At 38.0% G+C, this 113,938-nt stretch carries 135 protein-coding genes and 2 other annotated features (1 of these 137 running past the window's edge); of the genes, 55 read left to right on the top strand and 80 right to left on the bottom strand.

The features are described 5' to 3' along the window. From BLP77_RS08325 to BLP77_RS15835, 5 genes are all read right to left on the bottom strand, one after another. Positions 1 to 649, bottom strand: partial view of a hypothetical protein gene (locus BLP77_RS08325; RefSeq protein ID WP_093856662.1) — the 5' portion only. 83 nt of this gene lie to the left of the window's left edge; only the first 649 of its 732 coding nucleotides appear in the window; it begins with the start codon at positions 647 to 649; the stop codon falls past the left edge of the window. Further along, positions 643 to 1,185, bottom strand: coding sequence for a sigma-70 family RNA polymerase sigma factor (locus BLP77_RS08320; RefSeq protein ID WP_093856661.1), 543 nt, complete (start codon positions 1,183 to 1,185; stop codon positions 643 to 645). Before BLP77_RS08320 ends, BLP77_RS08325 begins: the two co-directional genes overlap by 7 nt. Before the next feature lie 106 nt (positions 1,186 to 1,291). Further along, entirely contained in the window at positions 1,292 to 1,729 is a 438-nt protein-coding gene (locus tag BLP77_RS08315; RefSeq protein WP_093856660.1) for a pyrimidine dimer DNA glycosylase/endonuclease V, read from the bottom strand. Between the two features lie 12 nt (positions 1,730 to 1,741). Then, entirely contained in the window at positions 1,742 to 2,608 is an 867-nt protein-coding gene (locus tag BLP77_RS08310; protein ID WP_093856659.1) for a 5'-3' exonuclease, read from the bottom strand. 63 nt (positions 2,609 to 2,671) lie between these two features. Continuing rightward, positions 2,672 to 2,845: a hypothetical protein gene (locus tag BLP77_RS15835; protein ID WP_176753010.1), complete on the bottom strand. Its 174-nt coding sequence runs from the start codon at positions 2,843 to 2,845 to the stop codon at positions 2,672 to 2,674. A 242-nt stretch (positions 2,846 to 3,087) separates the two neighbouring features. Between BLP77_RS15835 and BLP77_RS08305 the strand changes: the two genes are divergently transcribed. Continuing rightward, positions 3,088 to 3,681, top strand: coding sequence for an HD domain-containing protein (locus BLP77_RS08305; protein ID WP_093856658.1), 594 nt, complete (start codon positions 3,088 to 3,090; stop codon positions 3,679 to 3,681). Positions 3,682 to 4,150: 469 nt separating this feature from the next. Here the strand turns inward: BLP77_RS08305 and BLP77_RS08300 are convergent, their stop codons facing one another. From BLP77_RS08300 to BLP77_RS08290, 3 genes are all read right to left on the bottom strand, one after another. Next, positions 4,151 to 5,059, bottom strand: coding sequence for a VOC family protein (locus BLP77_RS08300; protein WP_093856657.1), 909 nt, complete (start codon positions 5,057 to 5,059; stop codon positions 4,151 to 4,153). 33 nt (positions 5,060 to 5,092) lie between these two features. After that, complete coding sequence (locus BLP77_RS08295) at positions 5,093 to 5,608, bottom strand: SRPBCC domain-containing protein (protein ID WP_093856656.1); 516 nt, start codon at positions 5,606 to 5,608, stop codon at positions 5,093 to 5,095. Between the two features lie 206 nt (positions 5,609 to 5,814). Beyond that, on the bottom strand, positions 5,815 to 6,141 hold the full coding sequence (locus BLP77_RS08290; protein ID WP_093856655.1) for an ArsR/SmtB family transcription factor: 327 nt from the start codon (positions 6,139 to 6,141) through the stop codon (positions 5,815 to 5,817). Between the two features lie 396 nt (positions 6,142 to 6,537). On the opposite strand from BLP77_RS08290, the gene BLP77_RS08285 reads away from it, so the two are divergent. Further along, a complete protein-coding gene (locus BLP77_RS08285; protein WP_093856654.1) occupies positions 6,538 to 8,268 on the top strand; it encodes an ABC transporter ATP-binding protein in 1,731 nt (576 codons plus the stop codon). After that, positions 8,258 to 10,096 (top strand): ABC transporter ATP-binding protein, encoded by a 1,839-nt coding sequence (locus BLP77_RS08280; protein ID WP_093856653.1) that lies wholly within the window; start codon positions 8,258 to 8,260, stop codon positions 10,094 to 10,096. The genes BLP77_RS08285 and BLP77_RS08280 overlap by 11 nt, the downstream gene beginning before the upstream one ends. A gap of 50 nt (positions 10,097 to 10,146) precedes the next feature. Here the strand turns inward: BLP77_RS08280 and BLP77_RS08275 are convergent, their stop codons facing one another. After that, positions 10,147 to 10,911: a DUF3298 and DUF4163 domain-containing protein gene (locus BLP77_RS08275; protein ID WP_093856652.1), complete on the bottom strand. Its 765-nt coding sequence runs from the start codon at positions 10,909 to 10,911 to the stop codon at positions 10,147 to 10,149. 149 nt (positions 10,912 to 11,060) lie between these two features. Here BLP77_RS08275 and BLP77_RS08270 point away from each other — a divergent pair, with 149 nt between their 5' ends. Continuing rightward, on the top strand, positions 11,061 to 11,408 hold the full coding sequence (locus tag BLP77_RS08270; protein ID WP_093856651.1) for a hypothetical protein: 348 nt from the start codon (positions 11,061 to 11,063) through the stop codon (positions 11,406 to 11,408). Positions 11,409 to 11,528: 120 nt separating this feature from the next. Here BLP77_RS08270 and BLP77_RS08265 read toward each other — a convergent pair whose 3' ends face one another. The 11 genes from BLP77_RS08265 to asnB all read right to left on the bottom strand — a co-directional run bounded on the left by BLP77_RS08265 (position 11,529) and on the right by asnB (position 22,802). After that, entirely contained in the window at positions 11,529 to 12,884 is a 1,356-nt protein-coding gene (locus BLP77_RS08265; protein WP_093856650.1) for a GntP family permease, read from the bottom strand. Between the two features lie 18 nt (positions 12,885 to 12,902). Beyond that, positions 12,903 to 14,039 (bottom strand): glycerate kinase, encoded by a 1,137-nt coding sequence (locus BLP77_RS08260; RefSeq protein ID WP_093856649.1) that lies wholly within the window; start codon positions 14,037 to 14,039, stop codon positions 12,903 to 12,905. Positions 14,040 to 14,421: 382 nt separating this feature from the next. Then, on the bottom strand, positions 14,422 to 15,144 hold the full coding sequence (locus tag BLP77_RS08255; protein ID WP_093856648.1) for an amino acid ABC transporter ATP-binding protein: 723 nt from the start codon (positions 15,142 to 15,144) through the stop codon (positions 14,422 to 14,424). Next, positions 15,137 to 15,796 (bottom strand): amino acid ABC transporter permease, encoded by a 660-nt coding sequence (locus BLP77_RS08250; protein WP_093856647.1) that lies wholly within the window; start codon positions 15,794 to 15,796, stop codon positions 15,137 to 15,139. The genes BLP77_RS08255 and BLP77_RS08250 overlap by 8 nt, the downstream gene beginning before the upstream one ends. 32 nt (positions 15,797 to 15,828) lie before the next feature. Continuing rightward, positions 15,829 to 16,638, bottom strand: coding sequence for a transporter substrate-binding domain-containing protein (locus BLP77_RS08245; RefSeq protein WP_093856646.1), 810 nt, complete (start codon positions 16,636 to 16,638; stop codon positions 15,829 to 15,831). Between the two features lie 201 nt (positions 16,639 to 16,839). Then, positions 16,840 to 17,907 (bottom strand): ABC transporter substrate-binding protein, encoded by a 1,068-nt coding sequence (locus tag BLP77_RS08240; RefSeq protein ID WP_093856645.1) that lies wholly within the window; start codon positions 17,905 to 17,907, stop codon positions 16,840 to 16,842. Between the two features lie 6 nt (positions 17,908 to 17,913). Continuing rightward, positions 17,914 to 18,705, bottom strand: coding sequence for an ABC transporter ATP-binding protein (locus tag BLP77_RS08235; protein ID WP_245686833.1), 792 nt, complete (start codon positions 18,703 to 18,705; stop codon positions 17,914 to 17,916). Between the two features lie 15 nt (positions 18,706 to 18,720). Next, entirely contained in the window at positions 18,721 to 19,422 is a 702-nt protein-coding gene (locus tag BLP77_RS08230; RefSeq protein WP_371859601.1) for an ABC transporter permease, read from the bottom strand. A gap of 278 nt (positions 19,423 to 19,700) precedes the next feature. Then, a complete protein-coding gene (locus tag BLP77_RS08225; protein ID WP_093856644.1) occupies positions 19,701 to 19,997 on the bottom strand; it encodes a hypothetical protein in 297 nt (98 codons plus the stop codon). 271 nt (positions 19,998 to 20,268) lie between these two features. Then, complete coding sequence (locus tag BLP77_RS08220) at positions 20,269 to 20,844, bottom strand: YdcF family protein (RefSeq protein ID WP_093856643.1); 576 nt, start codon at positions 20,842 to 20,844, stop codon at positions 20,269 to 20,271. A 110-nt stretch (positions 20,845 to 20,954) separates the two neighbouring features. Next, positions 20,955 to 22,802, bottom strand: coding sequence for an asparagine synthase (glutamine-hydrolyzing) (asnB, locus tag BLP77_RS08215; RefSeq protein ID WP_093856642.1), 1,848 nt, complete (start codon positions 22,800 to 22,802; stop codon positions 20,955 to 20,957). A gap of 198 nt (positions 22,803 to 23,000) precedes the next feature. Between asnB and BLP77_RS08210 the strand changes: the two genes are divergently transcribed. Further along, complete coding sequence (locus BLP77_RS08210) at positions 23,001 to 23,888, top strand: cation diffusion facilitator family transporter (protein ID WP_093856641.1); 888 nt, start codon at positions 23,001 to 23,003, stop codon at positions 23,886 to 23,888. A gap of 36 nt (positions 23,889 to 23,924) precedes the next feature. Beyond that, positions 23,925 to 25,007, top strand: coding sequence for a metallophosphoesterase (locus tag BLP77_RS08205; protein WP_093856640.1), 1,083 nt, complete (start codon positions 23,925 to 23,927; stop codon positions 25,005 to 25,007). A gap of 146 nt (positions 25,008 to 25,153) precedes the next feature. On the opposite strand, the gene BLP77_RS08200 is transcribed toward BLP77_RS08205, so the two are convergent. After that, positions 25,154 to 26,185, bottom strand: coding sequence for a nuclease-related domain-containing protein (locus BLP77_RS08200; protein ID WP_093856639.1), 1,032 nt, complete (start codon positions 26,183 to 26,185; stop codon positions 25,154 to 25,156). Positions 26,186 to 26,309: 124 nt separating this feature from the next. On the opposite strand from BLP77_RS08200, the gene BLP77_RS15830 reads away from it, so the two are divergent. Further along, positions 26,310 to 26,486: a hypothetical protein gene (locus BLP77_RS15830; protein ID WP_176753009.1), complete on the top strand. Its 177-nt coding sequence runs from the start codon at positions 26,310 to 26,312 to the stop codon at positions 26,484 to 26,486. A 27-nt stretch (positions 26,487 to 26,513) separates the two neighbouring features. On the opposite strand, the gene mbcS is transcribed toward BLP77_RS15830, so the two are convergent. Then, complete coding sequence (mbcS, locus tag BLP77_RS08195) at positions 26,514 to 28,094, bottom strand: acyl-CoA synthetase MbcS (RefSeq protein ID WP_093856638.1); 1,581 nt, start codon at positions 28,092 to 28,094, stop codon at positions 26,514 to 26,516. 175 nt (positions 28,095 to 28,269) lie between these two features. On the opposite strand from mbcS, the gene BLP77_RS08190 reads away from it, so the two are divergent. From BLP77_RS08190 to BLP77_RS08180, 3 genes are all read left to right on the top strand, one after another. After that, positions 28,270 to 28,647, top strand: a complete 378-nt coding sequence (locus BLP77_RS08190) for a RidA family protein (RefSeq protein ID WP_093856637.1) — start codon at positions 28,270 to 28,272, stop codon at positions 28,645 to 28,647. Positions 28,648 to 28,858: 211 nt separating this feature from the next. After that, the gene (locus BLP77_RS08185) at positions 28,859 to 30,325 is read left to right on the top strand and encodes a catalase (RefSeq protein ID WP_093856636.1); all 1,467 of its coding nucleotides are present in this window, start codon (positions 28,859 to 28,861) and stop codon (positions 30,323 to 30,325) included. A gap of 122 nt (positions 30,326 to 30,447) precedes the next feature. After that, positions 30,448 to 30,846: a YuzC family spore coat inner layer protein gene (locus tag BLP77_RS08180; protein ID WP_093856635.1), complete on the top strand. Its 399-nt coding sequence runs from the start codon at positions 30,448 to 30,450 to the stop codon at positions 30,844 to 30,846. A gap of 84 nt (positions 30,847 to 30,930) precedes the next feature. On the opposite strand, the gene BLP77_RS08175 is transcribed toward BLP77_RS08180, so the two are convergent. Then, a complete protein-coding gene (locus BLP77_RS08175) occupies positions 30,931 to 32,223 on the bottom strand; it encodes a hemolysin family protein (protein ID WP_093856733.1) in 1,293 nt (430 codons plus the stop codon). 130 nt (positions 32,224 to 32,353) lie between these two features. Between BLP77_RS08175 and BLP77_RS08170 the strand changes: the two genes are divergently transcribed. Further along, positions 32,354 to 32,602 carry a hypothetical protein gene (locus tag BLP77_RS08170; RefSeq protein WP_093856634.1) on the top strand — a complete coding sequence of 83 codons (249 nt, stop codon included), beginning with the start codon at positions 32,354 to 32,356 and terminating at the stop codon, positions 32,600 to 32,602. Between the two features lie 39 nt (positions 32,603 to 32,641). Here the strand turns inward: BLP77_RS08170 and BLP77_RS08165 are convergent, their stop codons facing one another. The 9 genes from BLP77_RS08165 to BLP77_RS08130 all read right to left on the bottom strand — a co-directional run bounded on the left by BLP77_RS08165 (position 32,642) and on the right by BLP77_RS08130 (position 39,789). After that, on the bottom strand, positions 32,642 to 33,103 hold the full coding sequence (locus BLP77_RS08165) for a hemerythrin domain-containing protein (protein ID WP_093856633.1): 462 nt from the start codon (positions 33,101 to 33,103) through the stop codon (positions 32,642 to 32,644). Between the two features lie 76 nt (positions 33,104 to 33,179). Beyond that, entirely contained in the window at positions 33,180 to 33,542 is a 363-nt protein-coding gene (locus BLP77_RS08160; RefSeq protein ID WP_093856632.1) for a cupredoxin domain-containing protein, read from the bottom strand. A gap of 32 nt (positions 33,543 to 33,574) precedes the next feature. Further along, positions 33,575 to 35,203, bottom strand: a complete 1,629-nt coding sequence (locus BLP77_RS08155; protein WP_093856631.1) for a b(o/a)3-type cytochrome-c oxidase subunit 1 — start codon at positions 35,201 to 35,203, stop codon at positions 33,575 to 33,577. A 1-nt stretch (position 35,204) separates the two neighbouring features. Next, positions 35,205 to 35,672 (bottom strand): cytochrome c oxidase subunit II, encoded by a 468-nt coding sequence (locus BLP77_RS08150; protein ID WP_093856630.1) that lies wholly within the window; start codon positions 35,670 to 35,672, stop codon positions 35,205 to 35,207. An 89-nt stretch (positions 35,673 to 35,761) separates the two neighbouring features. After that, positions 35,762 to 35,881: a cytochrome c oxidase subunit 2A gene (locus BLP77_RS08145; protein ID WP_093856629.1), complete on the bottom strand. Its 120-nt coding sequence runs from the start codon at positions 35,879 to 35,881 to the stop codon at positions 35,762 to 35,764. Between the two features lie 156 nt (positions 35,882 to 36,037). After that, positions 36,038 to 36,727 (bottom strand): Crp/Fnr family transcriptional regulator, encoded by a 690-nt coding sequence (locus BLP77_RS08140; protein ID WP_093856628.1) that lies wholly within the window; start codon positions 36,725 to 36,727, stop codon positions 36,038 to 36,040. 17 nt (positions 36,728 to 36,744) lie between these two features. Beyond that, positions 36,745 to 37,374, bottom strand: coding sequence for a trimeric intracellular cation channel family protein (locus tag BLP77_RS08135; protein WP_093856627.1), 630 nt, complete (start codon positions 37,372 to 37,374; stop codon positions 36,745 to 36,747). A gap of 279 nt (positions 37,375 to 37,653) precedes the next feature. After that, positions 37,654 to 37,830, bottom strand: coding sequence for a hypothetical protein (locus BLP77_RS15825; protein ID WP_176753008.1), 177 nt, complete (start codon positions 37,828 to 37,830; stop codon positions 37,654 to 37,656). Beyond that, on the bottom strand, positions 37,831 to 39,789 hold the full coding sequence (locus BLP77_RS08130; RefSeq protein WP_093856626.1) for an aconitate hydratase: 1,959 nt from the start codon (positions 39,787 to 39,789) through the stop codon (positions 37,831 to 37,833). Positions 39,790 to 40,046: 257 nt separating this feature from the next. Between BLP77_RS08130 and BLP77_RS16025 the strand changes: the two genes are divergently transcribed. From BLP77_RS16025 to BLP77_RS16260, 5 genes are all read left to right on the top strand, one after another. Continuing rightward, complete coding sequence (locus BLP77_RS16025) at positions 40,047 to 40,154, top strand: putative holin-like toxin (RefSeq protein WP_222591097.1); 108 nt, start codon at positions 40,047 to 40,049, stop codon at positions 40,152 to 40,154. Between the two features lie 68 nt (positions 40,155 to 40,222). After that, the gene (locus BLP77_RS08125) at positions 40,223 to 41,002 is read left to right on the top strand and encodes a helix-turn-helix transcriptional regulator (RefSeq protein ID WP_093856625.1); all 780 of its coding nucleotides are present in this window, start codon (positions 40,223 to 40,225) and stop codon (positions 41,000 to 41,002) included. Positions 41,003 to 41,041: 39 nt separating this feature from the next. Continuing rightward, positions 41,042 to 41,404, top strand: a complete 363-nt coding sequence (locus BLP77_RS08120; RefSeq protein ID WP_093856624.1) for a VOC family protein — start codon at positions 41,042 to 41,044, stop codon at positions 41,402 to 41,404. Between the two features lie 6 nt (positions 41,405 to 41,410). Next, entirely contained in the window at positions 41,411 to 41,686 is a 276-nt protein-coding gene (locus BLP77_RS08115; protein ID WP_093856623.1) for an SRPBCC family protein, read from the top strand. After that, positions 41,644 to 41,850 carry an SRPBCC family protein gene (locus BLP77_RS16260; protein WP_425427837.1) on the top strand — a complete coding sequence of 69 codons (207 nt, stop codon included), beginning with the start codon at positions 41,644 to 41,646 and terminating at the stop codon, positions 41,848 to 41,850. Before BLP77_RS08115 ends, BLP77_RS16260 begins: the two co-directional genes overlap by 43 nt. Here BLP77_RS16260 and BLP77_RS08110 read toward each other — a convergent pair. Beyond that, positions 41,845 to 42,081, bottom strand: coding sequence for a hypothetical protein (locus BLP77_RS08110; RefSeq protein WP_093856622.1), 237 nt, complete (start codon positions 42,079 to 42,081; stop codon positions 41,845 to 41,847). The two genes, BLP77_RS16260 and BLP77_RS08110, sit on opposite strands and share 6 nt — an antisense overlap. Positions 42,082 to 42,193: 112 nt before the next feature. Here BLP77_RS08110 and BLP77_RS08105 point away from each other — a divergent pair, with 112 nt between their 5' ends. Beyond that, positions 42,194 to 42,661: a CBO0543 family protein gene (locus BLP77_RS08105; RefSeq protein ID WP_143001415.1), complete on the top strand. Its 468-nt coding sequence runs from the start codon at positions 42,194 to 42,196 to the stop codon at positions 42,659 to 42,661. A 98-nt stretch (positions 42,662 to 42,759) separates the two neighbouring features. Continuing rightward, a complete protein-coding gene (locus tag BLP77_RS08100) occupies positions 42,760 to 43,299 on the top strand; it encodes an LOG family protein (RefSeq protein ID WP_093856620.1) in 540 nt (179 codons plus the stop codon). Here the strand turns inward: BLP77_RS08100 and BLP77_RS08095 are convergent. From BLP77_RS08095 to BLP77_RS08070, 7 genes are all read right to left on the bottom strand, one after another. Beyond that, positions 43,296 to 43,931 (bottom strand): VC0807 family protein, encoded by a 636-nt coding sequence (locus BLP77_RS08095; RefSeq protein ID WP_093856619.1) that lies wholly within the window; start codon positions 43,929 to 43,931, stop codon positions 43,296 to 43,298. The genes BLP77_RS08100 and BLP77_RS08095 overlap by 4 nt on opposite strands. An 18-nt stretch (positions 43,932 to 43,949) precedes the next feature. Next, entirely contained in the window at positions 43,950 to 44,417 is a 468-nt protein-coding gene (locus tag BLP77_RS08090) for a hypothetical protein (protein ID WP_093856618.1), read from the bottom strand. A 108-nt stretch (positions 44,418 to 44,525) separates the two neighbouring features. Beyond that, complete coding sequence (locus BLP77_RS08085; protein WP_093856617.1) at positions 44,526 to 45,248, bottom strand: hypothetical protein; 723 nt, start codon at positions 45,246 to 45,248, stop codon at positions 44,526 to 44,528. Then, positions 45,235 to 45,957 (bottom strand): hypothetical protein, encoded by a 723-nt coding sequence (locus BLP77_RS08080; RefSeq protein ID WP_093856616.1) that lies wholly within the window; start codon positions 45,955 to 45,957, stop codon positions 45,235 to 45,237. The genes BLP77_RS08085 and BLP77_RS08080 overlap by 14 nt, the downstream gene beginning before the upstream one ends. Before the next feature lie 191 nt (positions 45,958 to 46,148). After that, on the bottom strand, positions 46,149 to 46,352 hold the full coding sequence (locus tag BLP77_RS16020) for a hypothetical protein (protein ID WP_245686837.1): 204 nt from the start codon (positions 46,350 to 46,352) through the stop codon (positions 46,149 to 46,151). Between the two features lie 373 nt (positions 46,353 to 46,725). Beyond that, a complete protein-coding gene (locus BLP77_RS08075; protein WP_093856615.1) occupies positions 46,726 to 47,331 on the bottom strand; it encodes a hypothetical protein in 606 nt (201 codons plus the stop codon). After that, positions 47,331 to 48,026: an aspartate/glutamate racemase family protein gene (locus tag BLP77_RS08070; protein WP_093856614.1), complete on the bottom strand. Its 696-nt coding sequence runs from the start codon at positions 48,024 to 48,026 to the stop codon at positions 47,331 to 47,333. The genes BLP77_RS08075 and BLP77_RS08070 overlap by 1 nt, the downstream gene beginning before the upstream one ends. A gap of 94 nt (positions 48,027 to 48,120) precedes the next feature. On the opposite strand from BLP77_RS08070, the gene BLP77_RS08065 reads away from it, so the two are divergent. From BLP77_RS08065 to BLP77_RS08045, 5 genes are all read left to right on the top strand, one after another. After that, on the top strand, positions 48,121 to 48,708 hold the full coding sequence (locus BLP77_RS08065; protein WP_093856613.1) for a class I SAM-dependent methyltransferase: 588 nt from the start codon (positions 48,121 to 48,123) through the stop codon (positions 48,706 to 48,708). A 305-nt stretch (positions 48,709 to 49,013) separates the two neighbouring features. Continuing rightward, a complete protein-coding gene (locus BLP77_RS08060) occupies positions 49,014 to 49,265 on the top strand; it encodes an AbrB/MazE/SpoVT family DNA-binding domain-containing protein (protein WP_093856612.1) in 252 nt (83 codons plus the stop codon). 6 nt (positions 49,266 to 49,271) lie between these two features. Beyond that, positions 49,272 to 49,661, top strand: a complete 390-nt coding sequence (locus BLP77_RS08055; RefSeq protein WP_093856611.1) for a type II toxin-antitoxin system death-on-curing family toxin — start codon at positions 49,272 to 49,274, stop codon at positions 49,659 to 49,661. A 57-nt stretch (positions 49,662 to 49,718) separates the two neighbouring features. Then, a complete protein-coding gene (locus tag BLP77_RS08050; protein WP_218118850.1) occupies positions 49,719 to 50,486 on the top strand; it encodes a MerR family transcriptional regulator in 768 nt (255 codons plus the stop codon). 53 nt (positions 50,487 to 50,539) lie between these two features. Continuing rightward, complete coding sequence (locus BLP77_RS08045) at positions 50,540 to 50,719, top strand: YfhD family protein (RefSeq protein ID WP_093856610.1); 180 nt, start codon at positions 50,540 to 50,542, stop codon at positions 50,717 to 50,719. Positions 50,720 to 51,048: 329 nt separating this feature from the next. On the opposite strand, the gene BLP77_RS08040 is transcribed toward BLP77_RS08045, so the two are convergent. From BLP77_RS08040 to copZ, 4 genes are all read right to left on the bottom strand, one after another. Next, positions 51,049 to 51,489, bottom strand: coding sequence for an RDD family protein (locus BLP77_RS08040; RefSeq protein ID WP_245686831.1), 441 nt, complete (start codon positions 51,487 to 51,489; stop codon positions 51,049 to 51,051). Between the two features lie 119 nt (positions 51,490 to 51,608). Continuing rightward, a complete protein-coding gene (locus BLP77_RS08035; protein ID WP_093856609.1) occupies positions 51,609 to 54,029 on the bottom strand; it encodes a heavy metal translocating P-type ATPase in 2,421 nt (806 codons plus the stop codon). 21 nt (positions 54,030 to 54,050) lie between these two features. After that, the gene (locus tag BLP77_RS08030; protein ID WP_093856608.1) at positions 54,051 to 54,368 is read right to left on the bottom strand and encodes a metal-sensitive transcriptional regulator; all 318 of its coding nucleotides are present in this window, start codon (positions 54,366 to 54,368) and stop codon (positions 54,051 to 54,053) included. Positions 54,369 to 54,502: 134 nt separating this feature from the next. Further along, a complete protein-coding gene (copZ, locus tag BLP77_RS08025; RefSeq protein WP_093856607.1) occupies positions 54,503 to 54,712 on the bottom strand; it encodes a copper chaperone CopZ in 210 nt (69 codons plus the stop codon). A gap of 194 nt (positions 54,713 to 54,906) precedes the next feature. Between copZ and BLP77_RS08020 the strand changes: the two genes are divergently transcribed. The 3 genes from BLP77_RS08020 (at position 54,907) to BLP77_RS08015 (ending at position 56,350) form a co-directional block, all read left to right on the top strand. Beyond that, entirely contained in the window at positions 54,907 to 55,452 is a 546-nt protein-coding gene (locus BLP77_RS08020) for a hypothetical protein (protein ID WP_093856606.1), read from the top strand. A 23-nt stretch (positions 55,453 to 55,475) separates the two neighbouring features. Continuing rightward, entirely contained in the window at positions 55,476 to 55,637 is a 162-nt protein-coding gene (locus BLP77_RS15820; protein WP_176753006.1) for a hypothetical protein, read from the top strand. A 482-nt stretch (positions 55,638 to 56,119) separates the two neighbouring features. Continuing rightward, the gene (locus BLP77_RS08015; RefSeq protein WP_143001412.1) at positions 56,120 to 56,350 is read left to right on the top strand and encodes a hypothetical protein; all 231 of its coding nucleotides are present in this window, start codon (positions 56,120 to 56,122) and stop codon (positions 56,348 to 56,350) included. Between the two features lie 320 nt (positions 56,351 to 56,670). On the opposite strand, the gene BLP77_RS08010 is transcribed toward BLP77_RS08015, so the two are convergent. After that, entirely contained in the window at positions 56,671 to 57,312 is a 642-nt protein-coding gene (locus BLP77_RS08010; RefSeq protein ID WP_093856604.1) for a permease prefix domain 1-containing protein, read from the bottom strand. Next, the gene (locus tag BLP77_RS08005; protein ID WP_093856603.1) at positions 57,299 to 57,652 is read right to left on the bottom strand and encodes a PadR family transcriptional regulator; all 354 of its coding nucleotides are present in this window, start codon (positions 57,650 to 57,652) and stop codon (positions 57,299 to 57,301) included. The genes BLP77_RS08010 and BLP77_RS08005 overlap by 14 nt, the downstream gene beginning before the upstream one ends. A gap of 480 nt (positions 57,653 to 58,132) precedes the next feature. On the opposite strand from BLP77_RS08005, the gene BLP77_RS16125 reads away from it, so the two are divergent. Continuing rightward, positions 58,133 to 58,261, top strand: a complete 129-nt coding sequence (locus tag BLP77_RS16125; RefSeq protein WP_261753363.1) for a hypothetical protein — start codon at positions 58,133 to 58,135, stop codon at positions 58,259 to 58,261. 190 nt (positions 58,262 to 58,451) lie between these two features. Here BLP77_RS16125 and BLP77_RS08000 read toward each other — a convergent pair whose 3' ends face one another. Together BLP77_RS08000 and BLP77_RS07995 are read right to left on the bottom strand one after the other, a co-directional pair. Next, entirely contained in the window at positions 58,452 to 59,093 is a 642-nt protein-coding gene (locus BLP77_RS08000) for an HD domain-containing protein (protein ID WP_093856602.1), read from the bottom strand. A 173-nt stretch (positions 59,094 to 59,266) separates the two neighbouring features. After that, complete coding sequence (locus tag BLP77_RS07995) at positions 59,267 to 59,923, bottom strand: class I SAM-dependent methyltransferase (protein ID WP_093856601.1); 657 nt, start codon at positions 59,921 to 59,923, stop codon at positions 59,267 to 59,269. Between the two features lie 204 nt (positions 59,924 to 60,127). Between BLP77_RS07995 and BLP77_RS07990 the strand changes: the two genes are divergently transcribed. Both BLP77_RS07990 and BLP77_RS07985 read left to right on the top strand, forming a co-directional pair. Further along, positions 60,128 to 60,907 carry an SRPBCC domain-containing protein gene (locus BLP77_RS07990; RefSeq protein ID WP_093856600.1) on the top strand — a complete coding sequence of 260 codons (780 nt, stop codon included), beginning with the start codon at positions 60,128 to 60,130 and terminating at the stop codon, positions 60,905 to 60,907. Next, positions 60,904 to 61,299 (top strand): VOC family protein, encoded by a 396-nt coding sequence (locus tag BLP77_RS07985; protein ID WP_093856599.1) that lies wholly within the window; start codon positions 60,904 to 60,906, stop codon positions 61,297 to 61,299. The genes BLP77_RS07990 and BLP77_RS07985 overlap by 4 nt, the downstream gene beginning before the upstream one ends. Positions 61,300 to 61,331: 32 nt before the next feature. Here the strand turns inward: BLP77_RS07985 and BLP77_RS07980 are convergent, their stop codons facing one another. The 3 genes from BLP77_RS07980 to BLP77_RS07970 are packed head-to-tail and all read right to left on the bottom strand — an operon-like array spanning position 61,332 to position 63,173. After that, entirely contained in the window at positions 61,332 to 61,874 is a 543-nt protein-coding gene (locus tag BLP77_RS07980; protein WP_245686830.1) for a GNAT family N-acetyltransferase, read from the bottom strand. Beyond that, a complete protein-coding gene (locus BLP77_RS07975; protein ID WP_093856598.1) occupies positions 61,843 to 62,208 on the bottom strand; it encodes a DUF4440 domain-containing protein in 366 nt (121 codons plus the stop codon). The genes BLP77_RS07980 and BLP77_RS07975 overlap by 32 nt, the downstream gene beginning before the upstream one ends. Then, the gene (locus BLP77_RS07970) at positions 62,205 to 63,173 is read right to left on the bottom strand and encodes a threonine ammonia-lyase (RefSeq protein WP_093856597.1); all 969 of its coding nucleotides are present in this window, start codon (positions 63,171 to 63,173) and stop codon (positions 62,205 to 62,207) included. The genes BLP77_RS07975 and BLP77_RS07970 overlap by 4 nt, the downstream gene beginning before the upstream one ends. 443 nt (positions 63,174 to 63,616) lie before the next feature. On the opposite strand from BLP77_RS07970, the gene BLP77_RS07965 reads away from it, so the two are divergent. The 9 genes from BLP77_RS07965 to BLP77_RS07925 all read left to right on the top strand — a co-directional run bounded on the left by BLP77_RS07965 (position 63,617) and on the right by BLP77_RS07925 (position 72,514). Then, positions 63,617 to 64,522: an SDR family oxidoreductase gene (locus BLP77_RS07965; RefSeq protein ID WP_218118853.1), complete on the top strand. Its 906-nt coding sequence runs from the start codon at positions 63,617 to 63,619 to the stop codon at positions 64,520 to 64,522. Between the two features lie 137 nt (positions 64,523 to 64,659). Beyond that, a complete protein-coding gene (locus BLP77_RS07960) occupies positions 64,660 to 65,748 on the top strand; it encodes a GGDEF domain-containing protein (protein ID WP_093856595.1) in 1,089 nt (362 codons plus the stop codon). Positions 65,749 to 65,802: 54 nt separating this feature from the next. Next, positions 65,803 to 66,062 (top strand) — a binding site (T-box leader). Positions 66,063 to 66,115: 53 nt separating this feature from the next. Beyond that, positions 66,116 to 66,371: a binding site (T-box leader), on the top strand. A 67-nt stretch (positions 66,372 to 66,438) separates the two neighbouring features. Further along, on the top strand, positions 66,439 to 67,470 hold the full coding sequence (trpD, locus tag BLP77_RS07955; protein ID WP_093856594.1) for an anthranilate phosphoribosyltransferase: 1,032 nt from the start codon (positions 66,439 to 66,441) through the stop codon (positions 67,468 to 67,470). After that, positions 67,467 to 68,249, top strand: a complete 783-nt coding sequence (gene trpC / locus BLP77_RS07950) for an indole-3-glycerol phosphate synthase TrpC (RefSeq protein WP_176753005.1) — start codon at positions 67,467 to 67,469, stop codon at positions 68,247 to 68,249. Before trpD ends, trpC begins: the two co-directional genes overlap by 4 nt. Then, positions 68,249 to 68,887 carry a phosphoribosylanthranilate isomerase gene (locus BLP77_RS07945; protein WP_093856592.1) on the top strand — a complete coding sequence of 213 codons (639 nt, stop codon included), beginning with the start codon at positions 68,249 to 68,251 and terminating at the stop codon, positions 68,885 to 68,887. Before trpC ends, BLP77_RS07945 begins: the two co-directional genes overlap by 1 nt. Then, a complete protein-coding gene (gene trpB / locus BLP77_RS07940) occupies positions 68,863 to 70,053 on the top strand; it encodes a tryptophan synthase subunit beta (RefSeq protein WP_093856591.1) in 1,191 nt (396 codons plus the stop codon). Before BLP77_RS07945 ends, trpB begins: the two co-directional genes overlap by 25 nt. Before the next feature lie 88 nt (positions 70,054 to 70,141). Then, positions 70,142 to 70,939 carry a tryptophan synthase subunit alpha gene (trpA, locus tag BLP77_RS07935; RefSeq protein ID WP_093856590.1) on the top strand — a complete coding sequence of 266 codons (798 nt, stop codon included), beginning with the start codon at positions 70,142 to 70,144 and terminating at the stop codon, positions 70,937 to 70,939. A gap of 82 nt (positions 70,940 to 71,021) precedes the next feature. Next, the gene (locus BLP77_RS07930; protein ID WP_093856589.1) at positions 71,022 to 71,699 is read left to right on the top strand and encodes a hypothetical protein; all 678 of its coding nucleotides are present in this window, start codon (positions 71,022 to 71,024) and stop codon (positions 71,697 to 71,699) included. A gap of 77 nt (positions 71,700 to 71,776) precedes the next feature. Then, positions 71,777 to 72,514, top strand: a complete 738-nt coding sequence (locus tag BLP77_RS07925) for a sulfite exporter TauE/SafE family protein (protein WP_093856588.1) — start codon at positions 71,777 to 71,779, stop codon at positions 72,512 to 72,514. Between the two features lie 21 nt (positions 72,515 to 72,535). Here BLP77_RS07925 and BLP77_RS07920 read toward each other — a convergent pair whose 3' ends face one another. Continuing rightward, positions 72,536 to 73,141 (bottom strand): hypothetical protein, encoded by a 606-nt coding sequence (locus tag BLP77_RS07920; RefSeq protein ID WP_093856587.1) that lies wholly within the window; start codon positions 73,139 to 73,141, stop codon positions 72,536 to 72,538. Between the two features lie 99 nt (positions 73,142 to 73,240). Beyond that, a complete protein-coding gene (locus BLP77_RS07915; RefSeq protein ID WP_093856586.1) occupies positions 73,241 to 73,849 on the bottom strand; it encodes a YdcF family protein in 609 nt (202 codons plus the stop codon). 106 nt (positions 73,850 to 73,955) lie between these two features. Here BLP77_RS07915 and BLP77_RS07910 point away from each other — a divergent pair, with 106 nt between their 5' ends. Beyond that, positions 73,956 to 74,324, top strand: a complete 369-nt coding sequence (locus BLP77_RS07910) for a hypothetical protein (RefSeq protein WP_093856585.1) — start codon at positions 73,956 to 73,958, stop codon at positions 74,322 to 74,324. A gap of 27 nt (positions 74,325 to 74,351) precedes the next feature. Then, positions 74,352 to 74,921, top strand: a complete 570-nt coding sequence (locus tag BLP77_RS07905; RefSeq protein WP_093856584.1) for a DUF7010 family protein — start codon at positions 74,352 to 74,354, stop codon at positions 74,919 to 74,921. 200 nt (positions 74,922 to 75,121) lie between these two features. Here BLP77_RS07905 and BLP77_RS07900 read toward each other — a convergent pair whose 3' ends face one another. Continuing rightward, positions 75,122 to 76,174 carry a C45 family autoproteolytic acyltransferase/hydrolase gene (locus BLP77_RS07900; protein ID WP_093856583.1) on the bottom strand — a complete coding sequence of 351 codons (1,053 nt, stop codon included), beginning with the start codon at positions 76,172 to 76,174 and terminating at the stop codon, positions 75,122 to 75,124. Between the two features lie 203 nt (positions 76,175 to 76,377). On the opposite strand from BLP77_RS07900, the gene BLP77_RS07895 reads away from it, so the two are divergent. From BLP77_RS07895 to BLP77_RS07875, 5 genes are read left to right on the top strand one after another with little or no spacing between them, the layout of a single operon-like run. After that, positions 76,378 to 77,328, top strand: a complete 951-nt coding sequence (locus BLP77_RS07895) for an ABC transporter permease (RefSeq protein ID WP_093856582.1) — start codon at positions 76,378 to 76,380, stop codon at positions 77,326 to 77,328. Then, positions 77,321 to 78,268 carry an iron chelate uptake ABC transporter family permease subunit gene (locus tag BLP77_RS07890; RefSeq protein WP_093856581.1) on the top strand — a complete coding sequence of 316 codons (948 nt, stop codon included), beginning with the start codon at positions 77,321 to 77,323 and terminating at the stop codon, positions 78,266 to 78,268. The genes BLP77_RS07895 and BLP77_RS07890 overlap by 8 nt, the downstream gene beginning before the upstream one ends. After that, positions 78,265 to 79,023: an iron ABC transporter ATP-binding protein gene (locus BLP77_RS07885; protein WP_093856580.1), complete on the top strand. Its 759-nt coding sequence runs from the start codon at positions 78,265 to 78,267 to the stop codon at positions 79,021 to 79,023. Before BLP77_RS07890 ends, BLP77_RS07885 begins: the two co-directional genes overlap by 4 nt. Positions 79,024 to 79,046: 23 nt before the next feature. Then, positions 79,047 to 79,970: a siderophore ABC transporter substrate-binding protein gene (locus BLP77_RS07880; protein ID WP_176753004.1), complete on the top strand. Its 924-nt coding sequence runs from the start codon at positions 79,047 to 79,049 to the stop codon at positions 79,968 to 79,970. 18 nt (positions 79,971 to 79,988) lie between these two features. After that, the gene (locus tag BLP77_RS07875) at positions 79,989 to 80,792 is read left to right on the top strand and encodes a MerR family transcriptional regulator (protein ID WP_093856578.1); all 804 of its coding nucleotides are present in this window, start codon (positions 79,989 to 79,991) and stop codon (positions 80,790 to 80,792) included. Between the two features lie 19 nt (positions 80,793 to 80,811). On the opposite strand, the gene BLP77_RS07870 is transcribed toward BLP77_RS07875, so the two are convergent. Next, the gene (locus BLP77_RS07870; RefSeq protein ID WP_093856577.1) at positions 80,812 to 81,297 is read right to left on the bottom strand and encodes a GyrI-like domain-containing protein; all 486 of its coding nucleotides are present in this window, start codon (positions 81,295 to 81,297) and stop codon (positions 80,812 to 80,814) included. A gap of 98 nt (positions 81,298 to 81,395) precedes the next feature. On the opposite strand from BLP77_RS07870, the gene BLP77_RS07865 reads away from it, so the two are divergent. Continuing rightward, positions 81,396 to 81,770 (top strand): PH domain-containing protein, encoded by a 375-nt coding sequence (locus BLP77_RS07865; protein WP_093856576.1) that lies wholly within the window; start codon positions 81,396 to 81,398, stop codon positions 81,768 to 81,770. Positions 81,771 to 81,910: 140 nt separating this feature from the next. Here the strand turns inward: BLP77_RS07865 and BLP77_RS07860 are convergent, their stop codons facing one another. Further along, the gene (locus BLP77_RS07860) at positions 81,911 to 82,888 is read right to left on the bottom strand and encodes a nuclease-related domain-containing protein (RefSeq protein WP_176753003.1); all 978 of its coding nucleotides are present in this window, start codon (positions 82,886 to 82,888) and stop codon (positions 81,911 to 81,913) included. A 172-nt stretch (positions 82,889 to 83,060) separates the two neighbouring features. Between BLP77_RS07860 and BLP77_RS07855 the strand changes: the two genes are divergently transcribed. The 3 genes from BLP77_RS07855 (at position 83,061) to BLP77_RS07845 (ending at position 86,712) form a co-directional block, all read left to right on the top strand. Then, the gene (locus BLP77_RS07855; protein ID WP_093856574.1) at positions 83,061 to 84,644 is read left to right on the top strand and encodes an esterase/lipase family protein; all 1,584 of its coding nucleotides are present in this window, start codon (positions 83,061 to 83,063) and stop codon (positions 84,642 to 84,644) included. A gap of 123 nt (positions 84,645 to 84,767) precedes the next feature. Further along, positions 84,768 to 85,289 carry an RNA polymerase sigma factor gene (locus BLP77_RS07850; protein WP_245686829.1) on the top strand — a complete coding sequence of 174 codons (522 nt, stop codon included), beginning with the start codon at positions 84,768 to 84,770 and terminating at the stop codon, positions 85,287 to 85,289. Further along, the gene (locus BLP77_RS07845) at positions 85,276 to 86,712 is read left to right on the top strand and encodes a hypothetical protein (protein ID WP_093856573.1); all 1,437 of its coding nucleotides are present in this window, start codon (positions 85,276 to 85,278) and stop codon (positions 86,710 to 86,712) included. Before BLP77_RS07850 ends, BLP77_RS07845 begins: the two co-directional genes overlap by 14 nt. Positions 86,713 to 86,753: 41 nt before the next feature. Here BLP77_RS07845 and BLP77_RS07840 read toward each other — a convergent pair whose 3' ends face one another. The 4 genes from BLP77_RS07840 to BLP77_RS07825 all read right to left on the bottom strand — a co-directional run bounded on the left by BLP77_RS07840 (position 86,754) and on the right by BLP77_RS07825 (position 89,573). Then, on the bottom strand, positions 86,754 to 86,987 hold the full coding sequence (locus tag BLP77_RS07840; RefSeq protein ID WP_093856572.1) for a hypothetical protein: 234 nt from the start codon (positions 86,985 to 86,987) through the stop codon (positions 86,754 to 86,756). Between the two features lie 85 nt (positions 86,988 to 87,072). Then, a complete protein-coding gene (locus BLP77_RS07835; RefSeq protein ID WP_093856571.1) occupies positions 87,073 to 87,513 on the bottom strand; it encodes an NUDIX hydrolase in 441 nt (146 codons plus the stop codon). Positions 87,514 to 87,567: 54 nt separating this feature from the next. Beyond that, a complete protein-coding gene (locus tag BLP77_RS07830) occupies positions 87,568 to 88,995 on the bottom strand; it encodes a sensor domain-containing diguanylate cyclase (protein ID WP_176753002.1) in 1,428 nt (475 codons plus the stop codon). Between the two features lie 173 nt (positions 88,996 to 89,168). Further along, positions 89,169 to 89,573, bottom strand: coding sequence for a hypothetical protein (locus BLP77_RS07825; protein WP_093856569.1), 405 nt, complete (start codon positions 89,571 to 89,573; stop codon positions 89,169 to 89,171). Between the two features lie 182 nt (positions 89,574 to 89,755). Between BLP77_RS07825 and BLP77_RS07820 the strand changes: the two genes are divergently transcribed. Further along, positions 89,756 to 90,010 carry a hypothetical protein gene (locus BLP77_RS07820; protein WP_176753001.1) on the top strand — a complete coding sequence of 85 codons (255 nt, stop codon included), beginning with the start codon at positions 89,756 to 89,758 and terminating at the stop codon, positions 90,008 to 90,010. A gap of 54 nt (positions 90,011 to 90,064) precedes the next feature. On the opposite strand, the gene BLP77_RS15815 is transcribed toward BLP77_RS07820, so the two are convergent. Further along, entirely contained in the window at positions 90,065 to 90,235 is a 171-nt protein-coding gene (locus BLP77_RS15815; RefSeq protein ID WP_176753000.1) for a hypothetical protein, read from the bottom strand. 196 nt (positions 90,236 to 90,431) lie between these two features. Next, a complete protein-coding gene (locus BLP77_RS07815) occupies positions 90,432 to 92,138 on the bottom strand; it encodes a methyl-accepting chemotaxis protein (protein WP_093856568.1) in 1,707 nt (568 codons plus the stop codon). 135 nt (positions 92,139 to 92,273) lie between these two features. On the opposite strand from BLP77_RS07815, the gene BLP77_RS07810 reads away from it, so the two are divergent. Beyond that, on the top strand, positions 92,274 to 92,624 hold the full coding sequence (locus BLP77_RS07810; RefSeq protein ID WP_093856567.1) for a DUF488 domain-containing protein: 351 nt from the start codon (positions 92,274 to 92,276) through the stop codon (positions 92,622 to 92,624). Between the two features lie 277 nt (positions 92,625 to 92,901). Here BLP77_RS07810 and BLP77_RS07805 read toward each other — a convergent pair whose 3' ends face one another. From BLP77_RS07805 to BLP77_RS07775, 7 genes are all read right to left on the bottom strand, one after another. After that, on the bottom strand, positions 92,902 to 94,203 hold the full coding sequence (locus BLP77_RS07805) for an alpha/beta hydrolase (RefSeq protein ID WP_093856566.1): 1,302 nt from the start codon (positions 94,201 to 94,203) through the stop codon (positions 92,902 to 92,904). 50 nt (positions 94,204 to 94,253) lie between these two features. Beyond that, positions 94,254 to 94,736: a DUF456 domain-containing protein gene (locus BLP77_RS07800; RefSeq protein ID WP_093856565.1), complete on the bottom strand. Its 483-nt coding sequence runs from the start codon at positions 94,734 to 94,736 to the stop codon at positions 94,254 to 94,256. 20 nt (positions 94,737 to 94,756) lie between these two features. Next, the gene (locus BLP77_RS07795; RefSeq protein ID WP_176752999.1) at positions 94,757 to 95,995 is read right to left on the bottom strand and encodes an ABC transporter permease; all 1,239 of its coding nucleotides are present in this window, start codon (positions 95,993 to 95,995) and stop codon (positions 94,757 to 94,759) included. Then, the gene (locus BLP77_RS07790; protein WP_307723644.1) at positions 95,995 to 96,708 is read right to left on the bottom strand and encodes an ABC transporter ATP-binding protein; all 714 of its coding nucleotides are present in this window, start codon (positions 96,706 to 96,708) and stop codon (positions 95,995 to 95,997) included. Before BLP77_RS07790 ends, BLP77_RS07795 begins: the two co-directional genes overlap by 1 nt. Positions 96,709 to 96,721: 13 nt before the next feature. Beyond that, a complete protein-coding gene (locus tag BLP77_RS07785; RefSeq protein WP_093856563.1) occupies positions 96,722 to 96,919 on the bottom strand; it encodes a DUF6366 family protein in 198 nt (65 codons plus the stop codon). After that, positions 96,909 to 97,427, bottom strand: coding sequence for a Rossmann-fold NAD(P)-binding domain-containing protein (locus tag BLP77_RS07780; protein ID WP_093856562.1), 519 nt, complete (start codon positions 97,425 to 97,427; stop codon positions 96,909 to 96,911). Before BLP77_RS07780 ends, BLP77_RS07785 begins: the two co-directional genes overlap by 11 nt. Before the next feature lie 83 nt (positions 97,428 to 97,510). Further along, positions 97,511 to 98,125, bottom strand: coding sequence for a DUF3889 domain-containing protein (locus tag BLP77_RS07775; RefSeq protein WP_245686828.1), 615 nt, complete (start codon positions 98,123 to 98,125; stop codon positions 97,511 to 97,513). 148 nt (positions 98,126 to 98,273) lie between these two features. Here BLP77_RS07775 and htpX point away from each other — a divergent pair, with 148 nt between their 5' ends. Then, the gene (gene htpX, locus BLP77_RS07770; RefSeq protein ID WP_093856561.1) at positions 98,274 to 99,179 is read left to right on the top strand and encodes a protease HtpX; all 906 of its coding nucleotides are present in this window, start codon (positions 98,274 to 98,276) and stop codon (positions 99,177 to 99,179) included. 220 nt (positions 99,180 to 99,399) lie between these two features. Here the strand turns inward: htpX and BLP77_RS07760 are convergent, their stop codons facing one another. The 9 genes from BLP77_RS07760 to BLP77_RS07720 all read right to left on the bottom strand — a co-directional run bounded on the left by BLP77_RS07760 (position 99,400) and on the right by BLP77_RS07720 (position 108,951). Then, positions 99,400 to 99,603, bottom strand: coding sequence for a hypothetical protein (locus BLP77_RS07760; RefSeq protein WP_093856559.1), 204 nt, complete (start codon positions 99,601 to 99,603; stop codon positions 99,400 to 99,402). Between the two features lie 408 nt (positions 99,604 to 100,011). Continuing rightward, positions 100,012 to 101,115: an ABC transporter permease gene (locus BLP77_RS07755; RefSeq protein ID WP_093856558.1), complete on the bottom strand. Its 1,104-nt coding sequence runs from the start codon at positions 101,113 to 101,115 to the stop codon at positions 100,012 to 100,014. Continuing rightward, positions 101,116 to 102,396, bottom strand: a complete 1,281-nt coding sequence (locus BLP77_RS07750; protein WP_093856557.1) for an ABC transporter permease — start codon at positions 102,394 to 102,396, stop codon at positions 101,116 to 101,118. A gap of 12 nt (positions 102,397 to 102,408) precedes the next feature. Further along, positions 102,409 to 103,341, bottom strand: a complete 933-nt coding sequence (locus BLP77_RS07745) for an ABC transporter ATP-binding protein (protein ID WP_093856556.1) — start codon at positions 103,339 to 103,341, stop codon at positions 102,409 to 102,411. A 202-nt stretch (positions 103,342 to 103,543) separates the two neighbouring features. Further along, positions 103,544 to 104,182, bottom strand: coding sequence for a response regulator (locus BLP77_RS07740; RefSeq protein WP_093856555.1), 639 nt, complete (start codon positions 104,180 to 104,182; stop codon positions 103,544 to 103,546). Next, positions 104,160 to 105,302, bottom strand: coding sequence for a sensor histidine kinase (locus tag BLP77_RS07735; RefSeq protein ID WP_176752998.1), 1,143 nt, complete (start codon positions 105,300 to 105,302; stop codon positions 104,160 to 104,162). Before BLP77_RS07735 ends, BLP77_RS07740 begins: the two co-directional genes overlap by 23 nt. 550 nt (positions 105,303 to 105,852) lie before the next feature. Then, on the bottom strand, positions 105,853 to 107,271 hold the full coding sequence (locus BLP77_RS07730; protein ID WP_093856553.1) for a hypothetical protein: 1,419 nt from the start codon (positions 107,269 to 107,271) through the stop codon (positions 105,853 to 105,855). A 374-nt stretch (positions 107,272 to 107,645) separates the two neighbouring features. Beyond that, the gene (locus tag BLP77_RS07725; protein ID WP_093856552.1) at positions 107,646 to 108,287 is read right to left on the bottom strand and encodes a bifunctional 4-hydroxy-2-oxoglutarate aldolase/2-dehydro-3-deoxy-phosphogluconate aldolase; all 642 of its coding nucleotides are present in this window, start codon (positions 108,285 to 108,287) and stop codon (positions 107,646 to 107,648) included. A gap of 88 nt (positions 108,288 to 108,375) precedes the next feature. Then, positions 108,376 to 108,951, bottom strand: a complete 576-nt coding sequence (locus BLP77_RS07720; protein ID WP_176752997.1) for an NADPH-dependent FMN reductase — start codon at positions 108,949 to 108,951, stop codon at positions 108,376 to 108,378. Between the two features lie 273 nt (positions 108,952 to 109,224). On the opposite strand from BLP77_RS07720, the gene BLP77_RS07715 reads away from it, so the two are divergent. Continuing rightward, positions 109,225 to 109,740 (top strand): sigma-70 family RNA polymerase sigma factor, encoded by a 516-nt coding sequence (locus BLP77_RS07715; protein ID WP_093856550.1) that lies wholly within the window; start codon positions 109,225 to 109,227, stop codon positions 109,738 to 109,740. Between the two features lie 359 nt (positions 109,741 to 110,099). On the opposite strand, the gene garR is transcribed toward BLP77_RS07715, so the two are convergent. Then, on the bottom strand, positions 110,100 to 110,975 hold the full coding sequence (gene garR / locus BLP77_RS07710; RefSeq protein ID WP_093856549.1) for a 2-hydroxy-3-oxopropionate reductase: 876 nt from the start codon (positions 110,973 to 110,975) through the stop codon (positions 110,100 to 110,102). Between the two features lie 12 nt (positions 110,976 to 110,987). Beyond that, positions 110,988 to 111,263 (bottom strand): YciI family protein, encoded by a 276-nt coding sequence (locus tag BLP77_RS07705; protein WP_093856548.1) that lies wholly within the window; start codon positions 111,261 to 111,263, stop codon positions 110,988 to 110,990. A 143-nt stretch (positions 111,264 to 111,406) separates the two neighbouring features. Here BLP77_RS07705 and BLP77_RS07700 point away from each other — a divergent pair, with 143 nt between their 5' ends. Together BLP77_RS07700 and BLP77_RS07695 are read left to right on the top strand one after the other, a co-directional pair. Beyond that, positions 111,407 to 111,937, top strand: coding sequence for a cysteine hydrolase family protein (locus BLP77_RS07700; protein ID WP_093856547.1), 531 nt, complete (start codon positions 111,407 to 111,409; stop codon positions 111,935 to 111,937). A 466-nt stretch (positions 111,938 to 112,403) separates the two neighbouring features. Next, on the top strand, positions 112,404 to 113,936 hold the full coding sequence (locus BLP77_RS07695; RefSeq protein ID WP_093856546.1) for a flotillin family protein: 1,533 nt from the start codon (positions 112,404 to 112,406) through the stop codon (positions 113,934 to 113,936). The last annotated feature ends 2 nt before the right edge of the window (positions 113,937 to 113,938 follow it).

Here is a 113,938-nt window from a genome sequence, read left to right as displayed (position 1 = left end):
GCTCCTCATAATGAATTAAAGCCTCATGATCTGATACATATTCAATTTCAAATTGATCAATCGTTAAAAGTTCCTGATAGAAATCGCGATAATTTTGCTTACCTACTTCATCCATGGCTAAATCCGTTGCAAAAGGTTCGAATTCGTCATAAGGAAAATATTGACCCTCTTGATAGTACAATTCGAATTCGGTTCTTCGATCAAATTGAATCATTGATTCGTGATACAACCTAAAAATATCAAATGGCTTTAATCCTTCCAATAGCTTTTCATCATGGGTCTGGGCGTACTGTTGATAGATTTCATCTAATTCATCCGTTAATTGTAATGAGGTATATTCATTAGTGTCTTCTGGTTCTTTCGTTTCATCTTGCACGGGTTCTGATTCTTCAGTTTCCACTGGGTGAGTTGATTCTTCAGCTTCTTTACCTTTATTAGGTGCGAATGATACCTCTGATAAAAATAATACAACTGCGATACTGACTACAGCTATGGTCAAACCGGCCATAAAAAATGGTCGTTTACTTTTAACCTCCGAATGTCCACCTGACTCTATTCGGTTAAAAATGGCTTGCTTCTGTTCTTGATTGAATAACTTATCTTTTCCAATCATGTCATCCAATTCTTGCTTGAGTCGCTGTTTCACCATTCCCACCCTCCTTCTTTAAGTTGATTCTCTAACTTTTTCCTGGCACGAAATAATCTAGTTTTAACCGTGTTCTGTGATATATCAAGTGTTTTAGCTATTTCATCAACTGTAAAGTCTTGATAGTAAAACAAAATAATAACTTCACGTAATTTGATGGATAGCTTTAACACGTTCTGAGCTAGCTCTAGATTTTTATCTTTATCTAATAAATGTTTCTCTGATGTGTTGCCTTCTTCATGTGTCAATGTGAACTTCTCTGTTATTTGTACTTTTCGGTGATGCCAGCTTCGTAAGTAGTCGTAGCAGCCATTCATCACAATACGATACAAATAAGTCTGGTAAGAAGATCGACCTTCAAAACGATCTAGATTTTTATATACTTTAAGAAACGTTTCTTGAATAATATCTTCAGCAATATACTGATCCTTTACGTATGTCATGGCTAGTCGTGTCAAGGATTCACCATATTGATCCATCAATTTCTCCAAGAGCTGCCTTCGATGGTGCGCGGAGTCAAGCTCTTCTGATATTCCCATGGCTTTACCTACCTTTTTGTTTATTTACTTATTTAGACGAAACCTGAAGTCGTAAGGTTCCCATCTTTACGAATAAAAAAACTGCCCACCATTTATGATAAGCAGTTCATTTAATGACTTCCCATTCCTCCACAGATCCTTCTACGACTTTAAATAGTGGGTGTGGAAAAATATCTTTAGCCACTAGTTTCTTTAATTGTTTTAAACGGTTGGGGTCACGTTGGCGTAATTTTGCCCTTAAGTGAGCCCATTCATATTCTAATTGCCCTGTAGTCACCAAAATCTGGTCACAAGGCTTGACTTTGACAATTTTTTCGTGGTCAAAATTATAACCACGAGCCTTGGCCTCAATATAAACATATTCTAAATAAATACCAACAGCCTGAATCGGATCCTCATGTTGACGAAACCGTACTAACTGAGGGTGATTCGTGTAGCCTTTTGTTTCACCCCGTAACACCTTTTGCGCCAACAATGATTCACGCCAACAAGCAACTAACCCTTTCGCATCTAAATATCTGGGATGTATTGACCATAATCGCATTTGCATCGTCCTTTATAAGATTTGGTCTATTCGTTTGAATTCTAATTCCTGAAACTTTTCCATCACGCGGTCGCGATTCATACGAAACTCAGCCTCATTCAGATCACAGCTAACACCCGCTTCACAATTAATTTCAGCGAGTTTTCGTGAAAGATGGACCATGTCTAAATCATTTTCAAATTTTGACCGTTGTGCTTTCGTTAATGAATCGAGGTTTTCTAAAATTTGTTCCAATGAACCGTGCTGCTTCAATAATTTCAGTGCCGTTTTTTCACCGATACCTTTTACACCTGGATAATTATCGCTTGTATCACCCATCATGGCCTTGAGTTCAATCATTTGCCTCGGCGTTATCCCTTTTTCTTCTTTAAAACGATCAGCGTGATAAATATCGTAGTTCCCGTAACCTTTTTTGAGTAACACGACATTTACATTAGTGTCTAGCAGCTGTAAAATATCTTGGTCACCCGTTAAAATATAAACCTCAGAATCATTTTTATATAGATTGGCCAACGTTCCAATACAATCATCAGCTTCATAACCAACCTCACCGATATTCGGTATGTCCATCGCTTCTGTTACTTCTTTAACTAAATCAAATTGTGGGATCAGCTCCTCAGGCGGAGCACCGCGGTTGGCTTTATAGTCTGGATATAAATCATTTCTAAATGTATGACTTCCCATATCCCAGCACGCTACAACATGCGATGGGGTAAATGTGTTGGTTGCTGTTATTAGATGTCTAACAAAACCATGAATGCCATTTGTCGGGATACCCTTACTATTGACCATAAAATACCCACTCATCGCTGTTGCATAATACGCCCGAAACAACAGTGCCATACCATCCACTAATAAAACTTTATTTTTCGCCATCATTATTCCCCCTAAACCTCTACCTATTATAATTTATAATAGACACACTTGAAAGTGACCGTGTGTCTATTTTCGCTCAACCGTTCTAAATTTTTTAATGAATTCAGCTGGTGATTCTTTGATATGAAGTGTTACAACACCTTTATTCGTATGAAGATAAAAGAATCCATACCGATTGGAAAGCATTTTATATGATAAATCAAACACTTGATGAATCGGATATTCCTTTTCTTCTGTCACCAATTTATCCTCATAAAGCACTACCCAATGCTCATCTTCAATCTTCTTTTGTTGGAAATTAAAATAATCAATTTCACGTCTTACGGTGTAATAAGGGTGTTGGTGTAAGATAGGAAAAACTCCCTTCGAAGTACTAATGTTATTATAGCACGTGGTGATGAACGTGTCTTTTAAGAGAATACACTATACAACCCAAGTAGGATGATATAAACTTTCTATAAAAAGTGACGAGGAGTAAAAAAATGCTAGATAATATAATGGAAGTCATTCATTTATCGGAAAAATTGAAGTCTGAATTACGCCATAGCTGGCTATCTGACGGACGTCAAGAAAGCGTCGCAGAGCATACTTGGCGCGTTTCTTTAATGGGCATGCTTATTTCACCATATTTAGAAAAGGAGATTGATCAGCTTAAACTGCTCAAAATGATTATTATTCATGATTTAGTTGAAGCAGAAGCTGGTGACATTCCGGCTTTTGATACATTAAATGATGACGAAGCAAAACTGGTGAAGGCTAAAAATGAAGAACAAGCCATCCTTAGAATAATGGAACTTATTGGCGGTGAACAGGGACAAGAATGGTATGACCTTTGGCATGAATTTGAAGATAAACAGACTTATGAAGCTAAAGTTGCTAACGCCCTTGATAAGCTTGAAGCGCAAATCCAGCATAACGAAGCTGACATTAAAACCTGGCTTCCGATTGAGTATGATATGAGCTACATGCTTGGTCGTCACACATCCTTTAGCCCTGTCTTGACAGAGCTGAAAGACCTTATTGAACAAGAAGCTAATACAAAAATAAAACGTGCAACACGATCTGGTCAGAAATAAGGCCAGATTTTTCAAAGGTTTATGTACCGATATAAAATGTTTTACTCCTTGAATAACTGGATTAATGATAGGGGCTGAGACAAAACTTTATTAAAAACATAAAATCCGAACTAGATTCAATTATTCATGAATTAGTTCAGATTTTATTCACTACGTCAAAATGCTTCGCTTGCCGCGGGCACGGCTCGAGCCTCCTCGGCAGAAAAGCGCTGCCTGCGGGGTCTCGAGACTCGTGCTGTCACCGCGAAGAACTGGATGTTCAAGTGTCGGCGTTGGCCACAAATGCTACTTGCGTTACATCCTTGCGTAAGTTTGCGCCGAGTAACCGCAGGCGCAGGACGTGGCCGTTTTTAGTCGACGAGGCGTCTACGCATTTTGACTCCGTTCATTTTTAATTATATTAGATGATATTGTTCGCCTTTCATCACCCTCTAGTTATTTTTATCCCACACTCTTTTCTATTACGATTCTAACCTTGATAGGCTTCTCTTAATTTTTCTATGTTAAATTTTTTCATTTGGAGAAATGTTTGGGTTAATCGTTCCATTTGTTCGTTCGTCCCGTTCGCCATCATTTCTCCCATAACCTCTGGCCAGACTTGCCAAGAGACTCCGTACTTATCTTTCAACCAACCGCATTGTTCAGCTTTAGGATCTGATGAAAGCTTTTCCCAGTAGTCATCTATCTCTTCTTGATTGTCACACCGAACTAAAAGTGAAATGGCCTCATTAAATGTAAAGTCATGTGGCCCCGCACTGTCCATGGCGGCTAACCATTGATTATTAAGCATAAAATCTGTAAACATCAACGTCCCTTCCTTTTCTGGTTCCATGCCAGCAGGATAACGAGCGATTTCCCCTCGTCTTGAATCATGGAAAACAGAAAGATAAAAGTCACTGGCTTCTTCTGCCTTACCGCACACATCCTGAACAAACATTAATGAAGGTACAATAAATGGCCGTTCCTCACCTTCTGGGTTTGTGAGGATCAGCTGCCATGTCAGGCCATACTTATCCTGTATCCATCCGTAGCGTTTACTGAACGGATATTCTTGGAGTGGCATAAGTGGTGTTCCACCTTGGGATAGCTTTTCCCAAAGCTGATCTAAATTGTCTCTCGCGTTCTCATCTCTTGAAGGATCAAAATTGACAAAAAAAGAAATCGAAGGATTGAACTGAAAATGTGGGCCACCATTTATAGCCATGAATGAATAGCCTGCAAGATTAAAAGAAACGATATCACTATCTCCAGATGGCGTATCACGTACGGTTGCGATATTGATCACTTTTGAATCCGGAAAAATAGATGTATAAAATTGTGCGGCTTCTTGCGCTTCTTGATTAAACCACAGATGGGGAACAATTTTTTGATTTATCATTGATAGTTCCTCCTTTTAAATATAGGGTATGCTTTATTTTACTTCTTTTAGATGCTCTTCTAGACGGTTCCAAGTTTCCGTGATACCTTCTAACATCCCCATGTCCATGACAGTCTTAAGAGCTTCTGCGGATACATATTCAGCACGGTTAACTAGCCTCGTTTTATCACCTAAATCGATGAATTCCAACGTGATCTCTGATGATGGCAAACTCTCGTCAATATTTCCATCAGCATCTGAGAAGTAATCGGTGTAAGAAATCATCTCGGGCTCAATAATATCCTTGTAAACGACTTTTCCCCAAGATTCCATCCCATAAAATTCCCCTTGATTCCGGTCAATGCATTTCATACAGAAATGCCATGTACCGCCCGGTCGAAAATCAATGTGGCAAACAGGAAGATCCCAGCCAATAGGTCCCCACCAATGCTTGAGATGCTCAGGTTCTTTAAACATTTTGAACACGAGATCACGAGGTGCCCCAAAAATGTGCTCCAGTACCAGCACCTGATCGTTTTCTACTCTAGAGGTTAATTCGTTAATTGACATTTTAACTCCTCCATCCAATTGTATAATCTTTCTCCGCTTCACATTTACCTTAATCAATACTCTTTATCATCAGCATAATTAAACACGCTTATGGAAAGGTTGACTACTATGTCTTCGAACTTGATGTTTTTGCTTAATCAGTCACCATACATACAATTGATAGAAGTGACTTTGTGAAAATATCGTGTTTTATCGCTTCCAATTCATCAATTCAATGGTTTCTTTCCCTGTAATACATTGAGATAATCGTCCAGCCGATCCATCCGCGCCTCCCACATGCGACGGTAGGAGTCAAGCCAGCTATCCAATTCTTGAAACGGTTCTGGTCTTAGCTTATAAATACGACGATTAGCTATCGGCTGAACCTCAACGAGACCAGCTTCACTCAATACACGAAGATGCTTCGAAGTTTGGGGTTGGTTTAGCTTTAGTTTATCCGCAATTTCTCCTACTGGAAGCGGTTCTTCAAGAAGGAGGTCGACGATATCAAGTCGATTGGGTTCCGCCAATGCATTAAATGTTTGTGCGTTCATGTTGAATCAGCTCCCGTTATTTGTATTTTACGTAAACCCATAAGCGCATTTTGCTGCATTAAGAATACCACCTCCGGATTCTTCACTTTAACATTGACACACCTTGTTGATGAATCGATTATTCCATATAAAGAATATTCCTGTCAAGTAATATTATGTACATTTTTCAGAACAGTAGAAATACCTAGCCACGGCTTTCTTTCAACTATTGAGATAAAAGCTAAATTTCCAATTTGCTAGTAACCCTTTTAGCCGAGTATATATTTACGTATTAAACCCACCTAAGACTTAAGTTAAAAAAATGAAAAAGTTTCGGTTACCGTACTATTTATTTTGGAAAATTCGCGGTAAAATAATTACTATTGGATTAAAATAATAACTGTTGGGGGACTCATCATGAAATACGTCGTACGTTACTTAAAACCGTACTATTTACATATAATTATCGCTTGGTCACTCATGTTAATTGAGCTTGCTGTTGAGTTAATGCTCCCCTTCTTCTTAGGGAAAATGATTGACCAAGGGATTCAAACACAAAATTTAGACGCGATTATCTATTGGGGCTCCATCATGGTTGGCCTTGCATTCCTTTCCTTTGTGGCAGGTGTATTTAACTCGTTTTATGCATCGCACGTCACCTTTCGTTTCGGATATGACGTCAGACAAAAACTGTTCGATAAGGTGCAGGCTTTTTCATTTAAGAATTTAAATGAGTATCCAACATCATCACTGGTGACTCGTTTTACAAATGATATTCGAATGATTCAAAACGGAATATTTATGGGATTACGGATCATGTTGCGTGCACCGCTACTTGTTATCGGCGGTGTGGTGATGGCGTTTATCGTGAACTGGCGAATTGCGCTGATCTTCCTCGTAACAGTTCCCTTACTCATCGGTTCCTTACTTTGGCTTGTTCGAAAGGGTGGAAAACTATTTGAAAAGGTTCAAGCACGTCTAGATAACGTCAATCGTATTATGCAGGAAAACCTTTCAGGAATTCGTCTCATTAAGGCTTTCTTACGTAAACGCTATGAAACAAATCGTTTTAAGAAAACAAATACAGAGTTAATGACATATACAAAAACATCGCTCCGTTTAATTGAAGCGTCCATGCCTATTCTGTTATTCGTCATGAACATGAGCTTACTATTCATCTTATGGTATGGAAATATCGAAGTCGGTTCCAATAACGCCGAGGTCGGGGACGTTGTAGCGATCGTAAACTACGCCTTACGCGTATCGATGGCGATTTCGATGTTTGGATTTTTAACGATGGCACTTGCGCGAATGAAAGCCTCAGCTGAACGGATTGAACGAGTGTTAGATGCTGATATTGACTTAATAGAAACAAAAAATGCTAACGATCAATATCGGGTTAAGGATGGTGCTATAGAATTTTCCAACGTATCATTCCATTACCCTAACTATCAAGAAAATGTACTGATGGACTTATCATTCAAAGTCAAACCACAGGAAAAAATCGCAATCATTGGAGCAACAGGTTCTGGAAAAACGTCGTTATTTCAGCTCATCCCTCGTTTATATGATGTCACTAATGGTGCTGTTTTTCTAGATGGTCACGATGTTCGTGACTTTAAACTCAATCATTTACGTCGTGCGATTGGTTATGTCCCACAAGCCCCACTCCTTTTCACCGGATCGATCCGCGAAAACATTCGCTGGGGTAAAAATGGGGCTACCGAGGATGAAATTATTCAAGCCGCTAAAGATGCCCAAATTCACGATACAATTAATGCGTTACCTAATGGCTACGAGACGCCAATCGGTCAAAAGGGTGTCAACTTATCCGGTGGGCAAAAACAACGGGTATCTATTGCACGTGCTCTTATTAGACAACCAAGGATTTTAATGTTAGATGATAGTACGAGTGCACTTGATTTAAAAACCGAGTCCCACTTACTCGATGCGATTCAAGCCTATCAATGTACGACGCTGATTGTGACACAAAAGGTCATAACGGCGATGAACGCTGACCGTATTTTCCTTTTAGATGATGGCAAACTTCTAGCAACAGGGAATCATAATGAATTGATCAAGTCATCAGAGTTATATCAAAAAATTGTCGAATCACAGTTCGGAAAGGAGGGTGTCCGTGAGCTTTAAAGATCTTTTTATCCAGCCATTTAATTATGAAAAAATCGATTTAAATGAAGCTAATAAAGTGGATGATCCCCGTGCCAAGCCAAAAGTTCGTGATTGGAAAGGGACGATTAAACGAATCTGGGGTTATCTTATGGATGAAAAAGGGCTTCTCCTTTTTGTCTTTTTAATGATTGTCGTCAGTTCAGCTCTGGCCATTCTCGGTCCGTATATGATAGGGCAAGCTGTAGATGAATTTATTGTCAATCAAGAATTAACTGGTCTAGGACAAGTGATGATTGCCTTACTGTTCATTTACATTTTTTATTCAATATCTATGTTTCTTCAGCACTTCTTAATGATTGGGATTGCACAGAACACGGTTTATCATTTACGTTCTGAGTTATTTAACCAACTCCATTTGCTGCCGATTGCCTTTTTTGATAAAAGACAGTTCGGTGAAATCATGAGCCGTGTGACCAATGACGTCGACAACATTAGTAATACACTGAATATGTCAGTTATACAAATATTCTCAAGTGTCCTAACATTAATAGGAACCGTTTCAGTCATGTTTTTCTTAAGTCCCTTATTAGCCGTTGTGACATTGACAATTATCCCGATGATGGTCTTTGGGATGAAGTGGATTACGAAGCGTACAGGTCCTTTATTTAAAATCCAACAAAAGCGACTCGGCGAATTAAACGGCTATGTTGAAGAAATTGTGTCTGGACAGAAAATCGTTAAAACGTTTTCCCAGGAAGAACGAGTAACAAACACGTTTGAAAGTAAAAATGATGACGTGATGCGCTCAAGTTATTGGGCATCTGTATTCTCTGGCATGATTCCTAAGCTGATGAACATGTTAAACTCATTTAGTTTTGCAATTATTGCATTTGTTGGTGGTGTCCTCGTCATTTACGATATGGCAACGGTTGGTACCATTGTGATTTTCACAGAGCTAGCCCGACAGTTCACGCGGCCTTTAAACGAATTATCGAACCAATTTAATCAGCTCTTATCAGCCGTAGCTGGTGCTGAACGTGTCTTTAATATCATTGATGAAGATAGTGAGGAGCTTGATGAAGACGATGCGATTGAAATTAACGAACCAAATGGAGACGTGGAATTTCGTGATGTTACGTTTTCCTATGATGAAGATGAAGTGGTCTTAAATAATGTCTCATTTAAAGCTGACGCTGGTGAGACGGTAGCTTTTGTCGGCCATACTGGAGCGGGAAAAACAACCATTATCAATTTAATTTCACGCTTTTATAATTACGATAGTGGTCAAATTTTATTAGATGGAACGGAAATTAAAGATATTAAGCGTACAAGTTTAAGAAAATATATGGCCTTTGTCTTACAGGATGCCTTTTTATTTGAGGGTACGATCCGTGAAAATATTCGCTATGGCCGTTTAGATGCAACAGATGAAGAAGTCATTGAAGCAGCGAAAAATGCCAATGCCCATTTCTTTATTATGAAAATGTCAGAGCAGTACGATACCGTTTTAGACCCTAATGGCAGTGGGATTAGTCAAGGTCAAAAACAATTAATAACAATCGCTCGTGCGATATTGGCTGATCCAAAGATTTTAGTCTTAGATGAAGCGACAAGCAGTATTGATACTGTAACAGAAGTCAAAATTCAAGAGGCCTTACAACGTCTCATGAAAGGGCGTACAAGTTTTGTCATTGCACACCGACTCAATACGATACAAAACGCCGATCAAATCATCATGCTTGAACACGGGCGTATTATCGAAATAGGCACACACCAAGAGCTTATCAAACAAAATGGACACTATGCTAATCTGTATCAGGGTCAGCTTGATAATCTGGCAAATTAAAAATTTTAGGGGTTATAACGAAAGGACTCGCCGTGGTAGCGAGTCTTTTATTATCCTTCTATCCGTTGTAACCACTCTTGTTTGAATAAACCCCTTATTTCCTCATCAATTGGAATGTCAACCTCAGGCATGCCTGATGCTCCAGGTGCAACCTCATACTTGTCAAATTTAAAAACTAAATTCCCGTCACGAATGTACATGTTATTAAAATCATAATTGGGTTGTTTCATCCAATCATTTAATTCGTCTTCAAAGACCCCGTATTCAGACTCTAATAGCGCATCTCTTACCTGTGGCATGATGACATCACGTGCTTGCTGGATATTCTCAAATAGTGTGCTCTGTTGAATAAGCTTATTGGTTTGTAAATCAACCATCCATACTTCCTTTGTCTGATTGACATTTGCGCCCCCAGTATAGGCTTCCTCTGAAGAAACTAGAGAGTAGAGATCTGTCCCACTTGAATAAATATCAAGGATGACATATAGACTTCCAGGTCGTTCCTCTGTGACATTTCCCTTAATCGTGTTTAAAAACTCCTGATTAGTCTGCTTCATATACCTTTTAAAATAATTATTCAATCGATCTGATTCGAACACAGGCAACTGAAACTTAATTTCGTACAGTTCTTCCTGTTTATCAAAGGTAAGCATCCGAATTCCTTCAAACTCCGTTTCAACAATGTCAAAATCTTTTCCGACATCTATATCCTCCGCACTTGAAAATATTGCTGTAAATATATACCCGACTAACACACTTACTACAAACGCTACAAAAAAATACTTCATCGTTTGTCTAGATTTTTTATTCCTCATCTCGACTCCTCTTTCTTCATAAATGATTTACTTTTAGTTAGTCCCAAGATAAGGAAAATTATGCAATGTAATTATGAGTTTTATCTTATGTGTTAAAATTTCTTATATTGGTATAAGAGTTGTAACTCAAATATTTGGAGGTTATCTATTTGAATAAACTAGACAAATTCTCTATCCTACTGTGGCTTATCGTGGGTGTGTTATCTCTAGTAGCATTATTTAAAAATTTATTAGTTAATAATCTAGGTATTGAAAATATTAACACATTAACTAATTTGATTTTTATTTTTGCCAGCATAATACAGATAGTGTATTTGGTAAAGAAGAAAAATCAGCATTTTAAAAATGAGGATGCGACTATTGATGATAAACTCCTCCAACTATTAAAAGAGGGAAAGGATGTTCAAGCGGTTAAACATGCTAGAGAAGCATTAGGTCTTTCTTTAGTAGAAGGAAAACAATACATTGATACATTAAAAAGGGAATTAGGAGAGTAAGCCCCAATTCCCTTTTTTAGTGATCAGTTTGAGTATTTCTCGGCCTGAGTCTGGATTTGTTTGGCTGAGTGTGGATTTCTTGGTCCTAAGTCTGGATTTATTTCATTTGTACGTGTTGGTTTACACAAACAACATCCAAATTATCATCGCTGTGATAATCGCAACTATACCTTGAATAAGTGTACCACCCGTTTGTGCTTTATAGGCTTGTGTAACCGACATTCCACTAAATTCTTTAACGACCCAGAAGTAACTATCATTAATATGGGAAACAACCATGGCACCTGCTCCAACTGCCATGACGACTAATGCCATTGGTACAGCACCTGTGATACCAACATCTACAAGGAGTGGTGCTACCAATGTTGATGTAATCACTAGTGCAGTAGTGGAAGAACCTTGCGCTGTTTTTAATGCGGCTGCAATTAAGAACGGTACTAATAGGAAGAATGCTCCCGTTAAGAATGGACTACTTGCAAAACCTTCGATGAATCCTGCAATTTCAGTTGATTGAATAACCGTTCCAAAAGCACCGCCAGCACCTGTAATGAGTAAGATTGGAGCCGCTTCTTTAATACCTAGTCCGATCCAGTCATTTAACGTCTCTCGATCGAATTTTGGTACTAGAGCTAAAGCAAATAACACTCCAACCAATAAAGCAACAACAGGTGAACCTAAGAATAATAAGAAGTTAAAAAACGGTCCTTCCCATTCAGCAAACGTGACGACTGAACCTAAGCCAATCAAGATAATAGGAACGATAATTGGTGCGAATGCCTTCCCAGTTGATGGCATGTCACCAAATTGATTGACGACCTCATCGTAGTCAAAATCCCAATCATCCTCGCCTTCCACTTTAATTTTTGTTCCGACTTTAATCGCCCAGAAATAACCTGCCATAATAGCCGGTATGGCTACAACAATCCCAATTAGAATAATAGTACCTAAATATTGCTCAGCACCAATATTACCAGCTGCGGCAATCGGTCCTGGTGTCGGTGGTACTAAGGTATGGGTGGCGAACAAACCAGTCGATAAAGCAATCGCCATCGAGGCTACCGCCACCTTAGCCCGCTTAGCTAATGCCTTTTTCAATGAAGATAAAATGACGTAACCCGAATCACAAAAAACAGGTACACTGACAATGCTCCCAATCACACTCATAGCGAGCTGAGGTCTTTTTTCGCCTACAAGCCTTAAAACAAATTCCGCCATTCGATAAGCGGCACCTGTTTTTTCAAGTAAAACCCCAATAATCGTACCGAATACGATCACGAGACCGATACCACCCATTAATCCGCCAAACCCATTATTGACGGCATCAACGACATCTGATAAAGGTAAACCAGCAGCAATCCCTAAAGCAAATGCGGCAATAATTAATGATAAAAACGGATGAACATTGAATTTTGCTGTCAATCCAATAACTAATAAGACTGCTGCAATAATTACAATAACTAAGCCAAAGCCTTCCATATATTCCCCTCCTTTGATTTATGTGAACTTCCCTATGGTTTTATAAAAATTAAACACTTGAATACTTTGCTCATAGAGAAGTTGTTCAACTTGGTCCATTGCATCAGTTAAACTCATCGGCATATTCATAATTGAAAAGGTTGCAGTAAATTGATCTAGTAATTTTAAATCTGGATCATCAACCGACCCTGATATAAGAACAACTGGCTTATGATGCTTCTGAGCTAACTGCGCCACATAGCTTGGTGCCTTCCCAAACAGCGTTTGTTCGTCGCTTTGTCCTTCCCCCGTAATGATCAAATGACTTTTTGCTATCGATTCTTCTAGCTGCATCGTTTGACCGACTAATTCTGCTCCCGAGGTTAAGGTTGATCCAACCGTCATTAAAGCAAAGCCGAGACCACCAGCAGCCCCAGCACCAGGTACATTTCTTATCTCATTTCCGGTTTCTTGCTCAATTAATGCTGCATAGTTATCTAAAGCTTGATCTAACCTTTGCACCTGCTCATTTGTTGCCCCTTTTTGGGGTCCAAATATAGCACTCGCCCCCCTTTCACCACACAGAGGATTATCGACATCTGATGCAACTTGAATGCTTATATCTTTTAAACGAGGGTCTAGCATACTTAAATCAACGTTATGTATGTTAAATAAATCTTTTCCGAAATAATCGACTTGTTGTCCATTTTTATCGTAAAATTTGGCACCTAATGCCGTCAGCATCCCTAAACCACCGTCATTAGTTGCGCTTCCTCCTAAACCCACAATGATTTGATTAAAACCTTCATCTAACACATGCTGAATCATTTCACCTAAACCATAAGATGTCGTATGATATGGATTCCGGTCATCTTCAGGTACTTGAATGAGCCCCGCCGTATTTCCAACTTCAATAAAGGCAGTGCCACCATCACCATGCACCCCAAAATAGGATTCAATAGGCTGACCTATAGGACCTGTGACACTTTTCTCATAACGCTTACCATCTGTAGAGTATATTAGGGCATCAATTGTACCCTCACCTCCGTCCGCCATTGGCATTTGGGTGACATGAGCATTAGGAAACACGTCATGACAAGCTTTGGCAATCGTTTTGGCGGCATTTTTCGAACTTAAACTCCCTTTGAACGAGTCTGGACACACGGTTACATACATGTAAATCCCTCTTCTCTCTTATGAATAGATTATTTTTTATTACGAATTTCATGAATATTTTTTATCATTTTAACATTAATTTTCTGACAATCCTTCTTACTAGGCAAATTAAAACAACAAACTTGGACACTTATAATGTAAACTTGGACAATTACGGTTCATTATCGCCTTCTGTGGAACAAAATTTATATTTTTTATCAAAAAAAGACGCGCCAAAGCACGTCACTTAATCTTGATCTTCCATTTTTTTATGTTCTTTTTGAATACGTTGATATCGTTTCATATCCCGTTTCGAAATCGGAATCGGTTCTTTTTTCATCAACAACCGTAATATCTTCGTTTACCGCTTCCGCAATTCCTGCTTATTTATTCGTTCCCCAACTTATAGAACCTTTTCCAAAAAGTCTCTAGCACGATCTGTTTTCGCAGAGGAGAAAAACTCTTCTGGCTTCGCCTCCTCCACTATTTTGCCATAATCCATAAATATAATACGGTCAGCAACCTCTCGAGCAAATCCCATTTCATGAGTTACAACAGCCATGGTCATGCCTGATTTGGCAAGTGATTTTATGACATCCAACACTTCCTTAACCATTTCAGGATCTAAGGCGGAAGTCGGTTCATCAAACAGCATTAATTCAGGTTCCATAGCCAAAGCACGAGCAATGGCAACTCTTTGCTTCTGTCCGCCCGACAAGCTATTCGGATAAGCATCTATCTTATCACTTAACCCAACACTAGATAACAGTTCGTGTGCATGGGTCTCCGCCTCTAGTTTAGATACATCTTTTACCGTTAATGGAGCATATGTTAAGTTGTCCAATACCTTCATATGTGGGAAGAGGTGAAAGTGCTGAAAAACCATACCAATTTTTTGTCGTATATTTAAAATATTGACTCCTGGTTCTGTTAAATCTTCCCCATCAACCCATATATGTCCTGCAGTCGGCGATTCTAATACATTTATACAACGTAAAAATGTAGACTTTCCAGAGCCGGAAGGACCGATAATGGCTACCACTTCGCCTTTTTCAATGGAAGTATTAATATTCTGTAATACCTCTATATCTCCAAAGCTTTTATGCAAATTCTCGACTTTAATCACTTTTTTTAAGCCTCCGTTCTAACAGCTTGCCAAGTACTGTTAACATCATAACCATCACGTAATAAATGGCACCCACAAAAATATAAGCCTCAAAATTACGATACAATTCTGCTCCAACGACTTGTGCACGTCTCATTAAGTCCAAATAGTTTATAACAGAAACAATCGCAGATTCCTTTGTTAACGTGATAAACTCATTCATCAAAGCCGGCAGAATATTTTTCATTGCTTGCGGTAAAATAATTTTAATCATCATGGGGCGGTATGGAATTCCTAACGCCATAGCCGCCTCACGCTGACCCTTATCCACTGCCTCAATTCCCGCACGTATAATTTCAGAAACATAGGCTGATGAGTTTAAACCAAACGTTAAAATGGCTGATAAAAAAGGTGATATATCATAGCCTAAAACTTGTGGTACAGCGTAATAAACAAACATCAATTGTAAGATTAAAGGAGTACCACGAAAAACTGACGTATAGAAGTCAGCGATCCAACGCAAAACTTTGATATGACTAATCTTAACTAAGGCAATAAAAGATCCGATAAAAAACCCAATAACAATCGCAATGATAACAAACCCTAATGTAACCCATATTCCCTCTAGCATAAAAGGAATATAAGGCACGATTTGGGAGAAGTCCAAATTCATGCCTTATTCACCTCAATTCTATTTCTGTAAGTTTATTCTTCGTCCAATCCCCATTTCGCTTCTAACTCAGCAATCGTACCATCTTCTAAAAATTGATCAATAACAGCACTTACGTCACCTTCCAACTCACTATCTTTAGGAAATGCGACAGCCATTCCAGGAGAGCTTGTTGTTGGATCATCAAAACCTGCTAAATCCTGCTCTTCAATAAATCCTTCAGCGACAGTTTTATCCATATAAGCGACATCGATACGCCCCGTTTTCAGTTCCTGAATTAAGTAAGTAGCTTCATCCATAGGTTGTAATTCAAAGTCATAGTCTTCCTGTAACGTTTCAGCCCCCTCCTGTTGAATAGTTCCGAGCTGAACTCCAACTTTTTTACCTTCCAAATCTTCCAAACTCTGAATCTCTGAATCTTTCCCCGTAACAAACATTTCACCTGAATAATGATATTCTGTTGAAAAATCAACATTTTTTTGGCGTTTTTCAGTTGCTGACATACCTGCCATTACCATATCAACGCGATCAGATTGCAATGCCCCGATTAAACCGTCAAACTTCATATCTTTAATCTGAAGCTCATAGCCTAATTCCTCCGCGATGAGATGAGCTAAATCAATATCAAAACCTTCAAATTCACCTTCAACTGAGAAGGATTCAAATGGAGGGAAATCTGCTGACGTTCCCAAAGTTAATGTGTCAATTTCCTTTGTATCTTCATTACCTGCTTCCTCTGAATTTGAATCCTTTGATGCATTTGCTTGATTGTCACTAGTCCCACAGGCTGCTAAAACACCTAATAGAAAAATAGATAAAAATAAAACCATTCCTTTTTTCAACATGTTTATTCTCCTTTCAAAATTGTATATTTATACGATTAAATGAATATTAACACATAAATATGCATAATAAAACCATTTTATTAAAATAAGATTTTTTAAATAATTGAAAGGGTTTACAATTTCGATTCACTATTTTAGCTTTACAAATAAAAAAAGAAGCGTGCTTAATAATAAAGCACACTTCTTTCCCATTTGTATACGTTATTCATATTCTCCAATTAAATCGACGACCTCTTCTACCAATGATGTATCCACAACTTGATCTAAATTTAGTTCACCTTTAATAGCACCGTTTTCCTTATACACTTCATATTGATTATGAATATCTTCAACAAACATTTTTCCATTAGGATCTAACCCTGTCACGCCTACCTCTTTCCATGTTTCTGGGTCCTTTAAGGCTGTGTATTCCGTCATAATATCAATAATTTTGTCAAGATCACCCGTTTCTTTAATAAAGGCATCGTTGTAATCACGGACACCTTTTAAGTAGGCTGCCATAAATCGTTTAGCAATTTCACGATCCTCATTTAGAAAATCAGGTGATCCAAGTACCATCGCAATTTGTGCTTCTGGTGCATAATCGGTTGCATCTCCAAATCTCACATGTAACCCCTGTGATTCTCCCTGTGTGATCAATGGTTCAATCTGTAGGGCTGCATCAATTGTTTGATTCCCCATAGCTGCTAGCATGTTTCCAAAGTCACCCATTAATTCAAATTCGACATCATCTCGAGTTAAGCCAGCATGCTCAAGCATCTGTTGGAAGATGTAATCATCAACCCCATTTTGCGTCGATACAGCAATTGTACGGCCCTCGAAATCTTCGTAGCTCGTAATCTCATCTTGGAGGTCTTCACGAATCACAAAAGTAAAATAGGAATTGCCTTCCGTATTATGTCCCTTATCCGCAATCATCCTTACATCAATACCTTGCGCAATGGAGTTGAAAAACGAGGCACTCGATATACCGCCAGCGACATCTACTTCGCCTGAAGCAAGAGCTGGTAACATTTCATCACTATTACTAAATGTGGCAAACTCAATTTCGATATTGTAATCAGCAAAATACCCCATTTCATTAGCAATATAAAAGCCTGCACCAGATGCAGCCCCATCTTCAGCTACAATAACCGTTGCCTTTTCATCTAAAGGTTCAAGCCCCTCTTCCGTTTCTTGACCCGAACCTTCCTGTACCTCATCTTCGCTACAAGCACTTAAAACAAGTACTAACACTAAAAGCGGAGCCATCCACCACTTTTTTATCATGTTCATCTACCTTTCGCTCTTAATTCTTGATTCCTGCACTTCTGTTTGCAGGTGGTTCCAAATTTTTAGAAATACATCAGCCATTTTAGGATCGGACCGTACTTGTGTCATTTGACGGGGTCGTGGTAAATCCACTTTAACCTCATCCTTAATCGTTCCAGGTTGTGCACTCATTAAAAATATACGATCACTCAATAAAATCGCTTCATCAATACTGTGTGTTATAAAAATAACGGTTTTTTTCGTCTCTTCCCAAATCGATAGTAATTCCTCTTGTAAAATGAACTTATTTTGTTCATCTAAAGCGGCAAACGGTTCATCCATTAGTAAAATTTCAGGATCATTCGCAAACGCCCGGGCAATACTCACCCGTTGCTTCATCCCACCTGATAATTCTTTAGGATATAAATCAGCATAAGGCGTAAGGCCGACCTTTTGTAAGTATGTTTTCGTTCTTTCTTTGATATGATTTTTGGGTACGTGACGCATCCTTAACCCAAGTGAAACATTCTCTTGAACAGTCATCCAAGGTATGACACCTTGTTCCTGAAACACCATCGATTGTAAAGGATGATTAGTACGACTTGCATGAATCCGGTGATCACCAGAGCTTGATTTCTCTAATCCAGCTAAAATTCTTAATAATGTTGTTTTGCCGCAGCCACTTGGTCCTAAAATACAAACGAATTCCCCATTTTTTATCGAAAAATTAATATCCTTTAGGGCCATGACGCGTTCTTTATTTTTAAAAAATACTTTCGTTAACTGATTCACCTGAATCTTTTCTTGACTTTGCAAACGTCATTTCCTCCTTTACTTCCATGGAATTAATTTACTTTGTAGGCCGCGTAATAATAACGAGAACAAGTAGCCAAAAAACGATATTAATATGAGACCTACAAACATTTCAGGAATGAGAAATGCCTTGTAATTCATCCATATGACATAACCTATACCTGAATTGGCGCCAATCATTTCAGCTGCAACGATGGTCAATAATGCAATCGCCTGCCCCATTTGAATCCCTTCCATCATGACAGGCATCGCTCCAGGCAAAGCAATTTTCAGGAAAAAGTCTGTCGGGTTGGCCCCGTAGTTTTTAGCGACATCAGCATAAATTTTATCAATATTCGTCACTCCTGCCGCCGTATTAATCACGACTGGGAAAAAGACACTCGCCGCAATCGTTACTATTTTTGAGAACTCACCAATTCCAAAAATAATGAGGATTAGTGGCAATAATGCGAGAGTTGGAATCGGCATTAACGCCATAATTAATGGTGAGAAAAAATGCCGAATCGCTGAATACATTCCCATCAATAAACCTAATGTGATGGCTGGAATGACACCCAATAAAAACCCAGCCAAAATACGAATCAAACTCACTTGAACGTGTTCAAACAACTCGCCTGAAGTCCCCATTCCAACTAATGTTTCAATAATTTTAGTTGGTGGTGGGAAAAACCTTGGGTCAATGATTGCTGTCTGTGAAAGAACTTCCCAGATCAATAACATGAATATTGGAGACGAGATTGTTAAAACTTGCTTAATGCGATTATTTCGTTGTCGACGTCTAAGACCTTCCTTTTCCACTTCAACAGCCTTATTTAACTCTTCCACAGCTCTATCACCTCTACGCTTCATTCTATGCATTGGGCGTTTATCCGTGCCTGTACTGAATTTTTTGTATAAAAAAAGACCCCTAAGACTCTCATAGAGCCATAGGGGCCTCCTATCTATTATTTATTAAGGGGGAGTTTATGCTTGTATTGAATAAACTGCTATCTTTTTATTTACTGCTCTGAATCTTCGTCATCTGATAATCCACTATCAGTTGAGTCGTCACCACCCATTGAATCATCACCATCACCTGTCATGCTGTCATCAGAATTGCCTGTGCCACCACTTGTGGCATCATCTTCACCTGAAGTATCGCCACTCATGTCGCCATCTTCAGTCGAACCGTCTTCATTTCCTCCTCCGTCTTCTTCTACACCGGTTGTTGGATCTTCAGGTTGTTCTTCACCACCGCCGCATGCAGCTAAGAAACCTGCACCAACAAGTAATGAGCTAAGTAACAATTTTCTCATGCTAAAACACTCCTTTTCTTATCTGTAAGACTTGCAACATGACGTTGCAATAACCATATACCCGGTGCTAAACACAAAATAACGGATGTTATGAACCTGTAAATAACTTAATATTTTCATAACATGACAAGCATCGATAGACTCATGATATAAGTTGGAAAATTAATGTATTGGGATGCTTGTCCTACAATTCTAGTCTTAATTTTTACATTAAGATTTCAATGGTTTTTTTATTAAAAAAGTGCAAGCCGTTTGAACGACTTAAGCATCACTAATCAAATAAATATTTATAATAGGCAGGGAATTCCCGAACTGTCGAATAAAGATCGCGAAGCTCAAAGTATTCAGCATGTGCTGAGTAAACATGTTTAATTCCTGCTTGGTGGAAAGCGAGTTTCGTTCTAGAAATATGAAAGAATTGCGTAATAATCATGGCTGATTGGTAACCTTGATTGCCTATAATTACCTTAGTATTTTTCGCCGTCATCGCCGTGTTGTACCCACTCAAATCCGTTGTAATATATTGCTCTGGAATACCTTTTTCAATCAGGTATTCTTTCATAACCTCAGCTTCATCAAAGCCTTCCTGACCAATGCCGCCACTGACAATGATTTGTTCAAAATAACCTTCTTTGTAGAGCCCAATAGCTTTATCGAGTCTCGCTGCCAATCGTTCTGATGGCTGACCATCCAATTCAACTTTATTTCCCAACACGACAGCGACGTCTACTTTTTCAAGTTCATCATTTAAACCATCAATCGTAATAACAACTGTATGTATAATAAAAAATCCTAGAAGACCAATGGCAACTATAAAAAAATACTTTTTCAATTGATTATTACGCATATCCTCACCCCAAAAAACTTATATTTTTAGTTTATCTTATTACACATAATTATGGAAAAAGTCTTTTCCTCCTCAAAAATAAAATAAAGTAGGGTGAGAATTAATCTCCCCTACTTTATTTTAATATCATATTGTCTCATCCAATAATCGATTTGGCATAAATGGGCGATTAACTGTGGTCCTTTCATTAACTGGCCGTACCATGGCTCTTTAAATATACCCCCCTCCGAGTCAACTAATTGTTTGACTTTATCCTTCGCTAATAATTCAAACAAACGACTGTTAGGGTCTTGTAAAATATCATTCATCCAATTCATAACAAGTTTTGTATATTGAGGTTGGAACGTTTTTGGGTAAGGGTTTTTCTTTCGATACAAAATTTCATTCGGTAAGGTACCCTCTAATGCTTTTCGTAGTAAGCCTTTTTCATGACCACCAACGTTTTTCATCTCCCAAGGTACATTCCATACGTATTCAACTAATTTATGATCGGCAAACGGTACCCGAACTTCGAGAGTTGCTCCCATACTCATTCGGTCCTTACGATCTAAAAGCTGTGTCATAAACCAATGCATATTCAAATAAAACATTTGACGGCGTTTTTGATCGATTTCACTTTCACCATCTAATAGGGGTGTTTCTTCAATTGTTTCCTGATAACGGTGATAAACGTAGTCTTTCAGATTTAATTTTTTCTTCCAATCTGGTAATAGAAGATCCTCACGATAATCAAGTGATCGTATCCACGGAAATCCATTGTCTCCATTCGATTCTGGATTATGAAACCAAGGATATCCACCAAAAATTTCATCCGCACATTCACCAGATAAACTAACAGTTGTTTTTTCTTTTATTTTTCTGCAGAACCATAGTAAAGATGAATCTACATCAGCCATTCCTGGTTGGTCCCGTAGTATAACAGATTCTTTCAACAGTTCAAATAAATCTTCTTCATTAATCACACAATCGGAATGGTCCGTATCGAATTGCTTTGACATCACCTTGATAAAGTCACTGTCTGTTGTTGGTTGATAATCACTTTTTTCGAAGTATTGGTCATTTCCTTTATAATCAATCGAAAATGTTGGCAGCTGTCCTTTACCGTTTATTTTAAAATGATTAGCAGCAATCGCTGTAATGGCGCTTGAATCGACTCCTCCAGAAAGAAATGTTGAAAGGGGTACATCCGAAACTAATTGTCGCTCAACAGCATCAATGAATAAGGCTTTCACCTTTTCAACCGTTTCATCAAAACTATCGGTATGTTCTTCACTTTTAACATTCCAGTAGCGCCATTTTTTTAACCCTTTAGGACTAACAATCATAGCATGGCCGGCTCGTAGCTCTTGAATTTGAGCAAAAATCCCGTGTCCAGGCGTACGTGAAGGTCCTAATCCAAACACTTCCGCTAAACCATCCCGTTCAACAACCGGCTCTACATCAGGATGTTTTAAAATGGCTTTAATTTCGGATCCGAAGATGACTTTTTTATCTACTTCAGCATAAAATAATGGCTTAACTCCAAGACGGTCCCTAGCGATAAAGATGCTCTCTTGTTGATCATCCCAAATTGCAAAGGCATAAATACCGTTTAAATAATGTAAACAATCAGAACCCCAATGCACATAAGCATTTAAGAGAACCTCGGTATCGCATGTAGTTCGAAATCGAAAACCTTGCCTCATCAACTCTTTTCTTAATGCTTCTGTATTATATAACTCACCATTATAAATAATCGTATAAGTATGACCGACATGATTGACAACCATGGGCTGCCTTCCATTTTCAACATCAATAACAGCTAGCCGTCGATGTCCGAAAGCTACATGCTGATTGAAATAATAACCTTCATCATCTGTGCCCCTTTTGACTAACTGATTCGTCATTTCTTTAAGTACATGGTGATGCTCTTGTTGGTTAACCCCATTCCATTCAATCCATCCGGTAATGCCACACATATGTTTTTCATCTCCTTCTAAAAAAACTCTCAGTCGTATAAATCATTAACTAAACAAAAAATTAGCCTATGGTGAATTATATGATGAAAAGTGGAAATGTTTCGTTTGTGTAAAATGAATAGACCGAGAAGATCTTTATTGTTAAGATAGAAATTACCAAATCGACTTATGAGTACCTAGAAAAAGAAGGTTTTTGTTATGAATCAACGTTATGTAAAAGCACAATTCGCATCCATACTGGGGATTGTTGCGAATCTTTTGCTTGCCATCATCAAAGGTATTGCTGGCGTTTTTACAAACAGTAAAGCTTTAATCGCTGATGCTTTCCACTCAGCTTCCGATGTCGTGAGCTCATTTGCTGTTCTTATCGGCATTCGTGCAGCTAGAAAACCACCCGACCCCGAGCACCCTTATGGTCACGGTAAAGCAGAAAACATCGCAACTTTAATCGTTTCCATCTTATTAATCATTGTCGGATTTGAAATTTTATTAGATGCGATTCAGTCTATTTGGCAGCATAACACCCAGGATACAAGTATCAATGCGTTATATGTCGTCATTTTTTCCATTATCGTCAAAGAAGCTTTATTTCAATATAAATACCGCTTAGGTCATAAAATTAACAGCCCCGCTATCATAGCTGATGCGTGGCACCATCGTTCTGATTCGCTTTCATCTGTGATCGCCCTAGCCGGTATTGGTATATCAATTGCCGGTAGTCATTACGGTATACCTGCTTTACAATATTTTGACCCAGTTGCTGGAAGCCTAATCGCCGTCCTTGTCATGTGGATGGGTTTTAAGCTAGGGCAAGAAGCTGTAAACGTCACTCTTGAAACCGTTTTAGATGAAGAAGAAACGAAAAACTTTGAACAATCAACCTTGACAGTCGAAGGCGTTAAACGTATTGATACACTGAATGCTCGAACACATGGTTCCTACGTTATCATCGATGTGAAAATTAGCGTTGACCCTGAAATTACAGTCGACGAAGGGCACAGTATCGCAGCCAACCTCAAAGAACAACTAATGGACGAGCATGAAGAAGTCCAAGACGTATATGTTCACGTCAATCCATATCATTAATAATGTTATTAAGGGGATTTTATTGGGGGAATAGGAATGATTGATGTTAGAAAGTTAAATTTAGACAAAAACAGGCGCATCATTGTAATTTCAGATATTCACGCTAGCTTGGATTTATTTAAACAATTATTAAGTGACGTACATTACACGAATGAGGATTATTTATTCATTAATGGTGACCTATGTGAAAAGGGTCATAACAGTCTAGAGGTCGTTCACTATGTTAAACAGATGAGCTTAAATTCTGAACGTGTCTATTTGACAAAAGGCAACTGTGATGTCATTCACCGCTATGTTTTTGAAGGGCATGAGGGAATTTATAACTATATGGAAAGCCGAAAAGAATCAGTCCTCAACGAAATGTTGGAGTACCACGGTAAGTCACTTCATGATTTTCAGAATTTAGAGGAGTTAGGGACGTATTATTTAAACCATTTTAAAAATGAAATAGAATGGCTTGATTCCTTACCAACTGCGTATGAAACCGATGAATATATCATTATTCATGCTGGATTAAATGAAACACTCGAACAAACCGATGAACCTACAGCATTATATGTACCTGCTTTTTATGAAAAAGGACACAAGGAAGATAAGATAGTCATCGTCGGTCACTGGCCAGTCGCCAATTACCGCGCCAATCAAATAAGTTCGAACAATCCGATTATTGACTATGAACAACGAGTCATTGCATTAGATGGAGGGAATAGAATTAAGCGTGATGGTCAGCTTAATGCGCTCATCATCGAAAATGGAAATTATTCCTATACATATGTCGATTCCTTGAGAGATGGAGCCTATATACAGAAAGATCACTTACCATCCGAGGATCGAAAAGGGAACGTAACCTATCCGAACTATGACATGAATATTATAAAAGAGGAAAAATTTTTTACGCTCTGCCAGAATGAAAAATTAGGCATACAACAATGGATTAAAAACGAGTATCTTATTGAAAGCGATGGAAAAACAATGTGCAAAAGCGACCTCAGCACGACCTTCCTTTCCGTTGAAGCCGGTGATCAAGTTTGGATTATAGATGATAACTGCGCTGGCTACTTTCTGATTAAGAATGTGGATGGAGACGTTGGGTGGGTGCCTGATGGATGCTTTAAATAAATTTAATCCCTTCTCATTTTGAATGGGAAGGGATTATTTGTCCGTTCACTATCGGTGTATCTTCACTTTCTATCGGTGGTTTTCCGAATTCTATCGGTGTATCTTCACTTTCTATCGGTGTTTCTCTGAATTCTATCGGTGTATCTTCACTTTCTATCGGTGTTTTTCTGAATTCTATCGGTGGTTTTCTGAATTCTATCGGTGTTCTTCAGGTAATCAAAGTCTCTCTCATAATTAAAGTTCAACAAATACTTAGTATGCCTTCCCTTTCCTTTTTTAGTAAGATCGGCTCTGGTTAACATCCCTTTAGCGGTGTTAGTTGACTCAACCCCTGTAAACCTTCTAAATTCACCGTTCGTAATCTCTCGCCCGACTAACAAAAAATAATCCTTTAAAGCTGTCATAAATGCATCTGCTGAACGAAGGCCGCAAGTTGGACATTCCAATCTCTTTTTATACATTTTCATGCCTAAAATTCCGCACTGCGGGCAAATAAACCCAGGCATTAACTCATGAGCATTAATTTTATACAGCTTTAAAATATCTGGGATGTAATCGGTATGAGCGTCTAGAATTAATTGTCCTAGTTGTTTCATCTCGCTAATTTTTAAATACTCATGAGGAAACTGATTGGATATCTCTCTGATTTTACTAGCAAGTCGGGGAAGGGTGACCACTTTCTCTTGATGAATGGTATTCTCTGAAGAAGTTTTTAACAGCACTCGAGGGTTAACCATCACAACGACCGTCTCAACGGGGATTTGGGTGAAGCCGTTCATCTGTAACCACATCTCCAATTGATACTTTTGTTCCTCTACTTGTGAAACGGGGTCTTGATAAACTTTGTCCCGATGTAAAACCTGATCAAATTCTTTAAAAATGACCTCGTCACGGTAATTTTTTACTTCGATAATAAGGATAAAACGTGGCGTGATTAGGAGTGCATCCATTTGGAAGAAAGAACTGTTGTAATTAAGGCGTACACAATGGAGGTGATCAAACTTAAGGTCTAGTTTACTTAAAGGGTATTTTAGTTGTCGCTCTCCGTTGAAACCGGCACGCTCCCTGTTTAAAACATCCATTATTATTTCATATTTGGGATTACTAGTCGGAAAACGTTTGATGAGGGCTTCTAGTTTAAGAAGGTGGGGGGACATTTCGCATGTTTTGAGTTCCATTTATTCATAAAAAACTCCTTTCTACTTTAATTACCTTCTATTGTAAGGAATTTATAGAAAATTTCAACAGGTTAGATTATAAGTGATATAAATGGTATAATTCCCCTAAAATTTTAATAGGTGGGTGATTATTATTCTGAATATCATCATAATTATCGTCATGATTTTTGCGATTATTGGTTCTATTGCCGCGTGGATTAATACGAATATTATTCTCGATGAACTTAAGACAATCAAAAAGGAATTAGGGATTAAGGACGATAAACTAAAACATTTTTTAGACAAAAAAGAAGAGCCATAAAGTGCTCGGCACTTTATGGCTCCCTTTTTATTTCACCGCTTCTTTTTCACGTTGTCTTAATTCAATACGACGGATTTTTCCTGACGTTGTTTTCGGTAGTTCGTCGATAAACTCAATCTTACGAGGGTATTTATATGGTGCAGTCAAATGCTTCACGTGTTCTTGTAGTTCTGCAACAAACCCTGCACGTTTTGAATCAACACCATCCTTTAATACAATAAATGCTTTGACAACCGTTCCACGAACTTCATCAGGACTTGCAACCACAGCACATTCCTGTACATCGGAATGCTTCACTAAGGCATCCTCAACTTCAAACGGTCCAATTGTATAGCCTGAGCTAATGATAATATCATCACTCCTGCCCTCAAACCAAAAGTATCCGTCCTCATCCTTTTTCGCTTGATCACCGGTTAAATAGTATTCACCACGGTAAGCTGCATGCGTACGCTCTGGATCTTTATAATATTCTTTAAACAATGCTGGTGTAGAGCGGTGAACCGCAATGTCACCTACTTCATCCGGCCCACAAGGCTCACCATCTTCATTAATAATGTCGACGGTATTCCCTGGCGTTGGTTGCCCCATTGACCCTGGGCGAACTTCCATGTCTTTAGTGATTCCAACTAATAATGTATTTTCCGTTTGCCCATAACCATCACGAACGGTTACATCAAAATAACGACGGAAAATATCAATGACTTCACGGTTTAGCGGTTCACCTGCTGAGACCGCACTGTGCAGGTTCGAGAGATTATATTGCTCTAAACCGTCAACCTTTGCCATCAAACGATATTCCGTTGGCGTACAACACAATGCATTAACCTTATATTCTTGTAAAAGCCCCAAATATTTATTTGGATCAAATTTTCCTAAGTAAACAAGCCCCGTTGCACCCGAGCCAAGAACCGATAAAAATGGACTCCATAGCCATTTAGCCCATCCAGGTCCTGCTGTAGCCCAAACTACATCACCTTCATTTACGCCTAACCAATTAGAGGCAGAAGTTTTCAAATGGGCATATCCCCAACCATGAGTATGAACAACACCTTTAGGATTACCAGTTGTACCCGATGTATATGATAAAAATGCCATATCATCGCGGTTAGTATCCGCCATTTCAAAGTCATCTGTCACATGCTGCATAAATGTATCTAAATGCTCCCAGCCATCACGTTCTTCACCCATCACAAACGTCTGAAGGTCAGCAACACGATCAACTTTTTCAATCTCTTCAACAAATGGATGGTAACTAACAATAGCTTTTGCTTCACCATGTGTGAGACGATACTCAATATCTTTTGAGCGCAACATTTCAGAACCAGGGATGACAACTAACCCTGCTTTTAGTGCCCCAATATAGACTTCATAAGCCTCAATCAGTCTTGGAATCATAATGAGCACCTTGTCCCCTTTTTGTAGGCCACTCTCAGTAAAAACGTTCGCAACTCTATTCGCATTTTTCATTAAGTCTATGTAGCTAATATCCTTTTTGTTTCCCTGATCATCCTCCCAGAGAATCGCTTTGCGACCATCATCCATCGCATACTTTTCAAACTCCGATACGATGTTATACTGATCTGGTGCTATTAAATCTTCTCTTTTCATTCGATCCCCTCCGGTCAATTATTAATTGAGTAATAACTCAAACTATCATTAATAGTATAACAATTATTCAGAATTATTAAAAATATGATAATAAGAAAGGGCAAAATTGGCAGATTATTACTCTAACTTTCCATATCTATGTTAAAATGAAAGAAAAATGAAAGGAGTTTCGGCCATGAAGGTTTATTCGACTGAACAAGCCCCTTCCGCAATTGGGCCATATTCACAGGCCGTTGAAGTAGGTGACTTAATTTTTATTTCTGGGCAAATCCCACTTGACCCTAAATCTATGGATATTGTTAGTGAGGATGTGTCTAAACAAGCTGAACAAGTGATGAAAAACGTAGGAGCGATTTTGAACGAAGCCGGGTTAGACTATCAAAACCTGGTTAAGACTACGATCTACTTAAAATCAATGGATGATTTTGCTACAGTAAACGAAATCTATGCCAATTTTTTAAAAGAGCCCTACCCAGCACGTGCAGCTTTTGAAGTTAGCAAACTACCTAAAGATGTAAAAGTTGAAATTGAAGCCATTGCTTCCAAAGCATAGCCTAATAATTTCAATTAATTCGTCAAAAAACTAGCCAAATGAAAGTATTCATTATAAGATAAATACAGTGTTGAAATCCTTTTTAACAGTGTTTATCCTACAAAACTCTCATTTCACATAAGCTCATTTGATTATAATCATTTTAATTTACAACTTATTATTAATAAGTTAAGATATTATATGAAATCATTTTTATTAGGAGGAATGATTCATGGTAGATAAGAAAAAACGCTTAACGACTTCAAGTGGTTCGCCAGTCGGTGATAACCAGAACTCTATTACTGCAGGTAGTCGTGGACCTGCATTAATTCAAGACGTACATTTATTAGAAAAACTTGCACACTTTGATCGTGAACGTATTCCAGAACGTGTGGTTCACGCAAAAGGTGCCGGTGCTTTCGGTTACTTTGAGGTTACTAACGATGAAATCTCTAAGTATACTAAAGCTGATTTCTTAAATGAAAAAGGTAAACGTACACCAATGTTCATCCGCTTCTCAACCGTTGCTGGTGAGCTAGGTTCAGCAGATACAGTACGTGACCCACGTGGTTTCGCAGTTAAATTCTATACTGAAGAAGGTAACTATGATTTAGTAGGGAATAACACACCAATCTTCTTCATTCGTGATGCAATCAAATTCCCTGACTTCATCCATACACAAAAACGAAACCCACAAACTAACCTAAAAGATAAGGATATGGTTTGGGATTTCTGGTCACATTCTCCAGAATCACTACACCAAGTGACTTATTTACATGGTGATCGTGGTATTCCAGCAACATACCGTCATATGAACGGTTATGGTAGCCATACTTATAAATGGGTGAATGAAGAAGGGGAAGCTTTCTGGGTTAAATACCACTTCGTCAGTGACCAAGGTGTCAAAGGTATGGATGTGAACGTAGCTGATGAACTAGCAGGTACAAACCCTGACTATCATACCGAAGACTTATACAATGCCATAGACAAAGGTGACTATCCATCTTGGACATTGTATGTACAAATCATTCCATATGAAGATTACAAAACTTACAAATGGGACTTGTTTGATGTAACAAAAACAGTTAGCCAGAAAGATTACCCAAGAATCGAAGTAGGTAAAATGGTACTTAACCGTAACCCTGAAAACTATTTCGCTGAGGTAGAACAAGCCGCATTATCACCTGCACATTTAGTTCCTGGTATTGAAGCATCACCAGATAAAATGTTACAAGGTCGCTTGTTCTCTTATTCTGATACACAACGCTATCGCTTAGGTGTTAACCATGAACAACTTCCTGTAAACCGTCCAGTCGCTGAAGTTAATAACTATCAACGTGGTGGTTATATGCAAAATGGTCACGCAGGAAGCAATATTAACTATGAGCCAAACAGCTATAGTGATGCGCCGAAAGAAGATAATGCTACAAAAATGAATCCATTTGAGGTTGAAGGCGAAGCAGATAGCGTAGCTTACGACTCTGGCGATCATTTCACACAAGCCGGTGATCTATATCGTCTAATGAGCGATGATGAAAAAACACGTTTAGTAGAAAACCTTGTTGATCATATGAAACCTGTTACGAAAGATGAAATCAAACTTCGTCAAATCGGACATTTCTACAAGGCTGACCCTGATTTTGGTGAGCGCTTAGCTAAAGGCCTCGGATTAGAAGTACCACAAGAGGTTAAAGCTTAATAAAATATATTTTAAAAACCAGTCGTGAGTGCACGACTGGTTTTTTATATTCTAAATCACATGCTTACCATAATAAGGCATATACATAAATATATAAATTTTATTCAAAGGGGAATGACTAGATGCACAATTCAAATTACGAGCTTAATTCTTATACGATTCCGTATTACTATTATCCTTGGTACGATATATATCACATGTATAATCAGCAATATACACCTCGTCAAGACTACCCGGAAGTGGATCCAAGTTTGTTTAAAAAGTCAGCTGAATCATTTCGTGGATTGTTAAATGAAGCAAGTGGAATGTTATACAACCTTTCTCAAGATGAAAAACTAGCCCATGATGTCATGATGGCCGCTCAGAAAAATGAGCTTGACGAAGTAAAAAAATTACTGGAGTCAACGGATATAAGTAGTCGAGTTGACGTTGACTATAACCCTGACGGCATTACGATGAAAATGAGTTCTCAAGTAGAGGGTACTGACTGCTGCCATTTAAAAATGGACCTAAGATGGTAACATTCATTTGGCTGTCATGATTGCAGCCAAATGGACTTTTTTAGATTGACAAGCCCTTACCTGCCTAGACACAACATTAGCCCATCATTTATTCACAACCTCAACCTTACTCACCGTAAAACCGTCCATTTCTTTTACATGAAACGTAACGTTCTGATATTGAATACTGTCCTCCTTTTTAAGGTCATACTTCTGTGTTAGCAACCAGCCGCCAAGCGTATCAACATCATTTGGATCAATATCTAAATCAAACCAATCATTAATCTCAGTAATCAATACACGTCCATCGACTAAGTAAACATTACGTTCCAATTCTTGAAACCGATTCTCCTCTTCTTCATCAAACTCATCCTGGATTTCGCCAACAATCTCTTCTAAAATATCTTCAACCGTCACAATCCCAGATGTCCCACCATACTCGTCTACTAACAAAGCCATATGAATATGTTCCTTTTGCATCTTTTTCAGTAGTCGTTCGATGGGTACGGTTTCAATTACCCGAATAATTGGACGAACGTATGGTTTAATGATCTCCTGATTAAAATCCTTTACGTTTAAAATGGACGTGAGTACCTGTTTAACATTGATCATCCCAATTATATGGTCATGGTCACCTTGTATAACAGGATAACGGGTAAAGGTCGACTCTTGAACCTCTTCTAGAAATTGCTGGAGTGTTGCATCAACTTCGAATGCTTCAATTTTCATCCTTGGAACCATGATCTCTTTAGCTAATCGATTATCGAACTCAAAAATTCGATTCACATACTTATACTCTGATTGATTAATCTCGCCACTTTGATAGCTTTCGGATAGGATAATCCGTAACTCCTCTTCAGAGTGCGCAATTTCATGCTCAGATGCTGGACTAACGCCAAATACTCGAGTTAATAATCGAGCTGACCCGTTCAATACCCATATAAACGGAAACATTATTTTGTAAAACCAGATTAAAGGTCTTGCTGTAAGGAGAGCAATAGACTCAGTCTTTTGGATGGCTAATGTTTTTGGAGCAAGCTCTCCAATGACTACATGTAAAAACGTGATAATTGAAAAAGCTAATACAAAAGACAATAAATGTGAAACCGAAGCAGGAAGTGGAATATAATCAAACACAGGTCCTAATAACCGTTCAACCGTTGGCTCTCCTATCCAGCCTAGTCCTAGTGCCGTTATGGTAATCCCTAGTTGACATGCAGATAAATAAGCATCTAACTCACCTATAATCTTTTTCGTCGCAATCGCACGTTTATCTCCACGTTCAACTAGATGCTCAATTTTACTGCTTCTAATTTTAACAATGGCGAATTCAGACATGACAAAAAATGCAGTTAAGGCAATTAATAAAATGATTAGAAACACATATAAAAGCGTCATGCTAGACATCTATTTTCACCCGCCCCGTAAAAACTCACCTTTATCATACCCTGTAATCATGCGCCTTATCATAAAGGGTTTATGGTATAATTTTTTTAACATAATGAATCTTTTGTAGGGGAGAATAACCATGATTTATCTGGTCATTATATTGGGCTTTGCGGTAGTTTCAGCATTGATAAATTTTATTCAACATGGCCTAAATGTGAGGCGGGATTATAACGTTTATATTTTTGGAGCGATTTTGATAGCCAGTATGACTGCATTCCTTCTCGGTTTCTTTTTTGACTTCAAGCATGACCTGTTTTTCATCGGCTATGGGGTACTCTTCTGTTTAGGTTCCATTGTTAGCTTGATTATCACGTATATTTTACACTAGATGCGATTGAGCTTCGTTTTATTAGGAAACGAAATGTCTTTAAAAACCACTATATGAATCGCGATGAAAACGTCCATTAGCTTGATATAAATATTTTTCCGGGATTACTTTTTCCATTATCGGGAATAGTTGTCGTTCTTCTAAACGTACATGTTCATATAGCAGTTCACCTAACCGTCTCATTTTCTCATAGGAAGATGTTAAATTTTTTTCCCTTAGTTCATGGATTAAGCTTCTGATTTGAGCATGCTGATATAGCATTTCCTTAACTAATTCTGTCTCGATTTCATCTAAATGTTCAAGGTATAACGGAACTAATACTTCTTCTTCATCTCTAAAATGAAATTCACCATCGTTTTCCCAGAAATCAATCATCTCTCGAATTAATTGCTTGTAAGTTTTGGTACTTTGATCTGCACCAACTCGTTTCATATCTTTAGCCATCATAAGGGTATGATGGTGATGATGCGATAATGGATTTAATGCTTCATGTCGTCTCATTAGAGCCCTCCTAACCCTTTTACTATTTATACAAAGAAAGCAACCCCCGTAATCAAAACGAGGGGCTCTCTTTAGTTTACTTCACAACTAACGTTGATATCATATCAGCATGCCCTGGCCCACAAATAACACTGCATCGAATCGTATATTCACCGGGGTCTAATGTAACGGGCGTACTACCATCGTTTTGAATCTCAAAACCATCTACACCATCAATTGTAATACCATGCATACCTTCTTTATTTACTAATTCTACTGTAACTTCCCCTGCATTTGCTTCGTACTCTTCATGATCAAATTCGAAATTAGATGCCTCTACCGTTACTTTATTTCCAGTTTCACCAGTTGTATTCACATTATCACTTGAACCATCGTCTCCGCCACAAGCCACAAGCATTAATAATAAAACAGTAAGCAGAAAGATTAATAGCCTTTTCATTGTCAATACCTCCTCATTTTATGCGTTACGTCTTACCAGAACTTAAACCCTTTTGATCCAGGTGGTGCGTTCTGAATTATATCAATGACTGGTATCGTGTAAGCAAATAGAATCAAGGCAAATGCAATACCTACCCACACCTTCCAATTTTCTAAAATAGCTGGATGTTTCAGCGATTGATCAGCTTCTACACCAACTGGGAATTCTTCCTGACCTTTTGGTGCAAAGAATGCTAGATTAATCATCAAGATGAGATATAGAACTAATGAAATAAAGAGTAATGATCCACCAATTGCCATCGCTGTTTCATAAGGTCCCCACGCTGATGCTACCGCATGATCCCCGTAGTTTGTAACCTGAGTTCTTCTTGGGTTACCAAGTAGTCCGGAGTAATGCATAGCACCTGACATGACAAACATACCTACAATCCAGATAACCGTTTGATACAATGCAATTCCATTCATTTTTTTAGTCAATTTACGACCCTTGAGATGTGGAATTAGCCAGTAACTAATACCGAAGAATGTAAGAGCTACTGTTGCGCCAACGGTTAAATGAAAGTGGCCCGTAACCCAAATGGTATTATGAATGATTTGATTTAATTGGTTACTAGCGTTAATAATTCCACCTGCGCCAGCCGGGATGAAAATGAGCATCCCCATAAATGGAGCAAAGAATCGAACATCTTTCCATGGTAATTTTTTAAACCAACCAAATAGTCTCTTTCCACCAAGTCGTCTTCCACGCATTTCGAAGGTTGCAAATAGCGAAAATGCTGTCATTAATGAAGGAATTATAACGGCAAATGTTAAAACAACCTGAACAAATTTCCATCCTTCACTAATTCCTGGTTCTAAAAGCTGATGGTGAAAACCAACTGGGATAGAGAATAAGATAAAAAGTAAAAAGGCTAATCTTACTAATGAGTCACTAAAGATTTTACCACCGATAATTTTTGGAACGATGACGTACCAGGCCATATATGCTGGTAGTAGCCAGAAATATACAAGTGGGTGACCGAAATACCAAAAAAGTGTTCGACTCAAGGTAATATTAATCGTTTCAGATATTCCCAATGACCACGGGATAAATTGTAGAACGACGGTTAAGACAACCCCAATTGTTGCGATCAACCATAATACTAAGGTCGCGACTGCCATAAAGGCTAATAATGGCGTTTTTTCTCCCTGATGTTCTTTGCGCCATTGGCGATACTGACCGAATATCGCAAATGCCCCGAAATAAGTACCAACGACGAGTAATGCTAAAGCGATATAGAATAATGGGTGCGCCTCCAGTGGTGCATAAAACGTATACAGTACAGTTGCTTTATTAAGTAAAATCATTATGACGGCTGTAGCTGTCCCGATAGCCATAGATATAAAACCGATCCAAGCTACCTTCCTTCTACCACTCGTGAAAGGCCCTGTTGTTCGTACGATACTTGAATAGAGGAATCCGTAAATAAAAAATGTTGTAAATACTAGAGCCATTAAAACCCCATGTGCTGTTAAGATTTGATAATAGTTAATAGATGATGGCAAAGTAATCATTTCACTACGAACCAAAGTTTGAAACAATCCAAACAAACCACCAACACCTATAGCAGCAAATGCTACGTAGAAATGAGCTAAACTTAATCTTGAATCTAATCGGTTCATGTTACTTCACCTCCAGTTCGGCACTCATCATGTGGTGACCGATACCGCAATACTCATTACAAAGAATGAGATATTCGCCTTTTTCTTCAAAAGTGTAAGTCATTGAGTTCACGTGTCCTGGTGTGACCATCATATTGACACGTGTTCCAGCAATCTCAAATCCGTGAACAACATCTTTTGACGTGACAATAAATTTTACTGTTGACCCATGTGGAATTTCAACTTTATTGGGTGTAAATCCAAATGACTGAAGCACCATTACCAACTCATATTCATTTTCCCCTACTTTTTTAAGGCCAGGTTCATTAAATGGAGGTGTTTCATCGACTTTTTCAGGATCAACTTTCGTTAAATCACTTGGAGGTGCATGACCAGAAGCAAACGCCTGAATTCCAACCGTTGTTAAAAAAGCAATTAATGTGATAACTCCAATAATCAACCAAACCTTTTCAAGCTTGTGCATGTGCATAAAATCCCCTCCCAAAAGGTTCTATCAGTTCATCAACTGGTAAGCTCAATAGCAAAGCCAGTGGTCAGGCGAGCTAAAATTTATACTCCCTACCTGGTAATGAAAAGATAGTAGATTGACAACCATGAACCAACAATAAAAGCACCTAAAATCAATACCGAGATAAATGCCCCATGTAACTTTTCTTCCTCCTGTCCATGACGCTTCATTAGTAGCCCCCCTTATCTCTTTTCTTACCTACAGCTTATTAATAAGTGATTCTAAATTTTGTGATATAAATCACAAAATCAGAGTCAAATGATGACGAATTTGTGAAGGACTTCACAAAACAAAAAAATTAAAAACACCTCATATTTAAGGCGTTTTTAATCAATCGTATAGTCTATTAATTTTCGATAATCTAAAATATGTATTTCTTTGCGATTATACGTTATAACTCCTTCTTTTTTGAGTCGGTTAATTACGCGATTGACAGTCTCTCTAGAAACACCAATCATACTAGCTAGATCGGTATTCGTAATCGGTAATTCTAACAAAATTTCATTATCACTTTTTTGCTCACCCAGCTCATTTACAAATTGAGCTAACATCACTACAAGTCGGTGAAAAACATCTTGAGTTTGAATCGACTGTAGGCGCTCCTGTAATGCTAATAATTTTTTTCCGATTACCTTCATAACCTTGATCGCCATGTTAGGCTTTTCAATTAATAACATTTCAAAGTCCTCAATTGGAACCGATAATAATTGGACATCCGTTATCGTGACCGCGGCTGCAGGATACGGGGTGTCATCAAAGAACCCTACATGCGGAAACATCTCATTAGAGTGCAGAACATTGACGACTTGTTCTTTTCCATCTGAACTAACTTTATATACTTTTATTAAACCTGATAAAATAAAATATACCGCTTTTCTCGGTTCACTTTGACGAAAAAGAACCTCGTCTGGTTTGTATGTTTTTTCGATCGATATGTCTTTCAACCGATTTAATTCATCCTCTGTTAAATCCTTAAAAATGGGAAATTGTCTAAAAAAATCGTCTGAATGAAACAATTGGGCTTCCTCCTAATTCAGCTCTTCATTTTCTTTAATTTAATTAGCCAATCTAGTCGTGTCGGTAAACTCCATTGATAAATCATAGATAGCATGCGCAAGCTTACGATACCGATGATTAATAAGATTAGTTGCCAAGTCGATTCAGCAATTCCAAAGCCAACCGTCATAGCACCTAACACTGCCCACATCGCATAAATCTCTTGATGTAATATAAGCGGTTTACGTCCCGCTAATAAATCGCGTATCATACCGCCACCTGTACCAGTTAATACACCGCCAACAATGACGGCACTCATGGGGTATCCTGCCATTACAGCAAATAGTGCCCCCTGAACAGCAAAGGAAGCTAGACCAATCGCATCAAAGAATACCCCCCAAAGCTTTTTAAAACCTAACACCCAATGAAAGGGAATGAAAAATAACAAAGTCATTGTAATAAAGGCAATCGTAAAAAGCATATGTTGATTCCATATATCTGAAATTGGTAATCCAAGTAAAACATTTCGAATCGTCCCACCACCAAATGCGGTCACAAATCCTAATAAATAAACGCCAAATATATCATATTCTTCTTCTAATGCTACGATGGCACCACTAATCGCAAAGGCCATTGTCCCTATGATATTTAATATTTCCCATGTCATCGCTACACCCCCTACTATACATCACAATAAGTTTATCAAAATAATGATTAGATGTAACTAAAGTCTTTCCATTTCCAAATTAATTTCGGAATTTCTCCAATAAATTATTGTATATTCCAATATATTAAATTTCCACAAAAAGAAAGCCCGCCAATAGGCGAGCTATTATTATTTTATTTTTCCTGATTTTTTTATTTTTTATGCATAAATTAATATATTCACGCATATCATAGTTAGTTGCACAAAATGAAAATGCTCCCCAAATGAGGAGCATTTTAATTAATCTAAAATTCGATTGTTTTCATCAACATCTCTAATCTGGCTTGGTTCACGGTTTTCATAATCCGAAACGAAACCGTCACCACCGCATACGGTACACGTATAGTGCCATTCTTCGTCATCCATTAAAAGGCCGCTACCTTCACAAGCCTTACATTTATATTCTTGAGAGCCCATTTAAACCCCACTTTCTTGTTTGTTTTTAATCCAATTGATGATGCCACCTGCCAATATTATGTCCAGATGTCTATCCGTTAAACTGTGTTTAACTTTTATCTTTTCATCCTTATCTTTAATACCCACTTCAAATTCGTTGCTATTCGGGAGATTATCGCGAACATTTTCAAATTGTAAAATGTCACCAGACTCCAGTTTATCAAGATCATCTTCATTCACAAATGTTAATGGTAAAACACCGAAGTTAATCAGGTTCTGTAAATGAATACGTGCGAAGTCTTTAACGAGTACCACTTTTAACCCTAGGTGTCTTGGAGCCAATGCGGCATGTTCACGGCTTGAGCCTTGCCCATAGTTAAAACCCGCTACGACCGCGTGACCACCATCATCCTTTTGCTTCATTGCACGTTCGTAATAAGTGTCATCGACGATTTCAAATGTAAAGGTACTGATTCGCTGTAAATTACTACGGTAAGGTAAGACGCGCGAACCACCAGCTAAGATTTCATCCGTTGAAATATTGTCGCCCATTTTTAATAAAATCGGTACTTCGAAATTATTCTCAATTGGTGCCAATTTCGGAATCGATTTGATGTTTGGCCCTTTATCTAATTCAGCATTAATACCTTCAGATTCAGGAATCGGTTCCTCTAGCATGCCTTCTTCTTTTTCAAAATCAACTTTCGGTTCCTTAATATCAGGGTAATCCATTTCTAACGTTCTCGGATCTGTAATGACACCAGTTAGGGCTGATGCTGCTGCTGTCTCCGGGCTACATAAAAATACACTATCCTCTTTTGTTCCTGAACGTCCTGGGAAGTTACGTGGTGTCGTACGCAAACTATTTCGACCAGAAGCAGGTGCCTGCCCCATACCGATACAACCGTTACAACCGGCCTGGTGTAAACGGGCTCCCGAACTTAATAAGCTAGCGATATGGCCATTATCAACAAGCTGCGTTAAGATCTGACGTGATGACGGATTAATATCAAACGATAGCCCTTGCGCAATACTTTTACCTTTTACAATTTCGGCTGCAATCGCAAAATCGCGATACCCTGGGTTAGCGGAAGACCCGATGTATGATTGGTAAATAGACTCACCTGCTAGCTCGCTTACTGGAACAACATTGCCTGGACTTGACGGTTTAGCAATTAACGGTTCTAATGACGATAAATCAATTTCATCATGAAGATCGTATTCCGCACCATTATCAGCCGTTAATTCAACCCAGTCTTCTTCACGGTCTTGAGTTTTCAAAAAGCGCTTAATCTCATTATCAGAAGGGAAAACTGTAGCCGTAGCACCTAACTCAGCTCCCATATTAGCAATAACATGGCGGTCCATTGCTGTGAGATTCTTCAAACCTGGACCGTAAAACTCGAGAATTTTACCGACTCCTCCCTTAACATCATGACGGCGAAGCATTTCTAAAATAACATCTTTCGCACTGACCCAATCAGGTAATTCTCCTGTTACTTTAACACCCCAAATTTGCGGCATCTTAACATAAAAAGGTTCACCTGCAATAGCCATCGCGACATCAATTCCACCTGCACCCATCGCAAGCATCCCCATACAACCATTAGCACAAGTATGACTATCAGAACCAAGTAACGTTTTACCTGGCTTAGCTAGCTTTTGCATTTGAACAGGGTGACTAACGCCATTTCCCGGGCGGCTAAAATATAAGCCAAATCGCTTAGCTGCACTTCTTAAAAACAAGTGATCATCCGGGTTACGGTGGTCATCCTGAATTAAGTTATGGTCGACGTACTGAGCCGAAGCCTCGGTTTTGGCTTGATCAACCCCCATTGCTTCCAGTTCGAGCATGACCATTGTTCCAGTCGCATCTTGGCACAAAGTTTGATCAATTTTTAGACCAATTTCCGTACCAGGATCCATCTCACCAGAAACTAAATGCTCTTTAATTAATTTCTGCGCTAAATTTAATTTCACCAATAAAAACCCCTTTCTAAAATTTCCGTACATATCCACGTTTAAAAACGTTTCTATGTAAAAACTTCCCCAAAAACCCACTTAATAAAACCTATGCAATAGTTATATCAATGGTTATTTTGTACAAATACTTAAAAATTACACTTATTTGTAGTGAGATAGTACGATTTTGGATAAAATAGTTTACGAACACATGTTCGTATTTTATAATGTGGACAAACCCTAAACTCGGAGGAATATTTTGGAGGTGCTACAACATGGATGGATATGGGTACATTTTAATCTTGTTTGCATTTGGGTCATTTATTGTTACCTTAATTTCTTTAATTGTTCAAATTATTATTGCGATCACGAAGAAAAAGTAATGTTGTTCAGATGAATATTATGGTTTAAAATCATTATTAAAATCCGGAAATTTTCGGGAGTTTGAGTCATGAAAAATTTAGAGCATGAACGAATTGCCATTAATGCGATTAACTATATGAAAAACAATCTTGGCCAATCTCTTACAACTGAAGACATAGCGAGACACGTTGGTTATAGCCACTACCATTTTGTGCGGATTTTCAAAAAGGAGACAGGTATCTCACCTAGACACTTTCTGTCCGCTTTAAGAATCGAAGCAAGTAAGCAGAAGCTTTTTGATTCTAAACGTTCCATCTTAAATGCTTTACTTCAAGTTGGCTATAAAAGCATTGGGACATTCAGTTCAAAATTTAAACAGTTCGTAGGGGTATCACCAAAAACATTTCAAACCGAACTAAAACAATTATCCTCTAAGATGCTTCATACAAACAGCGAGCGTACGACAAAACTTAAAAAAAATGATACCCCTACACTCATGTGTACAGTTCAAGCACCTAAAGCATTTAAAGGCTGGATCTTTATCGGCTTATTCCCTCGACCAATCCCAGATCAAAAACCTATCATCGGAACAGCGCTTCATAAGAAAAGGATTTGTACTTTTTCAAACGTGCCTACGGGAACCTATTATGTTTTAGCCGCTTCAATCAAGCGAAGTCTAAATCCCAGGGACTATCTGTTACTTGATCATGCTTTGCGAGGGAAAGCTGTTAAACCCATTCACATCACAGAAAACACCACCCGCCACGTAACAATTCATTTAAGAGAGCCATCACCATTAGACCCACCCATCTTAATCAATTTACCAAACTTACTTTTTGAAAAAAGCAAACGAGAAGAAATAAATTAAGGAAGGTTATGGTAATCTTATATAAAAAGGAGGAATCTTATGCTTGATCAAGTATGTGTTATGACGATAAGAGTTAAAAACTTAAAGGAATCTGTCCATTTTTACACTGAAGTATTAGGTTTTGAGCTATCTCAACAATATGGGGAAAGTATTGTGAGTTTGAAACATCCAAATATACCACTTATTTTAGAGGAGCATAAGGATCTAGATGTCCAATCACAGAATAATATTGTACTAGCTATCAAATCGGAAAATCTTGTAGAAGATATTGAGCAATTAAAAACAAATGGGGTTCATTTTGCTTTTCAAAATCCGGAACCATGCCCACCTGGGTTGTATAACGTTTTTAAAGATCCTTCAGGAAACCAAATTGAACTAATAGAATTTTCAAAAGTGAGGTAGAAAGAAATGACCATTTCACATCGAACATATGTTAAACGTGATCCTGAAGACGTTTATCAAACTTTGACATCTGCGGATGCATGGAATACGTGGTTTACGGATGAAACCAGTATAAATATTAATGAATTTGGTACTGGACAAATTCAATTTGTATGGAAGGATTTTGGTGTAGAACAAACTGATTTTAAAGACGGCGGAGAAATTATTGAGGCAATTCCCCATAAATCCTTTATTTTTCAGTGGACCCTGGTGATTCTGTTACAACAGTCAGCTTTCAGTTGAAACCCTTTCGAAATGGTACGCTCATCGAACTTCATGAGACAGGTTATTCCAATTCAAAGGCTGATCAAGAGGCATGTATCGATTGCGCCACTGGTTGGGGTGAAGCCATGACCTTATTGAAAATATATCTAGAGAGAGGACTAACATTCAAAGATGATTTATAGTAAATTTTTATAAATCCCTGTTGCTGAATCAACAAATCCGTTTTTACTATAAAACTCATGTGCCCACTGGCGCTCTTCGCGAATCCCACTATTTAATGTCACCATGTTAGCGCCACGGTCCCTCCCCACTTTTCGGTTGCCTACGAAAGCTCCTTTACCAATACCTAACCCGCTTAAATGCTGTATCAACGGCCATCGAAATAATCCGGATATATTTATCATCATTTTCATAGCGAAACGCCCAATAAGCTTTTGATCCTTCTCAAAGGTTTCATTGCCTGCACATAAATCATGAATATTTATTAAATGTCTACAAAGTCTATTGTGTAGGTGATTAACTATGATGAGAAATATAATATGCGGACTTATAATCCCTAACATTTTAGGTCTCTGGTTTTTTAAAAAAGATAAAAAACTTCTGATAAAAATAGTTCCGTTTGTATGGGTGATGGCAACCCTGGTTCAGGTTTGGGGAAGTTATCGGAAATATTGGATCTTAAAGCCAAGAATAAGAAAAGGGAAATTTTTATCAACCATGCCTTTCAGTCTTGGATTATATCCTATATTAAGCGTACTCATGATTTATTTTATTAAACATACAAAGGGCTTAAATACCATTTTAATTTTCATTTTTTCTTTTTTCACAACCGTTGCAGAAATATGTGCCCTTTTAATGGGTTGGTTGAAATACGGTAACAATTGGAATATCATCAAAACCTTTTTTTCATATCTCCTGCCCTATTATTCCGTTTATAAATATTATTTTTGGACGGATAACAATGAGGATTCAACTTTGCCATACTCCAATTAGGGGTAATGGCATTTTTTATTTACCAACTCCGATTGAAAACTTACATAAATAGCAGTAAATTAGAATAAGTTGATTAAAAAAGATGGAGGAGTAATCATATGAAGAGGATCGCTGTATTCTGTGGTTCCCGAGATGGGTATGAGCCTAACTACATAGAACAAGCAAAGAAGCTAGGAAATATCATAGCTGAAGAAGGAATAGAACTCGTCTATGGAGGAGCCGTCGTGGGTCTGATGGGAGCCGTTGCGGAAGGTGCATTAGAAAATGACGGTAAAGTTATCGGCATCATTCCAGAAAAATTAAAGTCAATCGAAGTCATGAACAATCAAATCACCCAGCTACACGTTGTGAATAACATGCATGAGCGAAAGGCCATGATGGCTGAGCTATCTAACGCATTTATCGCCTTACCAGGTGGTGCGGGAACGATGGAAGAATGGTTCGAAGCCTTCACATGGGCACAAATTGGCTACCACAATAAACCCTGCGCTTTACTTAATACAAACGGCTACTATACACCGCTTCTGGAACTATTTGACCATATGATTGAGCACGGGTTTGCCGATCCTCACTATAAAGATTTTATTATAATGGAACACGACCCACAGACATTAATCGAAAAAATCATCAACACTTAACTTGCAGGTATTTGATAATCATTTTCCTTTAAATATTGGGTAATTTTAGAACTGATAAAGATGTAACTAATTATAATAAGCCCTGTAAATACCCATCCTGTTACCTGTAAATATATGAGCATTTTGTCATATCCATCAACACCATATTGCATAATTAGCCATGCCTTCAAACTGTTTTGGAAAATGCCACGAAACACAAACAGACCAGTTAAAAGTTGAAACCACTTAAAAAGACCTTTAGCATTAAATAGAGCCTTACTATTTCCACGTGGATGACCCTGTAAGTAGGCAAAATCAACTGCAAAGTATAAAGCGAGTGGTCTTAACAGAATGATAGATAACAAAAATAAGCCCGCTGTCGCATAGCCTAAATACACTTGATTCCAGAGCATATTTTCAGCGCCATTAGACATAACATTTACCGTAGTCGAGACAATTAGTGAGCCGATGATGAAAAGACCGGCAATATTAAATTGTTTTTGTTTTATAAAACGGTAGATGGTATAGATAATTCCAGGAACTGTAGAGAGAAGCATCGCATAATAATCACCAAGTGGGTCCCGACCATAATTCCAAATCAATAACGGTATTCCTACATAAAAAATGAGATCAAGTAAAACAAAATTTTTCATAACTTTTTTCCTTTCATTTTAAAAATCAATATCCAATAGCTGCTTCATCTCATCTAATAGTTGTTGATGTTGATCAACCGTTTGAAGTGGCTTTGAAAGTGAATCCGGCTCATCATGAGAAAAAATAAAGGTGCCATCAGCTAAAACGTTAAATGAATATGGTAGGGGATCACCCGTCATTTTTTCATTTTCAATAAACCCGAACATATAGGCGTTTTGAGATGTCATTTCTTCTATAACCAAATTATTATCTACCTCTTCTACTTTAAGCCCTTCAACCATCGATAAAACTTCTACAATCTTTTGTTGATCCTTGACGATTTTAGTCATGTCATTGGAAGAAGTATTTCCTTCTACTTTTTGAATAATTAATACGTTAAATACAGACTTATCCTCTATTTTTTCTATGACCTTTTCTTGATCCGAACAGGCATTAACTATAATTAACAAACACCCTAAAATTAAAATTTGCTTCTTAATCGTCATCACCCGGTCTTTTGATTTTTAGCTTGTAACAGTTTCAAAAACTTATTTTTTGTCTCAGGATGATATGTAATTTTATCTCCTAGTACTGTTTACCTTGTTACCCATAGACTATTCGGTTAATGGAATTTCTATCATCTCATCAACTTTAACCCCATATAATAGATTTGAAAGTTCTACTGTAATTTCTTCAGACTCCTCCACAAATTCCTTAGGTATAGTAAATCCAACTCTGTTTTCTGATCGTGATGAACTAAAACTGCTAAAGTTATGCCTCTCCCCTGATTCATTTGTTACAGTTAAATAATTATGAGAGTCTTCTGGATAAACGCGAGGCCCACTAAAAAGTAAATAACTTTCCTCATTTAAATTATTAAAACGGAGCGTTACATATAAACCATCTTTTGTATTCTTTACATGAGCCAAACGGATTTCAGTTTGAAAGATTTCATCAATTTGTTCATATTCCTTCATATCATTTGATTCAAGTTCTGTAGTGTCAATTTTAAATGCAAATTGTTCATCGGTTTTTAATTGTACTTCGTAAACCTCTATATGGGCTTTATCTGGCACTTGATCAAAGGCTCCCAAGGACAACCTTAATTCTTGTGTTCCACTTTGATTCAATTCTAAGTTTGGGTAGTGGTATGGATATTGGCCTCTTTCTTTCAAATCCAAGAATATTCCTTGTAATTCGTAATCAGAGTGTGGTTCATAGTGGATGTTTATATAATTATCGTATAAAAAGCTTTCAAAATTCATTAGATTTAAGGTGAATTCATCCCTATTAATTTCCTCATTTACAGTAACATCATAAACATTATTGTTGTTCATCTTCAAAACTATAAGACAAGGCAATCTCTTGATCCTCAGATACATAATGACGCCCCATAAAATTTAACTCAAAATCAAAAGCAAACTCTCCATTTACCTCCTCTAAAGGCTGACCATCTTCATTTTCAACTGGTTGAATTTTAGTTACTCGGAAGATTCGGTCATCAAGCTGAACAGTACCTGGGACACTATTGAATGGGAGCATTAATGAATCACCAAATTCACTGTGATAGACACTTAGAAAAAATGATCCGTCGCCCTTTAAATCTTCCTCATTTAACTTAGTACTATAAATAAAATAAATTCCCTCTGACGTGTACCAGGTCTTGTTAATGGCCATCGTCCGATCAGTTTTTTGAAATTCGATTATTTGCTTGGTTTGATCCACTAGACCATATTGTTCCGCTTTCTCAAGTCCAGGAACCACATCATAAAAATGTTGATCAAGTTCTTCTTGTGAGTTCACTTCCGGCCAATTATGTCTTGGTTCAGGTGTCGAGTCCTCAAATTCTTCCTCATGGCTTTCTTCAGCTTCTTCTGTAGATTCAGTCTCTTGAGGTAGAGTTGCAATTTGAACACCGACAATAAACACTGCTAGAATAATAACGCCAGCCATAAGTTGCTTTCCATATGCTTTATTTTTAAGATTTCGGTTATTCGAAGACTCCTCATCAAAATATGTATCATGATCTTCATCATTTTTAAACATGATCAACCCCCCTAAAAAACCTTATGTCTTCCAAATCCGTCTGACTTTTGTATGGTTCCCAAGTACAATCTCATAAACATCTGGATTCATTAGGCCTTTTCATTCCTCATAGCCATAATCTGGATCAAAATATCTTAAAATTAAGGTCATCAAATTCCCGTGCGTTACTAATAAACTTTTTCGTTTTGATCCTAAATTGATATCATTAATAAGGTTAAAAACCTTTGGGTTGCTTCAAAGCTTGATTCACCGCCAGGTAATTCTTGATGAACATCTTTAAATGACTGTTTAAGATATTCCATCCAATTATATAATTTCTCTTGACTTAATATTCTCTCTTTTAAATGTTGATGTACTAATATATTGAGCCCCTTTTCCTCTGTTGTAGGAATTATGGACTGAATCGCTCGTGTATAAGGGCTTGATATAATTTGGTCGATTTCAACCTCCGTAAAGAAAACTCGTCGATTGACGAGCCTATTAGGCGAAGTCAGAGACGTAGTTGCACTTATGCAGGTAAGTTAAAATTTATACTTTCTTACCTGCAAAAAAAAGCTGCAAGGTCTTGTGCTTGCTGTTGTCCCTGTTCAGTCAATTCCCACTCTGGTGCTTGCCCAGTTGCTTTACAGTGTCTAACGACATATATGACTTTTTCCATTTCATTGAACATCTCCAAAATATTTCTATCGCACTCTTAATTACAATTCGACAATTAATGCCGTATTCCTTTAAAAATAATATAAGCAGGGTATAAAACACCCTACTTAATCATTCATTTTCTTCAATTTTATTCACTTGAAATTTTAATAAATAAATTAATGCAGATTCATCTATCATGTCTTCAACTGAATCGTATCCGGTCTTTAACTGATTTTTTTGTGCACCTTGCCTATAAAAAGCTAACGCGTATTCTTTACCAGCTTCTAAATCCTTTGTTCCCTGAAACAAATAACCACTAGCGGTTGGATAACCTTCTTCAAAGTGATTTTTTAATTTAGTAGTATACGCACCACCTTCCTCTTCATTTCTTTGTTCGTAGAACTTTATCGTGACATTTCCTTGCCCAGATTCTATAATCGCCCATCCAAACGAATCATGTAACATTCGACCTGATACCATCAGACTTTCTTTCTTACTATTTAATAACTTGCCATCTTTATAAACTTCCAACCATAATTCAAATTCTGATTGCTCTGGTTGATGATATGTAACATCAAATTCAAAAACAGGTCCTAGCCCTAACCTATTCATAACTTCTTTTGTTTCAAACTCATCAAGTTGCTCGATTGTAGCAATACCTTCCTCTTCAGCCGAACTACTACAAGCCACCAAAACAATAAAAGAAAAAACTATAAAACATTTAAAATAGTGCACTACTCTTCCTCCAATGATTTTTCTACAGCACTTTGGACATGAATCTCCGTCGTATCAAAAATTGGGACAGATACATCATCTTGCTTAATCAATAAACCAATTTCCGTACAGCCTAGGATAATCCCTTCAGCACCTTGGTCAATTAATTGCTGAATAACGCTCAAATAATAATTCTTCGACTCTGAATTAATCTCTCCTAGAACAAGCTCTGAAAAAATAATATCATTTACACGCTCATGTTCTGGTTCTTCTGGGACTATAACTTCCATATTATGACTTTCGACACGATCCTTATAAAAATCCTGCTCCATCGTATATTTTGTTCCAAGCAGTCCTACCTTTTTTATGTTTTGGCGTTCAATTTCATTAGCTGCTGCATCTGCAATATGCAAAACAGGAATGGTAATACGTTGTTCAATAATTTCTACAACTTTATGCATCGTATTAGTAGCTAAAATGATAAAATCCGCACCAGCTAATTCCAATGACCGAGCAGCATACCAAAGCGAATCCCCAGCCTTCCACCAATCACCTTCAGATTGCCATCTTTCAATATCATAGAAGTCGACACTATATAATATACATTTCGCAGAGTGTAGACCACCTAACTGTTCATTTACTTTTTCGTTTATTAGGCGATAATACGTTGCTGAAGATTCCCAACTCATTCCACCAATGATACCAATTGTTTTCATCATTAATACCTCCATTTTTAGAGACTAAGTCACATAAACAAATTTAGTTAGGCCATAATACTGAACGAAGTAAAATAATTCATGGGAGTATAATATGCAACTTTCACCACAAATATATCATTCACTTGTTAGACCTCGATGGTTTACGCAAAAATACATTCACAACCAAATTAATAAACATTGTAATTTAAAGAATAAATATGTATTGGACTTCGGTGCTGGTACGGGTAAAAATTGCGAGTTATCTACACCAGATTTTTATTTGGGTTTAGACCCTGACGAGAAGCGCATTAACTTCGCTAAAAAGAAATACCATCAATACCAATTTAATATATTAAATAATCATACATTACCCATTCAAGATCAGTCTATTGATGTTATTTTAATTATCGCAGTCTTACACCATATCCCTCAAGATATGATACTTGGTTATTTGAAGGAATTTCGTCGCATTTTAAAAAATCACGACAGCGAGATCATCATTTTGGAACCCTGTTTATTAAATAAAAAATGTTTAAAAAATTGGTTTATGAGAACGTTTGACAAAGGTGATTATCTTCAAAATGAACAGTCCTACCTAAATATGTTCAAAGGTGCTGGATTTCAAACAACAAAGATTAGTCAATTCCCTAAATTCATGTTTTATAATGAGCTTTTGTTTAAAGCTAAATTAAGTAAGTAATTCGACAATTTCCCGGGAAATATCGCACATGGTTACAAGTACAATCAGTTGATTCGACTATTTTTAACATTGGATCATTGTCTTCCAAGTCATAAGAATGTAAATCCGTCACGATTCTTCGCCGTTTGTAATAACTGATATTTTTCCGACACCGAGAATTATGAGAATCCACGCTAATATTTATTTTATCCCAAATAATTAGAATATTACCTATGCATATTATACAATACATCTATTTTTATTTCACTTCTAATGTTATTATGTTATAATGTAATTACATAATAACGAAGGGGTGTGTTTTAATAGTGGAGTACAAAAAAACGCGGAAAATTGTACAAATGGGTAATAGTATGGGGGTAAGTATTCCAAAAGAATTTTTAGATGAACTCAAATTAGATCAAGGGTCTGAGGTAGACATATATTTAAATGATGGGAGTCAACTAGTAATGGAGACAAAACCAAATATTGATCAATATGTTGATTCTGAATTTGTGCGCGAATTAGATAAGACATTACGTGACCATGATCAAGTGTTAAAAAATTTAAAGGATCGATAATAAGTTATGATTTATTTAACAAAGGAAGAAGTTATAACAATCCATATGGTTATCATGAAACGTTATGGAGAAGGGGAACAGTCGGGAATTAAGGATCATCACTTGTTAGAGTCTGCTATTTTTAGACCCCAACAGACTGTTTTTGGTGAGGATGCTTATAAAAGCTTATTTGACAAAGGTGCTGCTTTGTTTGAATCCTTAGTTAAAAATCACAGTTTTTACAATGGGAATAAGCGAACAGCCTTTGTGTGCACTGATATATTTTTAAAGAAAAATGGATACAAGATTAAAAAACAAGACAAAATTAATGAAGATTTTACTGTTTCAATCGCTGATGGCTCGTCGACTTTTGAAGATATCGTTAAATGGCTTCAAAATAATACTGAAGAAAAATAAAAAATGATTGACCCTCACGTTACGTTATAGCTTACAGTTAGTATCGAGGTGATGATCATGTATCAAGTTAAAGAGGTAGCTGAATTGTCTGGAATTAGTGTGCGCACGCTACATCATTATGACAAGATTGGATTATTAAAGCCTTCAAAAGTGGCTAAAAATGGCTACCGTTATTATGATGATGATAATTTAGCACAGTTACAACACATTCTTTTTTTTAAGGAGCTCGATTTTTCCTTAAAACAAATAAAAGACATTATGACGGATAATGACTTTGATGAAAGAGACACCTTAATGAAACATCGAGAACTTTTAGAAAAGAAAATTCATCGCCTTGAAAAACTGATTAAAACCATTGATGAAACATTTGCATCAATGAAGGAGGGTGGATCCATGAATCAGAAAAAGATGTTTGAAAACTTCAGTATGGAGGACATAGAAAATCACAAAACTAAATATGCTAAAGAAACGAAAGAAAAGTACGGTCATACCGATGCCTATAAGCAATCTCAGCAACGTACGGCCAACTATACAGAAGAAGATTGGAAATCAATTTCAGAACAATCACATGAGATATATAACCGTTTAGCTTCATTAATGAACCATAGTCCTGAGGAAGATGAAGTTCAAAAAGCGATTGGCCAATGGTATCAACTCATCAATGATAATTTCTACGAGTGTTCGCCAGAGATGTTCAGTGGTTTAGGTGACATGTATGTAAATGACCCCCGATTTACGAAAAATATTAATCAATATGGTGAGGGTTTAGCACAATTTATGCGTGATGCCATGCATATCTTCAGCAATAATATGGCCAATAAATAAAAAATGATCATTAACACATACTAACCATAACCCCTTGTTAAAGAGGTGATAGTATGGGTAAAGATGAACACAAACGCCGTAAAGGCAAAAACGTCATGGCACAAACACCTAAAAATCAAAAGTTAAGTGCTCGTGATGTGGAATTTTCACAGGAATTAGCAGATTCCGAAGATTTAGAGGCACAGGCAAGAGCCAGAGCAGCGGATACAAGGGTAAAAAATCAAAAGAGATAAATCTTATCAAAGGAACTCTGGAGAATTCCAGGGTTCCTTTGATAAATAAAAAACACACAGTACCTAAAAACACAGCGTGCTAATGCCTTAGTTACTCGTTAGCTTGAAATTTAAAATACTCGACGTTGTGATGACAATATTCCTTGAGGAGGGAGTCTTCTCGCCGGGAATGATAAAATATATATTAAAAATAGAAGCACTACTTATCAAAAGACCCACAAGCATTGTTATGTCTGCCGTCTTTTGATGAGTGGTACTTTTTTAATGGATACCGAGTTTCATTAACCAACTTTAAACTTAAGATTTAACAGGTAAAAAAATTACAAACTTTAGCGATTGCTCCTAATTACTCTAGTCCCGGCAACAAAATCATGAACCGCCTTTTTGTCATCACGGATCGCAACCATTAATATACTAACAATAAGTAATATCCCAAAAGTAATAACATAAGCTATACCCGCAACTAAATTACGCATCAGCATCGTGCCAATCCCTAATTTATCACCATTCTCTTTCACAATCCGCACCCCCATAATATACTTTCCTACAACATATCCGCTCCATACAACTGGTACAATAACACCATACAAAAACATAATAAGATCAATCGCAGCTTCAGCTGGTGCTCCCTCACCCATAAACAAAAGGACAACGGCTGAAACAGGTAGACCAACTATAATAGCATCTATTATTAATGCCAATAAGCGACGCCAAAACCCTCCCGGATCTTCTTCATCAATATCAAATATGTAATCTGACTCCTCGTACATAAAAACACCCCTTCTTCAATTATAATATCATTTTATTAATACTTGCTGGAATTATCTAAAAATATTAACTTTAATCACAAAAAAATGACCCCGAAAAAAACGGGATCATACGGTGATTGTTATATTTGCTGTTTTTTCAATCTCAATGAGTTTGATACGACTGAGACGGAGCTAAACGCCATCGCTGCACCTGCTAACCATGGCGCAAGGAATCCTAAAGCAGCAACAGGAATTCCGGCACTGTTATAGAAAAGCGCCCAGAATAAGTTTTGTTTAATGTTGCGCATCGTAGTCTTACTCAATTTAATCGCCTGTGCAATGTTTGATAAATCGCCACCGACTAATGTAACATCAGCTGATTCAATCGCAACATCCGTACCGGTTCCGATTGCCATACCGATATCAGCAGTTGCTAATGCAGGCGCATCATTAATGCCATCACCCACCATGGCGACTTTTTTACCTGCTTCTTGAAGTTCTTTTACTTTACCTGCCTTATGTTCTGGCAGTACTTCTGCAAAGACATTCGTTTCAGGAATGCCGACTTCTCTTGCGACGGCCTTTGCTGTACGGGTATTATCACCCGTCATCATATAAACATCTATACCAATAGCTTGAAGTTCTTTAATCGCTTGTTGTGAAGTTGGTTTAACGGTATCCGCAATTCCAACGGCAAATCGTAATTCCCCATCAATTGCTGCCAATATAGCTGTTTGACCTTCTCGTTCAAATTCTTGAAGTTTTTCTTCTGCTAACTTAGTGTTAATACCTTTTTCAGTCAGTAATTTACGTGAGCCTACTAATACGTTATGACTTTCTACCCTTGCTTCAATACCGTGTCCTGAAACAGCTTCGAATGAATTAGGATCTTGAACTGTCATATCATTCTCCGTTGTATAGGCCATGATGGCATTAGCCAAAGGATGTTCAGAACGCTTTTCAGCAGCAGCGACTAATCGAAAGTCCTCTTCAGCACCTGATACTGTCACAACGTTCGTAACGCGGGGTTTCCCTTCTGTAATGGTACCTGTTTTATCTAATAATACAGCTTCAATGGCTTGTGTGCCTTCTAAATATTCCCCGCCTTTAAATAGAATACCATGTTCAGCTCCACGACCAGAGCCTACCATAATTGAAGTTGGTGTCGCTAAACCTAAAGCACATGGACACGCAATAACTAATACAGCAATGGATGCTTCAAGTGCTGATGACCAGATGCCTGGGTCAACGATAAAGAACCACGTCGCAAAAGTGACGACTGCAATTCCGACAACAATCGGGACGAAAATACCTGAAATTTTATCGGCCATACGTTGAATCGGTGCTTTGGATCCTTGAGCTTCTTCGACGATTTTAATAATCCCTGCTAGCGCAGTATCCTTACCAACTTTTTTCGCGGTCATTGTAATCGTACCGTTTTTATTAATCGTCGAACCAATGACAGCATCATCTTCTGCCTTATCAACTGGGATCGACTCACCCGTAATCATCGATTCATCAATCGAGGTAGAACCTTCTATGACCTCACCATCTACTGGAATTTTTTCACCAGGCTTAACAATGATATGATCGCCAACTTGAACCTGCTCAACGGGAATTCGTTCTTCTTGTCCATCCCTTAAAATGGTTGCTTCCTTAGCTTGTAATTTCAACAGATTTGTAATAGCTGTCGTTGTACGACCTTTAGCAAGTGCTTCAAAATATTTACCTAAAATAATTAATGTAATTAAAATCGCACTCGTTTCAAAATATAAGTCTGGACTGTCAACTATGCCTTGGTGCCACATAAGCGTTTGAACGACACTGTAGAAGTACGCAGCGGAAGTTCCAAGTGCTACGAGCACATCCATGTTGGCACTTTTATTCGTTAACGCACGATATGCACCGGTATAAAACGGCCAACCGATATAAAATTGAACGATCGTAGCCAATATGAACTGTATCCAGGGATTCGCAATAAATGCCGGAACAGTCAGTCCTATGTCAAATGGCATATGACCAATCATGGTTAATAAAAGTGGTGCTGATAAGATGGCAGAAAATATAAATTTATTTCGTTTATTTTGAATTTCTTTTTCCTTATGTGATTGTTGTTCCTGGTCATCTTGTCTAACAAATGCTTCGTAACCTAACTTTTTGACCTTCTCTAAAACATCTTCAATGGATACGATACCAGGGGTATATTCAATTGTGCCTGACTCAGTTGCTAAATTGACATTAGCTTGAGAAATCCCTTCCATACGGGAGAGCCCTTTTTCAATACGAGTCGAACATGCCGCACATGTCATGCCCCTGATGTCGAGTTCTACTTTCTCTTCTTGTACGCCATACCCTAATTTATTGATACGTTCAACGATATCATTCACAGACGTTTGATCTTCATCATAGGTGACAGACGCTTTTTCCATCGACAAGTTAACGTTCGCATCCACACCATCCATTTTAGTTAAAGCTTTTTCAATTCTGGTTGAACAAGCCGAACACGTCATGCCTGTTACATCTAATTGGGTCTGTTTTCGTTCCTTTTCCTCGGTACTCATCTATCTCTCTCCTTTCCCGACTTATTTAGAATACTGATTAATCACTTTCATAAGTTCATCCATATACTCTTCCCCATTACCTTCTTTTACCGCGTTCGTCACACACATCTTGGCGTGACGTTCTAACATTTGATAGCCTACTTTATCCAAAGCGGCCTTAACAGCTGATATTTGAACTAGGACGTCAACACAGTACCGATCTTCTTCAATCATTTTTTGAAGACCGCGAACTTGACCTTCTATACGCTTCAATCGGTTTGAAACACGTTCCTTTTCCGAATTTGTTCGCGGAACAACCGGTTCATCTTGATTAACAACCTTCACATCTTTATCATTCATTTCTATCACCTCTCACGTTATATACTATACCCCCCTAATGTATTTTGTCAAATATATATGTCTATTTTTAATTTCAGATTGGGAATCTACGTATATCATAATAAATCCCCGCTCCTTATGAACGGGGATTATAATTATGCCACAACATCGTAGCCTTGTTCATCGATTGCTTCTTTCATTTGGTCAACTGTAACTTTGGCTTCATCGTACTTAACGTCTACCTTTCCTTCACCTAGATTAACGTTAACTTCTGAGATGCCATCTAATTCGTTTAACGCACCTTCAACAGAAGATACACAGTGACCACAAGACATACCTTGAACTTGTAAAGTTAGGTCTTTCATATAAAATCCCCTTTCTTTTATGTTTCGACTAAAATATATCATACCCCCGAAAGGTATTCAAATGACTTGCTCAAAAATCCTATATATTTTGTTTATCAATATAAGCTTTTCTTCCATATACCCCCTAAAATATTTAGCATACTATGAAGGTATTAACGTATATTTTAATATGAATAGCTACAAGGAGGTCGCCCATGGGCATTACGCTATATTCTGTCGCCATTTTAATCCTTAATTTACTTGTTGTAACTTTTTTTATACATCCAACAGGAAAACAAATGGAATCGATGCTGACCACGATGGTCTTAACCTCTTCGTTCGGACTAGCTATAGGATTTATCGTGTGGTACCCATTTAGTGAAAAACCTATGGTAGCCACTCTTTTAGCTATTGGCATAGGTATGCTAAATGGCATATTGATTGGAACAAAATTTGGAATCAAATGTCAAGTTGAGGGATTTTTCTCTGGTTTGATGGCCTCGATGATGGGTGTCATGCTCATTATGATGTTTGACATCTATGAAGTGCATTTCTTAATCATGATGGCTCTAGCTTTTTTAACCGGGATCACGATATTCTCAGTGGCTAAACATTACGATTTAAATTATAAACTTTTATTCATAACATGTGTGATAGTGGCATTCATTTTTATTAGCTTTCCAGAAAATCAGCAAGAATATCCAACTCATCATCATAACCTAGATTTACGAATGACTGTAAATTATATACAATATCATTAAATGGACAAAGGGGGATCATTAAAATGGCTAGCTTTAGTTTAATTGGAATTGTCGTAACGTTACTTCCTATTATCGCAATCATTTTAGCTTTACTGTGGCTTTTGCAAATTAGAGATTACAACGAGAAACAAACGGTGCAGAATAAACAAATCATCCAATTGCTTGAGGAATTGAGAAATAAATAATATACATTAAGAAAGCGCAGGGAGTGTGGTACCCTGTAAGTAGTTCAGTTTTGGAGTACAAAAATGTAATTTGTACCCATAATTGAACTACTTTTATCATATGGAGTTGTAGGCTAAAATGTAAGTCTTTTTGCAATCCAAATTGTATAACTAATTGAGAGAATTTTAGGATAATTAACTTATATATGGGTAATAAGAATGAAACGTTATAGATAAATTTACGTCTAATTTATGAAAGGGGTTGATTTGTATTGATTAAAAAGAAATATTTATATTTTATAATGCTAATGATGTTCTTATTTCTTATATCGGGGTGCTCAAATACAGCAAATGAAGAACCCCCTGAAGCTATAGTAAAAATAAATAATAACGAAGTTGAAACAATTAAAGGAACTTATACTTAGGAAGTTGATGGACTCTTTTCAGATGGTAAGGTTATTGCTGATGGATTGGCACCTTACCAAATGCCGGCTGAATTTAATATGAAAACAGAAATTGTTAGACCAAATGCAGCTGCAATAATTGAGTTTGATGATGGTTCTAAGCCTAAATTAAGTGGGTATTTATGGGAAGATGAAAGTCATGGTTCAGAATTATCATCAAAACAAAATAAGATAACTTTGCCCTCAGAGAAAGGTAAACATATCATTGAAATTCCAGCTGAATGGGCGAAAGGGGAAGCTTCTTATACATTTGTTGTAGAAGTACAATAATAGAAAAAATAATTTATATATTTCGCTAACTGGGGCGTTAGTTTAATAAGACTGAGCATTTTCCAATAAGGGAATTGCTCTTTTTTATTGTCGGAATTGCATTAGTTTTTGCACGTGATTTTGCAGTTCTTCAATAATTATTGTGGCTTTGCGAATTGGGTTGCATTTTCCTGTGTAAACAACTACTCAAAATACAAACGAACATTGATATAGCAATGAAAAATTAGCATCAAATTGCTATGCAATTCAACGCTAATTTTATAATACATTTTTATTGTTTGTAGTCCAAAACTGAACTACTTAGGTACCCTGCGCTCACTTTATTTTTTCCGATTTACTTGCTCTGTTAACACTAATAGAACGAGTAACCCTACACCCACGACAACGAAAAAAGCGGATGAACTAAAGGCGATAAAAAGCTCTTTCGTTGCAAGTCCTGATGTCACACCTACAAATATAGCAAATAATATAATACCTGTAGATAAGGCATACAACCCAGCGCGTAACCGATCCATTGCGTATCTCTTAGAGGTTTCACGAGCCAATAAACTATACGTTAAGATTGCACCGCCGACAACGATAAAAATACTAGTTCCTGATTTAGCTGGTCCTGGAACAATAAAATTCATACTTAAAGTCATCATCAATCCAAATAATATGAGCATCACACTGATGACAATTCCGCCTGTTGAAATGCGGTTAGTCATAGAACTATATACCTCCTGCTTCGCCTGGTTTTGGCCATGTTCACGCATATCCTCTACTAATCCACTAAGATCACCAATCGAAGCTTTAGCCTCCATTAGTGCTTCTTCATCGGACATACCTTGCTTTTTGTAATCCTTTATACGTTCATGCATATTGGTTACAAGTTCTAGTTTTAAATCGAATAGCTGCTGACTTTTTCCGACATCTGAAAACAAATCATCAATGTATTTTCTAACTTCTTTAGTCAGATTCATTTTGTTCCCCTCCCATAATTAATTGGTCTAAAACATCCTTAGCAAATAACCATTCTTCCTTGTTTTGTTGATATTTCATAAGCCCTTCATCCGTAATACGATAATATTTACGTCTTCCGCCTTGCGTTTCATCGCCCCAATAAGATGTGATTAGGCCATCTTTCTGTAAACGGCGAAATGCTGTATACAACGTTGCCTCTTTTAGTTCGTATTGGTTTTGACTTATTTCAATAATTTTTTTGTATATTTCGTAACCATAACTGTCACCTTGTCTCAAGATATTCAAAATGATGGTAACGGTATGGCCGCGAATAAGATCTGTTGATATATTTGAGCTCATCCTTATCTCGCCTCCTGAAATATATCATATAACATATTACTGTGTGTGTCAAAGTAATATGTTAAAAATAATAATCTTTTTTATAAGGATTCTCCTGGGAAGTAATTGACAGTGTAAGTAGCGACATAAAAAATCCGTTACCGATTTTTAATCAGTAACGGATTTTCTTATTCCCCAATCACCTACTGTGAATCCCCAATCAACATAAATATTCGCCCAATGAATCAAATTAATTCCCCAATGATACATGATGAGTGCCCAATGACGAGTTATAATTCCCCCATTAATCCGTTTGATTGCCCGAAAACTTCATTGAGTCCCCAATCATCGACGGCTATATCAGTCAGAATATGTGTTCTGTATTTTGTTTTATTAGTTAGGCAAATGGTGTACAATAAAAACAAGCAGTATTTCGTTTAAGCAAGGTAGTGGCTGTAACCTTCTAACCGTCTTTCTTAGGCGTGAGAGGAGGTGATGCCTATGGAATTATTGCCGTTATTCGGCATAGAAATTCCTATTCTTATCATTCCGATTGTATTTACACGGTCGGAAAGAAAAGAACTACCTTGCTTGTGGAAGAAGCAAGGTAGAAAGAAAAACAACCAATAGATGATACAGCACCTGCCTTGTGGAAACGGATACTGCTATATAGAGATGGAATGTTACAGCATTCCATCTCTTCTTTTAGTTTTAATTAATTATATTTATTTCATACATCTAACATGACTGTTAAAATCTCTTTTGTCAACTATAATATACAATGATGCCATTATAATGTCAATTCATGTATATCAGTTTATTACGTTATCCCATTCCATTCGTCACAAAATTCATTTAGAAATTGTTGCATATATTCATGTCGCTTTTCCGCGATTTGAAACCCTGTTTTTGTGTTCATAAGATCTTTTAATTTCAGTAATTTTTCATAAAAATGATTAATCCCTGTTCCTTCACTGTTCCGGTATTCCTCTGTCGTCATGGACTCACGTGGTTGAACATCAGGGTGGTGTATAATATGCCCCTTAGACCCTGCATACGCAAAGCATCTTGCAATACCAATCGCACCTATTGCATCTAACCGGTCTGCATCCTGTACAACCTTAGCTTCTAAACTGCTCAAACCGGGTCCATGACCACCTTTGAACGATATCGTTTTGATAATCGTTAAAATATGTTCTTGTTCATCCGGTTTAACGCCTATCTGGTCAATCCACTCTTGGATACGTTTTAATCCAGCTTCTTCACTTTCATATAATTTATCATCGGCCAGATCATGTAATAACGCAGCCATCGTGCAAATGAACAAATCCGCGCCTTCTTCTTCCGCTATCCGCCTTGCCATATTAGTTACACGGTTAATGTGCCACCAATCATGACCCGAACTTTCCCCTTCTAATTCTCGACGCACAAATATTTCCGTTTCATGTATCATCCATTCCATAACATTCCCCTCACCTTTTATGACTACCTAAAATTGTATTATTTATACGGTTGGATTGAACCTTGTAATGGCGGACCGACCCCAATTGGCGAATCAAACTCCTCTCACGACGAATCGTTTCTCCTTTTTGGTGGATCCGACTCCCTATCTCTTGTATCCCAATATTTAACTACTTATTTCAAAGGAGAGTTTCTCGTTATTTCATTATTTTTGTCCGCTAAGACAGCCCAATGATATGGTCCGGTTTGGATCCAATGCGCATTTATAAATCCTGTCTCACGAAGCATGGCATCTAGTTCACCTATAATCGGATAGTCTCCAGTTGAATCCCAATACTCACCGATTGCTTCTTTTCCATCTTGGACTGCCTGTTTTGACGCGAACATGATATCCAGTAATAGGAGCTTCCCACCGGATTTCAATAAGTCACTACCATTTTGTAGTGCCTGTTTTCTCTGATCTGGTAAAACTTCATGGAAGCAAAAACTAGATACAATGTAATCAAATGTTTGATCGACATTTGGCTCTGAAAATGTACCGACTTTAAGATAATATTCAGGATGTTTTTTCTCACATTGAATCACCATGTCCTCTGAGATGTCTATACCCCAAACCTCTGTATCTGTTTCACTTAAAAGCGATGAAAAAGCTCCTGTACCAATACCAATATCCAATAGTTTAGCATTCTTTTTAATCGATAGTAATTCTTTTGAAATCGCCAAGCTTTGTTCATATCCTAATAATGGCCCTGAAGCATTCTCCAAATCTTGATCATACGATTGTGCCCATTGATTAAATAATTCTTTGGTTTCCTTTGTTGACCTTAGCATTTATTTTTCCTCCAATTAAACTCATTTTGTTCATCGAATTACTGCTTATTTTTTTGCATCTTGATCATATTCTTTTCATTCACATTAATGCATTTTTTAAATAAACACAATCGTTTTTAGAAAACTATGAATTGACATGTTGTTATTAATTATGTTACTTTTTGGTCACATATTATTTCAGAATTTTTTGTAAGGAGGACTTATTTGGATGAAAAACAAGTATCGCTAGTGTTTAAAGCACTAGGGCACTCCGTTAGAAGAGCTATCTTAGACCGTTTAAAACGTAACCCCTCTTCTACTGGTGAACTCGTATCTAACTTCCCGGATATTAGCCGATACGCAGTCATGAAACACCTCAAAATCCTTGAAGAATGTCAGCTTGTTTTATCAAGAAAAGAAGGTCGTACACGGATCAATTATCTAAATGCTTTCCCAATACAACTGGTTTACGATCGCTGGGTTAGTCAGTATGAAGGCCAACAAAGCCGTCATTTAGCGGCACTCAAAAATCATATTGAAGGAGGAGATCAGATGAGTGGACTGGTTCATGATTCATTCAAAATTGAACAAGAAATTAAAATTAAGGGGTCGTGTCAGAAAGTATTTAAGGCCTTAACAACGGACATCGATAAGTGGTGGACGTATCGTGTATTTAAAAATTCGACTTTTTCACTTGACCCTAAGGTTGGAGGTTATTTCTTAGAAACGAGTTATGATGGTGGGACGATCTGGGGAACAGTCGTGTACATTAAAGAAAATGAAGAACTTCGATTAAGTGGCTTACTTGGGCTGAACGCAGCAGTTGAGAGCTTCTATTCGTATAAGTTAGAAGAAGACGGAGAATACACAATTCTAAAACTATCACATCACGTCGTCGGATTATTGGACCCTGAATGGCATCAAGAATACGATAAAGGCTGGAAGGAATTACTTGGGGATTTTCTTAAAAACTATGTCGAAAAAGGAACAGTACCAGCATTATGAAAAAAGGGCTTATTCATCATGTTGAGCTATATGTATCAAATCTTAATCATTCTATAAAATTTTGGGGATGGTTTCTTAAAGAATTAGGTTATAGTCAATATCAAAAATGGGAAAACGGTCAAAGTTGGAAACTTGAAGATACTTATATCGTTTTCGTTCAAGCTGACGAACGCTTTTTGGATATTCCTTATCATCGATGCCGTGTTGGCCTCAATCATCTCGCCTTTCACTCAGATTCAAAGGAACACGTTGATGAAATGACTAAAAAGTTAAAAGAGAAGGGTATCAATATACTTTACCCAGATCAGCATCCATTTGCTGGTGGTGATGATCATTATGCTGTTTATTTCGAGGACCCTGACCGAATTAAGGTAGAACTCGTCGCACCATAATATAATCCCGGCTACTTTAGTGTGGTCGGGATTTAATAAGGAACATCGTTTATATTAATAGGTGTTTGCTGATCCTTCTCCCAATCACTTCTTATCATCGCGTATAGAACTGAATCATAAACACGACCATCATCATTCTCCCACGAATCTCTAAGATACCCTTCTTTTTCGTAATCGCACTTATGAAATACTTTTCTCATGGCGTAATTATCGTGACGGGTATAAGCCTCAATCCTAATCTTATTCGTAGAGCTTAAAAAGATGTAATCCGTTACCCATTTAACACACTTTTCTCCATATCCTTGTCCTCTTATTTCCTCCAATAATCTTATATCGTAAAGTAATGGGATTGTATCTGATACATCCGTTATGATGATCAACCCTATCTTTTGGTTATTCTCCAGAACCCAAAATGTTTCTTTATCATCATGAAACCAACCTGATTTAAAACGTTCTCTTATTTCGTCTGGAGAGGGATTAGGGTTAGCGTGATAATGCCATTCATTTTTCGTATATAGATCGATTAGTTCATCAATCTCTCCATCAAACTTCTGAAAATCTAAATAATTCATCATACTTTTTCTCCTTATGAGCGAGTTTTATTACATTTTTTGAGCTACGTAATGAGTATTGATCACTTTTTTCATTATAAACACGAAATGTCACATGTGCTACATCCTCGGAAAGTCTAGTCATATCAAAATCGGATAAGGATAAACATTTCCAGTTTCGAGAATGGCTAACGTTTTTAAAAGCATCGAGTTGATCCTGTTTATCATATACGATTCCCGAACTACCAATCTCCATAAAATCAGCAGCTAATAATCTTTCAAAGTCTGCTTTATTCTTTAACAATAACGTTTCCTCTAGCGCCTTCAAATGAGATACTAACTGTGAATCTTCCATCATTTATCACTTCCCGTATTAACTAATAGTTCATCTAACTTTTGGATATCTACATTCCCACCTGATATGACGCAAACGACGTTTTGACCAACTACATTGGCCTTACCAAACATGGCTGCCGCAACAGTTGTCGCACTTGATGATTCTATGAGCTGCTTCATTCGCTCCATCACAAAACTCATCGCAAAACGTATTTCATCTTCACTTACTAAGACCAAGTCATCTAAGTATTTTTGCAAAATCGGAAACGTTAAATCACCTGGCTGTGTGGTTCGTAAGCCGTCTGCTATCGTTTGATCCGTCCCTTTAACGGACGTGATTTGACCTTTCTTCAAGGATACAGCAGTGTCATCGCCGATTTCTGGTTCTACACCAACCACACGTATATCAGGTCGTTTTTCCTTGACAGCTGTTAAAATACCCGAGCTTAACCCACCGCCACCGACAGGCACAATAATCGTATCAACTTCTTCAACTTGCTCAAGGATTTCTAGTCCAACCGTACCTTGCCCAGCAATGATGTCTGGGTGATCGTAAGGCGGGATAAAGACGCCATCCGAATCTTCAGCCAACTCAATGGCACGAGGAATTCGCTCAGCGGAAGTTGTCCCGCAGTACTCAATGGAACCATGATAAGCTTTAATCGCATTTACCTTACTGCTTAAGGCATCAGTTGGTACTACTATCGTTGCTGGAATACCCAATTGATTAGCAATATACGCAACAGCTTGGCCATGATTTCCTGAAGAAGCAGCCGTTATAAAATTAGTCCCTTCACTTTTGGCTTGAGTGACTCTATTCGTAGCGCCACGGATTTTAAATGATCCTGTCGTTTGCAGGTGTTCTGATTTAAGAAAAACATTAGCATCCACTTTTTCTGACAATTGTTTTGAAGTTAAGATTGGTGTTTCTTTGACAATGCTTGAGATTCGTGTTCTGGCGCGCAATACATCTTCAACATTTACCATGTAATTGTTTCACTCCTAAACTCATTAATTTTTTATAGTGTCTCTTGACAAACAGTTCGTGTCAACACATACAAATCCCCAGATAACATACTCTTATCTGGGGATTTGATTTAAATAATTGGATAATATGGCTCACACCTTGGATAACCATAATATGGTGGTCTTGGGCCTATCTTAGGCAAGCCAAAAATGTGAGGGTAATATGCTACGGGTACTTTTTCATGGCTTTGAGGTAACAACAAAAGGTTAACACCTTGACAGTGCTGGCTATATTCCATCATTTCTCCTCCCATATCTTCTATTCCTGTATATTATGGCTACTGTTTTATAATAGTGAAAGTATAATCACCATGCACTTATCTCACCCAATAAACATCATATATTAAAGAACAATCATACAGGAGATGGTTTATGTGTCACAGGATTACCAACCAAATCGGAAAATGGGCGATCAGGATTACCCACTCTACCCTAATTACGGTAAAATAACGCGTTATGAAGAGGTACCCATTACCGTTCCAGAGCAACGGCAATATCGGCATCCAGGGGTTGAGGGACTAATGGTTCCAAGACCCATTATTGAAAATCCGAATTATCAAGGAAGTGACAAATTAAAAGACAAAGTCGCTTTAATCACGGGTGGTGATAGTGGAATCGGTGCAGCAGTTGCGATTGCATTTGCAAAAGAAGGTGCTGATGTTGCGATTTCTTATTTAGATGAACATGACGATGCCAATAGAACAAAAGCAAGAATTGAAGAGCTTGGGCAGCAATGTATATTACTCCCTGGGGATTTAAGAGACAAACAACAATGTATCGATATTGTCAAACACACCATTGAACAATTTGGGCAGCTTGATATTTTATGTAATCATGTCGGAATTCAGTTTCAACAATTGAGTTTACTCGATATTACGGATGAACAGTTTGATGATACATTTAAAGTTAATATCTATTCACATTTTTATACAACCAGAGCAGCATTACCGTATTTAAAGGCCGGTAGCTCCATAATCAATACTTCCTCTGTTGTTTCTTATTATGGTAATGATCAATTAATTGATTATACGGCAACAAAGGCTGCCAATGTCGGGTTTACACGAGCATTAGCTCATAGTTTAGCCAGTAAAGGAATAAGGGTTAATGCGGTTGCGCCTGGACGTATTTGGACACCATTGATTCCGGCTAGTTTTTCTGCCGATATCGTCACGCAAGCCGATAATCCGATGCAGCGACAAGGACAGCCATTTGAACTAGCCCCTACCTATGTGTATTTGGCTTCAAATGATTCACGTTTTGTGACCGGTCAGACTCTACATGTCAATGGCGGTCAGGAAATGTCATCATAAAAGCGTTGACTAACCCTTAGAACTTTACTAGGGGTTATTTTATACGCCAATTAATTACAAACTATTCCAAAAAATTAGTCCTCATTACTTATATTTATGGTATAATGTCATTAATTATATTAAAGGAATGAGATGCCATGATTGATGATTTAATCATGAATATCTGTCTATTAATCACATTCATATTTTTCTGGCATCAACTGTTTACGACTCGAAGGCTAACCTATGAATCCCCTCTATGGGTAAAATTTTCAGATGGATTTTTAGCTGGTGTATTGGGGATTATTCTCATGCGCTACAGTATATACGTTAATGATATAACCATCCTAGACCTCCGCCACGTCCCCATTGCTTTAGTCGCTTATTATGGTGGCTTGATCCCTTCATTGGTTGGTGCTGTTATCATCACTATTGGCCGCTATATCATCGATGTTAATTTTTCTTCTCACGTCGCTTTATTTATGATGCTTTTCATTGCGATTGGGTCGGGCTTTATATCAAATTATGTTAAGGCGATTCCTTGGAAAAAGTGGTTAATTCTCTTAATCTATGGGCAAGCTATGTTTTCGATCGCTTTATATATCGTGACCCCAGACTACTCGCAAGTCTTAAACATCGCTATCCTTCACATTATATTCACCTTAGTGGGCGGTATGCTAGCATTCTATTTTCTACGTTATGTGAGACGAAATAGTGAGCTTTTCCTAAAGTACCGAGAATTTTCTCGGAAGGATCCACTAACTGATTTATTTAATGTTCGGACATTTTACTATTACTATGAAAATTTTCTAAAACAAGCTAAAGAGAATAATCAATCGATGGTGCTAATGTTATTAGATATTGACCATTTCAAAAAAATTAACGATACGTATGGGCATATGTCGGGGGATGAAGTGCTTAAGCAATTAGGTGATTTATTTAAACATGAAGCGGGGCGTGACGCGATTATTTCACGAAACGGTGGTGAGGAATTTTCTATTTTATACTTGGACAAGTCAGTTAAAAAAGCCGAAAAAGTCGCTGAAAATATACGAAAGCGCGTTGAGCACACGATTTTCAAACTACCCCACGGACATTCTATTCAACTGACAATTTCAATTGGCATGGCGTTTTATGATCGAGCAATGACTGAAGATCATATTCTCTTTCATGAGGCGGATGAAGCTCTATACCGGGCTAAAAATGCCGGGCGAAATAATATTGAAATTTTTGACCAAGTTAATTAATGGGTTGACATTTTGATTATTTTGTCATACGATAGGTAGCAATCATTTAGATACGGTTCGGCGTAGATGAAGAGGAGTACTTTTTCGAATCTACTTCAGAGAGCTAGTGGTCGGTGTGAACTAGCGTAGAACGTAAAAGGAATGGACTTCTGAGCCTCCAGCCTAACGTAACATCTTGTTATTAGTATGGTTGGCGAAAGTCTCATCGTTACAAGAGACACGTATTCAAGCACAATGTGAAGTGCTTCGATACGGGTAAGCGGACTGTTTCATACAGTCAACAAAGGTGGCACCACGGGTTTCCCGTCCTTATCAAGGACAGGAAGCCCGTTTTTTATTTGTCTAACACCCGAACCAAATTAAATATATTAAATCGTTGAGTAAGAAGAGTACGTATAACCGGATTCGTTACAGAGAGTTAACGTTGGTGAGAGTTAGCGCGATACGTTATACCGAATGGACTTACGAGAGGTTGCCTGAATGATAGTATGGTAACCCGGAATTCCACCGTTAATAGGATAGGGTATCGGAAGTGAAGCTTCCCATCTTCCCGTACCTGAACTTGAGCGGGAAAGTCTATTACTTTCCTATTGAGGTGGTACCGCGAATCATTCGTCCTCTGCAAGCACTTATATGTGTCTTGCAGAGGACTTTTTTTATTTTATTACCATTCGAAAGGAGAATGAAAACATGAAAACCTCACTCTTAAAGAAATTGACAAGTGGTGAACAATTACGAAAAGAGGAAATGAAAGAAGTGGCTCAAGCTTTATTTGATGAAGATACATCTGAAAGTAAAATTGCATCTGTTTTAACGGCTTTACAGGTACGTGGTGAATCGGCTGATGAGGTTGCCGCAATCGTTGAAGTGCTGCGCGAAAAAGCAATGCCAATTAGTAAACAGATCACAGGGGTCATGGATAATTGCGGAACTGGCGGTGATGGCTCTAGTAGTTTTAATATCAGTTCAACTTCTGCTTTTGTGTTAGCTGGGGCTGGTGCCAAAATTGCTAAGCATGGTAATCGCAGCGTTTCAAGCAAAACAGGTAGTGCTGATGTTTTAGAGGAGCTCGGAATCTCACTCGACTTTTCAAGTGAAGAGGTTGAGGAACTACTTGAGACAAACGGGATTGCCTTTTTATTCGCACCCTATGTTCATCCTCGATTAAAAAGCATTATGAAAGTACGACAAGATTTAGGTGTGCCAACGATTTTTAATATTATTGGCCCTTTAACGAATCCTGTGACATTAGAAACGCAATTGCTAGGGGTTTACCGTCGAGATATGTTATCAAAAATGGCGGATGTGCTAAATCAACTTGGCATCACACGAGGAATTGTGGTGAATGGGGCTGGACACATGGATGAAGCCTCACTCGCTGGCGAAAACCATTTAGTATTACTTGATCAAGGTGATGTTCAATCATTTACGTTAAAACCAGAGGATGTGGGCCTTACGTCTTATCCTAATAATGCAATTCGTGGTGGTGATGCGAAGGAAAACGCTGAAATCCTTTTAAGTGTCCTAAATGGAGAACCCGGTGCTTATCTAGACACGGTTTTATTAAATGCTGGATTAGGTCTTTATTCTGCTGGTATGGCTGACAATATTAAAGAGGGCATTGACAAAGCACGTGAAAGCATCGAATCAGGTCGTGCCTTAGAGAAGTTAAATCATCTTATTGAATACAGCAAATATAGAAAGAAGGCGATGTCATCATGACGATCCTAGATCAAATTTTGGAACGGAAAAAAGAAGAAGTTAAAACGCTTAAACAGCTCGATTTAAACGACCAGATTACTACAGATAAACCGGTTCATTCACTCTATGATTCTTTTATCAAAAGCAGACAACTATCCGTTATAGCCGAAATCAAACGGGCCTCCCCTTCTAAAGGAGATATCAATGTAGGTATGGAGCCTACCGACCAAGCTAAACTCTATCAAACGGGTGGGGCGAGTGGGGTCTCTGTGTTAACCGATACACCATTTTTTAAAGGTTCGATGGAGGATCTCACAAATGTTCGTGCCGTCACTGATATCCCGATTTTGTGTAAAGATTTTATTATTGATGAAGTCCAAATAGATTATGCCTATCAAGCAGGTGCAAACGTCATTCTATTAATAACAGCGGCGCTTCAAGCATCAAGACTAAAAGAGCTTTATCAATATGCAACAAATCTCGGATTAGAGGTTTTACTCGAAGTTCATGATGAAACCGAGTTAGAAGCAGCCAATGACGTGAATCCAAACATCATCGGCATCAATAACCGCGACTTAAAAACCTTTAACGTTGATCTTGGTGTCACTGAACGTTTAGCCGATAAAATCACGGACCCGAATATTGTCATCATAAGTGAAAGTGGCATAAAAACTAAAGCAGATGCTGAACGTGTTGCTTCTGCTGGTGCTCATGCCATTTTAGTTGGTGAATCGCTTATGATGAGCGATTCGGTTGTAAATTCGTTAAAAAGCTTACAAGTCGATAAGGAGTTGTTATGATGACACGGGTTAAAATTTGTGGAATTCAAAAGCTAAAGCACGCACAAGCTGCCGTTCAAGCTGGTACCGATGCCATCGGATTTGTTTTTGCGAATAGTAAACGTCAAGTCACAATCAATCAAGCACGTCGAATCGCCGAACAGATTCCAAGTCATATTAAGAAAATTGGCGTTTTTGTAAATTCATCGCGTGAAGAGCTTGAAACGACTGTCCATCAAGTTGGACTCGATTTTGTTCAGCTACACGGGGATGAATCACCTGAGTTTTGTGAAAATCTTGGTCTTCCCTACATCAAGGCTTTACGCATCCAGCATGAAAGTGATCTTGAACAACTTAAATATTATGAAGGTGCCCACTATTTCTTACTTGATAGTGCATCTGGCCCTCACCGCGGCGGAAACGGAACGACTTTTGATTGGGGTCTTTTAAAACACCAAGATATCGACCGTCAACGTTTCATCCTTGCTGGCGGACTGAACGCGGACAATGTTCAAGAAGCCATTGATCAAACACAACCGACAATGGTTGATGTTTCAAGTGGTGTTGAAACGGATGGTGACAAAGACCCGGATAAAATTAACCGATTTATTAAAAATGCAAAGGAGCGATTAACATGTCATACGCACAACCGGATGTAAACGGTCAATACGGGCCATACGGTGGCCAATACATTCCCGAAACGCTAATGAGGGCTGTAGCTGAATTGGAAGTAGCTTACGAAGCGGTGATTCAAGATGAACAGTTTAATAAACGATTAAACGACTTATTAAAAGAATACGTCGGACGTGAAAACCCACTGTATTTTGCCAAAAACTTAACTGAAAAAATCGGTGGTGCCAAGATTTATTTAAAGCGTGAAGATTTGAACCATACCGGTGCGCACAAGATTAATAACACGATTGGGCAGGCATTACTCGCTGAACGGATGGGAAAGAAAAAAGTCGTAGCTGAAACAGGTGCCGGTCAGCACGGGGTTGCAACTGCTACGGTTTGTTCCTTATTAAATCTAGAATGTGTCATTTTCATGGGGGCTGAAGATGTACGTCGTCAAAAACTTAACGTTTTCCGTATGGAGTTATTGGGAGCCAAAGTCGTCAGTGTTAATCAAGGTAGCGCCACCTTAAAGGATGCCGTTAATGAAGCACTTCGTTATTGGGTAACGAACGTCGAAGATACCCACTACATTATGGGCTCCGTATTAGGACCTCATCCATTCCCAAAAATAGTTCGAGATTTTCAAAGCGTAATTGGCAAAGAAACAAAGGCTCAAATGCTTGAAAAGGAAGATGCCTTACCAAATGCCATTGTGGCATGTGTTGGCGGTGGTAGTAATGCTATGGGAATGTTTTATCCATTTGTTAACGATGAGAACGTGAAATTGTACGGTGTTGAGGCAGCTGGAAGTGGTGTGGATACTAACCGCCATGCTGCGACCTTAACCATGGGATCAGTCGGTGTTTTACACGGCTCGATGGTGTATCTCTTACAAAATGAGCACGGTCAAATTCAAGAAGCACATTCTATCTCAGCTGGACTCGACTACCCGGGTGTTGGTCCAGAGCACAGCTTCTTAAAGGATATAGAGCGTGTTCACTATACCGCTGTAACAGATCAAGAAGCGTTAGATGCCTTTCAATTATTATCACAAACAGAAGGCATTATCCCAGCTTTAGAAAGCTCTCATGCCGTGGCACATGCCGTGAAGGTTGCTCAAGACATGTCGTACGATGAAACACTTGTCATCTGCTTATCCGGGCGAGGTGACAAAGACGTTGAATCGGTTAAATATGCGTTAAAAATGTAAAGTCGCTCATATATCGTGAAACTCGCTCAAAAACCAAAATCTCGCTCATATATCAACAAAGTCGCTCATAAATAAGGAGGTCAATTTCATGTCTAAAACAATTACGAATGGTCGCGAATATTTAGAAGCGACCTTAAATCATACCCTTAAGCAAGGTGATAAAATCTTCGTTCCCTATATCATGGCGGGAGATGGCGGACTTAATCAATTGATTCCTACACTAAAAGGATTAAGTGATGCGGGTGCATCTGCCATTGAAGTTGGAATTCCTTTTTCCGACCCAGTGGCGGATGGGCCAACAATACAAGAAGCTGGAAAGCGTGCTTTAAGCCAAGGAGTTTCACTTCAAGCCGTAATGGAGTTACTAAAAACTGAACGTCACCACATCAAAGCACCGATTATTTTTATGACTTATATTAATCCCATTTTTAAATATGGTATCGATAAATTTATAGATGATGCGTGTGTTGCTGGCGTTGATGGTCTCATCATTCCTGACTTACCATTTGAGCAACAACACTTAATCACCAATAAATTAGATGACGTTGGAATAGCTTTCATCCAGCTCGTCTCACTAACTAGCTCAGATGAACGTAAACAACAGCTAACACAAGCCTCACAGGGGTTCACCTATGCCATAACCGTTAATGGTATCACGGGAGCAAGAAAAGAACATAGCCAAAACTTAACCACTCATTTTAAACAGCTCAAACATTCGAGTAACGTACCTGTTTTAGCCGGATTCGGTATATCTACACCTGAACATGTGAAGCAAATGAGTGAAATAGCTGATGGTGTCATTGTTGGAAGTAAGATCATTGAGCTTTTGCAACATAACGACTATGATTTAATCAAACGTTTGATTAAATCAACACAACAAAAATAACGGGATCGCCTACCCTAAATGACTCGCCTTTTCTACCATTGTATGTTATTTTTAAAGCATCAATCTATAGGTGGCGAGTCAAATGAAAAAATTTATCCTTATCGGACTCATTGGTTGCATCCTAATATGGGGCTCATACCAAGCTATGTTCTCGGATAATGAAGACGTCACCGCTGTACAAGACGAAACAGAACCCCAGCACATCACGCAAAATATTGAAACACTGATTAACGAAGCCATTGAACATTACAACAGACTATTAAAACAGCATGAAACACTAGAAATCGATCATGAAACCGTACGGATCAGTGATTCTAACATAAAAAACTGGATTATTCACACGCATATTCAATCAGCCGTCCTGGCCAATGAAAATTTAGAAGGAATTGAGCTTGTGGACCGAGCCCTGCAATATAAGCATACAAATGAAGCTATTATTAAATGGGCTAAAGAGGTACACGATACAGAAGTGACGGACAAAGAAATCAAAGATTACATTAAACAGCAGCTTGCACATATCGAAAATGGCGAACAAGCGCACCCATTCTTTGTGAAAATCAGTGAAGCGCTAGAACTGACTGAGGCTGAGTATTTTTATGAATGGGAATACGATCGATTCGCTCAGCTATTAATCCAAGATAAACTTTACGATATTTACCAAGAAAACTACTCACAATTTGAAGACGAACCATTAGAGGAATACCAAGGTCGACTCATTGCCTTAATGGAAAAGGATTTAAATGAATATCGTAATCATTGAAGAATTCGCCAAGGCGGGTTCTTTAATTTGTTTAAATGGCTTAATAGGACAAGTTTTCTTTTGTAGGAGATGACATCATGGACTTAATATTACTATTTCTAGTCGGATTAATTGCAACTACGCTTGGAACGTTAGCAGGAGGAGGTGGACTGATTAGTTTACCCGCCATGCTCGCACTTGGGATACCTGTACATTCAGCAATCGGGGCTAACAAAGTGTCAAATACCGTAAGCTCTTTATCCAGTTTTCTAGTGGTTTATCGGCAAAAAGGTGTGACTTTAAAAGAAGGCTTAAAAGTTATTCCGATTAGCCTCGCTGGTGGTATAACAGGTGGTCTCATCGCCGCTTCTATCTCACCAGATTTGATGTACAAAGTGGCTATAGTCCTTTTAGTATTTGCCTTTATTTTTTCATTTATTGGAAAGGCTGATTTCTCTGGACATGAAGCCTTTACATGGTCGAAGAAAGGAACACCTTTGCTGTATGGAATCGGTATTTATGATGGTGTATTCGGTCCTGGGCAAGGGACTTTGATGCTTTATTTATTTTCCTATTTAAATATCGCCTATTACCGTGCCGTTGGTTTAGTTCGTGTTGCGACGTTTTCCAGCTGTTTTGGAGCTGCCATGAGTTACATCTCGACTGGAAAAATCATTTGGCCACTCACGATTGCTTTATTACTAGGATCATTATCTGGAGCACAAGTTGGAGTGCGCCTAGCAGGGAATTTGAAACCGAAGCATGTTAAGCCGTTACTTCGAATCGTAACAGCCGCACTGATTATCTATATTTTTATAGATAATGTTGTTTTATAAGAAAACCAAAGCTGTCTATCATCATAGCTTTGATGTTAGAAACATGATTATTATAACAAAAAAACTAAATGTCTCAAGATTGACTATGTACGGATTTGTCTTAATCTTGGATAACCAATTGGCCGGTTTAACGATGGCCTCTTTTAATACAAGTAATAAGAAATAAACCATCAGTAAACTAAATAAAAACATCAAAAGAGCCATGAGTGTTTCGTCAGTTTTCCAAAACGTGATTGCTAAACACAAGGCCCACACTGACTTAAAAACATTGGCAATTCCCTCAAACGGATTAGATAACGTCGTCATCATATATTTACCATGGTCTTCTGATATCACTTGGTCCTCGTTATATTTAACCAAATAGGAAATATGGCCAGTTTGTAAGGACATCGAAATGACTAACATGATGAGATAGACCAATCCAAATATTGTTCCGACCTTTAACATACCCGAATCTAATGATTGATTCAATGCTATAGGTAACGGTAACCACAAGGCGTACATAAAAACCATCAATAGATGCAAAAACGCGAACTCATTGTTTTTGGCTAATTTTTGAAACGATAGAAATATCACTAAATATATAATAATCCCAACCCAACTCAAAATAACGACTGACAACAACATTGAACATTACTCCTTCTTGAGTGCCTCTAAATGTCCTAGAAAATTTTAAAAATATCTGCGAGCGATTGTCCGTGTCTAACAACAAGTAATTCCACGTACCTACCCCCTTTCAACCTTTTCATCTAGGAGAACACCCTCTTTTACATAGTCAATAATTTTTTTCGCTTCGTTTTCAACTCGTCTTCTACCCACATCGCTTAGAAACCAATTATCTTTTCGAGTTTTAAGATCATTGGCTGGACATAATGAGTAATCGATCCAATTAGGCATATACGTCTTTAAAGTCATATGAAACCTTCTCATATGAGGAGATGTAGTGACCACAATTAGTCTTTTTATATGATGCAAATAAAAGGCCCGGTCTAAAACGAGTAATGAAGCCAATACATTCTCTTTTGTGTGGAGTGCTTTATCCTCTAATAATATATCTTCTTCTGGTACTCCAAGCTTAATAGCTTCATCCTTCATTAAAACCGCTTCTGGTGAATCAAACCCTTCCCACGTTACACCACCAGAAAATAAAATCTTTTTAGCACGACCTTTTTCATAGCATTGTACGGCTTTTGGTAAGCGAATTTGTACCGCTTTACTACTCCCGGGAACAAAAATGCAATCTCCTGATTTTCCATCATCTTTGATCCCACTATATAGTAGATTATCCATCTGCTCATCTGTCAGATTTTCACGATCAAGCTCAGATATATACATGATGTCACCTCATATTTTATTGATTTCCTTTCTATTAATCTATTCAACCAGTCTCTACTCATTTCCTCTATTTTCCTATATAATACTAGAAAAGGAGGTTGCTTAAATGAATCAATCTAATTTTCAGATCATTTTTAATCAACTCAGAACATTTCTTAAAAAACATGAAAATGAGTTAATTGTCAAAACAGATTCGGAAGCTACATATTATTTAGATTCGGAAAGGGTTTTCCAAAAGAATAACAAGCCTTATTTTTTCGGCTCTGTGTCTATTAAGAAAAACTATGTCAGCTATTACCTTATGCCTGTCTATGTTTTCCCAGAGCTCTTGGATCATATTTCACCAGAATTAAAAAAACGAATGCAAGGCAAATCATGTTTTAATTTCAAAACGAATGATGAAGAACTTTTTGAAGAATTAGGGGAATTAACGGACCAATCCTTTGAAAGGTTTAAAAAAGAAGGGATGATCTAACCGTCCTAATCAATGGGGGAATTTAAATTGAACATTAACAATCTAAGACAAGACTTATCAATTAAAGGTAAGAACGGTATTGCATTTTTATTATCTGCCACTATTATCTGGACTATATTTACGATTATTTTTTCTCTACCAAACAATATCGAAACTAAAAACATCTTTATGCTAATCACGACTGGAATAATGTTTCCGTTAGCCTTGCTTTTCTCTAAATTAATCAAAGCAGATTGGAAAATTGATCAAAACCCACTCAGTAATTTGGGGCTCGTTATTAATTTGGCTCAGTTTATTTACTTTCCGATAGCATTTTGGGCTTTTGTTAAACACCCTTCTGAAATGGTTATGTTTTTTGCAGTTATTACAGCCGCACATTTATTTCCTTATGGATGGTTTTACAACGCCAAGGCTTATTATGTGATGGCACCCATTGCAGCGATTTTAGTTGCCATTATCGGATCCACTGTTGAGTCGTTATGGATCATTCCATTAATGATGATCGGAGCCTTACTGATCTTAAACCTTTTACTATTTGTCGATTATAGGAAAAAATCTAAAACAACTGATGAAGTAGTAATGAAAGCGCAGGGTTAAATAGAAACTGGATTGTCTGAAAGGGAGAAGCCTAGAAAATTAAACTTAAAGAAATAAAAAAGTAACCACCTTCTCTTTCTGTAAGGTGGTTACCATGCGTAGAAGCGAGCTGCCCCCTTTAGGGCAATCAGGCTTGACCTATGGTGACCGAACACCTATAGTCAATATATTATATGCATTAAATTTTATATCATGCCTATTTATCTCAAATTTTTGTCTATGTTGGCAAAGCCTAGATTTGTGTTAACTTCACCGTACATACGTTCAATGGTAACATCTTCACCCACTAACCATTGATTAAAATCAAATATCTCTGGCTCCTGGTCGCCTCCGAGTGAAAACCATACCTGTTTTTCATTAGGTAAATATAGTGATGTATGAATCGTACCAGCCCAGCTTTTATATTGCTCAGCAAAAACACCCTTATCCGTATCATTAAAGAATCGAAACGCTTGATTCGCATCCAACATGTTTTGTCTGTTCTCCTCAATGATGTTCATTCGTTTATAAGAATCCTTTAAATATCGTCTGTTTTCTTCCGTTAAAATTTCAAAATGGTTGGTACATATGTTGGACTCTCGTACTTCCACCGCTCGTGGCCCCGCTTCAATCACATACGTTTTGCCATTAATATCCATAACATTGTAACTAAATGCTCCCCGATGTGGAACGGATTGAACTAATTCAATCGCTTCATCAACATTCGCACACTTCTCTAAAATCATGCGTCCCACCATATAACAAACAAAACCATCCCGTGTCTTTTTGCGATGTGTGAAGTTGTATCCCATCACAAGCCCTTTTTCATTCATGCCATCCATTCGCCCTGTAATTCGAGATGTCGGACCAATGAATGCATAGCCATCATCTGTTGGTTGAAATAGGCTAAACATCCCATCATATGTAAACGGATGAAAATCATAATTACGCACCATAAAGTCAGGTGTCGTAAAGATGGAACAACCGCTTTTATCCGGCTCCACTCGGTATCCCCCGAAATCTCGTAGCACCTCTTCCATTGGTAGCTGTAACCCATTTCGAAGCCCCAGTAATTCATCCCATATGGCTGGGGCAAATCGTCTAAATTGTTTTTCAGCTTCTCCTACATCTATTTCAAAACGTGGTCGTTTCAGTTGCCAACCCTGCTGACGATTCTTCACAGTTAATGAATCTCTTAATCTTTTACCTAAGGCAAAACCAAAATCATAATGTGTTCCCCTGAATTGTATAACATCGCTATAGATCTGTTTCATTGTTCATCATTCCTTATGTATCTAATGAGACAATTTTACAGAAAAAAGGAGTGAATTGGAAACGATGGGCTTTTCTAAAAACCCCTAATTAAAAATAATTCTCAATTAGCTATTGACTCTCCACTAACTGGAGGGTTTAATATTAAGCAGGAATGATAATCATTATCATTTAGATAAATTTTAACAGAAAGTTTGGAACAGCTATGAAGCTTAGGTACTTGTGGATCTCCCTATTCCTTTTATCAGCTGTATCACTATTCATTGGTGTGACTGACATTAGCCCAGCACAACTATTCAATTTGGATGACACGCAAACGCAAATTCTCATCCATAGTCGACTGCCGAGGCTCATTAGCATAGTCATTGCCGGAATGAGTATGGGCATATGCGGCCTAATCATGCAGCAATTAAGCCGGAATAAATTCGTATCGCCGACAACAGCGGGGACAATGGATTCCGCTAGACTTGGGATATTAGTATCCTTGCTTTTATTCTCATCGGCAAGTCCCATGTATCGTGCTATGACGGCTTTTGTTTTTGCCTTAGCCGGGACTTACATATTCATGAAAATTCTCGACAAGATCAAGTTCAAGGATGCTATTTTCATTCCCCTTGTCGGCATTATGTTTGGGAATATCATCGGATCAATCACGACGTTTTTCGCTTATAAACATGATTTAATTCAAAGCATTACATCATGGCTGCAAGGTGATTTTTCCATGATTATGAGCGGTCGTTATGAACTGCTTTATCTCAGTCTTCCATTGTTGGTGTTAGCTTACATTTTCGCAAATAAGTTTACGATTGCCGGGATGGGTGAAGAATTCTCTATTAATCTAGGACTCAATCATCGGCAGGTTGTCAATATTGGGCTTATCATCGTGGCGATGGTCACGTCAACAGTCGTTCTAACAGTTGGGTTAATTCCGTTTTTAGGTCTGATCATCCCTAATATCGTCTCCATCTACCAAGGCGATCATTTGAAGAAAAATCTATCACATACTGCCTTGCTCGGAGCGGTGTTTGTATTGATTTGTGACATTTTGGGGCGAGTTTTGATTTACCCGTATGAGATTCCGATTGGCTTGACCGTTGGGGTAATCGGCAGTGGCATTTTCATTTACTTGCTTTTAAGGAGAAGGACCTATGCGTAATCGAACTAAGCTGATAACCCTATTGATCATAGCGATCCTACTCATCGTTGTATTCCTATTTACGGATCTAGGATCAAACTTGGATTACGTTTTACCTAAGCGCACGATGAAAATAATAGCTATCATTCTAACGGGAAGTGCGATTGCTTTTTCAACGGTCGTGTTCCAAACGATTACAAATAATCGAATTTTAACACCTAGTATTATTGGGCTAGATTCACTGTACCTGTTAATCCAAACGTTTATTATTTTCGTTTTCGGGTCAACTCATATGACGCTAATGAACCAACATGTGAACTTTGTCATTTCAGTTGGTTTAATGATTGTTTTCGCGTTATTACTCTATCATTTTTTATTTAAAAAAGAAGATCAAAACATTTATTTTCTTTTACTCATTGGGCTAATCTTCGGGACATTTTTTAATAGTTTATCAGATTTCATGCAAGTGCTCATCGACCCGAATGAATTTTTAGTCGTGCAAGACCGAATGTTTGCGAGCTTTAATAATGTGAATACCGAGCTACTCTTGATTGCGTTCGTCGGAATCGTTTTAGCTACCCTTTACTTTTTAAAGTTCACGAAATACTTAGATGTTTTATCACTTGGAAAAGAGCACGCCATCAATCTCGGTGTGGACTACGACAGGGTGGTGAAGCAATTATTCGTTGTCATTGCGATACTCATTTCGATTGCTACCGTACTCGTTGGACCGATAACGTTTTTAGGATTACTTGTGGCCAATGTCGCTTATCAGTTCTTAAAAACCTACCGCCATAGTGTATTAATCTTAGGTGCGATCTTAATTAGTATCATCGCGTTAGTTAGTGGGCAACTAATCGTTGAGCGAGTGTTTACATTTTCAACGACGATTAGCGTCATCATTAACTTTGTCGGTGGCGTCTATTTCATCTATCTCTTATTAAAGGAGAGTCGAGTATGATTTCAATTAAAAACCTTTCAAAAAAATATGGGCAAAAAACCGTCGTCAACAATGTGAATGTTGAAATTCAAAAAGGTAAAATTACATCATTTATCGGACCAAATGGGGCTGGAAAAAGTACGTTACTAGCAGCAGTCAGCCGGATGATCAAGCAGGATCTCGGTGAGGTTTTTGTTGATGGTAGGGAGTTAAAAAAGTGGAATAATACGGAGCTATCGAAAAAGGTGGCGATTTTAAAGCAATCGAATCACTTAAATGTGCGATTAACTGTCCGGGAGTTGGTTTCCTTTGGACGATTCCCTTATTCGCAAGGTCGATTGTCTGAAATTGACTGGCAGCACGTTGATGAAGCCATCTCCTTTATGGAATTACAAGAACTAGAAAACCAGTTTCTCGATGAACTAAGTGGCGGTCAGCGTCAGCGGGCTTTTATCGCAATGGTCATTGCTCAGGATACGGATTATATATTGCTAGATGAACCGTTAAATAATCTTGATATGAAACACTCAGTCCAAATTATGAAAGTGCTCAGAAGACTTGTTGATGAATTAGGAAAAACGGTCGTCATCGTTATTCACGATATAAATTTTGCTTCCTTTTATTCAGATTATATTGTGGCACTGAAAAATGGGGCCGTCATTAATCAAGGCCCGACTGATAAAATGATTGATCGGGTGAATTTAAAAGAAATCTATGATATGGACATTCCGATTAAGCAAATCGACCGTTGTAAGGTCTGTGTATACTTTGGATAAAAATATATTAAGAGGTGATGATAATGAAAAAACTAATGTTAAGTCTATCTGTTTTAGCTATCGTGTTACTTGCGGCATGTGGGACTGAAGATACCGAAGCCGTTAGTGGGGATACCATCGAAATTGAGCATCCATTAGATACGATTGAGGTTGAGAAAAATCCTGAAAAAGTGGTTGTGTTTGATTTTGGCATGCTCGATACCTTAAAACAGCTTGATGTTTCTGTTGCGGGTGTACCTAAGGATTCACTTCCTTCTTATTTATCAGAATACGATGATGAGAATATCGAACATGTCGGCGGATTAAAGGAACCAGATTTTGAAGCGATTCACGCCATGGACCCGGATTTAATTATAATCTCTGGACGTCAGATGGATTTATATGAAGATTTTAAAGAAATTGCGCCAACGCTTTATGTCGAGCTTGACGCTGAGCGTTATATGGATTCGTTTAAACATAATGCGAAGCTTGCAGGTAAAATTTTTGATAAACAAGAACAGGTCGAAAGTGAATTGGCTGAAATTGAAACGTTAGTTGAGGAGCTTCAGGCTAAAACGGAATCTAGTGACAAAACAGGTTTGATAACTTTGGCTACTGGTGGTAAGGTCAGTACCTATGGGCCGGGGTCACGCTTTGGGTTTATACATAATGTTTTTGGCGTTAAACCAGCTGACGATTCGATTGAAGTCGCTACACATGGGCAAAACATTTCATTTGAATTTATCGTCGAAAAAGATCCTGATTATTTATACGTCATTGATCGTGATGCTGTCGTAAATGGAGAACCTGCTGCTAAAGATACGATTGAAAATGAATTAGTTATGAATACGACCGCTTATCAAAATGACCAAATTATTTATCTAGATCCGAACTACTGGTATTTATCAGGTGGTGGACTGATCTCGACTAAGGAAATGATCAAGGAAATCAAACAAACGTTTGATTGATAGCGAGAGGTGACACTCATGGATAAGCGATTCACAATTGGGGAAATCTCTAAACTTCATAACATCCCAGTTAAAACGCTACGTTACTATGACGAAATTGGGTTGTTTAAACCGGTAGAAGTCGATGAACATACAAACTATCGCTATTATTCTATTGATCAGTTTGAACATTTGAATACCATCAATTACTTAAGAGAGCTTGGCATTTCACTGAAAGACATCAAGAACCATTTTGACCAATGTAATCGCGCTCATTTTCTTGATATGTTACAAAAACAAGAGAAGCACGTAATGAGGCAAATTCAAAATTTAAAGCGAGCTCAACATCGTTTATCAGCTCGTGTTCAGGAATTACAAGAAAGCCGTGAAATTCAATTCGGTAAGCCAATGATTAAAAACATTAAAGAACGCCGGATTGCTCAATTAAAAGAAACCATCACAAGCCACGAAGAATTAGAGCTAGCTTTAAAGAAACTTGAGAAACTCGCTAATCTGAATGCTTCTGTTTACATTGGTGGAGTCGGGGTTACACGTTCGATTGATTCATTAGATACTCGGGGGTACGACTCGATTTTTCTCATGATTGAGGATGAGGAGATCGATTGCGAATACAGCACCATTTTACCCGCAGGCGATTACGCCAGCATCATGATTAATCGTGAGCGAATTTTTCAAGATGACTATGATGCCTTACTTTCGTTTATAGACCAAAATAAGCTGACAGTTTCAGGTGATGCCATCGAACGCGTTTTGATTGATGCTTATATTAGCGCAAATAAACAGGAGCACTTGTCGGAAATACAAGTGCCCATAGCTAGATAACCGTCGCCATGTTCGGCGGTTATTTTTTTGAAACGGGAAAATGAACCTCAAGGTATGTGTGCGGATCATCCTCATCGAAATCGTCACTGTAAAATTCATACTCAAACGGATCTGCCTTCTGATAACCCGATTGCGGCAGCCATTCATTATAAAAGAAATTAAAGCCTTTTCCTATCTCATGAGACGCCCCTCGTAATTGAACAATGGCATATTCTTTTTCAGGGATCTCCTTAACGACCATATCTTCCGGGACTTCACTCGTATCACTCACAGCAACACCTGCCGTATAGAAGAAACGCTTCCCCAATTCCCAATCACTTGGAAACTCGGTCAGACCATAAGCTTCCCTCTGATTTACCCTATTGGGAATACGATTAATATGCTCTTTAAACGCATCCCATAAATCAAGAATCGAATGAGGTGCCCCTTTTGGCATCATGCCGTATGTTTTAATCTCCATACCAATCAATGTAACTTTCTCACGTTTTTCAACCTTAACCTCCATAGGTACCTCCAAAAACCATTTGTTATATTATAACAAACATTTACATGTGATAAACTTTAAACTAAAGTGATAAAATTTTAATATGGAAGGGAACAATTATGGGATTATTTGATGGCATGATGGGTAACGCATCAGAGATGGATGCACAAGACGTACAAAATGAGCTTTCCGAATTACTCGCTCCTAGTGAACAAGTCGATCACGCTTATAAATTGATTCGGGACTTATTCGTCTTTACAAACAAACGCTTAATCCTAGTCGATAAACAAGGCGTAACAGGAAAGAAAACGGAGTACCACTCCATTCCGTACAAAAGCATCACCCACTTCGCAGTTGAAACAGCCGGCACCTTCGATTTAGATGCCGAACTTAAAATCTGGATGTCCGGAAGCTCTACACCGATTGAGAAAACTTTTAATAAGCAGTTAAACATCTACAAAGTCCAAGCAGTTTTAGCTGAATATGTAGGATAAATTGGTGAAACGGCGGGAGTTGCTCCGCCGTTTTTTGGTTTGTGGGGAAAATTTCAGATTTATGTGGAATTTAGAGTGATTTACGGGGAAAATCATAAATTTATGTGGAAAATAATTTATTTGCGTGGAAATTTTTGATTTTATGTGGAATTTATTAAATCGTTAAGGTTATATCGAGTACCTCTTCCAACCCCAAGACGAGATATCCCCAAATTTTGAAAGATATACTTCACTACTTCTCTTGAATCAACTATCAAAAATTCCCGTGCCTCTTCTATAGATATAGTGTCGTTAATTAATAATCCATAATCCCTCAAAGAAGGAATATGTGCTTGTTTAAACGATTTCATACAAAAAGGACACTGCCACGTTCCCCACTCTCTATTAATCGGTAATTTCCCACACCCCGGACAATACACTCCTCTTTGTAAATCCTTCTTACTCACCCCAAACCGCTTTAACACATCTTCATCATACGGGGTATGTTCACGCAAAAATAATTGACTCATTCGCTCCAATTCAGCCTCAGACAGCACATGTTTATTTACTGCTCGATTTATTTTTTCAAATTTAAAAATAAATTCTTGGATCGGAATGATTTTTCCTATATGAAAGTGATCGGTCGGATCAATGTGGAGAATGCAATTACGGTTGGCAAAAACAACGAGGTGATAAATAGGTATCGGCGGAAAACCATGAAGACGTAAATACTTCTCAAGTTGGTATTGTTGTTGAGATACTTGAAGCAAAGGATTGGGGAAGGTTTCGGATATGCCACCTAGGATACGAATCATTTGCTTTGTTTCTTGCTTAAAATGAATATCCCCTACGATGTTTTTAATCTCAGTAATCAAAATAAATGAAGGTTTTACTAAAACGGTGTCCATTTGGAAGTGGTAATTGAGCCAAGGCAATCGCAAATCATAAAAACATCTTAGTTTATCATGATCAATTAGATCAACATAATAGTCAAGTGAGCGCTCTCCCCGATCACCGGCTCGTGCAATACGAAGTGCTTCTTCGATTTCAGAAAAAACGGGATGATTATTTGATACTCGCCTTTCTAAAGCCTCGAGTTTCCATAACTTCAACGGTTTGTCATGTCCTTTAATTATCAAAATACACCATTCCTTCAGCTTTTATTATACAAAATTATAGGAATTTTCCTTCAATTTGACAAGTACTTTCGACCTAATATGGAAAACACAACCATATACCTCGCTTGTCTCAATTCTAAATCCTGTGAAATAACAATAGCATTTTAATGTAATGAAAACTTAGGAGGTTTTTATGCTTAAAAAAATTGCGTTCCTCTGTTTAATTGTTGCTGTGATTGCGGGTGCAAATATGACTCTTTTTGCCGATTCAGAAGACATCTCCGACCCTCAACCTGCTTATGATCTAGATTCGAAATCAATTTCCGGTAAAGCTGGAAACGGAAATGATGAAACACCTGGAGAGTGGTACATTGGAGATACTCCACCTAACCTTGACCCAAGTAAACCAATCCTATTATTTGTACCTGGTTTAAATAACGTTGCCCAAGTTTGGTGGGAAGATAATGATATGTATCAAACCGCATACGATGCTGGATTTCAAACAACGTTTGTACAGCTTCACGATGCTGGTGGGGAATCAGCTGATATGTGGGATAACGGCGAGCTATTAGCGGAAAAAATTGTAGAGATTTCCAACCATTTTGGTGGAAAGCCTATAACAGTAGTGGCCTACAGTAAAGGTGGCGTTGATACGCAATCCGCACTAACCTATTATGACGCCCATCAATATGTTGATAATGTCATAACGTTATCAAGCCCGCACCACGGTTCGCAGCTGGCTGACTTAGCCTATAGCTCCTGGTCCAGTTGGTTAGCAGATTTACTTGGAGCACAAGGTGATGGAACTTACTCCATGCAGATGGCCGAAATGAATGCGTTCCGAAATCAAACGGATCCTCAACCGCTTGCCTATTACAACGATTATTACACATTGGGTGGCACAGATTGGGGTTCAACCTTTTCCTCAACATGGTATGGTGGCATGTATCTATCTCAACACGGCGATAATGATGGTGTCGTCACGGTTGATAGCAGCCGGCTACCTGGTGGGCAGGAGCTTGCGATTGGTGATTGGAATCACACGACAGTCAGAACAGGCGACACATTCTCAGTCTTTGAAAATTATATATCAAGTTCACAGCTTGCTAACAACATACAATCCAGTGAACAGAAAAATAAAACATTCCCTTCTAACCAATGGGTTCATGGAAGCGGGCTTGAACAAGGTAAGCATGAGATAACCATTCCAATTGAGGAAAACGTCAAAGCTTTAACCCTCAATTTATTAACCTCTCAGCAACCAAACGATATGGTACTTGTGGACCCTACCGGAAAAACTCATCAAACTAACTTTAAATCTACCAAATTTCAGGAAGGGGTTTTTAAAGGAGGTATTAGCCATGCGACCACGATTGAAAGCCCACAATCTGGTGAATGGACCTTAAAAATACACTCAGGCAATGATAATGCCTATCTTTTATTGGCAGACTTTAAAGCCCCAGAAAAATATGAATTAAATAAACATGTTAATCGCCATAAATCACTTGAACTCACCTATAATCTAAAATCAAATACAGATCAAGTTAACAGCCAATCCCTACAGACAACATACCGCATAACAGAGTCCGGCAACCCAAGCCAAACGTTAACATACACCCAAAAAGGTGAAGCCAACCATTCTCAGCACATCACACTCAATCAACCGAACCAAGTCTATAACGTCACCATCGACATTGAAGGCAAAACCAAGACTGGTGAAACGTTTAAACGCACGATTATAGAATCTGTTAAGGTCCCCGGTACACCTTATAAATAATCATTTTACCCCCGAATGTTCGGGGGTTATTTTTGTTATAATCAAAATAATTATCAAAATAACTGCAACAATCCCTCCACATGCACGTTAGATAAGTAGAATGTACAGAGAGGAGAGCGCTAGGTGAATGGTAAAGCTAAACAACAAATAAACCAATGGTACCACGCATATAGCCAAGATCTTTTCCAATATATCTTTTACCTTATTCGCGACCACGACCAAGCCAAGGATTTATTGCAAGACACATTTCTAAAAGCATACAACAAACACGATTCTTTTAACCAGGAAAATACCAAGGGCTGGCTGTTCCGCATTGCTCGAAATGTCACCATTGATTATGTTCGTAAACACCATCCCGTGAGCTACTTGATGGATACACTTCCAGCTAATCAAAATTCAGACAACACACCTGAAAAACATCTCGCTCTATCAGAATCAGAACAGGAACTCTACTATGCACTCGGTCAACTTAAGCGATCTTATCGGGATGTCATTGTGTTGAGAAAAATTAAAGATTTTACTGTAAGCGAAACTGCTGAAATCCTTGGATGGAAAGAACAAAAAGTAAGGGTAACCTTATCACGTGCAATCCAAGCTCTGAAACAACAACTGAAAAAGGAGGGGTATCAGCATGAAGCATTATGATGATTCACTAGATCGTCGATTAAAAAGGTTGAATGAGGAAGTTAACCTAACCGAAGATGAAAAAGAGAATATACTCGATTCGATACATTACAACATTAATCACAAGCACATGAAATCAAACAATATTTTTAATAAACCGTTTGTTTTTGCCATATCCAGTATAGCAATTACTCTATTTTTTGTCGTTTCATTGCTACTGCAACAAGATTCAGATATCGGAACTTCAAATTTACAAGTAACAGGAAAATACAACATAAATTCCGATGAATACACAAAAGAAGAACGAATCCAACTTATAAAAAATTACAAAATTGGAGTTAATAGAAAAGATCAAATAAATCTAGGTAAAGGCACTAATATTCCCCATTCAGTCGGTATTATGAATCGATTTGACATAGGAGCTGATGATAATTATCAATTTGGAAGAACTCAAAACGTTGATGCGGAGGCATTAAAAAATGGAGGTTTAGACGTTCAAGTATTTATTGAATCTGCAGGTGGAGATCTACCTTTAAGCCTTAAAGCTTTTTACTATAGGGAAGATGAACGACAACTCTACTTTTTTGTCAATACTGGGGAAGCTGTCTACGAATATCCAATTGATGAAGCTTTATACGGTGAAAACCGTGATCTTTTCCTTTTAGAAAAACTTAAGCATGAATTGGAAGTTGGTATGTCTAAGGAGGAAGTTATTCAAAATCTAGGTCCTTATGATCAGGATTTTCATTCAAGTCCGGTTGATAGAAAATTTTGGAGGTATGATGTAGAACCGAACAAAGGTGATCCTTACACTAAATATTACCGTTTTGTTGATTTTAGTGGTATTGCAAACAATATGCTAAATATGCAAGTTTTTGTCCGTTGGAATGGTGATTCAGCCGAGTCCTTCTCTGCTGTCTATTTTGATGAGACTAGTCAAAGTGTACGACAATACCATATGTCAGAAGGAGCCCGATTGACAGAAGCGATATTTAATAATGAGGATAATCAGCACATTCATGTGGGAGACTTTATTTATCCCGTTCCATCAGTTAATCATATAACCTCACAGGAAAAACCTTATGATACTCAACAATTTTTATCAGTAGATGAATTGCATGCTCAAACTTATGACCAAACCTTAAATAAAGCCGTATCAACATTCAAAAACTATAGACCTGGTGATACCATTTACTTTGAAGAAACTATTCAATCTATTATCTATCATGAAGCTGAAAATAAGACTGAGTTTGTGCTATCAGAAGATACATCGATGGAGTTTGCGGGTGATTTAAGAGAACAATATAATGAAGGGGATCGTTTACGTTTAAGATTTAAAGTTATTCCTCAATCAGCAGATGGTATCTATGTCACATACGATTATGCATATCATTTTTATCAACATGATGAATCACCACAAATAGAAGACTATTTAGTTGAATAAATTAAAAAACTTCCATGCGAGCCTAGCTCCATGGAAGTTTTTTAATAAAAAATACGACCTTTCTTTTTAACTTTTTTGTGCAATAACCAGCCAATAACGATAAAAATAACACCAAACAATCCAGCTATACGTGCTGATGATTCAAATAAAGCATATGTAAGTACCTCTTGCCATTCTTCCCATTCACTAATTGGATGTGTGTATAAAAACTGGAAGATACCAATTAATAATGCAATGACACCTATTCCAATCAGCAGACGTGAGAATAACCTCATCCCTATTCCCCCAAGATTCGAATAATTCCGACTTTTGTATTATTTTAACACAAATATATGGGAGAAGTATATTGAATATCATTGTTCATTCATTTTGGGGTATAAATCCTCTTAAAACATATTCTGCTCGTGTACCTAGGTCTATTAATTCTTTTAAACTCCTACCTTCATTTTTATGTATATATTGGTCAGCTTCTTCAACATCCATCCACTTAATTTCTTCAATTTCTTCAGGGTAAAAGATCTCCATTTCACCACCAATAATGTGAGCATGAAACACAAAGAAAACGGCATGATGGTTACTCTCTTCAAAAAGCGCTTCGGTACACATAAACAAGCCATTGATCTGTATATCTAAACCCGTCTCTTCCTTAGCCTCACGCACTGCTGCATCTTCTAATGTTTCTCCAGCTTCTACTGCTCCCCCAGGCAGAGAATAATAGGATTCAGGTTGTCCTACGTTCTTAACCATTAATATTTTTCCGCTATCTTGTACGAGTACTGAAGCTACGTCTACACGCTTCATTCATTCCACCTCCAATAAATAATAGAAAATGCTGCCCACGACGAGCAGCATTTTTCAAATATTCATCTTTGAAACGTACCACATGAGTTGATTTTTCCCTGACCGTTTAGCTTGATATAAAGCGCGGTCTGCTTTCCGTATAAGTCCATCCGCGTCCATTCCATCGTCCGGAGCCATCGCAACACCGATACTTAATGTTACATGATAAATTTTCCCGCACACTTCCCACGGTTCAGAAGAAGCTTGTATCAATCGTTTAGCAACTGTTTGAACATCTTCTTCGCTCTCGATACCTTTTAACAAAACATTAAACTCGTCACCACCGATTCGCGCTATTAAATCATCTTCTCGTAAACTATTACGGAGTCGTCCAGATAAATGACGTAAAAACTCATCCCCAGCATCATGTCCTAAGTCATCATTGATTTGTTTGAAGTTATCACAATCAATATACAATACTGCCAAGCTATTAGAAGTATTTTCAAGCTTACGCAAACCGAGCTCCAATTCTCTTTTAAAATAACGTCGGTTTGGTATCTCCGTTAAAGGATCATTATTCGCTAGGTAATAGACTTTTTGTTCGGCTTCCTTTCGATCTGTAATATCTAATAAAACGCCTTCTATATATAAAATTTCCTTATCGTCGTCCCTTGTAACTGTCGTACGGTCGTCTACCCAGCGAATACTACCATCAGCTGTAATAATCCGATACTCTTGTTTGAATTGGTCCACATGATGATCTAAGAAATCTTGAACCTCTTGTTCCACCCGAGGTAAATCTAAAGGATGAATAATTAAAGAATAATCAATGCGTTCTCTTATAAACCATTCAGGCGTATAGCCATATTGATTAACATTTTGGGATACATATTCAATTGGCCAGCCTTCTTTTATCCCCCATCTAAAAATAACGGCAGGACTATTCTCGATCAATCGATTGGCCAACTGAAGCGCGTCCTCTGATCTTTTCTTATCAATAATCACGGCAGCCAAATGACTGAATTGAGTAAAAATGCCTAACTCCTCTTCGTTAGGCAAACGACATTCATTTGGGTAAAACGCTAAAGTCCCAAATAAATTATTTTTAGACGAAACAATTGGAACCGACCAGCAAGCCTTTAAATTGAATTTATGAGCCACATCCCGGTAATCCTTCCAACGTTGATCCGTCTTAGCATTTTCAACTAGAACGATTTCATTGAGGTATGCAGCAGTCCCACATGAGCCATTGTTAGGTCCAACCCTTAAGCCGTCCATACTATCTAGCATTTCCCCTGGCAATTGAGGACCGATTGGGTTTTCCAGACTATGTAGCTGTTCATTAAACTCAAGGATTGATACTCGTATATCTGGCACCACCAATTCGATTGTCTCTGTTAATTTTTCCAGTACTTTGTTAAGAGACGAATCCTCAACCGCTAACATCTCTATTATTCTACTCTGTTCACTTAAAAAGTGTTGGACATTAATCATTTGGCTCATGAGGGTCCCCCGCTGCATCTAATGGTTCATATCGTTATAAATATAACGATATTTATATTTACTATAACATGATTATAATATAATTGGAGATTTTCGACAAAAGTTTTGCAAATATTTGTTAATTTTCTTAATTTACACAAATAACTGCTAGGATAACTCCTAACAGTTAACGTCTAATCTGTCTTATAATAGCGATTCAGCAACAATTTAATAAAGAAATAAATCCAGGCGACGGATACCCCCATTAAAATCATATTTCCATAATCAATCAGTTCGCCACCAAAGGCTATAGAGAATATCAATAGCCCAATAAAACCAAATAGTCCATAAAGTACTAACTGTAGAAAAAACTTTCCTTTTTGTTGAACATTGGTCGTCCATTGATCAATGATTACTGATGAAGGGATACCAAATAACAAATAAACAGGTCCAGCATATATTACGACAAATAAAAAAGTCTCCCAAAATCCAAAATAATAAACATTTTCCACACGCTCATCGACTGGCACATAGTTCAACCAGGAAAATACAGATGCAAATACAAGCGTAGATAAAATTGCCGTCATAAAACGAATCATAATCATTCCACCTTCATCGTCTACTCACCTCAGAATAACGAAACGATGGAAATAATTCAATTTTTAAAGTGTAATGCCAATTAGTTCGGTTCAGAATACTAGATTCATTCATTTAGACATCAATGCTATTGTTACCGGTTAACATGGGAAAATAAGGGTAAACTGAATTCAGAGGTGATCATATGGATCAAGAACAAGCCAAATCCTTTTTAAAAGAAATCATTAAAATCAAAAGTGTTAATCCTCCAGGAAATGAAACAGAAGTTGCAAATAAACTAAAAACTCTATTCGATGAACATGGCATAGAATCCGAACTTGTCGAATACGATGACAATCGGGCTAATTTAATTGCTCATTTAAAAGGCGAAGAAGATGGACCAGTCCTTGGACTAACAGGACATATGGATGTTGTCGGGGATATAAAGGGTGCTGTTTAGTTCGACGAGTTCCTTTAAAAAGGTTCTGCCAATCAAACAACACCCTGTTTCAGCTTATTGCTCATTGTAAATGTCATCCTCTTCATTATCCCACCAGGAATAACTTTTGCTTAGTAAAATAACATCCCTAGACATATGCTTTTCTTTAATTTTATCAAGTACTTTTTGTCTTTCTTTCTCACTCAACATATCAATTTCCTTAATAATTTTATCTGGAATAGACATATCATACACCTCCATTAAGGTATACTTTTTTATTGTACCTTATATTCGCAACGGTATAAAATGTTCATTTATGAGTGGTTTGACGGTGAGGGCCACCACCGAATACTTTATAATGAACGTTTTTTTACCCGAGACTAATCGCGGTACTATCAATTAATAACCCCAATTCATAATAGAATTGGGGCGATTTCATAAATTAAAGTTTAAACCGTCTAATCAGATCATTCATATCTTCTGCCAACTGAGATAATGATTCAGCACTAGAGGTGATTTCCTGCATGGAAGAGCTTTGTTGCTGGGCAGTTGCTGAGCTTTGCTCAATTCCAGCGGCTGCTTCTTCCGAGTTTGCGGCTATCTCTTCGCTCGCTGCTAAAACGTTTTGACTATGACTCGCAACCTCTCTTAAATTATGAGAGGCATTTTTAATTTGTGTAATCATCTCATCTACAGCTGAATTAATTGAATGGAAGCTGTCCTGACTTACTTTAATCTGTTGGTTTCCACTCATCACTTTATTGTGACCTAATTCGAGTGATTGCACGACGGATTTCGTTTCAGTTTGAATACCTTGAATAATGCCTGTAATCTCTTTAACTGATTCGGCTACTTGTTCAGCCAGCTTTCGTACTTCATCTGCTACAACAGCAAAGCCTTTACCAGACTCACCCGCACGCGCAGCTTCAATAGCCGCATTCAAGGCAAGTAAATTAGTTTGTTCAGCGATATCTTGAATGACATCTATGAGCTTTGAAATTTCAGTTGAGTACTCCTCTAAATGTTCAACTTTTTCGACTGCTTCAGCTACAATAGTTGTAATTTCATTCATTTGTTGAACGGACATCTCAATTTGTTTATTACCGTTAGTTGATTGCTCTTTGACTTCAGAAGATACACTTCGTAAGGCTTTTCCTCCTTCATTGGCTTCATCTATTTGTTGATTTAACTGATTCGATAAGTTCGAAATTTGGTTTGAGGAATGAGATTGTTGTTCAGCACTGGATGATAATTCCTCCATCGTGGCAGCAACCTGCTCCGCTCCATTACTGACTTCATTCGCTGATTGAGTCAGCTCCTCACTTTGACTACTAACTGTTTCTGAAATACCCTGAACCTTTGAAACCATGTCACGCAAATTATCAATCATGGCATTCATCGAATTGGCGATTTCACCAATTTCGTCTTTTCCTAGATTGTCCAACTTTTTAACATTCAAATGACCAGCTGCTACTTCATTACTAACCAAAACAACCTTTTTTAAATGCTTTCGGATTCCTCTGCTGACGAAAATGAGTAAAAGGCCACCTAGAATAATTGAACTAGCAACAGATATGATTAAAACAAAACTAGCATAAGTTGAGCTTTCCTTTGCATGTTGAATGGCTAACTGTCGTTCTTCATCAATTAAAGAACGAAGCTGATCCAATAAAACGGCCGTATCGCTACTTAATTTAGAAGCTTCTTCACGATAACGCATAGCAATTGCAGTATCTCGTTCTTCTATTGCAGGAACAATTTGATTTAAAAATAGATCATTCATCGTTCGGTCATTACTTTGAATTTGTTTAAACAGTTCTTCTTGTTCTGGGGTGTCCATTTTTAATTCGACTTGAACCTGCAAGTCATTATAACCATTACGCTTTTGCTCATATTCTTCGATTAAATTTAAATCTCTCGATAAAACATAATCAGCGATAATCGCATCTTTAGCACGAAATTGTGACGTCATATCTGTAATATTCACCGAACGGTCTGCCCTCTGATCCATGGCGTCAATATTCTGATCGACCCCTTGCATTAAATAGGTCACAATACCAGCCGATGCCACAAAAAAACATAACGTTAAGATAAAAATAAATCCGTACTTCCATCCGATTCGCACGTTTCGCCATTTTACGCGTCGCAAATATCTCACCTTCAATCCGACTGATTTTTTTAATTATAGCACATTTGACCTAAATTTTTAGTACTTTTAAGAAAATTCTATTAATTTGTATAATTATAAGATATTTTGTTAAATTAGGTGATAGAGGTGAGAACCATGACTGTTTTGGTAAAAAGAATTTACGAAGATGTATCGGACCAAGATGGTAAACGAATTTTGGTTGACCGAATTTGGCCAAGAGGGGTTTCAAAGGAGAAAGCGCAGCTGGATGAATGGCTTAAAAGTGTAGCGCCAAGTACTGATTTGCGAAAGTGGTTTAGACATGACCCTGATAAATTTGAAGAGTTTAAAAAGAAATATAAACAAGAGTTAGAAGAAAATGAGGACCAACATCAGTCTTTTTTAAAACTAACACAGTACGCCTCGAATCATACTGTTACATTACTTTATTCAAGTAAGGAGGAAACATATAACCACGCCCAGGTTTTGAAAAGATTACTTGAATAAAAAACAAAGGGGCTGGGACAAAAAATCTAGAGGGTGATGAAAGGCGAACAATATCATCTAATATAATTAAAAATGAACGGAGTCAAAATGCGTAGACGCCTGCGGGAACAGCACGAGTCTCGAGACCCCGCAGGCAGCGCTTTTCTGCCGAGGAGGCTCGAGCCGTGCCCGCGGCAAGCGAAGCATTTTGACGTAGTGAATAAAATCTGAACTCATTCATGAATAATTGAATCTAGTTCGGATTTTATGTTTTTAATAAAGTTTTGTCTCAGCCCCCTTATTTAGTCAAAAATTCAACAATGCCTTGCATTAATCCATCTGCTAAAGGTAATTCGGGGTCTGAATAGGTTTGCATATTACCAGTTGGATCCTCCGGTGCTTCTTTTAATACATGATTCATTTTCGATATAATCATTGTTTCAGCACCGGACTGTGCATGTTTTAAATAAGCAGCATGGGCCTTTGGTACTTGTAAATCCCTGCCGCCTTGGATGATTAAAACCGGTTGTTCAAGCTGGGCAATCACCTCTGCTGGATTATATGCGATCCATGAGGCTAAAAACGGCTGTATATCTGGTCTAAAAACATTCTGCAATTCAGTACTTACCTCACCGACCACTTCACCCTGCTTTAATTTTGCTAAAATATTCTCGGCTTCTTCTAACAAATCACCTGATAATTGATCTTGGAGTTGCTCCAATAAAACTTCATCCATAGGTTTTCCAGCGCCGGCTATTGAAATAATTCGATCAGCACCAGCCTCTTGAGCCGCGAGCATTCCGACCAATGAACCTTGACTATGACCGATGATATGAACGTCCGAAAAGCGCTCATCTTCATGCAACAAATCTATCCAGGCTTTTGCATCATTGACGAAGTTTTCAAAGCGAATATCACGTTCAGCAATAACGGCATCCTGATTTTCGGCTGCCCCTCTTTTGCTATAACGCAGGCTTGCGATACCTTGTTCGGCTAATCCTTCAGCCAAAAGCTTCAGGCTATCATTTTCACCAGGCATAGCGGCTGAATTCCCATTACGATCTGTAGGACCCGAACCAGGAATAATTAACGCAATCGGATGTGGACCTTCACTATCGGGTGACAACAATTCCCCTTCTAGCTCACCGTACGCCGTCTCAACACTTAAAAACGTCGCATCCTCTTCTTCATGCCCATCATTAGCTAGTGAACCTCTCTCAAGGTAAAACGGGAACGATTGACCTTGCTGTGTAAAGGTACCTTCAATCCGCCCATCATCTACCCAGTCACCTTCAAACCGTATCTTCTGACCTGGTAGATCCATACGAAAATAAATACCTTCTTCAAACGATAAACCCGTTAGTGGATATTCACTAACATTCTGTATTGGAATACTGATAGAACCCGCCAATTCGTCCTGTTTATGAAACTCAATAATAATATTAAGCGGTGTATCTGGTACTTCAATAGCACCACTCCACGTCCCGATTAGCTGATCCTCTATTACACTCTCATCCGTCTTTTCTTGATTATCGTCTGAACAGGACACTAGTCCAACCAACATAGTGATCAATAAAATAAATGCAGATAATTTTTTCATCATCATATTCCTTTCAATTAATCATACGTTTTGTGAAGGGTTTCGTTTCATTAAAATGCAATCGTCACGAAAAACCAAACAATCATCACTAGCTGAATTACGACTTTTGCAATAGAACCACTGAGAAAACCGAAGAAAGAACCAATAGAAGCACGAATGGCTTCTTGGGAGGTACGATTTCGAAGAAGCTCAGTGACCAAAACAGCGATAAACGGTACGATTAAAATGCCAAAAGGCGGAATAATAAATGATCCGACAATCACAGCGACAGCTGCGACTTGTTCGCCTCGTTTCGACCCGCCAAATTTTTTAACAAAATAACTATTGGCAATGATATCAGCCACAATCAAAATAATCGTAAAAATAACCATCGCCGTGTAAAAGACCCATCCGAGCTCTGTTTGATCAATGAAAAAGTGATAAGCGAGAAACCCGAGCCATAGAACTAACACGGACGGAACAATCGGAAATAGTATGCCTAAAAAGCTTAGAATAAAAAAAGCGATGATGAGAATCCAGATGATAACCTCCATAATAATGCCTCCCTAGGACTTTAACTGATTCTTTTCGTAAAAAATTCTACGACTCCAAACGCAATAGCCAGTCCAATCATAGGTAAAAATAGAATTCCCCAATACGATAGGATAATGTAACCAAGCACGGCACTTAACACTAACGATGCTGGAATGATGGCGATTCTAAAGGTGTGACGAGATACCTTTTGCGGTTCAACCTCTCGCCATTTAACTAAGTCCAAAAATTGATGTGACCATATTTTATTCCAATAAGTTTTTAAAAAATTCCCAATTAAAAATATCATCCCTATCCACATGAACCACTTAAGCCAGAATGGGAACATGACAATTCCAAATACCCCAAAACCAACAATTTGAACATATAGTAATAACCAGTTTTTGCTGCGTAACAACGATTTAATAAAAACTTCTCGATAGCCTATCTCTGGTGTATAGGCTTTAAACATTTTTTGAGATTTTCGAAATAGCCAAGGGTGCTTCCTTAAGTTAGAGATTTTTTCTGACAAATATTCTGGTCCTCCAATATAAGCAGATTGCATTAAGACAAGCTGTAGCAACTTGTTCTTATGTTCAGTATCTAGATCGATTTCACGGTAAAAGTTTTGCTTTTGGCGTATAAAATAAGTCGAGTAATATGCTGTCATAACAATCGTAACTAAGGCTAATACCCATCCGGTTGTTGCCATATGGGCGAGTGAATAACGCATTAGAATATAAACGACAACCACGAGTCCTATGATAAGAAAACGACTCACCCATTTTCCTAATTGAATTTTAAATCGACGCCTTAGTATGCCAACCAACACTTGAAGGAAATAGACAATTAATCCAAGCGCACACAGCATTGAGCCTGTCCAATTTAAATAAACCATGAAAATAGGTGCCAGTATGCCAATCACAATCAGCCATTTAACCAATGAAATAGTATAATAATAGCCTAAACGATAGCGATGTAATGTCCCCATCACATCTTGTTTTTGCCACAAGTACAAAATATCAGCTGATTGAAGAAAGGAAATGCTTATTCCAGAAAAAATAAAAATCGTGATAATCAAAGCAAGAGCAGGCTCATTTAAATATGTTGCCCAACCTGCTTCCATATTCCAAAGCGTGATATATTGATATAACCCCGTTAACAAAAGTGGAATTAACACATAAATCCATACCGCCCAATCAACGGCCACCCGACGTATTTGCATATAAAATTGAATGTGCTGTTTTAAACGTCGCTTAAATAATCTTTTTCCAGTCATCATCATGTACGCTCCATGAGAGCTTCAAAGCTATCAAATAAGTTTGCATCCTGAACTTGGGCAGCGTTTCTTATGTCAGCCAATGTCCCTTGGGCGATAATACTTCCTTTCATGATTAACAAAAAGCGGTCACAAATACGTTCAGCTGTATCCAGCATATGAGTAGACATCAAAACGGCTGCGCCCTGCTCACGTTCTTCATTCAATAAGCGTAAAAAATCATTCATCGCTTTAGGATCTAGCCCAACAAACGGCTCATCGATAATATATAGATTGGGCTTCGTTAAAAAAGCTAAAATAATCATCAACTTTTGTTGCATCCCTTTTGAAAATGTACTTGGAAGCTGGTGAATCACATCATCTAACCTAAAAATTTCGAGTAGTGGCTTTGCACGTTCTGTCATTTCCTGTTCAGTTAACTCACAAATTGAGGCTGTGAATTGAATGTGTTCCCATAAGGTTAGTTCTTCATAAAATACAGGTTGTTCTGGTATGTAAGCATATCGCATCGATTGGTCTTGAAATTGAATCGTACCAACAACGTTTTCTAACGTACCTAATATAGACTTTATCGTCGTACTCTTTCCGGCCCCATTAGGACCAATTAAGCCGATGAGTTCACCTTCTTTTATATCAAAATTAATGCCATGAATAACGACCTCATCTTGACTGTAACCCGCTTCATCTATTGAAACATTTAAGATTTTCATTCCCATACACCTCAACCTCTTACCTAATAAATATAAAAATAATCACAATGACTACTAAAATGACTAACGTACCCTTCCAGCTTTTACCTCCAACTAAGTCTTGCAAACTTCCTCCCTTTGCACGATCAAAGGCATCACCCATTTGACTGGCTTTGTTCTGTTTTAATTCTTCTTGACGCATTCTTTCACGACGATCTTCTGGCTTTTCATTTTTCATAAAATCCTCCTTTATGGGTGCTGATCCCAGGGTTCAAGTTGTCCAATGACATGAACATTTTTCTTGTATTTAATCGAGACACATCATTTTCGATAACGAAACCAAGCTGCACTTGATGATATCGACAGCCTTTAGGCGTATTGATACCTCTTCTTATCTCTTCTATATTCGAATTGCTACCCAACACATGGTATAAGTCCCAGTCATTGATTTGATGAGATAATTCATCCATCATAACGCGCACCGGATTGCCTGTAACACGATGAATCCATGCCACAACTAATTGTATTGGGCCATTTTGTTTAATCGAATGTTGAATACCATGACGAAATTCAGACTCATCCTGGTAATCTAGATATAATGGTGTTATGTTTTCGGTTTGCAAAAGTAACGACTTCATCTTCTTCTCTGTTCGGCCTACGATGGAAACATGATATCCATTTTGTGCTAACCATAGGCTTGTACCTGCAAGCATACCGGAACCACCAATAACGAATGCATGTTTCAAAAATCTCACCCTCTTTTGAATATTATAACATTAATTATGATGTAAAAAGTCACAGCCGATTTAATTGCTGTGACTTTTTAGCGTTATTGTTCAACCTCACTTAGATCGAATGAAATAACGCGATTGGTATTTGGATTATAGACAACACTGCCACGAACGGTGATTGTTTCTCTTGGTGACTGTAATGTAAAATCATATCTTTCTCTTTTACGATTACTAGAAACATTCTCAGTTCCTAATGACTGATAATCTGTTATACGATAACCAGGGTAACCGACGTTAACAATCTCAAGTAGATATTTTCCAAATTGTAATTGTTCAAGCTCAGGCGAAGGTGTAATTTCAACATCTAGAACGCCTACATCTGGATTTGCACCTAAGGCCTCAAACGCTCGTCTGTGCAAATTAATTCGATTAGGTGGGTAATTTTCAACCGTGTCAACAACCTCAACTAATACCTCACGAGTGTTTTGTGGATTTCTTACATTTAGTGTTTGACCGCATTGAAAACCACTTCTCGGACTCACGGCCACTGTCATATACTGATTATCTGACCAAGGGATATTACATTTTGTGACTTGTCCTCCCTCTGTCCACGTAGCCTGACCTTGGATTACTTGTTGTCGTCCATCAAAAAACGGTTGATACGGCATCGGGCCAAACATACGATTTGGATCGTACTGGTATGGATAATACATAGTCATCCTCCTATTAGCATACTTTTTATAACATATGCCTAAAGAAATTGACGCGTTACATATGACATTCAAATACATTTCTTCATCCTTGAAAAAGTGGTATAATAGTGACTGAATATTATATTAAAATAACAGGGGGATAAATAGATTGGGTAAACGATTAATGTTTTTCATTTTAACCAACATTCTAGTTATGACCACGATTGTCATTGTGTGGTCCGCTCTATCAGCATTTTTTGATCTAGGTAGTATAAGTGGAATCAACGGTTTAGGTGGCCTTGACTACCGGGCACTAATGATTTTTAGTATTATCGTTGGTTTTGCAGGCTCATTTATCTCACTCGCCATGTCACGCTGGATGGCTAAGAAGATGATGGGTGTTCGCGTTATTGACCCAAGCAAAAACATGTCAGCCCGTGAACGCGATTTAGTTGAAAAAGTTCACCGCCTTTCACGTGCAGCAGGACTTATGTATATGCCTGAGGTCGGTATTTATAACTCAAAAGAAGTCAACGCTTTTGCAACAGGACCATCAAAAAAGAAATCTTTAGTTGCAGTATCAGCAGGACTTCTTGAAACCATGGATGACGATGCCGTTGAAGGTGTACTAGCACACGAGGTTGCTCACGTTGCAAATGGAGACATGGTCACCATGACGCTTCTACAAGGTGTTGTCAACACATTTGTCGTATTCTTATCACGTATCGTCGCTAGTATTGTATCAAGCTTTGTTCGTGAAGAAATGCGTGTCATTGTGCACTTTGCAGCGATTATTATTTTCCAAATCCTATTCTCTATTTTAGGATCCATTGTCGTCTTTGCTTACTCACGTTATCGTGAATATCATGCCGATAATGGTGGGGCGGATTTAGCTGGTAAAGATAAAATGATTCATGCACTTGAATCATTAAAACGCCAAGTAGATAGAGTACGTGATCCGCATCAAGATGATAATGCCGTTCAAACACTTAAGATTAACAATAAACAAAAAACAAGCATGTTCTCATCTCACCCGGACCTAGGCGACCGAATTGCACGTTTACAAGCAAAATAAAAGGAAGAGGTTGGTATTATGCTGGCCGTTTCCGTTCAAAGTAATTTCAAGTGGGCTGGGACATAACTAGCCAAAAATAACGTAAAAATGGCACCGAACCATAAAAATGTATGGTTCAGTGCCATTTTTTGTGTGTTTTTATCATATTTCATCAACAATGATGTCACCCACGATTTTTTTATTTTACTGGGTTTTGCCCCAGCCTCTATCGGTGTTTTATTTAGTAGTAAATCCAACCATTTTCAGTAAGTACTCCAGAAATATGACAATTTCCTTGTACAATTTTAAATTTCGATCCATCCCTTAGTTCATACTCAACAAAAGGAACTTCGACCTGAATTTGACTATAATCAGTATGCTCATTCATAAACTCAATTAGATCATCCTGTAAAGAATCAATACCATTGGATAAAAGGTCCTGCATCAAGCGAGTCTCATAACTAGAAAAGTAACTCCAACCTAAAAATATTGCTCCTGCCAGAAGACCACTAGGCGATCCAGACACCATTCTTGTAATAAACCAACCTAGTGTAGAAGAAGCAAAAACACCTAAGAAAAAGAATGGATACTCAGTTTGAATCTTTCTTTTATTGTTTTGTTTTTTTTAATTTTTTCTGTATTAGTATTTCTGTAATTTTTAAATAATAGATTAAAAGCCGTTCGCAAGGTGAACACGATCCGAAAATAATTAAACCGTACTTCTACCAGCTTGTTCTCCGATTAATAAAGATATGACTGAAAACTCATACATTAACTTCTTTCCAAATGAGATAAAAAGCACGGTGATTCAAGTTGGAAATCACCGTGCGAATATACCTGCCAATCATTTCAATCATGCCTTACGCTCGAATAAATTAACACCAATTCCCATACACAAAACACCGATTAATAATACGATAGAAATCGGTTCTAAAACCCCTGATAAATTTTGGTTATAAATGGCAATACTTTTAAGAGCCTCCATCGTATACGTGACGGGTACCACTTTTGATATCGCTAAAAGAATATTATTACTTACAGCTTCAATTGGCCAATAAGCTCCACCGATCATGGCCATACTAACCGTTACAATAGGAACGACTGCATTTAATTGTTCCAATGTTTTAACTGATCCTAACATTAACATCCCTAATGCAACTACGGAAAAGACAAAGCACCCAACAACGACAATTAAGGATCCAAAATGGTCACCTACATCAAAGTCAAACACGTATTTAAATAATAGAAAAACTGAAACGATATGGACAAAGCCGATTACAAATGAATACCCCATATATCCTAAATAAACCTGCCACTTTCTGACGGGTGACAAAATAATTCGATTCATTGTTCCCGAACGTTTTTCTTCAGCTATTTTACTTAGACTAAAAATAATCGTATACATCGAGAAAAACAGCGTCATACCGAACAGGACTTGTAGTTCATTATTATAGCCAACATTGTCACTTTCCGTTCCTATCGTTTCATTTTTAACGACGAGAGGCGGTTCTGACATATATTGGTCAACCTCTTCCCGAAAACTCTCTTGGTTGACCTGCTCCTCCACAGCTGTTAAACGAGCTTCATTGATAAAGGTTTGCCTAACGACTTGGTCTAACATTTGAAGTTCTGCACTTTCATTTAAAATGAGTAATTGATAATCATTTTCCATGACCTTTAACGAAAAAGGAACCGTCCCTAGAGCAACATCCTCTCGAGCTTTTTTCTCATCGGTTTGAAAGAAAGAAAACCCTTCCGCTTGATTTAAACGATCTAACCAAGACTCTCGCTCTTCTTCATTTATCGATTCATCAAATGAAGTAGGAACACTAACCGCATCACCAACTGATGAGCTTCCCATAGATAAAACAAATATAATAGACATCAAAATCATCGATCCGATTAACAGCGGTTCCCTTTTTAGACGCTGCCATTGTAATAAAAATAAAGCCTTCATCTATGCCTCCCTCCTTCTTGGGAAAATGAGTAAGCTTAATATCCATATCACAAGCGTTAAAATTAATAGTCTCATTAACAATGGACTTATAAATGAAATTCCAAGTCCCTGTGACCATTGAAGATAGGCATTCATCGCCATACCATTTGGTGTCCAGCTTCCTATTTTTCCAATGATATCTGGAAGCTGTGATGTTGGAACGAAACTACCCCCTAAGAAGGCAAAGACGCTCACGATTCCACCTGAGAAAACACCTGGAATCACATTACTATTTGACCTAATCGTAATTGAAATAAGCAGTGAACCTATTGCGGCGATACATAATGCAAAGATCAGTGTAATAAGTGTTATCCCCATCCATTGGCTGAATGAATCAAAACTTAACGACTGAAATAACATACTCGAAATGATCAGTAATATCGCAATTTGTATAAAGACAATAATCGTCGTTGAAGAAGCTTTACCTGACAAATATAAATAGGGATGCTTACCTGTTAATAAGATTCGGTCAAATACGTTCTGATAGTTCTCTACATACGCTTTACTAGCCATTGTTGAAGCTGTAAATAAGGCAAACATAACGGCCATCGCAAAAGTATAATACTTAAGCGAGGAAACAGGGTCCTGATCTGAGACAGATTCGATCTGACCCATTTCGTTAACCGCATCCGTTTGTTTTGATGACTGGTCGATTTCTTCCATAGCAGCTTTTGCGATTGCTGTTTCTAAATTCAGATTTGCTGCAAAACCATTCATAATATCTCCTAACACACCAGATGACAACGTACTATGTTCCCCTGATTGTATGATCAATTCACTACCTTCACCTTGATCCAATATCATTTTTCTTAACGTTTCATAAGTAAATCCTTCGGGCAGACGTAATATGGATGATATTTCTTCATCTTCAAGTGCTTCTTGGGCTTCTGACTTATTTAGGTAAGTTACGTCTAGCATGTCACCTAATTCATCGCTATCGAACACTTCATTTAACATGGATGCAGGTTGAAAGGATTCAGTGGCTTTAATCATCTGCTCCTTTGCCTCATCCGGTATAGGTAAAGCATCAACCTCATTTATAAAGCGCTCAAGTCCTTCTTCTGAGTCGTCTTCTTGAACAACAGCCACCTTGGCATTTAAAAAATCTCCATCACCTGACATCAATCCACCTAAAGCAAAGCCTAATATAGCCGTTAATACGAGAGGCATTAGTAATAATACAGCCAGTTCTGTTTTATCACGAAACAGCACGAGCACATCTTTTTTCAAAAATGTTAGCATCACTTACACCTCCTAATCCCTTAGCTTCCGACCAGTTAAATGTAAAAACACATCTTCTAACGTCGGAACTTGAACATTGATACTTACGATTTGAGCCTCTTCTTTTTCGGCTTGTTGAAATACTTTTCCAAGTAAACGGCACCCTTTAGGTACGATAAGTTTAATCCCCTTATCGTGCTCCGTAACTTGTAAAACATCATCAAGGCTTTCTAATGCTTGAATTAAATTCGGATACGACCGATCAAGCTCAACCAAAATAGTCTCTTCACTGGATAAAATACTCGTTAGTTCATCCTTCGTACCGGTGGCGATAATTTTACCGTGGTCCATAATATAAATTCGATCACAAAGCCTTTCTACTTCCTCCATGTAATGACTTGTATAAAGGACCGTCATCCCTTTCTCTTCATTTAACTGACGTACCATTTCCAATATATAGTTTCTGGACTGTGGATCAATCCCTACAGTTGGTTCATCCATGATAATGAACTCGGGTTCATGTAATAATGCAACCGCGATGTTAATACGGCGCTTCATCCCGCCAGAATAGGTTTTAACGAGTTCCTTCTGACGTTCTTCTAAACCGACAATTTCTAAGACTTCATTTATTTTCGTGTCTAATTCTTTTCCTTTAAGGCCATATATCTTCCCAAAAAACTTTAAATTCTCTAATGCTGATAATTCTTCGTAAAGTGCAATATCTTGTGGTACAACGCCGAGCACATCGCGAATCGTTTTTGGATCCTTCACGACACTTTTCCCATGCCACTTCACATCACCAGAGGTTGGTACCAACAGCGATGAAATCATTGAAATAGTTGTTGACTTACCAGCCCCGTTCGGACCGAGTAAGCCGACTGATTCGCCTTGGTCCAAATAAAGATTGGCATCATTGACCGCAACGTTATTTTTGAATACTTTTTTCAAATCAACTGTTTCTAACATTCACTTCTCCTCCTTCACTTCATCTAATCCTAATATATAAAAAAAGAAGACAGTACGAACACTGCCTTCAGTCACTGATTTATAAAATGATCCATGACCAGAGTCATTTTATTATAACAATTTGGAAGTCGCGCATATATTTTAGATTCCGCGCGTAAACCTTAAAAGTCGCGCATAAGTCACTGGATCCCGCGCATAATGTCTATACCAACTGATTTTTTATCGCAAATATCGCTAACTGAGTACGGTCGCGCAAATTCAATTTATCGAGTAACACACTAATATGGTTTTTCACTGTACCGACCGATAAAGCAAGCTCGTCAGCAATTTCTTTATTACTTTTACCTTCCCCAATTCGTTTTAAAATGTCGGTCTCCCGTGGCGTTAAATCACGATGAAGCTTAGGCTCATGATGAGTCTCTTTTTCGAGCAAGCGAGGAACCACTTTTGCAGCAACCTCTCCTTGAATCTGCAAGCCTCCTGCTAAACAGCTTTTAATAGATTTAATTAATGATTCCGCATCAGCATCCTTTAACATATACCCATGGGCTCCGATACGCAGTGCTTCAAGAGCATATTCATCATCATTAAAAGTAGTCAACATTAAAACCTTTATATCTGGCCAACGTTCTCGAATTATTTTGGCCGCTTCAAGTCCATCCATTTCAGGCATTCGAATATCTAAAATAGCTACGTCAAACCACTGCTTTTCACAAAGACTGATCGCTTCATTCCCGTTTTTTGCTTCACCGGTCACACGCAATTCATCGTCTGTCTCAATCATCATCTTCAAACCTTGCATGACTAATGACTGATCTTCAGCTAGTAACATGCGATGCATCTGAATCACTTCCTTTTTTAATCACGGGTAATGTACCACGGATAGTGAATTTATGTTGATAGGTTAAAATATCCAACCGTCCATCAACCTTCTTTAACCGTTCACGCATCGAACGTAAACCATAGCCCTCGCGGTACTCGTAATCATCTACAATCGGATTCGACACTTCGAAACGAAACACACTTCCACCAGGCGACTCAAATAAGACCGACGCTTCACGCTCTGAACTATGGCGCATCACATTCGTTAGCGCTTCTTGAACAGCACGATACACAGCCACAGTCTGCTCAACATCTAAATCAGCAGAAAACGCACGATTTTTTACTAAAAAATGAATGCGAATATAATTTTCTGCTTCAAGCTTACGAATCAACCGAATGATAGCCGGTAGTCCACCAATCTCATCTTGATTCATCGCTTTTACTGCCTGTCTCGTTTCGTTTAAGCTTTCTTTTGCTAAATCCTTTAACATATGAAATCGGTTCTTGGACTCTTGGTCTGCTTCCATTCGTGCCACTTCCAATTGCATTAAGAGGTTCGTTAACTTATGGCCAACACGATCATGAATCTCTCGACCAATTTGCGTTCGCTCCTCTTGCCGCGCTAATTTCTCATCAGATGCCGATTTTCTTTTAAGTCTTCGATATTCATGTAATAATGCATCATAGCGGGCATCAGCCTCATTCCACTGCTGCAAGTGTCTATAAGCCAGTACCGCTACGACTGCCATAAAAACAATCAATAATAAAGAAAATCTAATTGTAAAAGGTGTAGCGATCAAGAAGCTAGTCATTAATATTAACCCAGCTGCAATGGCTTGTTGACGTGACAAACGGAAAAGGACCTCACCAACTAGGTATGAATAGATTAATAATATGTATGAGCTCGATTCAGAGATAAATACCATTGATGTTACAACCGCGGCCCCGCTTAGTGTCATTGTCATAAACCATTGATTTCTCTGAAATAGTGGAAGTAGAAAGATCAACGCAAAGAAAACCGCACTTCCTAGCCACTGTAGAGGTGGGACCTGAGATATCCCTCCAAATGTAGAGGAAAATGCAGCACCCCATGTAACGATTAATAGACTTAACCAGACCCAAATTAAATGACGTTCCATTCCATCACCCATCAGCTTGTTTATTTATCTATCATAACATTAAACGGCAGCTAATAGATGAATGGTAGCCATAAAGATAAGGAAACCAACTAGCCGCCGCTAGTTGGTTTTCCTATTTCTATTTTAGTACTTCTCTAAAATCGTCTCTTTCTTCTCAATGTTGATCAGTTTGTTCCCAATGTCGCAGGTGTTTTTCTCATAGTTGCAGAGTTTGTTCTCAATCGGGTCCATTTTTTTCTCAAAGTCGTTTGTATTTTTCTCAAAACCCCTCTATTTTTTCTCAATCCAGAATATGACGAATGAAAATTTAATCACTTAGCGCTTATCTTCAAGCAATACGACGAATTCTTCAATCATTTGGCGCCTATCTACGAACAGTACGAGGAATTCTTCAATCGCTTAGCGCCTATCTTCGAGCAGTACAACGAATTCTTCAATCATTTGCGCCTGTCTACGAACAGTACGAGATAATCTTCAATCACTTATCACCTAACCAGGTGCGTTCATATTAAAACTGCCCAAGCATGTGTGCTCGGGCAGTTGAGGCAATCTACCAAATCCAAAGCGCAATAAGAGTCGAGACAATAAGCCCTAACATAACGGGGATAAAGTTTTTCCGTGCTAGTTCAATAGCGGATACGCCACAAAAACCAGCTACAGCTACAAGTGATGACCAAGCAACTAACGTACCACCACCAGTCCATATCGTTCCAATTTGACCAATGGCCGCTAATGTCGAAGGATCGACACCACCACTGGCTAACGCACCAGATAAGGATCCTGTAATCGGGAGGCCAGAAAATCCTGACCCATCTAAACCAGTAATAATCCCGATTATTAATATACCAAATGCGGTAAGAAAGGCACTTTCAGGAATGGCACTTTGACCCGCTGCTACCAAATCGAATAATAACGATGGCGCTTCTTGATCTCCAAGTGATAGAATACTACCGGAAAAATCGCCACTTCCAAGGAAGAAAAACCCTGCAATCGGAATGACTGGCCCCATCGCTCTAAAGGCAAAGACGAAGCCACTTACAATATGCTCACTCACACGATCGAATGCCTTCGCTTTACCGTATGCAATTGTGGCAAAGGCTAATAATAGGACAGCTACCCCGCCGATGAGTGCTGCACCGTCACCACCTTCAAAGCCTCCTTCACGACCACCCGTGATTTTCGTGTAGATCATGAAGAGCATGACTCCAAGCATTGATAGCGGTACTAATGCAGCAAAAAACTTTTTCCACTTAGGCGTAGCTGAATACGCCGTTGTTGATTCTTCCTGTCCTGGAAGTTTTTTTAGCGCTTCAGTGTTTTGCGGATCATTTGGCTTACGTATTTTACTTCTCATCATCAAGTAAGCCAAACTAATCGCAACAACACCTGTGACGAGCGATAGTACAAGAGCCTTATCCGCTACAGCCCCAGTTTCAACACCTGCCGCTGATGCACTTAGCATCGGAGCAACTTGAATAACATAATCTGCAGACAATGCCATCCCTTGCCCAGCAAGTGCTATAACCATAGCTGCCCCCATGACAGGTAATCCAACACGAACCGCAGCTGGAATTAACAATGCTCCGATTAACGGAACTGCTGGTGTTGGCCAGAAAAATAATGAGATGATAAACGTAATAACAACTAATACTAGAAAAGCGACGTGCCCATTCGTCATAATTTTTTGTACCGGTGCAATCATTTGCTGATCAGCACCTAAATCTTTTAACGAATGAAGCAACGCGACCATGAATGTGATGATTAAAAATATGTTAAAGAGTTCGTTTGCAGCTGTTAAATTCGCATTAAAAACAGCCGTAAAACCCGTAATAATACTTTCATCGTATACCCATGCGACGAGGAATGTTCCAAGAAGGGTTGGAAGCACAACCCCTTTTCGAAAGACCATCGTCAAAATAACCACTAGTGTTACAATCGCATACAACCAATGTGCCAAGGTTAACTCCATAATGATGTCCCTCCTTCTGGAACATCATATGCACATACGCCTAGGTTGGTGAGAATGGAAGGTCGATGATAATTCCTCAATAAGGTGTTCTGAATGCGCCATGATTTTTATGAATCCCCAACGTCATACAGTCATTACTCTGATTCCCCAATACCCTACCCTGAATCCCCAATTACATAGGTTGAATCCCCAATCATTCATCATAATTCCCCCATAAACATCAATAATTGCCCGAGAAACTTAATTTTTTGCCCAATGGAAGGCTATTATTCCCCAATGAAAGATGCTAATTCCCCAAAGCACCACCTCAAATGGACCTTATTTAAAATAAAAGAAGCAATCTTTACTTTCACATAAAGATTGCTTCTATCTAACTAACTTCGTGCTTGCTTAACCTGTTTAACAAAATCTTGAGCTAAGGTTTTAAGTTGTTCATATTCCTCTTGTTGAATCAAATCTTTCTTAAGAAGTGATCCACCAATACCTGCAGCACACGCACCTGCTTGAATAAATTCTCCGACATTATCAACATTGACACCACCAGTCGGCATCATATCAATATGTCCTAAAGGACCGCGTACATCTTTGATAAACTTCGGTCCGAGTACACTGGCTGGGAAAATCTTAACGATATCCGCTCCCCATTCGTATGCTTGCAAAATCTCAGTTGGTGTAAAAACGCCTGGAATCGCAATCTTACCATAGCGGTTTGCAACCTCAAGGGTTTCCCGTTTTAATGTTGGTGCAAAAATAAACTCAGCACCTGATTCAATAGCTCTATAAGCGGCATGTCCATCTAGAACGGTGCCAGCTCCGACAACAGCACGATCCCCAAGACGTTTTTTCGCCTCGCGAATGACATCAAAGGCTTGCTCTGAATCAACGGTCACTTCAATGCCAGCGACTCCGCCCTCAACGATCGCATCTATAACATGGTGAACCTTATCTGGATCGATTTGTCGAACAACCGCCACAATACCAGATTCTTTAATCTTTCTTAAATGATCTTCTTTCATGATTAACACCTCTTATAAAAAACCTATACAAGCTTAGTATACACGATTATTAATGCTAAATGGTAATAACCTAAGATGAGTCTTTGTCTTACACTGTCACTTCATCCTTTTTAAAGGCTTTCGCCATTTCAATCAAACGTTTGTTTAATTTTTGAACGTTTTCTAATTCTTTACCTTCTAACTGGATATCTCCATCCTCAGTTAATTTATCTTTTATATAATTACACATCACACGCGGCTGTCCCGGTACATCCATATTTACATGACTCAAAATTTCACGCAAATGTAATTGGGCTTTAATCGTACCACCTTGTCCAGGTGAAGCTCCGATAATTCCAGCTACTTTTCCAGTTAGTGAATTATGACCTGTTGGACGTGTGAGCCAATCAATGCCATTTTTCAACACACCGGGAATCGAACCATTATATTCAGGTGTTGCAAAAATGACGATATCGGCGGTTTCAACCTGCTCTTTAAAGGCTTTTACACCAATTGGAATAGGCATTTCAGTATCCTGATTAAATAGTGGTACTTCGGAATAGTCAACATATTTATATTCAACTTCATTAGGGAACTGCGTTGCAACAAAATCAAGTAATTTCTTGTTAACGGAATCTTTTCGAAGGCTTCCACTAATTCCTACTACTTTTAAAGTTTGTCCCATAGCTCTCACTCCTGTTGTTTTAATCATAGTTTCTATCATAAGAAACGAGTGTACCATAAGCAAGTGTTTCATTTTAAAAATTTGATCAATTTATTTGGAAAATAACCCCCCCTTTTCTACTACTATTTCGATTTTAGTAATAGATAGGAAAATTAAATTTTTAGACGTATTTTAGTCATTCGGAGCAATTTTCACCTTAGAATATTCAATTTTCTCAATAGACAGCTTTTCCACTTATGATTATTCTTAAGCTAGGAATAGGGGGATACTGCCGTGCGGGATGCTAAAAATGATCAAGCGCATGAGTTTAGACAAGTCGCAAACCAATACGAAGGCATGATTTATAACCTCATTCAGAAACTAAACATCCATGATCGTGACGGGGAATTTTACCAAGCTGGACTCATCGCACTCTGGGAATCATATCAAAAGTATAGTGGTCGGGACTATTTCCCCCAAGTTACTTACATTACCATTAAGAGTCGTTTAATTGATTTAATTCGTAAAAATAGTCGCATTATTAAACATGAAACGACCTCAGAATATATGGAAGTTCCCGGACACAATCAATTGATAGATAATTACGACCCTGACTTTTGGAAAATAGTTTATGAACCCCTTACTGCAAAACAGCAGATCTATGTGAAGAAGAAAGTTGTAGAAGGAATGTCATTAAAGGAAATAGCTGAAGAACAAGATACAACCGTTGATGCCGTAAAAGGTTGGGGTAAAGAGGTAAGACGAAAGCTACGCCCTATTTTAAAATCATATTTAACTCCGACCGACTAGATGTCGGTCGTTTTTTTATGTTGAGGACTGAGAACAAAATCAGACTGGGGAATGAACTAAAATCAACCTGTATCCCGTTTAGTAGAGTCGTTTTGAAATATAAACTATTAATAGATAACAAGGAGGTGATAAAACATGTATTTATTCGAAAATCAACTACACAGTGTATTGTACAAGGATTTACAAAAGAAATACCTGGAACAACAAGAACAAGCACAAGAAGCACGACGACGAAAAGCTTCTAACTAATCGAAAGGGAGGTGATTCTAATTCGAAAGGAGTATAAGAAGTGATTTTAATAGTCGGAGATCAAACGTGAAAGAACCTTCAACTATCAAGTAGAGTTGAAGGTTCTTTTGTTATTCCGTTCGATTCATATCTTCAAAGTATCGCAAAATCCCCGAATGGTCCTCGTGACCATAACCTTCAGTTGTTAGTTTCTCCAAAGCTTTTTGCATGGAGTTGGTTAAAGGTAAAGAAACATCTAATTCATTAGCTGTCTCCATCACATTATTTAAATCCTTCAAATGTAAATCTATTTTAAAACCGGGCTCGAAGTTGCGATCAATCATCATTGGTCCTTTCGCATCAAGAACCGTGCTACCTGCAAGTCCACCCCGAATTGCTTCATGCATTAACCCGAGATCGACACCCATCTTATTAGCTAAAACAAATGCCTCGGACACAGCGGCTATATTAAGAGCAACGATGATTTGATTGGCTAGCTTCGTTGAGTTTCCAGCACCTACGTCACCAACCCTTACCACTGAGCCGGCCATTGTATCAAGAATCGGTTTACAGCGATTAAATGTTTCCAAATCACTTCCCACCATCACAGACACTGTGCCATCAATCGCCTTTGGCTCACCACCGCTTACCGGTGCATCCATAAAAGATATTTCCCGATTGTGTAATGCTTCAGATACCTCTTGACTGGCTAACGGGGCGATTGAACTCATATCAATAACCGTTGCACCTGTTTTTAAATCATCTGCTATTCCATTTTCACCAAAAATAACATCCTTTACTTCAGGTGAATTCGGAAGTATTGTAATGACAACATCTACTTGAGACGCTAAATCACTATAGGAAGAAACCACCTCAGCTCCCGCTTTCTTCATTTCATCATTTGTCGCAGATTTCGAGCTTGATACCACGACATCATACCCAGCTTTAATTAAGTTTTTGCACATCGGCTTACCCATAATGCCTAATCCGATAAAACCAATTTTCATTGAATCACTCCTTTAATCGAACTCATACTCAGAAACTAATTCCCATTCATGAATCTCCCAATCACGTGCCCCAACTTGAACAAATGGATCTTTTTTAAGATGGGAGATAGCTTCATCCATGTCTTTTGCACGGTATATAACAAGCCCTCCTGCCCCATCTGGAAAACGACCATACATTAACACTTTCTGTTCCTCTTTCATCCTTTCTAAAAAAGTCAGGTGCTGTGGTCGGTATGATTGACTTTTTTCCTTATCCTTCATCGGTAAAAATACAGCAAAATACTTCATCACCATGCTCCTCTCTTTTAAAGTCTTAATGATTTAATTCACGATAAATCATAGATATTCCTTTTTAAAAACAGTTTTCTACAAATATTGCAGGATAACATTTCAAAATTATAGAAGTGTAACTCCAAAAGGGAGGAATTGAGATGAAAGCATTACTAGTCATTGATGTACAAAAAAGTATTGTAAACTTTAAGGATTTTACGGACGAACTATCGAAAATAGAACACATCATGAAAGATTTTAAAAAGAATAGTGAGCCCATTATCTTTATGCGACATGTTGATGACGTGAAAGATAGTCCTCTATACCGACATTCTGAAGGGTCGGAATTATACTCACCTTTAAAACATTACGCTGATCATATAGTTGAAAAAACGACACCAAGTTCATTCTATCAAACAGATTTATCCAATCTTTTAGAAAAACTAGGGGTTAATCATGTCTATATCACGGGATTTAATACTGAGTTTTGTTGCTTGTTCACTGCTATATCGGGTTTCGATCGAGGATACGATGTAACGTTTATAGAAGATGCTACCGGTACAGTTAATGATGAAAACACTTACGAGATGAAGGGACTCGACATCCGTGATTTCGTTGGTACAGCTCTTCATTGGTCTAATACGATAGAAGTTTTAGAATTTGATGAGTATTTGGAGGAATACCACGTCTGACGGCACTAAGTTATACACATTGAATTCTATTTACCTCTGCAAAAATATGATCGTTTTATCTCGAAAAATGTCGATATTCACATAACCTGTGAATAAACCTGTGAATAGCTGGGGACAAGTCCACAATTTTTGGGGATAGTTTATGGAAAACGTCTGGATAATTTTTATAGCTTTGACATAATCGCTAACAACATGTGGATAAGTTGATTAGTTATATAAAAAAATGTGGATAATGTGCATAAGTTGTTGATAAGTGGAGTTATACCTACTAACATAACTCCTCTTTTTTTTGTAGATTAATTTTTCCTTCTAATTAATATTTAAAAAATATCTCTAATAGGTTATAAGGGGTAGTATTTAGTTTTCAAATATACCTAGGAATGTAAATTAACCTCCTTTTTTAAGAGGATTTCTAGTCTGGACTTTTTTAAAGGGAGTTAAATAAATTAATGAGGGGGATATTTTTATGGGTTTTTTAGCATTTTTAGCCATTTTAATTCCAGTATTAATAGTCGCAGCCATTATCGGGCTTATTTGGTGGATTTGGATGAAGTTCCGTTACAAAACGGCAAAATCCAATGAAGCATTAATCATTGCTGGTCCGAGGCTAGGTAACCCTGAAAAGGAAACGAATATTTTCACAGACGATGAAGGCCGGTCCATGAAAATTATTCGTGGTGGCGGTCATTTACTTAAAATGCACCAAACGGCTACACCAGTTGATTTAAATGCGTTCCAGTTGAAATTAACCACTCCTAAGGTTTACACCAAACAAGGGGTGCCGATTGTTGCAGATGCTGTAGCTATGGTTAAAGTAGCAGATACGTTAAAAGGCATTGCCCTTTATGCAGAACAGTTCCTAGGTAAGAAATCGAAAGAACAAGAAGCCGAAATATCGGAAGTCTTAAACGCAAATCTGCGGGCTATTTTATCAAAAATGTCCGTGGAACAAATTAATGAAGATCGCGAAGAATTTAACCGACAAGTGACAGAGGTTGCTCAAAAACAATTAGATGAAATGGGCTTTAAGATCACGTCACTTGGGTTGCAGGACTTACGTGATGCTGACGAAGAGAATGGTTATTTAGATAATCTTGGCCGTCCGCGAATTGCCGAAGCCCGTAAACGTGCCGAATTAGCTGAATCTGATGCTGATAAAGAAACCAGAATTCACCGAGCTAACAACGACAAAGAAGCGAAGGAAGAAGAATTTGAGCGGCAATCAGAAATCGCTGAATCGAAGAAAACGAAGGACTTAAATGATGCGGCTATTAAAGAAGAAACTGAACGTGCCCGTGCTAAATCTGAACAATCCTATCAATTAGAAAAGGCTCGACTAGATAAGCAAGTTCAAGAGGAAAAATTAAAGCTAGTCGCTCAAGAAAAGGAAGAAGATTTACGATTAAAACATTTAGAACGCGAACGACTCGTTAAGCTTGAGGAAGAAGAAGCCAAAGTACGTAAAGCTAAAGCCGATGCTGATTACTACGAAACAACGAAAATTGCTGAAGCTGAAGCACGAAAATCACAAATTGACGGTGAAACCGATGCTAGAATCAAGCGCGAACAAGGTCTTGCCGAAGCTGAAGTCATCCGTGAGAAGGGTGAAGCAGAAGCTGAGGCCAGACGTCAATTAGCAGAGGCGATTGCGGAGCACGGTGACGTTGTCATTGCTGAGAAACTAATAGAGATGCTACCAGATTACGCTAGAGAAATTTCTCACCCACTATCAAATATCGATTCAGTCAAAGTCATCGATAGCGGCAGCGGAAATGGTATTAATTCCTACGGTCAACAAGTCACAAACACAATGGCACAGGTGCAAGAACCATTAAAAGACCTAACTGGCATTGATATTTCTAAGCTTTTATCTGACCTTGCCAATCGTGGGAATACGCATACCGTGATCAAGGAAGAGGCAAGTCGTTCTTCGATGGAATCAGAACCAGATGAATTTGAAGAGGAGAACACTAAAAAAGAATCCAATCGTAATGAATAAGT

The organism is Tenuibacillus multivorans, assembly GCF_900103915.1.
Classification (GTDB): domain Bacteria; phylum Bacillota; class Bacilli; order Bacillales; family Alkalibacillaceae; genus Tenuibacillus; species Tenuibacillus multivorans.
Note: the sequence above shows the minus strand (reverse complement) of the source record. Positions and strands in the feature narration are given on the sequence as shown.

Excerpts from the sequence above, each read along its gene's own strand:
- BLP77_RS08320 (WP_093856661.1), bottom strand. The coding sequence starts at position 1,185 with ATGGGAATATCAGAAGAGCTTGACTCCGCGCACCATCGAAGGCAGCTC.
- BLP77_RS08315 (WP_093856660.1), bottom strand. The coding sequence starts at position 1,729 with ATGCGATTATGGTCAATACATCCCAGATATTTAGATGCGAAAGGGTTA.
- BLP77_RS08310 (WP_093856659.1), bottom strand. The coding sequence starts at position 2,608 with ATGATGGCGAAAAATAAAGTTTTATTAGTGGATGGTATGGCACTGTTG.
- BLP77_RS08305 (WP_093856658.1), top strand. The coding sequence starts at position 3,088 with ATGCTAGATAATATAATGGAAGTCATTCATTTATCGGAAAAATTGAAG.
- BLP77_RS08300 (WP_093856657.1), bottom strand. The coding sequence starts at position 5,059 with ATGATAAATCAAAAAATTGTTCCCCATCTGTGGTTTAATCAAGAAGCG.
- BLP77_RS08295 (WP_093856656.1), bottom strand. The coding sequence starts at position 5,608 with ATGTCAATTAACGAATTAACCTCTAGAGTAGAAAACGATCAGGTGCTG.
- BLP77_RS08290 (WP_093856655.1), bottom strand. The coding sequence starts at position 6,141 with ATGAACGCACAAACATTTAATGCATTGGCGGAACCCAATCGACTTGAT.
- BLP77_RS08285 (WP_093856654.1), top strand. The coding sequence starts at position 6,538 with ATGAAATACGTCGTACGTTACTTAAAACCGTACTATTTACATATAATT.
- BLP77_RS08275 (WP_093856652.1), bottom strand. The coding sequence starts at position 10,911 with ATGAGGAATAAAAAATCTAGACAAACGATGAAGTATTTTTTTGTAGCG.
- BLP77_RS08265 (WP_093856650.1), bottom strand. The coding sequence starts at position 12,884 with ATGGAAGGCTTTGGCTTAGTTATTGTAATTATTGCAGCAGTCTTATTA.
- BLP77_RS08260 (WP_093856649.1), bottom strand. The coding sequence starts at position 14,039 with ATGTATGTAACCGTGTGTCCAGACTCGTTCAAAGGGAGTTTAAGTTCG.
- BLP77_RS08250 (WP_093856647.1), bottom strand. The coding sequence starts at position 15,796 with ATGAATTTGGACTTCTCCCAAATCGTGCCTTATATTCCTTTTATGCTA.
- BLP77_RS08245 (WP_093856646.1), bottom strand. The coding sequence starts at position 16,638 with ATGTTGAAAAAAGGAATGGTTTTATTTTTATCTATTTTTCTATTAGGT.
- BLP77_RS08240 (WP_093856645.1), bottom strand. The coding sequence starts at position 17,907 with ATGATAAAAAAGTGGTGGATGGCTCCGCTTTTAGTGTTAGTACTTGTT.
- BLP77_RS08230 (WP_371859601.1), bottom strand. The coding sequence starts at position 19,422 with ATGTTATTGATCTGGGAAGTTCTTTCACAGACAGCAATCATTGACCCA.
- BLP77_RS08225 (WP_093856644.1), bottom strand. The coding sequence starts at position 19,997 with ATGAGAAAATTGTTACTTAGCTCATTACTTGTTGGTGCAGGTTTCTTA.
- BLP77_RS08220 (WP_093856643.1), bottom strand. The coding sequence starts at position 20,844 with ATGCGTAATAATCAATTGAAAAAGTATTTTTTTATAGTTGCCATTGGT.
- asnB (WP_093856642.1), bottom strand. The coding sequence starts at position 22,802 with ATGTGTGGCATTACCGGATGGATTGAATGGAATGGGGTTAACCAACAA.
- BLP77_RS08210 (WP_093856641.1), top strand. The coding sequence starts at position 23,001 with ATGAATCAACGTTATGTAAAAGCACAATTCGCATCCATACTGGGGATT.
- BLP77_RS08205 (WP_093856640.1), top strand. The coding sequence starts at position 23,925 with ATGATTGATGTTAGAAAGTTAAATTTAGACAAAAACAGGCGCATCATT.
- BLP77_RS08200 (WP_093856639.1), bottom strand. The coding sequence starts at position 26,185 with ATGGAACTCAAAACATGCGAAATGTCCCCCCACCTTCTTAAACTAGAA.
- mbcS (WP_093856638.1), bottom strand. The coding sequence starts at position 28,094 with ATGAAAAGAGAAGATTTAATAGCACCAGATCAGTATAACATCGTATCG.
- BLP77_RS08190 (WP_093856637.1), top strand. The coding sequence starts at position 28,270 with ATGAAGGTTTATTCGACTGAACAAGCCCCTTCCGCAATTGGGCCATAT.
- BLP77_RS08185 (WP_093856636.1), top strand. The coding sequence starts at position 28,859 with ATGGTAGATAAGAAAAAACGCTTAACGACTTCAAGTGGTTCGCCAGTC.
- BLP77_RS08180 (WP_093856635.1), top strand. The coding sequence starts at position 30,448 with ATGCACAATTCAAATTACGAGCTTAATTCTTATACGATTCCGTATTAC.
- BLP77_RS08175 (WP_093856733.1), bottom strand. The coding sequence starts at position 32,223 with ATGACGCTTTTATATGTGTTTCTAATCATTTTATTAATTGCCTTAACT.
- BLP77_RS08170 (WP_093856634.1), top strand. The coding sequence starts at position 32,354 with ATGATTTATCTGGTCATTATATTGGGCTTTGCGGTAGTTTCAGCATTG.
- BLP77_RS08165 (WP_093856633.1), bottom strand. The coding sequence starts at position 33,103 with ATGAGACGACATGAAGCATTAAATCCATTATCGCATCATCACCATCAT.
- BLP77_RS08160 (WP_093856632.1), bottom strand. The coding sequence starts at position 33,542 with ATGAAAAGGCTATTAATCTTTCTGCTTACTGTTTTATTATTAATGCTT.
- BLP77_RS08155 (WP_093856631.1), bottom strand. The coding sequence starts at position 35,203 with ATGAACCGATTAGATTCAAGATTAAGTTTAGCTCATTTCTACGTAGCA.
- BLP77_RS08150 (WP_093856630.1), bottom strand. The coding sequence starts at position 35,672 with ATGCACATGCACAAGCTTGAAAAGGTTTGGTTGATTATTGGAGTTATC.
- BLP77_RS08145 (WP_093856629.1), bottom strand. The coding sequence starts at position 35,881 with ATGAAGCGTCATGGACAGGAGGAAGAAAAGTTACATGGGGCATTTATC.
- BLP77_RS08135 (WP_093856627.1), bottom strand. The coding sequence starts at position 37,374 with ATGACATGGGAAATATTAAATATCATAGGGACAATGGCCTTTGCGATT.
- BLP77_RS15825 (WP_176753008.1), bottom strand. The coding sequence starts at position 37,830 with ATGGGCTCTCAAGAATATAAATGTAAGGCTTGTGAAGGTAGCGGCCTT.
- BLP77_RS16025 (WP_222591097.1), top strand. The coding sequence starts at position 40,047 with ATGGATGGATATGGGTACATTTTAATCTTGTTTGCATTTGGGTCATTT.
- BLP77_RS08125 (WP_093856625.1), top strand. The coding sequence starts at position 40,223 with ATGAAAAATTTAGAGCATGAACGAATTGCCATTAATGCGATTAACTAT.
- BLP77_RS08120 (WP_093856624.1), top strand. The coding sequence starts at position 41,042 with ATGCTTGATCAAGTATGTGTTATGACGATAAGAGTTAAAAACTTAAAG.
- BLP77_RS08115 (WP_093856623.1), top strand. The coding sequence starts at position 41,411 with ATGACCATTTCACATCGAACATATGTTAAACGTGATCCTGAAGACGTT.
- BLP77_RS08110 (WP_093856622.1), bottom strand. The coding sequence starts at position 42,081 with ATGAAAATGATGATAAATATATCCGGATTATTTCGATGGCCGTTGATA.
- BLP77_RS08105 (WP_143001415.1), top strand. The coding sequence starts at position 42,194 with ATGAGAAATATAATATGCGGACTTATAATCCCTAACATTTTAGGTCTC.
- BLP77_RS08100 (WP_093856620.1), top strand. The coding sequence starts at position 42,760 with ATGAAGAGGATCGCTGTATTCTGTGGTTCCCGAGATGGGTATGAGCCT.
- BLP77_RS08095 (WP_093856619.1), bottom strand. The coding sequence starts at position 43,931 with ATGAAAAATTTTGTTTTACTTGATCTCATTTTTTATGTAGGAATACCG.
- BLP77_RS08090 (WP_093856618.1), bottom strand. The coding sequence starts at position 44,417 with ATGACGATTAAGAAGCAAATTTTAATTTTAGGGTGTTTGTTAATTATA.
- BLP77_RS08085 (WP_093856617.1), bottom strand. The coding sequence starts at position 45,248 with ATGAACAACAATAATGTTTATGATGTTACTGTAAATGAGGAAATTAAT.
- BLP77_RS08080 (WP_093856616.1), bottom strand. The coding sequence starts at position 45,957 with ATGTTTAAAAATGATGAAGATCATGATACATATTTTGATGAGGAGTCT.
- BLP77_RS08070 (WP_093856614.1), bottom strand. The coding sequence starts at position 48,026 with ATGAAAACAATTGGTATCATTGGTGGAATGAGTTGGGAATCTTCAGCA.
- BLP77_RS08065 (WP_093856613.1), top strand. The coding sequence starts at position 48,121 with ATGCAACTTTCACCACAAATATATCATTCACTTGTTAGACCTCGATGG.
- BLP77_RS08055 (WP_093856611.1), top strand. The coding sequence starts at position 49,272 with ATGATTTATTTAACAAAGGAAGAAGTTATAACAATCCATATGGTTATC.
- BLP77_RS08050 (WP_218118850.1), top strand. The coding sequence starts at position 49,719 with ATGTATCAAGTTAAAGAGGTAGCTGAATTGTCTGGAATTAGTGTGCGC.
- BLP77_RS08045 (WP_093856610.1), top strand. The coding sequence starts at position 50,540 with ATGGGTAAAGATGAACACAAACGCCGTAAAGGCAAAAACGTCATGGCA.
- BLP77_RS08040 (WP_245686831.1), bottom strand. The coding sequence starts at position 51,489 with ATGTACGAGGAGTCAGATTACATATTTGATATTGATGAAGAAGATCCG.
- BLP77_RS08035 (WP_093856609.1), bottom strand. The coding sequence starts at position 54,029 with ATGAGTACCGAGGAAAAGGAACGAAAACAGACCCAATTAGATGTAACA.
- BLP77_RS08030 (WP_093856608.1), bottom strand. The coding sequence starts at position 54,368 with ATGAATGATAAAGATGTGAAGGTTGTTAATCAAGATGAACCGGTTGTT.
- copZ (WP_093856607.1), bottom strand. The coding sequence starts at position 54,712 with ATGAAAGACCTAACTTTACAAGTTCAAGGTATGTCTTGTGGTCACTGT.
- BLP77_RS08020 (WP_093856606.1), top strand. The coding sequence starts at position 54,907 with ATGGGCATTACGCTATATTCTGTCGCCATTTTAATCCTTAATTTACTT.
- BLP77_RS15820 (WP_176753006.1), top strand. The coding sequence starts at position 55,476 with ATGGCTAGCTTTAGTTTAATTGGAATTGTCGTAACGTTACTTCCTATT.
- BLP77_RS08015 (WP_143001412.1), top strand. The coding sequence starts at position 56,120 with ATGAAAACAGAAATTGTTAGACCAAATGCAGCTGCAATAATTGAGTTT.
- BLP77_RS08010 (WP_093856604.1), bottom strand. The coding sequence starts at position 57,312 with ATGAATCTGACTAAAGAAGTTAGAAAATACATTGATGATTTGTTTTCA.
- BLP77_RS08005 (WP_093856603.1), bottom strand. The coding sequence starts at position 57,652 with ATGAGCTCAAATATATCAACAGATCTTATTCGCGGCCATACCGTTACC.
- BLP77_RS16125 (WP_261753363.1), top strand. The coding sequence starts at position 58,133 with ATGGAATTATTGCCGTTATTCGGCATAGAAATTCCTATTCTTATCATT.
- BLP77_RS08000 (WP_093856602.1), bottom strand. The coding sequence starts at position 59,093 with ATGGAATGGATGATACATGAAACGGAAATATTTGTGCGTCGAGAATTA.
- BLP77_RS07995 (WP_093856601.1), bottom strand. The coding sequence starts at position 59,923 with ATGCTAAGGTCAACAAAGGAAACCAAAGAATTATTTAATCAATGGGCA.
- BLP77_RS07985 (WP_093856599.1), top strand. The coding sequence starts at position 60,904 with ATGAAAAAAGGGCTTATTCATCATGTTGAGCTATATGTATCAAATCTT.
- BLP77_RS07980 (WP_245686830.1), bottom strand. The coding sequence starts at position 61,874 with ATGATGAATTATTTAGATTTTCAGAAGTTTGATGGAGAGATTGATGAA.
- BLP77_RS07975 (WP_093856598.1), bottom strand. The coding sequence starts at position 62,208 with ATGATGGAAGATTCACAGTTAGTATCTCATTTGAAGGCGCTAGAGGAA.
- BLP77_RS07970 (WP_093856597.1), bottom strand. The coding sequence starts at position 63,173 with ATGGTAAATGTTGAAGATGTATTGCGCGCCAGAACACGAATCTCAAGC.
- BLP77_RS07965 (WP_218118853.1), top strand. The coding sequence starts at position 63,617 with ATGGGCGATCAGGATTACCCACTCTACCCTAATTACGGTAAAATAACG.
- BLP77_RS07960 (WP_093856595.1), top strand. The coding sequence starts at position 64,660 with ATGATTGATGATTTAATCATGAATATCTGTCTATTAATCACATTCATA.
- trpD (WP_093856594.1), top strand. The coding sequence starts at position 66,439 with ATGAAAACCTCACTCTTAAAGAAATTGACAAGTGGTGAACAATTACGA.
- trpC (WP_176753005.1), top strand. The coding sequence starts at position 67,467 with ATGACGATCCTAGATCAAATTTTGGAACGGAAAAAAGAAGAAGTTAAA.
- BLP77_RS07945 (WP_093856592.1), top strand. The coding sequence starts at position 68,249 with ATGACACGGGTTAAAATTTGTGGAATTCAAAAGCTAAAGCACGCACAA.
- trpB (WP_093856591.1), top strand. The coding sequence starts at position 68,863 with ATGTCATACGCACAACCGGATGTAAACGGTCAATACGGGCCATACGGT.
- trpA (WP_093856590.1), top strand. The coding sequence starts at position 70,142 with ATGTCTAAAACAATTACGAATGGTCGCGAATATTTAGAAGCGACCTTA.
- BLP77_RS07930 (WP_093856589.1), top strand. The coding sequence starts at position 71,022 with ATGAAAAAATTTATCCTTATCGGACTCATTGGTTGCATCCTAATATGG.
- BLP77_RS07925 (WP_093856588.1), top strand. The coding sequence starts at position 71,777 with ATGGACTTAATATTACTATTTCTAGTCGGATTAATTGCAACTACGCTT.
- BLP77_RS07920 (WP_093856587.1), bottom strand. The coding sequence starts at position 73,141 with ATGTTGTTGTCAGTCGTTATTTTGAGTTGGGTTGGGATTATTATATAT.
- BLP77_RS07915 (WP_093856586.1), bottom strand. The coding sequence starts at position 73,849 with ATGTATATATCTGAGCTTGATCGTGAAAATCTGACAGATGAGCAGATG.
- BLP77_RS07910 (WP_093856585.1), top strand. The coding sequence starts at position 73,956 with ATGAATCAATCTAATTTTCAGATCATTTTTAATCAACTCAGAACATTT.
- BLP77_RS07900 (WP_093856583.1), bottom strand. The coding sequence starts at position 76,174 with ATGAAACAGATCTATAGCGATGTTATACAATTCAGGGGAACACATTAT.
- BLP77_RS07895 (WP_093856582.1), top strand. The coding sequence starts at position 76,378 with ATGAAGCTTAGGTACTTGTGGATCTCCCTATTCCTTTTATCAGCTGTA.
- BLP77_RS07890 (WP_093856581.1), top strand. The coding sequence starts at position 77,321 with ATGCGTAATCGAACTAAGCTGATAACCCTATTGATCATAGCGATCCTA.
- BLP77_RS07885 (WP_093856580.1), top strand. The coding sequence starts at position 78,265 with ATGATTTCAATTAAAAACCTTTCAAAAAAATATGGGCAAAAAACCGTC.
- BLP77_RS07880 (WP_176753004.1), top strand. The coding sequence starts at position 79,047 with ATGAAAAAACTAATGTTAAGTCTATCTGTTTTAGCTATCGTGTTACTT.
- BLP77_RS07875 (WP_093856578.1), top strand. The coding sequence starts at position 79,989 with ATGGATAAGCGATTCACAATTGGGGAAATCTCTAAACTTCATAACATC.
- BLP77_RS07870 (WP_093856577.1), bottom strand. The coding sequence starts at position 81,297 with ATGGAGGTTAAGGTTGAAAAACGTGAGAAAGTTACATTGATTGGTATG.
- BLP77_RS07865 (WP_093856576.1), top strand. The coding sequence starts at position 81,396 with ATGGGATTATTTGATGGCATGATGGGTAACGCATCAGAGATGGATGCA.
- BLP77_RS07855 (WP_093856574.1), top strand. The coding sequence starts at position 83,061 with ATGCTTAAAAAAATTGCGTTCCTCTGTTTAATTGTTGCTGTGATTGCG.
- BLP77_RS07845 (WP_093856573.1), top strand. The coding sequence starts at position 85,276 with ATGAAGCATTATGATGATTCACTAGATCGTCGATTAAAAAGGTTGAAT.
- BLP77_RS07840 (WP_093856572.1), bottom strand. The coding sequence starts at position 86,987 with ATGAGGTTATTCTCACGTCTGCTGATTGGAATAGGTGTCATTGCATTA.
- BLP77_RS07835 (WP_093856571.1), bottom strand. The coding sequence starts at position 87,513 with ATGAAGCGTGTAGACGTAGCTTCAGTACTCGTACAAGATAGCGGAAAA.
- BLP77_RS07830 (WP_176753002.1), bottom strand. The coding sequence starts at position 88,995 with ATGAGCCAAATGATTAATGTCCAACACTTTTTAAGTGAACAGAGTAGA.
- BLP77_RS07825 (WP_093856569.1), bottom strand. The coding sequence starts at position 89,573 with ATGATTCGTTTTATGACGGCAATTTTATCTACGCTTGTATTTGCATCT.
- BLP77_RS07820 (WP_176753001.1), top strand. The coding sequence starts at position 89,756 with ATGGATCAAGAACAAGCCAAATCCTTTTTAAAAGAAATCATTAAAATC.
- BLP77_RS15815 (WP_176753000.1), bottom strand. The coding sequence starts at position 90,235 with ATGTCTATTCCAGATAAAATTATTAAGGAAATTGATATGTTGAGTGAG.
- BLP77_RS07810 (WP_093856567.1), top strand. The coding sequence starts at position 92,274 with ATGACTGTTTTGGTAAAAAGAATTTACGAAGATGTATCGGACCAAGAT.
- BLP77_RS07805 (WP_093856566.1), bottom strand. The coding sequence starts at position 94,203 with ATGAAAAAATTATCTGCATTTATTTTATTGATCACTATGTTGGTTGGA.
- BLP77_RS07800 (WP_093856565.1), bottom strand. The coding sequence starts at position 94,736 with ATGGAGGTTATCATCTGGATTCTCATCATCGCTTTTTTTATTCTAAGC.
- BLP77_RS07795 (WP_176752999.1), bottom strand. The coding sequence starts at position 95,995 with ATGATGACTGGAAAAAGATTATTTAAGCGACGTTTAAAACAGCACATT.
- BLP77_RS07790 (WP_307723644.1), bottom strand. The coding sequence starts at position 96,708 with ATGGGAATGAAAATCTTAAATGTTTCAATAGATGAAGCGGGTTACAGT.
- BLP77_RS07785 (WP_093856563.1), bottom strand. The coding sequence starts at position 96,919 with ATGAAAAATGAAAAGCCAGAAGATCGTCGTGAAAGAATGCGTCAAGAA.
- BLP77_RS07775 (WP_245686828.1), bottom strand. The coding sequence starts at position 98,125 with ATGTATTATCCATACCAGTACGATCCAAATCGTATGTTTGGCCCGATG.
- BLP77_RS07760 (WP_093856559.1), bottom strand. The coding sequence starts at position 99,603 with ATGCAGGACCTTTTATCCAATGGTATTGATTCTTTACAGGATGATCTA.
- BLP77_RS07755 (WP_093856558.1), bottom strand. The coding sequence starts at position 101,115 with ATGAAGGCTTTATTTTTATTACAATGGCAGCGTCTAAAAAGGGAACCG.
- BLP77_RS07750 (WP_093856557.1), bottom strand. The coding sequence starts at position 102,396 with ATGCTAACATTTTTGAAAAAAGATGTGCTCGTGCTGTTTCGTGATAAA.
- BLP77_RS07745 (WP_093856556.1), bottom strand. The coding sequence starts at position 103,341 with ATGTTAGAAACAGTTGATTTGAAAAAAGTATTCAAAAATAACGTTGCG.
- BLP77_RS07740 (WP_093856555.1), bottom strand. The coding sequence starts at position 104,182 with ATGCATCGCATGTTACTAGCTGAAGATCAGTCATTAGTCATGCAAGGT.
- BLP77_RS07735 (WP_176752998.1), bottom strand. The coding sequence starts at position 105,302 with ATGGAACGTCATTTAATTTGGGTCTGGTTAAGTCTATTAATCGTTACA.
- BLP77_RS07730 (WP_093856553.1), bottom strand. The coding sequence starts at position 107,271 with ATGGAGTTAACCTTGGCACATTGGTTGTATGCGATTGTAACACTAGTG.
- BLP77_RS07725 (WP_093856552.1), bottom strand. The coding sequence starts at position 108,287 with ATGAAAGAAGATCATTTAAGAAAGATTAAAGAATCTGGTATTGTGGCG.
- BLP77_RS07720 (WP_176752997.1), bottom strand. The coding sequence starts at position 108,951 with ATGGGACAAACTTTAAAAGTAGTAGGAATTAGTGGAAGCCTTCGAAAA.
- garR (WP_093856549.1), bottom strand. The coding sequence starts at position 110,975 with ATGAAAATTGGTTTTATCGGATTAGGCATTATGGGTAAGCCGATGTGC.
- BLP77_RS07705 (WP_093856548.1), bottom strand. The coding sequence starts at position 111,263 with ATGAAGTATTTTGCTGTATTTTTACCGATGAAGGATAAGGAAAAAAGT.
- BLP77_RS07700 (WP_093856547.1), top strand. The coding sequence starts at position 111,407 with ATGAAAGCATTACTAGTCATTGATGTACAAAAAAGTATTGTAAACTTT.
- BLP77_RS07695 (WP_093856546.1), top strand. The coding sequence starts at position 112,404 with ATGGGTTTTTTAGCATTTTTAGCCATTTTAATTCCAGTATTAATAGTC.